The sequence below is a fragment of the Streptomyces sp. TLI_053 genome (assembly GCF_900105395.1).
Classification (GTDB): domain Bacteria; phylum Actinomycetota; class Actinomycetes; order Streptomycetales; family Streptomycetaceae; genus Kitasatospora.
This window is the reverse complement of record NZ_LT629775.1, coordinates 2,745,575-2,860,917: the sequence shown is the minus strand read 5'-3', so window position 1 is coordinate 2,860,917 and position 115,343 is coordinate 2,745,575. Positions and strand designations below refer to the sequence as shown.

Annotated in this window: 71 protein-coding genes, 3 rRNA genes and 1 pseudogene (2 of these 75 running past the window's edge); 47 read left to right on the top strand and 28 right to left on the bottom strand. The window is 72.2% G+C overall.

Translation table 11 applies throughout. The annotated features are described in order from the left end of the window. Nucleotides 1-15, top strand: partial view of a methyltransferase gene (locus BLU95_RS11295; RefSeq protein ID WP_107452520.1) — the end only. Its footprint begins 1,113 nt before the window's first position; 15 of the gene's 1,128 nt are visible here — the last part of the coding sequence; its start codon lies beyond the left edge, outside the window; the stop codon is at nucleotides 13-15. Between the two features lie 35 nt (nucleotides 16-50). Beyond that, nucleotides 51-1,148 (top strand): prephenate dehydrogenase, encoded by a 1,098-nt coding sequence (locus BLU95_RS11290; protein ID WP_093859903.1) that lies wholly within the window; start codon nucleotides 51-53, stop codon nucleotides 1,146-1,148. 49 nt (nucleotides 1,149-1,197) lie between these two features. Here the strand turns inward: BLU95_RS11290 and BLU95_RS11285 are convergent, their stop codons facing one another. From BLU95_RS11285 to BLU95_RS11265, 5 genes are all read right to left on the bottom strand, one after another. Beyond that, a complete protein-coding gene (locus BLU95_RS11285; RefSeq protein ID WP_231978521.1) occupies nucleotides 1,198-2,271 on the bottom strand; it encodes a ParB/RepB/Spo0J family partition protein in 1,074 nt (357 codons plus the stop codon). A 1,066-nt stretch (nucleotides 2,272-3,337) separates the two neighbouring features. Then, nucleotides 3,338-3,904 carry a TetR/AcrR family transcriptional regulator gene (locus BLU95_RS11280; RefSeq protein ID WP_093864799.1) on the bottom strand — a complete coding sequence of 189 codons (567 nt, stop codon included), beginning with the start codon at nucleotides 3,902-3,904 and terminating at the stop codon, nucleotides 3,338-3,340. Nucleotides 3,905-4,049: 145 nt separating this feature from the next. After that, on the bottom strand, nucleotides 4,050-4,691 hold the full coding sequence (locus BLU95_RS11275) for a hypothetical protein (protein WP_093859902.1): 642 nt from the start codon (nucleotides 4,689-4,691) through the stop codon (nucleotides 4,050-4,052). Nucleotides 4,692-4,708: 17 nt separating this feature from the next. Then, a complete protein-coding gene (locus BLU95_RS11270; protein ID WP_093859901.1) occupies nucleotides 4,709-5,038 on the bottom strand; it encodes a helix-turn-helix domain-containing protein in 330 nt (109 codons plus the stop codon). 109 nt (nucleotides 5,039-5,147) lie between these two features. Continuing rightward, nucleotides 5,148-6,029 carry an LLM class flavin-dependent oxidoreductase gene (locus BLU95_RS11265; RefSeq protein WP_093859900.1) on the bottom strand — a complete coding sequence of 294 codons (882 nt, stop codon included), beginning with the start codon at nucleotides 6,027-6,029 and terminating at the stop codon, nucleotides 5,148-5,150. A 475-nt stretch (nucleotides 6,030-6,504) separates the two neighbouring features. Between BLU95_RS11265 and BLU95_RS11260 the strand changes: the two genes are divergently transcribed. From BLU95_RS11260 to BLU95_RS11230, 7 genes are all read left to right on the top strand, one after another. Beyond that, on the top strand, nucleotides 6,505-7,620 hold the full coding sequence (locus tag BLU95_RS11260) for a glycosyltransferase family 2 protein (protein WP_197698749.1): 1,116 nt from the start codon (nucleotides 6,505-6,507) through the stop codon (nucleotides 7,618-7,620). After that, nucleotides 7,593-9,059: an NAD(P)/FAD-dependent oxidoreductase gene (locus tag BLU95_RS11255; RefSeq protein ID WP_197698748.1), complete on the top strand. Its 1,467-nt coding sequence runs from the start codon at nucleotides 7,593-7,595 to the stop codon at nucleotides 9,057-9,059. Before BLU95_RS11260 ends, BLU95_RS11255 begins: the two co-directional genes overlap by 28 nt. Nucleotides 9,060-9,158: 99 nt before the next feature. Then, nucleotides 9,159-10,577 carry an aspartate aminotransferase family protein gene (locus BLU95_RS11250; protein ID WP_197698747.1) on the top strand — a complete coding sequence of 473 codons (1,419 nt, stop codon included), beginning with the start codon at nucleotides 9,159-9,161 and terminating at the stop codon, nucleotides 10,575-10,577. Next, a complete protein-coding gene (locus BLU95_RS11245) occupies nucleotides 10,574-11,152 on the top strand; it encodes a hypothetical protein (protein WP_159424857.1) in 579 nt (192 codons plus the stop codon). The genes BLU95_RS11250 and BLU95_RS11245 overlap by 4 nt, the downstream gene beginning before the upstream one ends. Beyond that, the gene (locus BLU95_RS11240; RefSeq protein ID WP_093859898.1) at nucleotides 11,149-12,627 is read left to right on the top strand and encodes a GMC family oxidoreductase N-terminal domain-containing protein; all 1,479 of its coding nucleotides are present in this window, start codon (nucleotides 11,149-11,151) and stop codon (nucleotides 12,625-12,627) included. The genes BLU95_RS11245 and BLU95_RS11240 overlap by 4 nt, the downstream gene beginning before the upstream one ends. Nucleotides 12,628-12,783: 156 nt before the next feature. After that, nucleotides 12,784-13,662 (top strand): SDR family NAD(P)-dependent oxidoreductase, encoded by an 879-nt coding sequence (locus tag BLU95_RS11235; protein WP_093859897.1) that lies wholly within the window; start codon nucleotides 12,784-12,786, stop codon nucleotides 13,660-13,662. Nucleotides 13,663-13,722: 60 nt separating this feature from the next. Then, nucleotides 13,723-14,301: a TetR/AcrR family transcriptional regulator gene (locus BLU95_RS11230; RefSeq protein ID WP_093859896.1), complete on the top strand. Its 579-nt coding sequence runs from the start codon at nucleotides 13,723-13,725 to the stop codon at nucleotides 14,299-14,301. 120 nt (nucleotides 14,302-14,421) lie between these two features. Here the strand turns inward: BLU95_RS11230 and BLU95_RS11225 are convergent, their stop codons facing one another. Further along, nucleotides 14,422-15,258, bottom strand: coding sequence for an alpha/beta fold hydrolase (locus tag BLU95_RS11225; protein WP_093859895.1), 837 nt, complete (start codon nucleotides 15,256-15,258; stop codon nucleotides 14,422-14,424). A gap of 250 nt (nucleotides 15,259-15,508) precedes the next feature. Between BLU95_RS11225 and BLU95_RS11220 the strand changes: the two genes are divergently transcribed. Next, nucleotides 15,509-16,063 carry a Dps family protein gene (locus BLU95_RS11220; RefSeq protein WP_093859894.1) on the top strand — a complete coding sequence of 185 codons (555 nt, stop codon included), beginning with the start codon at nucleotides 15,509-15,511 and terminating at the stop codon, nucleotides 16,061-16,063. Between the two features lie 196 nt (nucleotides 16,064-16,259). On the opposite strand, the gene BLU95_RS11215 is transcribed toward BLU95_RS11220, so the two are convergent. Continuing rightward, nucleotides 16,260-16,742, bottom strand: a complete 483-nt coding sequence (locus BLU95_RS11215; protein WP_093859893.1) for a DoxX family protein — start codon at nucleotides 16,740-16,742, stop codon at nucleotides 16,260-16,262. 29 nt (nucleotides 16,743-16,771) lie between these two features. Continuing rightward, nucleotides 16,772-17,434 carry a hydrolase gene (locus BLU95_RS11210; protein WP_093859892.1) on the bottom strand — a complete coding sequence of 221 codons (663 nt, stop codon included), beginning with the start codon at nucleotides 17,432-17,434 and terminating at the stop codon, nucleotides 16,772-16,774. Between the two features lie 392 nt (nucleotides 17,435-17,826). Between BLU95_RS11210 and BLU95_RS11205 the strand changes: the two genes are divergently transcribed. From BLU95_RS11205 to BLU95_RS45055, 3 genes are all read left to right on the top strand, one after another. Further along, a complete protein-coding gene (locus BLU95_RS11205; protein WP_173862250.1) occupies nucleotides 17,827-19,707 on the top strand; it encodes an amidohydrolase in 1,881 nt (626 codons plus the stop codon). An 83-nt stretch (nucleotides 19,708-19,790) separates the two neighbouring features. Then, nucleotides 19,791-20,552 carry a YoaK family protein gene (locus tag BLU95_RS11200; protein ID WP_502689829.1) on the top strand — a complete coding sequence of 254 codons (762 nt, stop codon included), beginning with the start codon at nucleotides 19,791-19,793 and terminating at the stop codon, nucleotides 20,550-20,552. 208 nt (nucleotides 20,553-20,760) lie between these two features. Beyond that, complete coding sequence (locus tag BLU95_RS45055) at nucleotides 20,761-23,490, top strand: BREX system ATP-binding domain-containing protein (protein WP_093859890.1); 2,730 nt, start codon at nucleotides 20,761-20,763, stop codon at nucleotides 23,488-23,490. A 101-nt stretch (nucleotides 23,491-23,591) separates the two neighbouring features. Here the strand turns inward: BLU95_RS45055 and BLU95_RS11190 are convergent, their stop codons facing one another. Continuing rightward, the gene (locus BLU95_RS11190; RefSeq protein WP_231978520.1) at nucleotides 23,592-24,749 is read right to left on the bottom strand and encodes a hypothetical protein; all 1,158 of its coding nucleotides are present in this window, start codon (nucleotides 24,747-24,749) and stop codon (nucleotides 23,592-23,594) included. Between the two features lie 232 nt (nucleotides 24,750-24,981). After that, nucleotides 24,982-25,554, bottom strand: coding sequence for a PadR family transcriptional regulator (locus BLU95_RS11185; protein WP_093859888.1), 573 nt, complete (start codon nucleotides 25,552-25,554; stop codon nucleotides 24,982-24,984). Nucleotides 25,555-25,677: 123 nt separating this feature from the next. Between BLU95_RS11185 and BLU95_RS11180 the strand changes: the two genes are divergently transcribed. Next, on the top strand, nucleotides 25,678-26,100 hold the full coding sequence (locus tag BLU95_RS11180; RefSeq protein ID WP_093859887.1) for a nuclear transport factor 2 family protein: 423 nt from the start codon (nucleotides 25,678-25,680) through the stop codon (nucleotides 26,098-26,100). Between the two features lie 289 nt (nucleotides 26,101-26,389). Here the strand turns inward: BLU95_RS11180 and BLU95_RS11175 are convergent, their stop codons facing one another. Further along, nucleotides 26,390-28,546: a UvrD-helicase domain-containing protein gene (locus tag BLU95_RS11175; RefSeq protein ID WP_093864795.1), complete on the bottom strand. Its 2,157-nt coding sequence runs from the start codon at nucleotides 28,544-28,546 to the stop codon at nucleotides 26,390-26,392. A gap of 118 nt (nucleotides 28,547-28,664) precedes the next feature. Between BLU95_RS11175 and BLU95_RS11170 the strand changes: the two genes are divergently transcribed. The 4 genes from BLU95_RS11170 (at nucleotide 28,665) to BLU95_RS11155 (ending at nucleotide 38,618) form a co-directional block, all read left to right on the top strand. After that, entirely contained in the window at nucleotides 28,665-29,603 is a 939-nt protein-coding gene (locus tag BLU95_RS11170; RefSeq protein ID WP_093859886.1) for a serine/threonine-protein kinase, read from the top strand. A gap of 82 nt (nucleotides 29,604-29,685) precedes the next feature. Continuing rightward, complete coding sequence (locus BLU95_RS11165) at nucleotides 29,686-30,963, top strand: serine/threonine-protein kinase (RefSeq protein WP_231978519.1); 1,278 nt, start codon at nucleotides 29,686-29,688, stop codon at nucleotides 30,961-30,963. A 108-nt stretch (nucleotides 30,964-31,071) separates the two neighbouring features. After that, on the top strand, nucleotides 31,072-34,287 hold the full coding sequence (gene drmD, locus BLU95_RS11160; protein ID WP_231978518.1) for a DISARM system SNF2-like helicase DrmD: 3,216 nt from the start codon (nucleotides 31,072-31,074) through the stop codon (nucleotides 34,285-34,287). Further along, nucleotides 34,284-38,618, top strand: a complete 4,335-nt coding sequence (locus BLU95_RS11155; RefSeq protein ID WP_093859885.1) for an Eco57I restriction-modification methylase domain-containing protein — start codon at nucleotides 34,284-34,286, stop codon at nucleotides 38,616-38,618. Before drmD ends, BLU95_RS11155 begins: the two co-directional genes overlap by 4 nt. 136 nt (nucleotides 38,619-38,754) lie before the next feature. On the opposite strand, the gene BLU95_RS11150 is transcribed toward BLU95_RS11155, so the two are convergent. Next, entirely contained in the window at nucleotides 38,755-41,304 is a 2,550-nt protein-coding gene (locus tag BLU95_RS11150; RefSeq protein WP_093859884.1) for a GmrSD restriction endonuclease domain-containing protein, read from the bottom strand. Nucleotides 41,305-41,463: 159 nt separating this feature from the next. Here BLU95_RS11150 and BLU95_RS11145 point away from each other — a divergent pair, with 159 nt between their 5' ends. The 3 genes from BLU95_RS11145 (at nucleotide 41,464) to BLU95_RS11135 (ending at nucleotide 44,740) form a co-directional block, all read left to right on the top strand. Continuing rightward, nucleotides 41,464-41,733, top strand: a complete 270-nt coding sequence (locus BLU95_RS11145; RefSeq protein WP_093859883.1) for a hypothetical protein — start codon at nucleotides 41,464-41,466, stop codon at nucleotides 41,731-41,733. After that, nucleotides 41,726-42,331: a DUF6879 family protein gene (locus tag BLU95_RS11140; RefSeq protein ID WP_093859882.1), complete on the top strand. Its 606-nt coding sequence runs from the start codon at nucleotides 41,726-41,728 to the stop codon at nucleotides 42,329-42,331. Before BLU95_RS11145 ends, BLU95_RS11140 begins: the two co-directional genes overlap by 8 nt. Before the next feature lie 216 nt (nucleotides 42,332-42,547). Then, nucleotides 42,548-44,740, top strand: a complete 2,193-nt coding sequence (locus BLU95_RS11135) for an ATP-binding protein (RefSeq protein ID WP_231978517.1) — start codon at nucleotides 42,548-42,550, stop codon at nucleotides 44,738-44,740. A 1-nt stretch (nucleotide 44,741) separates the two neighbouring features. Here BLU95_RS11135 and BLU95_RS11130 read toward each other — a convergent pair whose 3' ends face one another. Next, nucleotides 44,742-45,566, bottom strand: coding sequence for a methionyl-tRNA formyltransferase (locus BLU95_RS11130; RefSeq protein WP_231978731.1), 825 nt, complete (start codon nucleotides 45,564-45,566; stop codon nucleotides 44,742-44,744). A gap of 161 nt (nucleotides 45,567-45,727) precedes the next feature. Here BLU95_RS11130 and drmA point away from each other — a divergent pair, with 161 nt between their 5' ends. From drmA to drmC, 3 genes are read left to right on the top strand one after another with little or no spacing between them, the layout of a single operon-like run. Then, entirely contained in the window at nucleotides 45,728-49,543 is a 3,816-nt protein-coding gene (gene drmA / locus BLU95_RS11125) for a DISARM system helicase DrmA (RefSeq protein WP_093859879.1), read from the top strand. Beyond that, nucleotides 49,540-51,441 carry an MrfA Zn-binding domain-containing protein gene (gene drmB / locus BLU95_RS11120; RefSeq protein ID WP_093859878.1) on the top strand — a complete coding sequence of 634 codons (1,902 nt, stop codon included), beginning with the start codon at nucleotides 49,540-49,542 and terminating at the stop codon, nucleotides 51,439-51,441. Before drmA ends, drmB (BLU95_RS11120) begins: the two co-directional genes overlap by 4 nt. Then, nucleotides 51,438-52,202: a DISARM system phospholipase D-like protein DrmC gene (drmC, locus tag BLU95_RS11115; protein WP_093859877.1), complete on the top strand. Its 765-nt coding sequence runs from the start codon at nucleotides 51,438-51,440 to the stop codon at nucleotides 52,200-52,202. Before drmB (BLU95_RS11120) ends, drmC begins: the two co-directional genes overlap by 4 nt. A gap of 53 nt (nucleotides 52,203-52,255) precedes the next feature. Here drmC and BLU95_RS11110 read toward each other — a convergent pair whose 3' ends face one another. The 4 genes from BLU95_RS11110 to BLU95_RS11095 are packed head-to-tail and all read right to left on the bottom strand — an operon-like array spanning nucleotide 52,256 to nucleotide 61,666. Then, on the bottom strand, nucleotides 52,256-55,252 hold the full coding sequence (locus BLU95_RS11110; RefSeq protein ID WP_093859876.1) for a pPIWI_RE module domain-containing protein: 2,997 nt from the start codon (nucleotides 55,250-55,252) through the stop codon (nucleotides 52,256-52,258). Nucleotides 55,253-55,287: 35 nt separating this feature from the next. Next, entirely contained in the window at nucleotides 55,288-58,890 is a 3,603-nt protein-coding gene (locus BLU95_RS11105; RefSeq protein ID WP_093859875.1) for a pPIWI_RE_Z domain-containing protein, read from the bottom strand. After that, nucleotides 58,883-60,037 (bottom strand): pPIWI_RE_Y domain-containing protein, encoded by a 1,155-nt coding sequence (locus tag BLU95_RS11100; RefSeq protein WP_093859874.1) that lies wholly within the window; start codon nucleotides 60,035-60,037, stop codon nucleotides 58,883-58,885. Before BLU95_RS11100 ends, BLU95_RS11105 begins: the two co-directional genes overlap by 8 nt. A gap of 3 nt (nucleotides 60,038-60,040) precedes the next feature. Next, the gene (locus BLU95_RS11095) at nucleotides 60,041-61,666 is read right to left on the bottom strand and encodes a PD-(D/E)XK nuclease family protein (protein ID WP_107452517.1); all 1,626 of its coding nucleotides are present in this window, start codon (nucleotides 61,664-61,666) and stop codon (nucleotides 60,041-60,043) included. 158 nt (nucleotides 61,667-61,824) lie between these two features. Between BLU95_RS11095 and BLU95_RS11090 the strand changes: the two genes are divergently transcribed. Beyond that, nucleotides 61,825-63,324, top strand: a complete 1,500-nt coding sequence (locus tag BLU95_RS11090) for a serine/threonine-protein kinase (RefSeq protein WP_093859872.1) — start codon at nucleotides 61,825-61,827, stop codon at nucleotides 63,322-63,324. A 2-nt stretch (nucleotides 63,325-63,326) separates the two neighbouring features. On the opposite strand, the gene BLU95_RS11085 is transcribed toward BLU95_RS11090, so the two are convergent. The 5 genes from BLU95_RS11085 to BLU95_RS11065 form a co-directional block, all read right to left on the bottom strand. Next, a complete protein-coding gene (locus BLU95_RS11085) occupies nucleotides 63,327-65,324 on the bottom strand; it encodes an N-6 DNA methylase (RefSeq protein WP_093859871.1) in 1,998 nt (665 codons plus the stop codon). Nucleotides 65,325-65,468: 144 nt separating this feature from the next. Then, nucleotides 65,469-66,578, bottom strand: coding sequence for a DEAD/DEAH box helicase (locus BLU95_RS11080; RefSeq protein ID WP_093859870.1), 1,110 nt, complete (start codon nucleotides 66,576-66,578; stop codon nucleotides 65,469-65,471). Continuing rightward, the gene (gene drmB / locus BLU95_RS11075) at nucleotides 66,575-68,440 is read right to left on the bottom strand and encodes an MrfA Zn-binding domain-containing protein (protein ID WP_093859869.1); all 1,866 of its coding nucleotides are present in this window, start codon (nucleotides 68,438-68,440) and stop codon (nucleotides 66,575-66,577) included. Before drmB (BLU95_RS11075) ends, BLU95_RS11080 begins: the two co-directional genes overlap by 4 nt. Then, nucleotides 68,437-71,568, bottom strand: coding sequence for a helicase-related protein (locus BLU95_RS11070; protein WP_093864792.1), 3,132 nt, complete (start codon nucleotides 71,566-71,568; stop codon nucleotides 68,437-68,439). Before BLU95_RS11070 ends, drmB (BLU95_RS11075) begins: the two co-directional genes overlap by 4 nt. A 62-nt stretch (nucleotides 71,569-71,630) precedes the next feature. Continuing rightward, nucleotides 71,631-74,924 (bottom strand): sigma-70 family RNA polymerase sigma factor, encoded by a 3,294-nt coding sequence (locus tag BLU95_RS11065; protein WP_159424856.1) that lies wholly within the window; start codon nucleotides 74,922-74,924, stop codon nucleotides 71,631-71,633. A gap of 863 nt (nucleotides 74,925-75,787) precedes the next feature. Between BLU95_RS11065 and BLU95_RS11055 the strand changes: the two genes are divergently transcribed. The 6 genes from BLU95_RS11055 (at nucleotide 75,788) to BLU95_RS11030 (ending at nucleotide 87,770) form a co-directional block, all read left to right on the top strand. Continuing rightward, nucleotides 75,788-77,311 (top strand): 16S ribosomal RNA (locus BLU95_RS11055). Nucleotides 77,312-77,594: 283 nt separating this feature from the next. Further along, a 23S ribosomal RNA gene (locus tag BLU95_RS11050) occupies nucleotides 77,595-80,716 on the top strand. A gap of 85 nt (nucleotides 80,717-80,801) precedes the next feature. After that, nucleotides 80,802-80,918 (top strand): 5S ribosomal RNA (gene rrf, locus BLU95_RS11045). Together the 16S, 23S and 5S rRNA genes form the textbook arrangement of a ribosomal RNA operon. A gap of 169 nt (nucleotides 80,919-81,087) precedes the next feature. Next, nucleotides 81,088-82,545: a glyceraldehyde-3-phosphate dehydrogenase gene (locus tag BLU95_RS11040; protein ID WP_093859866.1), complete on the top strand. Its 1,458-nt coding sequence runs from the start codon at nucleotides 81,088-81,090 to the stop codon at nucleotides 82,543-82,545. A gap of 313 nt (nucleotides 82,546-82,858) precedes the next feature. Next, nucleotides 82,859-84,628 carry a glycosyltransferase family 2 protein gene (locus BLU95_RS11035; RefSeq protein WP_093859865.1) on the top strand — a complete coding sequence of 590 codons (1,770 nt, stop codon included), beginning with the start codon at nucleotides 82,859-82,861 and terminating at the stop codon, nucleotides 84,626-84,628. A gap of 16 nt (nucleotides 84,629-84,644) precedes the next feature. Further along, nucleotides 84,645-87,770: an acyltransferase family protein gene (locus tag BLU95_RS11030; RefSeq protein WP_093859864.1), complete on the top strand. Its 3,126-nt coding sequence runs from the start codon at nucleotides 84,645-84,647 to the stop codon at nucleotides 87,768-87,770. Between the two features lie 133 nt (nucleotides 87,771-87,903). Here the strand turns inward: BLU95_RS11030 and BLU95_RS11025 are convergent, their stop codons facing one another. Then, complete coding sequence (locus BLU95_RS11025; RefSeq protein WP_093859863.1) at nucleotides 87,904-88,791, bottom strand: SDR family NAD(P)-dependent oxidoreductase; 888 nt, start codon at nucleotides 88,789-88,791, stop codon at nucleotides 87,904-87,906. A 58-nt stretch (nucleotides 88,792-88,849) separates the two neighbouring features. On the opposite strand from BLU95_RS11025, the gene BLU95_RS11020 reads away from it, so the two are divergent. The 9 genes and pseudogenes from BLU95_RS11020 to BLU95_RS10980 all read left to right on the top strand — a co-directional run bounded on the left by BLU95_RS11020 (nucleotide 88,850) and on the right by BLU95_RS10980 (nucleotide 101,904). Next, on the top strand, nucleotides 88,850-89,524 hold the full coding sequence (locus BLU95_RS11020) for a TetR/AcrR family transcriptional regulator (protein WP_197698746.1): 675 nt from the start codon (nucleotides 88,850-88,852) through the stop codon (nucleotides 89,522-89,524). A gap of 237 nt (nucleotides 89,525-89,761) precedes the next feature. Then, nucleotides 89,762-90,538, top strand: a complete 777-nt coding sequence (locus BLU95_RS11015; protein ID WP_093859861.1) for a DUF5995 family protein — start codon at nucleotides 89,762-89,764, stop codon at nucleotides 90,536-90,538. A gap of 153 nt (nucleotides 90,539-90,691) precedes the next feature. After that, complete coding sequence (locus BLU95_RS11010) at nucleotides 90,692-91,408, top strand: flavodoxin family protein (protein ID WP_093859860.1); 717 nt, start codon at nucleotides 90,692-90,694, stop codon at nucleotides 91,406-91,408. Between the two features lie 105 nt (nucleotides 91,409-91,513). Further along, nucleotides 91,514-93,094, top strand: a complete 1,581-nt coding sequence (locus BLU95_RS11005) for an APC family permease (RefSeq protein WP_093864791.1) — start codon at nucleotides 91,514-91,516, stop codon at nucleotides 93,092-93,094. A 298-nt stretch (nucleotides 93,095-93,392) separates the two neighbouring features. Then, nucleotides 93,393-94,592: pseudogene (locus BLU95_RS11000) on the top strand (family 2 encapsulin nanocompartment cargo protein terpene cyclase); the annotation flags it as partial. A gap of 15 nt (nucleotides 94,593-94,607) precedes the next feature. Then, the gene (locus tag BLU95_RS10995; protein WP_093859859.1) at nucleotides 94,608-95,489 is read left to right on the top strand and encodes a geranyl diphosphate 2-C-methyltransferase; all 882 of its coding nucleotides are present in this window, start codon (nucleotides 94,608-94,610) and stop codon (nucleotides 95,487-95,489) included. A gap of 307 nt (nucleotides 95,490-95,796) precedes the next feature. Beyond that, a complete protein-coding gene (locus BLU95_RS10990; RefSeq protein WP_159424855.1) occupies nucleotides 95,797-96,813 on the top strand; it encodes a hypothetical protein in 1,017 nt (338 codons plus the stop codon). Nucleotides 96,814-96,910: 97 nt separating this feature from the next. Continuing rightward, nucleotides 96,911-98,875, top strand: coding sequence for an HSP90 family protein (locus tag BLU95_RS10985; RefSeq protein ID WP_093859857.1), 1,965 nt, complete (start codon nucleotides 96,911-96,913; stop codon nucleotides 98,873-98,875). Further along, nucleotides 98,875-101,904, top strand: a complete 3,030-nt coding sequence (locus tag BLU95_RS10980; protein ID WP_093859856.1) for an ATP-binding protein — start codon at nucleotides 98,875-98,877, stop codon at nucleotides 101,902-101,904. The genes BLU95_RS10985 and BLU95_RS10980 overlap by 1 nt, the downstream gene beginning before the upstream one ends. Before the next feature lie 54 nt (nucleotides 101,905-101,958). Here BLU95_RS10980 and BLU95_RS10975 read toward each other — a convergent pair whose 3' ends face one another. Both BLU95_RS10975 and BLU95_RS10970 read right to left on the bottom strand, forming a co-directional pair. Beyond that, on the bottom strand, nucleotides 101,959-103,158 hold the full coding sequence (locus tag BLU95_RS10975; RefSeq protein WP_173862249.1) for a carbohydrate-binding protein: 1,200 nt from the start codon (nucleotides 103,156-103,158) through the stop codon (nucleotides 101,959-101,961). A 331-nt stretch (nucleotides 103,159-103,489) separates the two neighbouring features. Beyond that, nucleotides 103,490-104,383 (bottom strand): LysR family transcriptional regulator, encoded by an 894-nt coding sequence (locus BLU95_RS10970; protein ID WP_093859854.1) that lies wholly within the window; start codon nucleotides 104,381-104,383, stop codon nucleotides 103,490-103,492. Between the two features lie 230 nt (nucleotides 104,384-104,613). Between BLU95_RS10970 and BLU95_RS10965 the strand changes: the two genes are divergently transcribed. Genes BLU95_RS10965 through BLU95_RS10955 form a run of 3 tightly spaced genes read left to right on the top strand, consistent with a single transcriptional unit; the run spans nucleotide 104,614 to nucleotide 107,732 of the window. Next, a complete protein-coding gene (locus BLU95_RS10965) occupies nucleotides 104,614-105,585 on the top strand; it encodes a DMT family transporter (protein WP_286158625.1) in 972 nt (323 codons plus the stop codon). A 9-nt stretch (nucleotides 105,586-105,594) separates the two neighbouring features. Further along, complete coding sequence (locus tag BLU95_RS10960) at nucleotides 105,595-107,079, top strand: sensor histidine kinase (RefSeq protein ID WP_093859852.1); 1,485 nt, start codon at nucleotides 105,595-105,597, stop codon at nucleotides 107,077-107,079. After that, a complete protein-coding gene (locus BLU95_RS10955; RefSeq protein WP_093859851.1) occupies nucleotides 107,067-107,732 on the top strand; it encodes a response regulator in 666 nt (221 codons plus the stop codon). Before BLU95_RS10960 ends, BLU95_RS10955 begins: the two co-directional genes overlap by 13 nt. Nucleotides 107,733-107,861: 129 nt before the next feature. Here the strand turns inward: BLU95_RS10955 and BLU95_RS10950 are convergent, their stop codons facing one another. From BLU95_RS10950 to BLU95_RS45050, 3 genes are all read right to left on the bottom strand, one after another. Next, entirely contained in the window at nucleotides 107,862-108,878 is a 1,017-nt protein-coding gene (locus BLU95_RS10950; RefSeq protein ID WP_093859850.1) for an ArsR/SmtB family transcription factor, read from the bottom strand. 270 nt (nucleotides 108,879-109,148) lie between these two features. Beyond that, nucleotides 109,149-110,327, bottom strand: a complete 1,179-nt coding sequence (locus BLU95_RS10945) for a glycosyltransferase family 4 protein (RefSeq protein ID WP_093859849.1) — start codon at nucleotides 110,325-110,327, stop codon at nucleotides 109,149-109,151. After that, the gene (locus BLU95_RS45050; protein WP_286158624.1) at nucleotides 110,324-111,700 is read right to left on the bottom strand and encodes a glycosyltransferase 87 family protein; all 1,377 of its coding nucleotides are present in this window, start codon (nucleotides 111,698-111,700) and stop codon (nucleotides 110,324-110,326) included. The genes BLU95_RS10945 and BLU95_RS45050 overlap by 4 nt, the downstream gene beginning before the upstream one ends. A gap of 529 nt (nucleotides 111,701-112,229) precedes the next feature. On the opposite strand from BLU95_RS45050, the gene BLU95_RS10935 reads away from it, so the two are divergent. The 4 genes from BLU95_RS10935 to BLU95_RS10920 form a co-directional block, all read left to right on the top strand. Continuing rightward, nucleotides 112,230-113,321 (top strand): GNAT family N-acetyltransferase, encoded by a 1,092-nt coding sequence (locus BLU95_RS10935; RefSeq protein ID WP_159424854.1) that lies wholly within the window; start codon nucleotides 112,230-112,232, stop codon nucleotides 113,319-113,321. Between the two features lie 57 nt (nucleotides 113,322-113,378). Continuing rightward, nucleotides 113,379-114,170 (top strand): aminotransferase class IV, encoded by a 792-nt coding sequence (locus BLU95_RS10930; RefSeq protein WP_093859847.1) that lies wholly within the window; start codon nucleotides 113,379-113,381, stop codon nucleotides 114,168-114,170. Between the two features lie 213 nt (nucleotides 114,171-114,383). Then, nucleotides 114,384-115,208 carry an ABC transporter ATP-binding protein gene (locus BLU95_RS10925; protein ID WP_093859846.1) on the top strand — a complete coding sequence of 275 codons (825 nt, stop codon included), beginning with the start codon at nucleotides 114,384-114,386 and terminating at the stop codon, nucleotides 115,206-115,208. Further along, nucleotides 115,205-115,343, top strand: the 5' end (the start) of a protein-coding gene (locus BLU95_RS10920; RefSeq protein WP_093859845.1) for an FtsX-like permease family protein. The gene runs 2,495 nt beyond the window's last position; 139 of the gene's 2,634 nt are visible here — the first part of the coding sequence; the start codon lies at nucleotides 115,205-115,207; its stop codon lies off the right edge, out of view. The genes BLU95_RS10925 and BLU95_RS10920 overlap by 4 nt, the downstream gene beginning before the upstream one ends.

The window sequence follows — 115,343 nt, the reverse complement described above, 5'->3', positions numbered from 1 at the left end:
GCGGTCCCGGCGTGACGGCGGCCGGGACCACGGAGCGGTAGGGGACGGCGATGCGATCCGCGCTGGTCGTGGGCACCGGGCTGATCGGGACCTCGGTGGCCCTGGCACTGGTGACCCGGGGCGTGCAGGTGTACCTGTCGGACGTCGACCGGACGGCCGAGCTGACGGCGGCCTCGCTGGGCGCGGGGCTGGCCGAGGAGCCGGCCGGGCCGGTGGACCTGGCCGTGGTGGCGGTGCCGCCCGGGGCGGTCGGCGGGGTGCTCGCCGGCCTCCAGACCAGGGGGGCGGCGCGGCACTACACCGATGTGGCCAGCGTCAAGTCCGGGCCGGAGCGGGACGCCGTCGCGCTGGGCTGCGACCCGGTGCACTACGTCGGCGGCCACCCGCTGGCCGGCGGGCAGCGGCCCGGCGCGCTGGGCGCCCGGGCGGACCTCTTCGAGCGCCGCAGCTGGGTGCTGACCCCGAGGCCGGAGGCCGGCACCGAGACCCTCAACAAAGTGCTGGAGCTGGTCGCGCTGTGCCGCGCCGTCCCGGTGGTGATGGAGGCGGCCGCGCACGACCGGGCGCTGGCGCTGCTGTCGCACGCGCCGTACGTGGTGGCCAGGCTGCTGGCCGAGCGGGTGCGGCGGGCGGGCCGGGACACCGCGGAGCTGTCCGGTCCGGGAACGGGCGACCTCGCCTGGACGGCGGCGGCCGACCCGGAGCTGTGGGGCGAGGTGCTGCGGGCCAACGCGACGGCGGTCGCCGATGCGGTCGACGAGTGGGCGGCGGACCTGCGGGAGGCGGCGGCAGGCCTGCGCGGCCTGGCGGCGCCGGGCAGGACGGGTGAGCCGGGGACGTCCGGGCGCGAGGACGGCGGGATGATGCGCGGGCTGCTGGGGGAGTGGAACGGGGAGGGCACCGGCGTCTTCGGTGGGCGCGGCGGTCCGCCGGTGCGGAGCCGGACGCTCGCTGTGCCGATCGGCGACCGGCCCGGCGAACTCGCGCGGCTGTTCGCGGACGTCGCGGGGGCCGGGGCGAACGTCACCGACGTCCGCCTGGAGCACCCGGAGGCGGGCCGGACGGCCCTGGTCCACCTCGCGGTGGCCGAGGCGCAGGCCGGCGCCCTGGAACGCGCGCTCGTGGCGCGCGAATGGCCGGTGGGGTAGCCGGATGCCGCAGGCGCGGGCACCCGGCCACCCCGGTGGCGGCCCGGGGTCAGGAGGCGTCCCGGGCCCCGCCGCGCGCGTGCCCGTCCAGTTCCTGGGCCAGGCCCAGCCAGGAGTCGGCGACCATCCGGGCCATCCTGCTGATGAGCGCCGCGGAGTGCGGAGGGACGGCGGTCGTCAGGCTGTACCAGTCCTGGGAGGCGATCGAGTTCTGCTGGAGCAGCCGCAGCAGCCGGCGCCCCTCCTCCTTGTGGCGCAGCGAGGGGTCCCGCAGCAGCCGCTTCATGATCGCCGTCGCGTCGACCGGCAGGTCGGGTCTGCGCTCCTGGCTCGGGGCCGTGGGCTGTGCGGGAACCTCGGCGCCGCGGGCCGGCTTCTCGGCGGCCAGCCGCACGGGGACCGGGGCCTGGCCCTCCCTGATCCGCCGACGCACGTCGCTCGCGGTGGCGGGGGAGATCCCGGCGATCCGGGCGACCTCCCGGATGGAGGCGTCCGGCCGGTCCTCCAGGACCTTGGCTGCCCTGTACCGGCGGTCGGCGGCGTCGAGCGGACGGACCTTGCCGTCCATGCCGACCCGGGAGGTCATCGGGGGCAGGCTGTCCGAGGCGGCCCGCCGGATGGTGGCCACCGCCTTGGCGCCCAGCCCGGAGGCCCGGGCGATCACCCGGTCGGACATGTTCGGCTGCGAGGCGATGATCCGGGCGGCCGCCGCGCGCCGGTCGGCCTGCGAGAGGGGGAGGCCGTGGGTGACGTTGGTGATGACGGAACAGAGGAAGGCCTCCTCGGGGGTCCCGTCGAAGAACTCGACCTCGATGGTGGTGCGTCCCTGGGCCAGCGCCGCCACCAGGCGGTGCATTCCGTCGATCACCCGGAGGGTGCTCCGGTCCACCAGGATCGGCGGCAGCGGCGTCTCCACGCTCGCGAGCCGGGCGATGTGCTCCTCGTCCATCCCGCCCAGGCGCGGAGAGTCGGCCGGGCGGAGCGAGCCGATCGCGAGTGTGGTGATCTGGTGTTCGCCTCTGGTAGAAGTCAGGGGCTGGTGAGGGCCGGGTGACTGGGCGGTGCGGTGAGCGGCGTCCTCCTCGTGGGCACGGTCGAGCAACTCGGTGAGCGAATGGATCACAGCGACATCCCCCGTATGTGAACCTTCAGGAACCGGTGTCCGGACGTCCCCTCCGCGGAGGCTCCGTCAGCCGTCTGCTCCCGTGGACGTGATTCATCGCGCTTCCCCCTTCGAGTCGGAGAGTGGGGATTCTCCGAACCCCTGGTGTTAATGGACATGACGACACTAGTCCCAAGGGCCCCCCGCCTGGAGACCCGGACCAGGTCGTCGCGTTCAGACTTCTGAGTAATCGTCACAAAGAGGCCGTGCGCATGTCGAGCCGGGAACAGCGAATACGAACTTCTCATGCGGCGCCCGTGTTCAACCGCTGCGCGGCGGCGGTTGAACACCTGCCTGCGACCCGGACGACGGGGGGCGCAGCCAGCGACGGCGAGGAGCAGTCCGGTCGTGCGCCGGGCCCCGGGGGCGCGGCGGGCGGGCACCGGCCGGCGCAGCGAGGCGGGCAGCCGGGCGGCGCTCCTCCAGGTGACGGGCGTGACGGCGGGTCACCGTGCTGCGGTGGTCGACGGCCCCGCAGCGGCCCGAACACCACGGCCGCCAGGCCGAGCAGGACGAGGACGGGATCCGCGAGTGGGCTCCGGGAGGCCGTCGCGCCCGCGTCCGCCGCGGCCGTCGAGCGGGCTGTGTCCGTCATCGTTCCCCCCCGATCCTGTTTTACCGTTTCGGATGGTTCGGCCAGATTCCATCGGCCAATGCCAAGAGGTATTCGAAGGGCGGAGTGACCGGCGGCCGGACGAGGGTCTCATCGACCGTCGAGCACACGGGCGTCCAGGTTGTGGTGCGCCGCGAGGAAGCCCAATGGGTGGGAAGTCGAGAGGTGTGCCTTCGATCCGGGCTCGCCGGTAACCGCTGACCTGGTCGGACGACTCGAACAGCGGAAGGAGCTCCGGCTCTGCGGGTCGTTCCCAAGGACGCATCAACTCTCCTGTCCAGCAGCGTCATTGACGCCGTTGTACGCTCGACGGTGCCCGCGGCGGCCCAGCAGGGGTGGGCGGTGGGGGAGGGAGAACGGGGCCACGACGCTGAGCAGGGAGCACCTCTCATGCCTAAATGCAAACGTTTTGCGTTAGATGGAAGGTAGGCCGAGTGCCGCCGCCACGAGCCGGTCGGTGTAGGCCGTGGACAGCTCCGAAGGGCGGAACAGGATGCGATACATCAGGGGGGCGACGACGGTGTCCAGCAGGGTCTCCACATCGGGCACGGCCTCCCCGCGCCCGGCCGCGCGCACCCCGACTGCCTTCAACTGCTCGGCGGCGTAGTCGGAGCAGCGCATCGCGTTGCCCTGCTCCGGATCCCCCTGCAGGGCGTCGCGGACGTAGGTGCGGCCCGCCGTCGAGGACATCTCCTCGGCGAACTGCGCCGCCCACGCCTCCAGGTCCGCACGCAGGCTGCCGCGGTCGGCCGGCGGGGCGTCGGGGCGCAGCCGCTCGACGGCCACGTCGGACAGCAGTTCCCGCAGGTCGCCCCAGCGCCGGTAGACGGTGGACGGCGTCACTCCCGCGCGGGCGGCGATCAGCGGCACGGTGAGGGTGTCACGCCCCACCTCCGCCTCCAGCTCGCGGACGGCCCGGTGGACGGACTGCTGGATGCGGGCGCTGCGCCCGCCGGGGCGTGTGGTTGCTCGGGCGCTCATGCCCACAGCTTAATGCGAAGAAGTTGCGTCTGGCGCGGACCGGCCGATCGGCCGCCCTCGTGGCCGTGACGGTCGGGAGGCGCGGGTAGCTCAGTCTGCGGGGCGGGCCCGCTCGTCGGTGCCTCACCGGGGCGGGCGGCCGGTGCTAGCCGGTGGTGATCTCGGGGCCCAGGGCCTCGACGGCGTTGGTGAGGACGGGGGCTCCGACGATGTTGATGAGCAGGAGGCCCAGGGCGAAGGATTTCTGGGCATCCGTCATCGTGCTTCCGGCGAGGGACCTGACGGCCGTGCCGAGTTCCTGCTGTTCGGTGGCGGGGCTGTTCTGGAGCAGGCCGAGGCAGAAGGTCGGCAGGGCGAGGTGGGCCTTGGTGAAGGAGACGCCGTGCATGATGGCGGCGACCTGTCGGGACCGCTCGCGGGCCCGGGCCCGGTCGACGCCGCGGTCGGCGGCGGTGAGCAGGATGGTGAGCGCGGTGCTCGGGCCGACGCCGATGTCCTGCTGGCCGATCCGTACGGTGAAGAGCGAACTGCGGAAGAGCGCGAGTGATCCGAAGGCGGCCACCAGTACCTGGGTGGCGGCCACGCCGCTCGCTCCGGAGGCGCCGAAGGTCCAGTCGAAGGTGCGGGCGAGGTAGAGCGCGCTGCCGGCGGAGGCCGCGTTGATGGCGGCGTACGTCCAGGCGCTCGGCACCCGCAGCAGGGCGGCCGGCCGGTCGCGGTAGCGGGAGACCAGTTCGGCCAGGCCGACGAGCAGGGCCAGGCCGCAGGCGACCAGGTATCCGAGCACTGTCGCCTCCGGCGGGGTCAGCCGAGCCAGCGGGCGGCGAACCTGGTGCCGGACTCGGTCAGCCGGAGGGAGTCCTCGCCGTCCTGGGTCCGCACCTCCAGCAGCCCGAGGTCTCGCAGGACGATCACTTCCTGCGCCATCCGGAGGGCGCTGAACCCGAACCGCTCCCGCAGCCCGTCGACCGTGACGGGGCCGGAGGCCGCGACCGCCCGGAGCAGCTCGGTGGCGCTGTCGGACAGCGGTGCGCCCTCCGGGGCGGCGCCCGACTGGACGGAACTCCCGGACGGGGGGCCCTGCGCGCTGGAGAGGAAGGAGCTCCACGGGTCGACGGAGTCGGGCTGCGTCACGTTGCTGCTCCCTCGGCGGCTGGGCAGGCACCTTCCCGCATTGTGCCACCCGGGTGCCGCGCGCGGTTACGGTCGCGCGCGGTCACGGTCGGGCGCGGGCGGGATCGGATCACGGGGCGGTGGGGCGAGGCGGGCCGGCTCCGATGCGGGTGCGGACGAGGTCGACCGGGCCGCTGAACCAGCCGAGTTTCTCCACCCACCAGGTGAGGCCGGCCGCCCGGTACGGGGCGACGACGAGCGCGTCGGCGGCGCGGTGGACGCCGGACGTCCGGCCCTCCATGACGACGTCGAACGGCTGGTCGGGGGAGGGCCGTTGGGCGCGGACGTAGGAGACCACGGCTGCCAGGTCGGCGGGGGGCATCATCTCGGTGTGACCCACCCCCGCCCGGGTGGGGAAGACGCCGTCCCAGTGCGCGGCCCGCCGCATGGGGCGTTGCGCGGGCCAGGTGCCGGCGATCCAGACCGGGATGCGGGGGCGTTGCGGGGCCACCGGCCGGAAGGTGAGGTCGGTGACCGTGAACCAGCGGCCCCGGAAGGTGAAGGGGCGGCCGGTCCACAGGCCGTCGAGGACGTCCAGGGCTTCGTCCAGCTTCTCGGCGCGCACCCGTGGGTCCGGGTTCTGGCCCAGCGCCTCGAACTCGGCGGCGGAGGAGCCCAGGCCGGCGCCGAAGATCAGCCGTCCGCCGCTGAGGAGGTCCAGTGCGACGGTCGCGCGGGCGACTTCGGCGGGGTGCTTGAGGGCGAGCACGTTCACCATGACGCCGATGCGCAGGCGCTCGGTGTCGGCGGCGATCACGGCGAGGGTGGTCCAGGAGTCGGTGACGTGCTCGTCCGGGTGTTCCGCGACCTGGCCGTCCCAGAGGAAGAAGCCGTCCCAGCCGGACCGTTCCGCCAGTACTCCCAGTTCGCGGAGCAGCCGGGGGTCGGCGTACTCGCGCCGGTTGGGCAGTCCGACGGCGTATCGCAGCGGCTGCTGTGGCGTGGCGTCCATCGGTTGTCGCCTTCCTGGTGTCACTGGTCCTGGTGTCACTGGAGGGTCCTGGAGTCACTGGAACGACCGGTTCCACCTTCGATGGTGTCGGTTGTGCGCGGCCGGGGGCAACCGGAGCGGCACCGGTCGGTCGCAGCGGGTGGGCGGTCGCTCCGCAGGCCGGGGGACGACTACGGTGCTACGGTCCTTTGGGAGCCCGAAACGCCCGTGGCGGTTCGGATGCCCTCCCTGTCCGGCGGTGTCTCCTCGGCGAGACGGTACGCCGCCCTCCCCCCACCCCCCGGACCGGTGATCGACGGGACCGGTGATCACCGGGTCCCCGCAGCCGGAACCGCTCGGCGGCGGTGGGGCGGAGGGCGCCTTCGACGCCGGCGAGGTCAGGCCCGCGCCGCCCGGGCCTCCCACACCTTCGCCACCTCCCACAGCCATCGCCTCCGGACGGAGAAGCGCGCCCGGAGGATCCGAAGGAGCAGTGATGTCCGAGAACAACGCGGGCCCGGTACCCGGTCCGCGGTATCTGATCAGCGTCGTGGTCCCGTGCTTCAACGAGGAGGCCGTCCTGCCCGCGACCTACGAGCGGCTGACGGCGGTGATGAGCCGTCCGGTCGGCCCCGACCACGAGCCGCCCGACCACGAACTGGTCTTCGTGGACGACGGCAGCACGGACCGTACCTGGGAAGTGCTGCGGGAGTTGGCCGCCGACGACCCCAGGGTCCACCTGGTGCGGTTCAGCCGGAACTTCGGCCATCAGTGCGGACTGCTGGCGGGCCTGCGCGAGGCGGCCGGCGACGCGGTGGTGATGATCGACGCGGATCTCCAGGACCCGCCCGAGGTCGTGCCCGAACTGGTGGAGCGGTGGCGGCAGGGCTGGCCCGTGGTGTCCGCCCGGCGGACCCGGCGGCAGGGGGAGTCCTGGTTCAAACGCGGGTCCGCCTACGCCTTCTACCGGACCCTGGACCTGCTGGCCGACCAGCCGGTGGCGCGGGACACCGGTGACTTCCGGCTGCTGGACCGCAGTGTGGTCGACCTGATCGCGACCCTCCCCGAGCGCAGGCTCTTCCTCCGCGGCCAGATCAGCTGGGCCGGCTTCCCGGAGACCACGGTGGAGTACGTTCGCCGGCCCCGGTCGGCGGGGCGGTCCAAGTACGGCATCGGCCGTCAGCTCGCCCTGGCGCACCAGGCGTTGATGAGCTGCTCCGCCGTTCCGGCGCGGCTCCCGGTGCTGGCCTCGGCCGCGGTGCTCGGTGCGGCGGCCGCCGGAGCCCTGACCGGCCGCGCGGCACCGCGGGGTACCTGGGCGCTGGGCGTCCAGTTGCTGTGCCTCGGTGTGCTGGCGGACTACGTGTTCCAGGAGTACGACCAGACCCGCGGGCGTCCCGTGTACCTGGTCCGCCAGACGGTGCCGGGCCGGTCCGCCGCACGGACGGAGCGAATGGAGCGAATGGAGCGGACGGAGCGAACGGAGTGGACGGAACGGACGGACGGAACGGAGCGAACGGAACGGACGGGCGGAACGGAACGGACGGTGCGAACAGCACGGACCGAGCGGCCGGAGCGGGCCGGGTGGACGACGCGGGCGGCGGCCTCGTGAGCGGCCCGACGGCGGCCGCGGCAGCGCGGGGCGGCCGGACCCCGGACCCGGCGCCCGGTGACGAGGTCCTGGTGATCGGCGGCGGGTTCACCGGTCTGGCCGCCGCCCACGAGCTGGCCCTGGCCGGGGTGGCCTGCCGGGTGCTGGAGCGCGAGCCGTACGTCGGCGGCCTGGCGGGGTCCTTCGAGGTCGGCGGAGCCCGGCTCGAACGGTTCTACCACCACTGGTTCTCCTCCGACCTGGAGGTCCGGGGGCTGTGCGCGGAACTCGGCTGCTCCCACCTGCTCCAGCCGCACCGGACCCGGACCGGCGTCTACTACGCGAACTCGGTGTACCGGTTGTCGAGCCCGTGGGACGTGCTGCGTTTCGCGCCCCTCCCGCTGCCCGGCCGGGTCCGGCTGGGCTGGTCCGCGGTGCGTGCCCACCGGGTGAAGCACTGGCGGGACCTCGAGGACCTCACGGCCCGGGAGTGGCTGGTCGGGCTGAGCGGGCCGCAGGTCTACGAGACGGTCTGGCGTCCGCTGCTGGAAGGCAAGTTCGGCGAGTACGCGACCGAGGTCGGCGCCACCTGGATGTGGACCAAGCTCCACCTGCGCGGCGGCAGCCGGTCGCACAGCGGCCGCGAGGTGCTCTACTACCTGCGGGGCGGCTGTGCCGCACTGCTGGACGCGTGGGTCTCGCGGCTGACCGAACTGGGAGTGCGGATCTGTACGAACACCCCGGTGCGGCAGGTGCTCACCGACGAGCACGGGGTGTGCGGCGTCCGCACCGGGAGCGGCGTGCTGCCGGCACGGCGGGTGCTGGCCACCACGGCACCGGACCTGCTCGCCGGCTTCCTCGCCCCCGCCCCCGCCTCCGCCCCCGTCGGGCCGCCGCCGCATCCGGACGTGCCCGCCGTCCGCCGGCGGCTGTCCGAGATCCCCTACCTCGCCAATCTGTGCCTGGTGCTGCAGAACGACCGTTCCCTGTCCGACACCTACTGGCTCAACGTCACCGACCCGTCGTTCCCGTACGTCGGTGTCATCGAGCACACCAATCTCGAGGATTCGGACGCCTACGCCGGACGTCACCTGGTCTATCTGTCCGCCTACCTCCCGACCGGTGCCGAGCTGTACCGGATGGACGACGACGCGGTGTTCGAGGCCAGCCTGCCGCACCTGAGGCGGATGTTCCCGCAGTTCCGGCGCGAGTGGGTCCGGAGCCACCACGTCTGGCGGGCCGATCACGCCCAGCCGGTCATCACCCCGCACTACTCCGACCGCATCCCGGCGACGGAGACCGATGTGCCGGGGCTCTACCTGGCCAGCATGGCCCAGGTCTACCCCCAGGACCGGGGCACCAACTACGCCGTGCGGCAGGGGCGGAACGTCGGCCGGCTGATCGCCGACCGGATCCGGACCGCTCCCCGTACCGCACCCGATCGATCCATGACCGCCTGACGCCGGGCACGCCGTGCGCGGCGGGTGCGCCGGGTACGGCGGCACGGCGGCGCGGCGGCACGGCACGGGACCGGAGTCCGGTCCCGGGGAAGGGACGCCATGAACTCCCTCATCAGCACCGAGGACTGCGAGCGGATGCCCGTCGCGCGGGTGCACGAGCTCTACCGTCGTCATGTCAGCCGGGGCCAGGTGACCCTGCTCTCCGCCTTCGGATTCGGCCGCGACGCCGTGGACAGCGCCTCGGGCTGCTGGATCACCCTGCGGGACGGGCGGCGGGTCCTGGACTTCACCGGCGGGATCGGCGTGCTGAACCACGGCCACAACCACCCCCGCATCCTGGCCGCCCGCCGACGCTTCCAGGAACTGCGGCGGATGGAGGTGCACAAGAACTACTTCTCGCCGTACGTCGCCGCGCTGGGGCACAACCTGGCCCAGCTGCTGCCCGGGGACCTCGATGTCAGCTACTTCCCCAACTCGGGTGCGGAGGCCGTCGAGGGCGCCCTCAAGATGGCCTACAAGTACCACCGCGGCCATCGCGGCACGGTGCTGCACACCGACATCGCCTTCCACGGGAAACTGCTCGGCGCCGGAAGCCTGACCGCCTCGCCGGAGGTGCACTTCACCTTCCCGCGAATCCCCGGCACGGACAGTTTCGCCTTCGGCGACCTTCCCTCGCTCGAACTCGCCCTGGAGCGGCACACCACGCCCGAGGGCGGGAGCGACGTCTACGCGCTGGTCCTGGAGCCCTTCAGCGCCTCCGCCCTCCGTGAGTGCTCCGAGGAGTTCCTGCGCGAGGCGCGCCGGCTGTGCACCGAGCACGACATCGTCCTGATCTTCGACGAGGTCTATACCTCCTGGGGCAGGACCGGTTCGCTCTTCCACTTCATGCGCCACCGCGGCCTGGTCCCGGACGTGGTGACCACCTCCAAGTCCTTCGGCGGCGGCAAGGCGTCCATCTCCGGCTACGTGGCCAGGGAGCCGGTCTTCCGCCGGGCCTACGACTCGCTGCCCGACGCCACCCTGCACAGCACCACCTACTACGGATTCGGGGAGGAGACGGTCACCGCGCTGGAGGCCGTGGCGATCGCGGTCGAGGACGACTACCCGGCCAGGGCGCGCCACCTCGGCGAGCGGCTGCACCGCGGCCTCACCGCCCTCGCGGCCGGCCACCCGCACTTGATCGCGGAGGTGCGCGGCACGGGTGCTCTCCAGGGCGTCGTCCTGCGCCACGTTCCGGCCACTCTCGACCACGCGCTGAGGCTGCTGCCGTCCTCCTTCGCGCGCGACCCGCAGGCCGGGGCCAAACTGGCCACCGCCGCCGTGGTCGCCGCGCTCTACCGTGACCACGGCGTGCTCACCTACTACGGCTCCAACCACGACCTCCCGCTGATTGCCGCACCTCCCCTGGTGGCCGTGGACTCGGACCTCGACGTCTTCCTGGAGGCCCTGGACGCGGTGCTGGCCAAGGGCATGCCCCGCCTCCTCGCGGGCCTGGTCAGGGAGAAGGTCACCGCATGAGCGCCCCGGCGGCCCGTCCCGGGGCACCGGTCGAAGGGTTCCGTACCGCGCCGGAGCACCGTCGCCCGCGCGGCCGGGAGCGGCGGGTGAGGGTCCGGGAGCGGCGGGTGCGGGTCTGGGAGCGGCGGGTGTGCTCCGCCGGGCTCCCGCCGCTCTGGGCGGGGCGCTGTACTTTGCTGTCCGAACCCGCCCGCCGGGCTGCCGCCGTCCGGCACACGGCCGCCACACTGGCCGCCCTCCCGGGGCCGTACCGCTTGGTGTTCGCCCTGCTCATGCGGGTGTTCCCGGCGGCCGTCGTGCTCGCGGTCCCGACCGGCCCGTTCCGGGGCGCCGCGGACCGGACCCGCCCGCGACGGGTCGCCGACCGGCTGTCCGCGGTGCCCGGCTGCGCCGAACTGCTCAGGGTGAGCCTCGCGTTGGCCCTGCACGGGGCGCTGGACGGTGCTCCGGACGGCGCTGTATACGGTCAACTGCCCGGTGCTCCGCCGGGCCCGCCGTCCGGCGCCGCGGAGGACCGCGCTCCGCTCGACCTGCCGCACGGATCCGCCACCGCACCGCGTCGGGGGCCGCGATGACCGGGGCCGTCCGTTCCGTCCGCTGCGACGCCCTGGTGATCGGCTCGGGGGCCGGGGGCAGCACGGCGGCCCTGGAACTCGCCGGCGCGGGCCGGGAGGTCCGCGTCCTGGAGGAGGGCCCGCGCGTGCCGCAGGCGTGGATCACCCGGGCGTCCCCGGCGGAGAACCTGCGTGTGCTCTACCGCCAGGGCGGTCTGCTGCCCATCCACGGCGCGCCCACCATCCCCTTCGGGGAGGGGCGTTGCGTGGGGGGAACCACCGTGGTCAACGGCGGGTTGTTCTGGCGTCCTCCGGAACACCTGCTGGAGGGCTGGGCGGCCGCGGGTGTCGACGGCTACCGGGCGCACCACCTCGCCCCCCACCTGGCCGAGGCGGAGCGGCGCCTCGGTGTCGTCGACCAGCAGCCCGGCGGGGGGAACCGCGACTCGGTGCTGCTGGCCGAGGCGGCCGACCGGCTCGGCTGGCGCTGGGCACCGGCCCGCCGGGTGGTACGGGGCTGCCGGCACGCCAACCGGTGCGTCACCGGCTGCCCCACCGGGGCCAAGCAGAGCATGCTGGTGAGCTACCTGCCCGCCGCCGAACGGCTCGCGGCGGTCGTCGAACCCGACACCCGGGTCGTCCGGCTCGAACACGACGGCACCCGGGTCACGGCCGTGCACGCCCTGCGCGACGGCCAACGGCTGCGCTACCTCCCGCGGACGGTGTTCCTGGCCGCCGGTCCGGTCGGCAGCGCGCTGCTGCTGCGGCGCAGCGCCATCGGGGGACGCGGCCCGGGCGGAGCCATCGCGTTCCACGTCAACTTCCGTACGGTGGCGCGGTTCGACGAGCCCGTCCGCGCGGGCGAGGGCACCATCTTCACGGCGCAGTTGCAGGAGTTCGCGGACCGGGGTGTGCGGGTGATGCCCGGGAACCTGACGCCGGGGTCGCTCGCGGCGGCGCTGGCGGCCCATCCCGCCGGGACCGTCGACCGGATGCTGGCCCAGCTGGACCGGGTCGCGGTCTACACCACCCAGGTGAGCGTCCGGGGCACCGCCCGGCTGCTGGCGGTGCCCGGCCTCGGCGCGCTGCTGCGGCACCGCCTGACCGCGAGCGACCGGGAACTGCTCCGCTGGGCCTTCCGGCAGACCGCCGAACTCCTCCTGGAGGCCGGCGCGGTCGAACTGCTGCCGCCCGGACCCGCCTGCCTGTCGACGGCCGCGCAGACGGCCGACTTCGCGCTGCACGGCCGGCCCGAGAGCTGGGACCTGATCTCGGTCCACGCCATGGCGTCCTGTCGGACGGGGCCGCCCGCCCTGGGCGGAGTGTGCGACCTCCTGGGGCGCCCGCACGGTTTCACGAACCTGCGGCTGTGCGACGCGAGCGTCCTGCCGGGGGCGACGGGCGTCAGCCCGCAGGAGACCATCATGGGCTTCTCCCACCTGATCACCGCCCGGTACCTGGAGCAGTCCGCCGGCGCCCGGGCCGGGGGCGTCTGAGGCCCGCCGGTACCTGAGGTCCGGGGGCGTCCGGTTCCCGCCGCGAGGGGTCGGCGGTCCGGCAGCTTCCCGCGCACAAAACGGATAGGTAATCCGTATCTGCTACGGTGACCATCAAACGGATAACCTATCCGCACAACAGGAACGGGTGGTGCCATGAAGCGGACCGCGGTCGTCACGGCGGGAACGGCGGGGATCGGACTGGAGACCGCGTTGGGGCTGGCGGCGGCCGGTCTCGCGGTCACCGTGGTCGGACGGGACCGGGTGCGCGGCGCGCACGCGGTCGAGCGGATCGACGCGACGGCGCCCGCGCACCCCGCCCGGTTCCTGGCCGCCGATCTGGCCTCGCTGGACGAGGTCCGCGCCCTCGCCGCCCGGCTGGGCGAGGACGGCCCGCCGGCCGTGCTGGTCAACAACGTCGGAGCGATGTTCCCCCGCCGGCAGGACTCGGTCGACGGGATCGAGGCGTCCTTCGCCGTGAACCACCTCTCGCCGTACCTGCTGACCGAACTGCTGGTCCCGGCCCTGCGGGCGGGCGCGCCCAGCAGGATCGTCAACGTCACCTCGGCCGCGGTCGGTGTCGCCAGGCGCACCTTCGAGGCCGTCGAACCGCCGGGCGGTTACTACGGCTTCCACTGGTACGGCCGGGCCAAGCTCGCCAACCTCGCCTACACCCTCGAACTGGCCCGGCGCCTCGACGGCAGCGGCGTCTCGGTGTTCGCGGCCGACCCCGGGGGCGCCGCGACCGACATGACCCGCGGCACCATGGACGACCCGCGCATCGTCTCGCCCGGACTCCGGCTGCTCTGGCCGCTGGTGCGGCGCAGGTTCGAGCGCTCCACGTCCGGCCCGGCCTCGCTGGCGGCCAGGTCGTCGGTCCACGCCGCCACCGCCCCCTCGCTCACCGGCCGGACCGGCATCGTCATCGGAGCCGGGGTGGAACCCGTGCCTCCCTCACGGGTCGCGGCGGACCCGCGCGTCGCCGAGGCCGTGCGCCGCCTCAGCGAGCGCCTCGCGCCCGTCGGGACGGTGTGAGCGGGCCCCGCACCGCACCGCGCCGGGTGGCGGATGAGTCATCCGGTTAGACTTCCCGGCATGACGACGGCTCCCCGGCGCAAGGACGCCGCCCGCAACCGGGAACGGATCGTCGCCGTCGCCCGGGGCGTGCTGGACGAGGGCACGCAACTCCAGCTCAACGACATCGCCCGCCGCCTCGGGGTGGGCGTCGGCACCGTCTACCGGCACTTCCCCACCGCCGAGGCCCTGCTCGAGACCGTGGCCGCCCCCGGGCTCGAGGCGCTGGCCGCCCACGGCGAGGCGGCCCTGTCCGACGAGGACGCGGCGCGCGCCCTCACCGGCTTCCTCGCCCGGACCGTGGAGGCGCAGGTCACCGACACCTCGCTGTCCGCCGTCACCGCCGCACCCGCCGACGCGCTGCCCCGTACCACCGAACTGCGGCAGACCCTGTCCGCCGTCGGCAGGCAGCTGTTCCAACGGGCCAGTGACGCCGGTGCGGTGCGGGCCGACGTCACGCCCGAGGACCTGGTGCCGCTGATGTGCGGCGTCGCCTACGCCGCGACCGTCCACGCGGCCCCCGCGGCCCGCGCGAGCACCGCCCGGCGGTATCTGGCGGCGCTGCTGGAGGGCGTGCTCGTCGACCCCGTCGCCCGGTAGCCGGCCCGCGGTCGGCACCGGCACCGTCGTCAGGACGGCGGCGGTACCGGCCACGGACGCTCCGGCGACGGTGCCGAGCGGGGGCGGACGGCCGCGGGCGGGGACGCGCGGCCGTCCGGGTCACTTGGCGAGGAAGGCGAGCAGCGCGGTGTTGACCTCCTCGGCGTGGGTCCACAGCAGGCCGTGCGGCGCGCCCTCGATCTCGACGTAGTCGGCGGCCGGCAGTGCCTTGTGGAAGACGCGGGCGGTGCTGTCGATCGGCAGGGTGCGGTCGCCGGTGCCGTGCAGGATCAGGGCGGGCACGTCGATGCGCGGGATGTCGCCGCGGAAGTCCGTGTACCAGGAGGTGGGGGCGGCCGAGGCGGCGTGGGCGCCGCCGCTCGCGGCGACGTTCCAGCTGTTGCGGACGGCCTCCTCGCTGATCCGGGTGCCGAGGTTCTCGTCCAGGTTGTAGAAGTCGTTGAAGAAGTCGGTGTAGAAGGCGTACCGGTCGGCCTTGGCGGCCGCGACGACGCCGTCGAAGAACTCCTGCGGGGCGGCGCCGTCCGGGTTGTCCTCGGTCTTGAGCAGGAACGGCTCCAGCGAGGCGAGGAAGGCGACCTTGGCGACGCGGGCCGAGCCGTACGTGGAGACGTAGCGGGCGACCTCGCCGGTGCCCATCGAGAAGCCGACCAGCACGGCGTCCCGGAGGTCCAGGGTCTCCAGCACGGTGTTCAGGTCCGCGGCGAAGGTGTCGTAGTCGTAGCCGGTCGTCGGCTGCGAGGACCGGCCGAAGCCGCGGCGGTCGTAGGTGATCACGCGGTGGCCGGCGTCCAGGAGGGCGGCGCTCTGCCGCTCCCAGGAGGCCCCGCTCAGCGGGTATCCGTGGATCAGGACGACCGGCTGCCCGGTGCCGTGGTCCTCGTAGTAGAGGTCGACGGAGGTGGTGTTCTCCTGGCCAACGGTGATGTACGGCATGGGTGTTCCCGTTTCTCTCGGACAGCGTTCGCGCTGTTGACGGGCCTCACGCTAGGGGCCACTGCCGGGGGGCGATTGCCTCTGGGAGCACAGCCGGTCGTCCGAGAGCGCTCGGGGTCGGCCCGGGTCGGTCGGGCCGGCTTGTGCGCGGACCGGCCGGGTCGGTGCGCTGCGGGAACAGGACGCCGGCCGTCGCGTTCCTACGCTGACCCGGTCCGGCATTCCGCCCCAGAGAAATCCCAGGAGCACCATGAGCGGCCAGCCGCGCCTCCACCGACACGGCCCGGAGATCCAGGAGTTCGGCACCGTCACCCGGCTGCCGATCGCGCTCTCGCACGACGCCCGGCAGTACTCCGCCCAGCGCCTCAACCGCGCTCTCGCGAACACCCAGTTCCTGTACGCGCTGTACAAGAAGTACCACTGGGGCATGCGCGGGGCGACCGCGTACCAGCTGCACCTGCTCTTCGACAAACACGCCCGGGAGCAGCTGGAGTTGGTCGACGCGCTGGCCGAACGGGTGCAGACCCTCGGCGGCGTCGCGGTGGGGGACCCCCGGCACGCCGCCGGGATCACCGATGTGCCGCGCCCGCCGGACGGCATCGAGGGGGTGCCGTCGATGCTCTCGCGGCTGCTCGACGCCCACGAGAGGGTGCTCGCCGACGTGCGCGACGCCGCGGCCCGCACGGCGGAGCTCGGCGACGACGGCACCCAGGACCTCCTGGTCTCCCAGGTGATCCGTACCGGCGAGACCCAGGTCTGGTTCGTCGCCGAGCACTTGGTCGCGACGCCCGAAGCCGGGGCGTGACCGGGGGCCGGGCCCGCCTCGTCGGCGGGCCCGGTCCGGTGTCCGGTCCGGTGTCCGGTCCGGCGCCCGGTCCGGCGCCCGGCGTGCGGTCCCCGGCACCGGGCCGGAGGCGTGCGGGGGTGCGCGGCCGGAACGGGCTCGGGCCCATGGGGGAGTGATCGCCCCATGGGCCCGAGCCCGTCGTGCTGCGCCCGCCTCAGTCGCGGTGCAGCGCCAGCCGGGTGGCCAGGCCGCCGCCGACGCCGGCGACGACGGCCGCGGGCAGGCACCACAGCGGCCAGTGCGCCAGGCCGAGGGCCCCGTCGGCCGACCACCGGCCGGGTCCGGTGGCGGTCAGGGCCGCGCCGATCGCGGTCAGGACGAACGGGAACTCGTACCCGTCGTGCTGCACCCACAGCCCGTGCGGCCACTTGACCGTCACGGCGACGGTCATCACGCCCATCACGCCCGCGCCGGCCAGTGGCGTGAGCAGTCCGGCGGCCAGCATCAGCCCGGCCCCGATCTGGGTGCCGCCGGCGGCGAGCGCGGTGAGCTTCCCGCCGCGGAAGCCGTCGCCCCGGAACTCGGCGCTGCCGCCGTCCAGTCCGCCGCCGCCGAGGTGGAAGCTGACCTTCTGGACGCCGTGGCCCGCGATCAGCAGGCCGGTGACCAGGCGCAGCAGGAGAAGGCCCGTGTTCATGTCGGACTCCGTCGGGTCGTGGTGGTCCGTCAGCCGGCGGCGTGCGGGTCGATCATGGAGTGGGCGTAGACCAGGCCGAGGCCGTAGGCGCCGCCGTGCTCCTCGACCAGCTCGGTCACCGGGACGTAGGTCTCGGCCCGCGCCCAGTCGCGCTGGAGCTCGAGCAGGACCTGGATCCAGGTGACCGGCACGGCACCGGCGGCGGTCATCCGCTGCAGGGCGTGCTCGTGGGCCAGCGGGCTGACCCCGCCCGAGGCGTCGGCGACGACGTACACCTCGTAGCCCTGCTCCAGTGCGGAGAGGGCGGGCAGGACCAGGCAGACCTCGGTCCACAGGCCGGACAGGACGATCTTGCCGCGGCCGGTGGCCCTGACCGCCTCGACCAGGGCCTCGTCCTCCCAGGCGTTCATGGTGGTGCGGTCGATCACCTCCTGGTCGGGGAAGACGGCCTTCAGCTGCGGGAGGATCGGGCCGGAGAAGGACTCGGCGGCGACGGTGGACAGCACGGTCGGCACGTCGAAGATCCTCGCGGCCTTGGCCAGGCCGACGGTGGAGTTGATGATGGCGGTGCGGTCGCCGCTGCCGGTGCCGAAGAACATCTGCGGCTGGTGGTCGACGAAGAGCATCATCGCGTTGTCCGGGGTCAGCAGGTCCGGGCTCGGGGCGGCGTGGACGTTGGTGAGGTCGACCATGGTTCTTCTCATCTCCGGAATGCTGGATCTCTTGGGAGCGCAGGGAACTGACACTGCGTCGGACGCCTGCCGGATCGGCCCGGCGGCTCGTCGACGACGTTAGTGCGCGACGGCCCGGCGGTTCTGCTCGCCAGGTGCCCGGGACTGGCCCGACAGCGCACGGCGGGCGGACTCCGGACCGGCCGCCGGCCGGAGTGCGCTGCGGGGCAACCGCCGGTGCGCTGAGGGGAATCCGCCCCGCCGCCGGGTGCCTAGGTTCGCCGTGCGGCCCTCGAACGGGCCGTCGGGCGGCCCCGGAGCGAGCCGTTCCGCGTCAGTCGTTCCGCGTCGGCCGTTCCGTGTCGGCGGCACCGTGTCGGCCGCTCCGTACGAAGGGACCCCCGTTGTCCACCATGCCCGTCGCCGGGATCCGCCCCGGCGCCCCCGAGCAGCCCGCCGACCTGGTCGTGCGCAACGCCAAGGTGTTCACCAACGACCCGCGCCGCCCCGGGGCCACCGCCGTGGCGGTCAGGGACGGTCTGGTCGGTGCGGTCGGCGACGACGCGGACGTCGCCCCGCTGGTCGGCCCCGGCACCCGGGTGGTCGACGCGCTCGGCCGCCGGCTCGTCCCCGGCCTCAACGACGCGCACCTGCACGTCGTCCGCGGCGGACTCAACTACGTGCTGGAGCTGCGCTGGGACGGCGTCCGGACACTGCGGGAAGCCCTCGCCGTGCTCAAGCTCCAGGCCGAGCGCACTCCGCCCGGTCAGTGGGTGCGGGTGGTCGGCGGTTGGTCGGCCGACCAGTTCGCCGAGCGGCGGCTGCCCACCCTGGCCGAGCTCAACGCCGCGGCGCCCGACACCCCGGTCTTCGTCCTGCACCTCTACCAGTCCGCCCTGCTCAACAAGGCCGCACTGCGGGCCGCCGGTTTCACCCGGGACACCCCCGATCCGGCCGGCGGCCAGATCGTGCGCGGCCACGACGGCGAGCCCACCGGCCTGCTGATCGCCGCCCCCGGAGCCCTGCTGCTCTACTCCACCCTCGCCAAGGCGCCCGCCCTGGACGAGGCCGACCGCCTCGGCTCCACCCGGCACTTCCTGCGCGAGCTGAACCGCTTCGGCCTCACCTCCGCGATCGACGCCGCCGGGGGCTTCCAGAGCTTCCCCGAGAACTACGGCACCGTCACGGAACTCGCCCGTCGCGGCGAACTGACCCTGCGCATCGCCTACCACCTCTTCCCGCAGACCGCCGGGCAGGAGCTGGACGACCTCGCCCGCTGGGTCGAGACCGTGCGTCCGGGCGAGGGCGACGAGTGGCTGCGCCTCAACGGCGCGGGCGAGAACCTCACCTGGGCCGCCGCCGACTTCGAGAACTTCGCCGAACCCCGGCCGCAACTCGGCGCCTACGAGGGCGAGTTCGAGAAGGCAGTCCGACTGCTGACGGAGCACGGCTGGGGCTTCCGCCTCCATGCCACCTACGACGAGACCATCCGCCGCGACCTCGCCGTCTTCGAGAAGCTCGCCGCCGAGGGTCTCTTCCCGCAGGGCAACCGCTGGCTCTTCGACCACGCCGAGACCGTCACCCCGGACAGCCTTGACCGGATCGCGGCCCTCGGCGGCGCCGTGTCCGTGCAGAACCGCCTCTCCTTCCAGGGCGAGGCCTTCGTCTCCCGCTACGGTGCCCCGGCCGCCGCCGAGGCACCGCCGCTGCGCGCGATGCTGGACCGCGGCCTCACCGTCGCGGCGGGCACCGACGCCACCCGGGTCTCCTCCTACAACCCCTGGGTCGCCCTGCACTGGCTGGTCTCCGGCCGGGCCGTCTCGGGGCGGCGCCTGGCCGCCCCGCACAACCGGCTGGGCCGCGCGGAGGCGCTGGAGCTCTACACACTCGGCGGCGCCCGGCTCACCGGCGAGGAGGACGTCAAGGGCCGTCTGAAGGTCGGGAGTTACGCGGACCTCGCGGTCCTGGACGCCGACTACTTCACCGTGCCGGAGGCCGACATCCCGCACATCGAGTCCGTGCTCACCGTCGTCGGCGGACGCATCGTCCACGCCGCCCAGGAGCACGAGGGCCTGGCGCCCGGGCTGCCCCCGGTGTCGCCCTCCTGGAGTCCGGTCACCCGCTTCGGCGGCTACCGCGCCACCCCCGCCCCCGGCCCGGCCGCCGGTGTCCGGCAGGCCGAGGGCGTCCTGGAGGCGGTGGCCGCCTCCGACGAGCAGCACGCCTGGCGTACGGCCCGCGGTCTCGCCGCCCCCGGGCGGCCGCGGGTGCCGCTGGATCCGTGTTTCCTCTGACGCGCCGCCGGTCCCGGCGCGGGCGGCGCCGGCCCGAGCCGGTGCCCCCGCCCGCAGTCCCCTTCCGTCCACAAGGAGCCGTCGTGGCCGTACCCGCAGCCGATTCCCGCACCGCATTGCCGCAGCCGTCCGGACCGCAGCCGTCCGGACCGCAGATCCAGGACCGTCACCCGCTGGCGCTGGCCCTCTTCGGCCTCACCCTGGTCAGCGGCCTGATCGACGCCGTGAGCTACCTCGGCCTCGGCCACGTCTTCACCGCGAACATGACCGGCAACGTCGTCGTCATCGCCTTCGCCCTCGCCGGAGCCCCCGGCTTCTCCGTCGCGGGCTCGCTGACCTCGCTCGCCGCCTTCCTCCTCGGCGCGGGAGCGGGCGGCCGGATCGCGGTCCGGTGGAGTGCCGGCCGTCGCCCCGCCCGGCTGCGCGCGGTCTTCGGGCTGGAGGCCGCGCTGTACGGCGCGGCCGCCGCCGTGCTCTTCGTCCGCCCTCCCGAGGGGGCCGCGCAGTACGCGGTGACGGCGCTGCTGGCCCTGGCGATGGGCATGCGCAACGCCACGGTGCGGGGCCTGGGGATACCCGACCTCACCACCACCGTGCTCACCCTCACCCTGACCGGCCTGGCCGCCGACTCCCGGCTCGTCGGCGGCACCGCCACCCGGCAGCGCCGCCGGATCCTCTCGGTGGCCACGATGCTCGCCGGCGCGGCCCCGGGCGCGGTCCTGGTCCTGCACGGGCGGATCGCCTGGGCCCTGGTGGTGTGCGCGGTGCTGGTCGGCGCCACCGTGCTGCTCCACCGCGGGTGGGACGACGGCCCCGCCGGGTCCGCGCCGGGCCCCTCCGCGTGAGGTCCGCCTCCCCGTCCCCGGTGGCCCCCGGTCGGCCCCGTCGCCCCCGGTCGGCTCCGGTCGGCCGGAGGGCGACGGTTCGGGGCGCCGGCCGTCGCGGCCGGGGGGCGGCCGACCGGCACCCCGTAGAAGTGGATCCGGTGGTTCCGGCCGGCGGTAACCTTGGGTGCCCGGGCGGCGGGCGAGCGGACCCGAGGGAGCGGAACCAGTGTCGGCGGTCAGGCGTTTCCCGGAACCGGTCGGCCGACAGCGGGAGACCGAACTGCTGACCGCCGCGCTGGTGCAGGCCGTGGACGGCGCGAGCGGCTCCACCGTGCTGCTGCGCGGGGACGCCGGTGTCGGCAAGAGCACACTGCTGGCCCGGGTGGAGCGGGTGGCGCGCGAGCGCGGCTTCACCGTTCTGCGCGCGGTCGGTACGGAAGCGGAGACGGACCTCGCGTTCGGAGCCCTGCACCAGGTGTTTCGGTCGCTGCTCCAGCGGTCCGGCGCGCTGTCCGCGCACCAGCGGGACGCGCTGGAGAGCGCGCTCGGTGTCCGCTCCGGGACCCCGAGCGGCTTCGCCGTCGGGGCCGCCGCCCTGGTGCTGCTGGAGGAGGCGGTGCGGACCGCTCCCGTGCTGCTGCTCCTGGACGACCTGCACTGGGTCGACTCGTCGAGTGCGACCGTCTTCGCGTTCCTGCACCGGCGGTGCGCCGATCTGCCGGTGGTGATCGTCGGCGCCACCCGTGCGGACGGACCGGCCGCCCAGAGCTGGTCGGCGGAGTGCGTCGACGTGCCGGCGCTGCCCCGGTCGGACGCCGCTCTGCTGCTGGCCACCTACTGTCCCGGACTCGCGGCCACCACCAGGGAGCGCGTCCTGGCCGAGGCGGCCGGGAACCCGCTGGCGCTGGTGGAACTGCCGCGGCAGTTGGCGGACGCCCAGCAGCGCGGCGCCGCACCGTTGCCCGAACGGCTGCCGCTGGGACGGAAGCTGGAGCGGATGTTCGCCGAGCGGCTGGGGGCGGTGACACCGGAGGTCGGCCGGATCCTCCTGCTCGGAGCGCTCGCCGCCGGTCCGGAGTACGGGAGCGGCGAGTGGCTGCGGGCCCTCGCCGACGAGAACACGCTGGAGATCCTGGACCGGGTCGGGACGGAGGGCCTGGCCCGGCTCGACCCGGCCGGACAACTCGTCTTCCGGCACCCCCTGGTCCGCACCGCCGTCGTCGCCGCCGCCTCCGACGGCGCACGGCGGGAGGCGCACCGCGCGCTGGCCGACGCCCTGGCACCGGACGACCCCCGACGGCTGGTCCACGAGGCGGCCGCGGCGCTGCTGCCCGACGAGGACCTCGCGCACCGGCTCCAGGAGGCCGGCCGCGACCTCGCCCGGCGGGGCGGCGAGGCGGAGGGGGCGCTCCTGCTCGAACGTGCCGCGGCCCTCAGCCCCGGCGGCGCCGACCGGGTCCGCCGGCTCACCCGGGCCGCCGTGATGTCGGCCCGCGGCGGCCAGCTGCGCCACACCGCGGCCCTGGTGGAGGAACTGCGGACCACCGTCGTGCCGCCGGACATCGCCCCGCTGTTCTCGTACGCGGTGGTCTACGCCGACCAGAGCCACCACATCGACTTCGAGTCCTCCGCCGCGCTGCTGCCCGCGGCCCTCGACACCCTGACCGCGCCGGGCGCCGACACCTTCGACGGGCTGGTCGAACAGGCCTACTTCAAGCTGCTCCTGGCCGCCTCGTACACGGACGACCCCTGGGCCTGGCGCGCCCTGGAACGGCACCGGGAGAAGGTCTCCGAGGCGGGCCGGCTGTGCCTGCGGGCCTGGACCGACCCGGGACCGGACGTGGCCGCGGCCCTGCTGACGATGGCCGAGGGCATGACCGAGGAGCAGGAGGCCGGCGCGGCCTGGCTGCTGCTGTGGACCGCCTCGGCGCTCGACTGCCCGGAGGGCGACCTGTGGCAGCGGTTCACCGGACTGCACGGCTACGCCACCCAGGGCTCGGTCGCCAAGGCCAAGGCCCAGCAGGACTACCTGCTCGGGCACTGGGACCGGGCGGCCGTCTGCCTGCGCGAGGCCGAGATCGCGGACGAGCTCGGCTACCACACCAACGGCCTGATGTTCCGCCAGTACTACGCGCACTTCCTGGCCGGCCGGGGGGACGGGGCCGGGCTGGCGGAGGTCGAGCGGGCCGTCCGGCCGCACGCGACCCGGGCCCGGATGCGGTACGTCCTGGACCGGCTGACCCATCTGCGGGGCCTGGTTGCGCTCGCCCACCGGCGCTACGAGGAGGCCTACGCGCACTTCTGCGAACTCACGCCGCCCGGGCACCTGCCCGGCGGCCCGCCCTGGCGTCACACGCTGGTGTTCGACCTGGTGACCGCCGCCGTGCACACCGGCCGGCACCAGGAGGCGCGGGCCCACCTCGCGGCCGGGCGGCAGGCCCGCTCGGCCGGGATATCGGGCCGCCACGCCTTCCTGTGCGCCGCCGCCACCGCCCTGGCCGCGGCCGACGACGAGGCCGACGCCGCCTACCGTGCCGCGTACGCCGTCCCGGGCGCCGAGCAGTGGGCGTTCGAACTGGCCCGGCTCCGGCTCGCCCACGGAACCTGGCTGCGCAGGCACGACCGGCCCGGGGCCCGGGAGGCGCTGCGCGCGGCCCACCAGGTGTTCCGCCGGCTCCGCGCCACGCCCTGGGCGGGACAGTGCGAGCGGGAACTGCGCGCCGCGGGCGACTCCGTGACCCTCCCGCAGGAGGGCCCGGCCGCCACCGGACCGGCCGGGCTGACCGCGCGGGAGCTGCGGATCGCCGGGCTCGCCGCGACCGGTCTGACCAACAAGGAGATCGGACGGCAGCTGCAGCTGTCGCCCCGAACCGTCGGGGCCCACCTGTACAGGATCTTCCCCAAGCTCGGCATCACCACGCGGGCCGCGCTCGCCCAAGCCATCGACGGCCTCTGACCTGCCGACGGAGCTGCGAGTACGAGGGCGGCGCCGGCGAGCAGGGGCCGGCGGCCGGGCGGGGGACGGCGGCCGGGCGGGGGCACGGACCCTCCTGGCGGTCAGTGGGCGGACGCCCCGGACCCGGGCCCGGGGTGTGCCGGTTCGAGGGCGCTGTGGCAGACGGGGTGGGTACGGGCGCCGTAGGAGCGCGCGGCGACGACGAGGCCGATGCCCAGTCCGGCGAACGCCAGGCCGCCGAACTCGACCATCCAGGTCATCTGCGCGGTGCTGGTGAACGGCGCGACCGGTTCGAAGGGGGACAGCACGCCGACGGCGATGAGCGGGGCCATGACGGTGAGGACGCAGCCGTACATCGCCAGCGGGAGGCCGGTCAGCCAGGCCGGTACCAGCGGAAGCAGGCGCGGCACGCGTCGTCCGGCCAGGACGAGCGTCCAGCGCGGGAAGACCTGGCCCCAGACGTACAGCAGGCCCAGCAGCAGGAAGATCCCGACCAGGGCCGCCAGCACGGTGATGTCGATCCCCACCGACGCCGCGGCCTTCACCGGCCCCGAGGAGCCGGGGCTGATCGCCTCCTGCCACTCCTCGGCCGAGACGCCGAGGACGTCGCCGCCCAGTGTCCAGACGGTCTTGACGCCCGCCCACGGCAGGAGTCCGCACATCAGCAGGTACACCGCGGCCCGGGTCCGCCGCGGGGCGCGGGACGCGGCCGGGTGGGCGAGCGGCCCGTCGTCGGCGCCGGTGTGCGGCCTCGCGCACCGCGGGCAGTCGCCGCGCAGCCGGCGGCGGTAGGAGAGGGCGACCAGCAGCAGCAGTGCGGCCCCGGTGGTGTTCAGCAGCACCTGGGCCAGACCGGTGGCGCTCTCGACCCCCGAGAGCGTCACCAGCGTCACGAAGTACAGCGGCAGACCGCTCGTGCCCACGGCGAACAGCGGGAGCGCCACGGCCAGCGCCGCCGCCACCGCGACCCGGCCGGCCCTGGCGAGCGGCCGGGTGGTGGCCAGGCAGGCGGCGCCGGCCAGGACGGCGAGGGCCGCCAGGGAGAGCTGGACCCCCGGCGCGTAGGCGGCGTGCTCCTTCCACTGCACGGTGGTGCGCGTCGCCGCCCAGGCGATCTCGACGGCGGCGTACAACGCGCCCCACAGGGCGGCGGCCGTGGGTGCCCAGACCGGCCAGCGGCGCCGCCACAGCATCCGCTCCGGGCCCGCGTCCCCCGGCCGGGGGACGTGTCCGGTCGTCGGACTCGCAGGAACAGCCACCGTGACCTCCGTACCTTCGGAATGCGCATGCACGTCAAGACTCCCCGCCGGCCGTGCCGGTCGCGTCCGCCGGGCGGACCGCCCGCCTCCCCCGCGCGGGGGAGACGGGCGGTCCGGGGTCGGTCCGGGGTCGGTCCGGGGGAGAGAAGTGCGGTGCGCCCGGCCACGGTGTGCGGCATCGGGGCGGGCGGGCGACGGGACCTGGACGTCCGCCGGTGTCCGGGCGGCGCGGTCAGCCGTCGGCGGCGGCGGCGGTGCGGGCGTCGAGGACCCGCAGGGCCGTCTCGGACCAGCGGATGTTCTCGCGCTCGAACGCCATGCCGCGCAGCAGGGTCAGATACGGGCCGACGCGTTCGGCCCCGGCGAGGTGCTGCTCCTCGGTGCGGCCGTCGAGGAGCTTGGTCCGCAGGCGCTCGTAGCGGGCGAGCTTGGCGCGGGCCCACTCCAGACGTTCGGCGACGGCGGCGCGGACGGCGGCGGCGTCACCGGCGTCGACGCTCTGGACCTTGACCATCAGCTCGTCGCGGATGGTGGTCGGCTTGCTGGTGTGCTCGGCGGTGTAGGCGTGGACGGCGGCGAGTCCGGCGTCGGTGAGGGAGAAGAGGCGCTTGTTGGGGCGCCGTTCCTGCTCGACCACCCGGGCGGAGATGAGGCCGGCCGCCTCCATCCGGTCCAGCTCGCGGTAGAGCTGCTGCGGGGTGGCCATCCAGAAGTTCGCCACCGAGGCGTCGAAGCCCTTGGAGAGGTCGTAGCCGGAGGCCTCGCCCTCCAGGAGGGCGGCCATCACCGCGTGCCGCAGAGCCATGCGGTCACGCTAGCAGCCACTGGTCAACAAGGCGACTAATAGCTATGGACAGTACGTTCCCGACCGCCCCATACTCGCCGGTACACCTACTCAATTCGATGACTAGGAACCGGAGACCTCCCCATGCACCCGTTCCGCAAGGCGGTCGAGGACCGCGACGCCCGGGCCATGACCGAACTCCTCGCCGAGAACGTCGTGTTCACCAGCCCGGTCGCGTTCAAGCCCTACCCCGGCAAGGCCATCACCGGCGCGATCCTGCGCGCCGTGCTGCGGGTCTTCGAGGACTTCGCCTACGTCCGCGAGATCGGCGACCCCGACGGACGCGACCACGCCCTCGTGTTCACCGCCACCGTCGGCGGCAAGCAGCTCCAGGGGTGCGACTTCCTCCACCTCGACGAGGACGGGAGGATCGACGAGCTCACCGTGATGGTCCGCCCGCTCTCCGCCGCGCAGGCCCTCGCCGCCGCGATGGCCGCCGAGTTCGACCGGATCGCCGCCGAAGCCGCCGGAACGGCGGACCCCGCGACGGTAGATGCGGCCGGCTGACCGGCTCGCCGACTGCGAGGAGGTCACCGCCCGGGACCTTGCATCCAGCGCCCCCTCCGGCCACCCACGCGATGCTCGGCCCGGACGCGGTTCCCGTCGCTGTCCGGGCCGGGCCGACAGCCACCTCGCTCCCGCGACCCCGGGTCCGCGTGCGGGCTGCGACCGCGACTTCACGATCGAGGACGGGGGACCCCGGCCTTGAGATCCGCTGAAACATTGTCGGGCGCCTCCGGATGTCCGGTCCCGCCGTCGTGCGGCGGCGGGGATCCGGGGGCAGTCGACGGACGTGTCAGAGAGATGCGGGCACCCGCACCTCGGCGACCGGCACGAGGAAGGTGCTCGGTGCCCCGTGCCAGGAGAGCGAGAGGGCCTCTCTTGCCCGCGTACAGGCGACGAAGAGCAGACTGAGCTCGCCGGCGAGGTCCTCCCGGTGCTGCTGCGCGTCGGACTCCAGCGGAGTGATCGCGCTTCGCATGGGCACGACGGTGTCGCAGACGCCTGCCACCGCGACGCAGCGGAACTCCAACCCCTTCATGCGGTGCATCGTCCCGATCCGTACGCCCGTTCCCGACGCCCCGGTGCCGAGTACCCAGGCAGGTGTCCCAGCCTGCTCAAGGGCTTGAGCGATGTCGCGTCCCAGCTGGACGAACCGCACCGCCACGCCGATGTCCTCGGGGCGGACGCCGGATCCGATCCACTTCTCGATGCGTGCGACCAGTGCCTTGATCTCCTCGGCCTTGCCGGGGTGGCCGTGCACATCGGGGTGTGCACCGTGCAGAGTCGAGTGGTAGCCGGCAAGGGACTCCTCCCCGCCGTCCATGTCGTCCGGTCGCTCACCGGTGAGGAGGGACGCGGCCCAGGTCAGGATCTCGTGAGTGGTTCGGTAGTTGATCCGAAGACGCGAGGACCTGCCGGCGACCTGGATGCCGAGCGAACGGAGCGAGACCTTGTTGCCGTAGATCCGCTGATGAGTGTCACCGGCGATGAAGAGGTCGTCGGGCCCGGGGGCGACCAGCGCCCTGAGGAAGCGCCACTGGGCGGGGTGCAGGTCCTGTGCCTCGTCGACCACCACATGTCGGAACGGACGATCGGACGGTTCGTCCAGAACCTGTGCGGCTCGCGCGCACACCTGGAAGAACGTCCATTCCCCGGACTGCCGCAGCTTTTCCTCGAACGCCACGACCGCGCGCCACAGCTGGGCTTTCTGCAGTGGGCCGAGCCGCTTGCCCCGGCCGTCCCGCGGCGCCTTGAGGTACTGCTCCGGGCTGGTGATCGCCTGTGCCAGGACGACCTGCCGCCACTCCTGGTCGAGGAAGGTATCGGCGAAGTCGAGGCCGAGCCCCCGGGAGATCCGCCCCCAGCGGGCGAGGATCTCCCGCTGGTCGACGAGGATCTTCAGCGGCGCACCGCCGCGCTCCCGGCGGACGACCTCGTTCGCCAGCGCGTCGACGTTGACGACCCGGACCTTCGCCCTGACCCGCTCGTCCGCGATCAGCAGTGCCAGACAGCGTTCGAGCTCCGCGGCGAGGTCCTTCGTGAAGGTCGTGAGCAGCACGCACCCGTCCGGCGCGTCCGCCGGCAGCCGGCGGGCCAGCTGGTGCGCGCGGTGCAGTGCCACCACTGTCTTCCCGGTCCCGGGGCCGCCGGTCACCCGGGCCGGACCGCCGTAGGACTCCCGGTACGCGATGCGGTACTGGGCGGGGTGGAGGAAGATCCGCCAGGTGTCGAACGGCCGCTCCAGGATCTCCAGCAGTTCCGTGGGGCCGGAGACCAGGGCGACCCGGCCACGTGCATGGGCCATGGCGGCGACCAGGCCGTCCCCGGACGGCTCGGCCTCCTCGGGTACCGCGCTCCGCGCGTAGGCCTGGACGATCTCGCGGTCGACCTCCTCGGGCTCCATGCCGCTGGCGAGCCCGAGCAGAACGTCGAACTGCTGCTCCGGCAGGACGGTGTGGAGGGCCTCCAGATGGGTGTCGTCCGGCAGCAGCCGGATGATCGGCAGAATCTCCTCCTCGATGCCCAGCTGCCGAAGGACCTTGTCGGAGTGCCCGGCGAACAACCGCCGGGACTCCTCGCCGGCCACTGCCCTCAGCGACTCGGTGGCATGCTCCAGTGCGACGTCGTTCCGGATTTCCACGCCCTGCGTGGCCGCGTTGACGGACGCCCGGTGCTTGCACGCCCAGTCGTTCGCCTTGTCGTGGGGGAGGACCTTCAACAGCAGGTAGACATCGCCTTCTTCGGCCTTGAGGACCACTCCGCGCCAGAAGTCGGTGATCCGGATGGTGCGGATCCGCGGGTCCCGCTGGTTGGTCAGTTTCTCCAGGTGCGCGCCCGTGTGGGTGGCCGAGGCGAACTTCTCGAAGGCCTCGCTGACCCGCCGTTGCACCGGTTTTTCCAGGGCCGCGAACTCCAGCAGAAAGTCCCGGTGCATTCCCAGCGTCGCCACGCGGGCCCCCTTGCGCATCGGTCGATCGGCGGCAGTGCGCACACTGTACTGGGCCGGGGCGATCAGTCGGGATGCGTACGTACGGCTGCCGTACACTCCCCGGGGCGGGAGGAGGCACATGCAGCACATCGGCCGGGGCACCGTGCTCGGAAATCGGTACGGGCTGGAACAACCCCTGGCGCGAGGGTCGATGGGGCACGTGTGGCAGGGCCGTGACCGCCATCTCGGCCGGGCGGTCGCGGTCAAGCTCGTCCCGGCCGATCTGCTGTCCGATCCGGCGGGCCGCGACGGAGTGCTGCGCCGCTTCGAACTGGAGGCCAAGGCGGCGGCGGCACTTGACCACGTCAACATCGCGACCGTGCACGACGCGGACATCACCGGCGAGACCTGCTGGTTGGTCATGCAGCTCGTGGTCGGCTCGACCCTCGGTGTCCTCCTGGACGAACGGGAACGCCTCGATGTCGAGTCCGCTGTCGCCGTGGCCGCACAGCTGTGCGCGGGTCTGTCGGCGGCGCACGCCGCCGGGCTGGTGCACCGGGACCTCAAGGCCGAGAACGTGATGGTCGCCCAGGACGGCGTCGTCAAGATCCTCGACTTCGGTCTGGTCAAGGTGGTGGCGGACAACGGTCCGCGGCTCACCTCGACCGGCGAACTGCTGGGCAACCTCCAGTGCGCCTCCCCGGAGCTGCTCAGGGGCTCACCGGTCCTCGACGCCCGCAGCGACCTCTACAGCGTGGGATGTCTGCTGCACCTCATGCTGACCGGTCGCCCGCCGTTCGACGCCTCGACGCCGCCCGCTCTGGTGGCCGGGCATCTCGGTGCGCCGCCGCCCCTTCTTGCGGACTGCGGGGTCGAGGTGCCCGCCGGCCTCCAGGAGCTGGCCACCGCGTTGCTCGCCAAGGAACGCGAGGCGAGGCCCGGGTCGGCCGCCGAAACCTATGCCGCACTCGGACCGTACCTGCCGGCGGCACAACCGGGACCGGACGCGCTGCGCCGCTTCGGCCCGGAGGACCCCCGGCGCCCGTTCGTGCTTCCGCAAGGCCCCTACCCGGTGTGACTGCACGGTTGCTCCCGAATGAGAGGATGCTCCGGACAGTGCTGGTGGGGTGCGAACGAAGCTGCGACTGGGGACGGGACGCGTGACACGGGAGATCCTGGGACGCTACGAGTTGTCGGACCTCCTGGGCCGGGGCGGGATGGGCGAGGTCTGGGCCGCGCGGGACCGGCTGGCCGGCCGCCGGGTGGCGGTGAAGTTCCTCTCCTCGCACGGGCACGGTGACGTGTCCACCGCCTTGGAGCAGCGGTTCCTGCGGGAGGCCCGGCTGACCTCGGCCCTGCGCCATGTCGGCGTCCCTGTCGTGCATGACCACGGGAAGCTCGGAGACGGCCGGCTGTACCTGGTGATGGAGCTGGTCCCGGGGGAGACCTTGTCGACACTGCTGAAGTCGGGGCGGTTCCCGATCCACCGGGCTGCCTCGGTGGCCGCGCAGACGGCCGATGTACTGGCGCACGCGCACACCAACGGCGTGATCCACCGAGACCTGAAGCCGTCCAACCTGATGCTCACCCCGACCGGCGCGGTCAAGGTGCTCGACTTCGGTATCGCCGCCGCGTTGGAGCCGGGGCCGGACGAGCCGCGGCTCACCGCCACCAATGCCACGCCCGGGACCGCCGGGTTCATGGCCCCGGAGCAGGCGGAAGGGCGCTCGGTCGCCGCGAGCGACCTGTACGCCCTGGGGTGCCTGCTGTACGAGCTGCTGGCCGGTACTCCTCCGCTCACCGCGCCGAATCCGGTGATGCTGATGTACCGGCACGCGACCGAGGAGCCGGAGCCGGTCACCGCGCACCGGCCCGACCTGCCCGGCGCACTCGCCGACCTGGTGATGCGGCTGCTCGCAAAGGCACCGGAGGACCGCCCTTCGTCCCAGGAGGTCCGCGTCACCGCGGCCCGGTGGGCGGCGGAGGCGTCCGGCGGCGAGGCCGAGGCCGAGGCTGCGGCCGCACTGGAGCGGTACGACGGGCTGTGCACGGCCGGCGACCCGGGGCGAGCCCATGAGGGGTACACCGGTCTGGCCGAGCGGCTCGCCGGCAGCAGGGCCGTTGACGATCCGCAGGTGTTGGCCTGCCGGGCGGGTGCTGCCCGCTGCCTGGTCGTGCTCGGGCGTCCTTCCGAGGCTCGTGACGCGTTCGAGGCCCTCCTGCCGTTCCAGACGCGAGCCCTCGGTGCCACGCATCCGTCCGTCTTCGACACCCGGTACCGGATCGCCAAGCTGGTCGCCGACTCCGGCGGCCGGGCGCGAGCCCGTGAGCTTCTCGTCCTGCTGCGGGATGCCCAGCGTGCGGCTCTGCCGGATGCCGATCCCGGCGTCGTCCGGACGGTCCGGCTGATCGAACGACTGGACCGGATGCTCGGCTAGATCTGTGAACTTTGTACACAGGTTCAATGTGGTAGGATCCGCGTCGGCCGGCCCTTGCATGCGCGGTGGCCGAAAGCATCCGGAGAACCGACAGAAGGCGGACCGATCGTGGCGGACCGGCGTACGGACAGCGGAACCGACGAGCGACTCCCCGAGGAGGGCGAGCTGGTCGAGGTCCGCGGCCAGAGCTGGGTCGTGTCGAGGGTCGATCCTTCCGTTGTCTCCGACAACGGTACTGCCGCGACCCTGGTGCACCTCCAGTCCGTCGCCGACGGCCGCTTCGGCGACACGCTCAGTGTGATCTGGGAGATCGAGCCAGGCCGCCGTGTGCGGCCCGCCGGCTCGCTCCCCGACGCCGCCACCGGCCAGTACGACCCGCCGGCGCGCCTCGCCGCCTTCCTCGACGCCGTCCGGTGGTCCGCGGTCGCGTCCGCCGACGCCAAGAACCTCCAGGCGCCTTTCCGCTCCGGCGTCGCCGTCGAGCCCTACCAGCTCGAACCCGTCTCCCGTGCGGTCGGTGCGCCCCGCGTCAACCTGCTGCTCGCCGACGACGTCGGCCTCGGCAAGACCGTCGAGGCCGGCCTCGTCGTCCAGGAACTGCTGCTGCGCGGCCGCGCCCGCCGCGTCATGGTCGTCTGCCCCGCCGGCCTGACCCTGAAGTGGCGGGACGAACTCGCGGAGAAGTTCGGTCTCGAGTTCACCATCGTGGACTCCGAGCAGTGCGCCCGGCTGCGCCGCACCCACGGCACCGCAGCCAACCCCTTCCGCGTCCACCCGCTGACCATCGTCTCCCTGCCCTGGCTGCGGGGCGGCAAGGCCCAGCGCCTCCTCGACGAGGTTGTCCCGGTCGGTGAGGCCGCGCGCAACGAGGACGGCACCGAGCGCCGGTTCTTCGACCTGCTGGTCCTCGACGAGGCGCACCACGTCGCGCCTGCCGCGCCCAAGCAGGTCTACGCGGTCGACTCCCAGCAGACCAAGCTCATCCGCCGCCTCGTGCCGCACTTCGAACACCGGCTGTTCCTCTCCGCCACCCCGCACAACGGCTACCCCGAGTCCTACACCGCCCTGCTCGAACTCATCGACAACCAGCGCTTCGCCCGTGGTGTCGACCCCGACAAGGCCGCGCTCGACGACACCGTCGTCCGCCGTCTCAAGAGCACCGTCAAGTACCCCGACGGCAGCAACCGTTTCCGTGCCCGCGAGACCCGCGAACTCACGGTCGACTACACGCCCGCCGAGCTGGAGGCGCACGGGCTGGTCAGCAGCTTCGCGGACCTGCGCCGCAAGCGGCTCGCCTCCAAGGCCCGCGGCGGCCGGCGGGCGGCCGACCTGGTGACCCTGCTGCTGAAGAAGCGGCTGTTCTCCTCTCCGGCCTCGTTCCTGCGCACCGTGCGGATCTACCTCGCGCACCTCGACGACACGGCCGGCCGCCCCCGCTCCGCCGCCAGCGACGTCCCCGAGTGGCTGGAGGAGTTCGACGACCTCGCGGCCGAACTCGACGACCTCGCCCTCGCCGAGGCGGAGGACGACGCCCTCACCCGCTCCACGCGGCTCACCCCCGAGGAGGACGGCGAGGAACTCCGACTGCTGCGCGAGATGGAGCGCTGGGCACTGACCCACGAGGCCGCCGCCGACTCCAAGGCCGCCGAGCTGCTCACCTACCTCAAGGCGGTCTGCCGCCCGGACGGCAAGCACTGGCAGAACGAGCGGGTCGTGGTCTTCACCGAGTACCGGGACACCCAGCGGTGGCTGGTCGAGCTGCTCCGTCAGGAGGAGATGACCGACGGTGGCAGGGTCGCGCAGCTGCACGGCGGTCTCACGACCGAGGAACGGGAGCAGATCCGGCTCGGGTTCCAGGCCGCGCCCGACACGGCCGAGGGGCGCGTCCGGATTCTCGTCGCGACGGATGCCGCCAGCGAGGGCATCGACCTGCAGAACCACTGCCACCGCCTGGTCAACTACGACATCCCCTTCAACCCCAACAAGCTCGAACAGCGCATCGGCCGGATCGACCGCTGGGGGCAGCGCAAGGATCCGCAGATCTTCCACTTCGTCGGCTCCGGCTGGAAGACCGCCGTCGCGGGCTCCTACGAGGCCGACCTGGAGTTCCTCTCCCGCGTCGCGAAGAAGGTCGCGCGGATGGAGGCCGACCTCGGCTCGGTCAACGCCGTCATCGCCGACGCCGTCCAGCGCCGGATGACCGGCGACCACGCGCCGGTGGACATCGACAACGCCAAGCCCCGGCAGATCAAGGGCCGCACCACAGGCGGAACGGTCGCGGCCGAGCAGAACGTCACGGCCCAGGCGAAGCGGCTCGCCGAGCAGTACCAGGAGACCGTCGACAACCTCGGTCTCACCGCGGAGAACGTCCGTCGCGTCGTCGACACGGCGCTCGTGCTCGACCGGCAGCAGCCGCTGGTGCCCTACCACCACGAGGACTTCGACGGCGGTCTCTTCGAGGTCCCGCCGCTCACCGGCACCTGGGAACGGGCCACCCGGGGCCTCGCCCACAAGCTCCGGGCCGGCGAGCAGCGGCCCGTCACCTTCGACGCGAAGATCGCCGGCCAGGCTCGTGACGAGGTCGTCCTGGCCCACTTGAAGCACCCGCTCGTGGCTTTCTCCACCCGGCTGCTCACCGCGGCCGTCTGGAACGCGGACAGTGTCGGACTGCACCGGGTGTCCGCCGTCGTCACCGACGATCCGAGTGTGGAGACCACGCTCGTCGGCGCGTTCGCCCGGTACGTGCTCGTCGGCGTCGACGGGACCCGGCTCCACGAGGAGGTCCTTTACGCGGGCGGGTGGTTCGGCGACACCGGGCGCTTCCGCCGCTGGGAGTCCGTGAGGGGCCTCGGGAAGACTCTCTCCCATGCGCTGACCACCGGCGTCGAGGCCGCACCGCACCTGCGGGCAAGCGTTGCCGAGGCCTGGCCGCGACTCGCCCAGCCGCTGACGGACTCGCTCACCGCCCGCTCGCGCGAACGGCGCGCCTCGCTGGAGAAGGCCCTGCTCGACCGGCGCGAGGAGGAGGAGAAGCGGATCGGTGCCACCCTCGACCGCTTCGAGGCGACGCTGCGTGCCAAGCTCAAGGAGGAGGGCGACGGGATCGGCGAGCAGATCGCCCTCTTCGGCGATCGTGAACTCACCAGCGTCGAGCAGCGCCAGTACCGCGAGGACCGTGAGCGGTGGGACGCCCGTCTGAAGGGTCTCGCCGCCGAGCGCGAGCGTGAACTCGCCGTCATCGAGAAGCGCTACCGAGAGCCCCGCTCGCACCTGTTCCCCGTCGCCGTCGTCTTCGTGATCCCCCAGAAGGAAGCCGCCCGATGAGCCCCCGCCCCGCCGCCTCCCGCGGACTGGCCGCCGCCAAGGCCAAGGCCCTCGACGGCCGTGCCCAGCACCAGGAGTGGCTCGAACTCACGGAGGTGTCCGGGCCGTTCCTGACCATGCCCGTCCTGCTCGGCACCTGGCCGCAGCTGGACGCCGTGGAGCGCGAGCAGCGCAACCGGCTCCGCGCCCGCCACGCCGACTGGCAGACCGACATGGTTGCCGGGCGGGACGAGTGGGTCGCGTATGTGCTGCGCGACCTGCTGGAGTGGGGCGACGCCCTGGAACTGCGGCAGGGTGAGGACGACGACCTGGCGCTCGACCTGTTCACGGTCGACGTGCCCGAGCACGGGGCCCGGCTGCGCGCGGACTTCGCGCTGGTCGAGCCGGGGGGCGGGGCGCTGGGCGCTGAGCCGGACGCGGCCGCCGCGGCGAAGCGGGTGCCGCTGATCGGGATGGTCGTGCCCACTGGGACGGTGCCGACGGCGCGGGCGGCGTGGGGCGGGGAGTGGTCGGCCACTCCCGCGGACCGGCTCGCCCGGCTCTGCCGGCACCACGGGATTCCGCTCGGGCTGGTGACGGACGGGCGCTGGTGGTGCCTGGTGTGGGCACCCGTGGGCGGTGTCACCACGACGGCGCTGTTCGACACGGTCGGCTGGAACGAGGCTGCCGAGCGGAACGTCGTGCGGGCGTGGATCTCCCTGCTGCGGCGGCGTCGCTTCTTCGAGTACGAGGCGGCGGAGACGCTCGAGGGGCTGCTGAAGAAGAGCCTGGAGGCGGGCGAGGAAGTCACCGACGCGCTCGGTGTCCAGGTCCGGCAGGCGGTCGAGTTGTTGGTCGACGCCATAGGGCGGGCGGACGCTCGGGCCATGGAGCGTGGGGCTGTCGGGCTGCACGCGGAGGATGTGAGCGCGCAGGAGGTGTACCGGGCGGCCGTCGCCGTGATGATGCGGGTGGTGTTCCTGCTCTTCGCGGAGGAGCGGGGGCTGCTGCCGGCCTCGTCGCAGGTGTACGCGGAGTCGTACTCGGCGGGGCGGCTCTGTGCGGACCTCGAGGCCCGGGCGCTGGCCGAGGGTGAGGGCGCGCTCGAGCACACGACGGCGGCGTGGCATCGGCTGATCGCGCTGTTCCACGCGGTGTACGGGGGCGTGAAGCACCCGGAGCTGGAGCTGCCGGCGTACGACGGGTCGATTTTCGATCCGACGAAGTATCCGTGGCTGGAGCAGGGCTCACCGTTGCTGGCGATCGATGATCGTACGGTGCTGCACATGCTGCAGTCGGTGCAGTACGTGCAGATCGGGCGGGGGAAGACGAAGGAGCGGCGGCGGCTGACGTTCCGGGCGCTGGACGTCGAGCAGATCGGGTACGTGTACGAGGGCCTGCTGTCGTACGACGGCAAGCGGGCGGTGGACACGGTCGTCGGGCTGATCGGGCCGGTGGGGCTGGAGCACGAGGTCCCGCTGCGCGAGCTGGAGTCGATGGCGGCGTCGTGCCGGGACGTGACGGCGCTCGCGAAGAAGATCAGCGAGGCGTACAAGGAGCCGAAGCCGGGGATCGGTGCAGCGGGGAAGATCGAGAAGCTACTCGCGCCGTTGGCGGGGGAGGCTGTCGACGAGGCGAAGCGGTTGCTCTATGCGGCTTGCCGGGACCGTGCGTTGGTGGAGCGGTTGCTGCCGTTCTTCGGGATCATCCGGCGTGACCTGCGGGACCTGCCGGTGGTCATGCCGGCGGGCGCGCTGTATGTGACGCAGTCCTCCCTGCGGAAGAACACGGGAACGCACTACACACCGAGGCGGCTGGCGGAGGAGGTCGTCACCCACGCACTGGAGCCCCTGGTGTACCGGGTGGGCCCGTTGCAGACGGCGAAGACCGAGGACTGGGTGCACAAGACGGCCGAGGAGATCCTTGATCTCAAGGTCGCCGACATCGCGATGGGCTCCGGAGCCTTCCTCGTCGCCGCCTGCCGGTACCTGGCGGACCGGCTCATCGACGCTTGGGTTCGGGAGAAGCGCCAAGACGCAATCGACTTCCGGTCCGGTCGAGTTGTTGACACGGTGACTGCTGTCGACGCCGAGTCGGATCCGATTGTCGTCAAGGCGCGCAGGGAGATTATCGAACACTGTCTGTACGGGGTCGATATCAATCCGGCGGCAGTGGAGATGGCCAAGCTGTCGCTGTGGCTGGTCTCCATGGACCCGACGCAGCCGTTCACCTTCCTCGATGACCGTTTGGTGGCAGGCGACTCACTGCTGGGGATTACCAGCCTGGACCAGCTGAAGGCTGTCCACCTGGACATTGCCAAGGGCGACCTGATCGGCTCGGCTGCCGATACCGAACGGCTGGTAGAGGAGGCTGCACAGGCACGACATGCCATCACGGAGATAAAGGGCAAAGACCTCTCGGCGCTAGCAGAGAAGCGCAAGCTCCTGGAAGGCGTCCGAAAGCACACTGCCAGGCTTCAGCTCATCGGCGATCTGATTGCTGGCGCGGCGCTCGCCACCTGCGCCTCGGGGCGTGTGGAGTGGTATGCGCCGAACAGCGGCGACCGTGTTCGTGATCTCTTCCCGCTGGCGGCCGGAGCAGCGAAGGCGCTCGGCCTGGGCGACGTGGACGAGGAGACGGCTGAGGTGGCGAGGGCTCATCGTCTGGCGTTGGAGTGGCTCACCAGCGAGCTTCCGGATGGCGGACTGGAACGGCGTCCTGTGCACTGGCCATTGGAGTTTCCGGAGGTCTTCCAGGAGCGTGGCGGATTCGATGCTGTCATCGGCAATCCGCCATTCCTAGGAGGGAAGAAACTTACTGGCGCCATGGGCGAGGCGTACCGGGAGTACATGGTTGACTACCTCGCTGCTGGTATGCGAGGCAATGCTGATCTGGTGGCATACTTCGAGCTTCGCGCACATGAACTGCTGAATGAAAATGGCCAAAGCGGTCTGATCGCTACGAACACGCTCGCCCAAGGGGATACTCGGGAGGTGGGGCTCGATCAGTTGGAAGCGGCAGGTGTTGAGATCCGCAGGGCTGTCAAGAGCGCTCCCTGGCCTTCTAATTCCGCCGTCCTTGAATACTGTGCAGTCTGGACTAGCAAATCTGCTTCTTTGAATGGTGCTGAATGGATAATTGGTCGCGATGTGGTGCACCATGGGATCTCTACCTCGCTGAATCCTAAGACTCGAGAGGCGTCGTGGGCTGAGGTCCTGGATGGCAGTAGCGGAAAGTCGTTTCAGGGTGCCATTATTCTGGGTCTGGGATTCACGCTTTCAGAATCCGAGGCACGGGCATGGATTGCCGAGGATCCTAGCTGTAAGGATGTTCTGTTTCCATATCTAAATGGTCAGGATGTCAATAGTAGCCCTGCACACAAGAGTGACCGATGGGTCATCAACTTCCATGACTGGCCCGAGGCTCGGGCGCGCAATTATGCAAGACCTTTCGCGCGTATCGAATCTGACGTCAAGCCGGAGCGTCAGAGGAGGAATTCGAATGGGGCGTTCCAGCTTCGCAAGCCACTCCCGCAGCGATACTGGCACTATGCGGACAAACGTCCGGCGCTGACGACGGCCATCAACCGGCTCGACCGCTGTGTCGTCATCGCCCGGGTGAGCAAGGTGGTCATGCCCGTCTTGGTGTCGACTGGGCAGGTCTTTAGTGAAGCAACGGTTGTATTCGCTTCTGATGATCTTGGGATGCTTGCGCTGCTAAGTAGTGCCGCACACTATTGGTGGACGATTGATCGTGCATCGACCCTTGAAACTCGAATCCGTTACACGCCCACCGATGTCTTCGAGACTCTTGTGCGCCCGCCGCTCACCAGCGATCTGCGGGTCGCCGGATCTAAGCTAGACAGCTTCCGTCGGGAGTTGATGCTGCGCCGTGACATGGGGCTGACGGCCACCTACAACCTCGTGTACGACCCGGACTGCAACGATGGAGACATCGTCGAACTCCGGGCCATCCACGAGGAGATCGACCGTGCGACCATCGCCGCCTACGGCTGGTACGACCTGCTCGACCCCACCGGCGCCACGCGCCCGGCGGACCCGACGCACGAGACGTTCCCCCTCGACCACGGGTTCCACGAGACCGACCAGGGGACCCGGTACACCATCGGGCTGCTCGCCCGGACGGAGATCATCGACCGCCTTCGCCGGCTCAACCACCAGGCGTATGCCGACGAGGTGTTCCTCGGGTTGCACAAGAAGCCGAACCTGCGCCCGGACCTCCCGTCGCCCTCCGCCGAGGCGCGGCGCAGGAAGGCCGAGCGGCCGAGGGTTTCCGGTGCGCCTGGCTTTGGTGATGACGGGCTTTTCCCGCCTGAGGGTGCTCTTTTCTGAGGGCCGACCGTTCGCGTGGACCCCGCTCCGAGGAGCGGGGTCCAGCTTGTGTCGATGGGGTGGCAGTCGACCTCGACGGGTCGACTTCTGACGGCGTTGGGCCGACGTGTCGACTCGACCCGACGCCGTCACGTGCTCAGGTTCGTCGGGCTAGGTCCAAGGCGACCGTGTGGACGAACCACTCCAGCACCGCGCAGATCTCCTCGCCGTGCTCCGCGAAGACCTGGAGCGGGAACGACGGACGGAGGTCCAACTTCGCCTCGGCCAGCTCGATCCCGTCGATCTCGTTCAGAAGGCTCAACAGCTCCCGTCGAAGCTCGACGTCGTCGAACGGGCTGCGGTCCTTCAGGTACTGGAAGACCACCTCCGCCGTTCCCGTCACCGGGTAGACGGCCAGTGGCCACAGCAAGTGCGGCTGCGAGCCCGTCCCGGCGTCCAGCATCGGGAAGCAACTGGTCTCCTCCGCGCGCCCGTACTCCAGGTGCCCGCCCTGGCGTCCCCAGAACCGCAACGCCGCCAGGACCTCGTCCGCCACCGACTCGCTCTGGTTCTCGGACAGCTGGGCGCAGAAGCGCTCGGCCGCCGCGCCGTTCTCGGTGTCCGGCAGCGGGTCGTTCGCGGTGTCCGCCGGCATGTCCCGGCCTAGCAGGGTGGCCAGTTCCGGTGCGGTCAGGCGGCGGGAGCGGTGGGCACGGCCTGCCTTGTCGAAGGGGACGCCCTCCTGCTCCAGGATCTCCTGCGGGGTCTCCGTCCGGTCGTCGTCGAGCCAGCGGAAGCCGGGGGAGACCCGGCCGTCCGAGTTCAGCACCCGGTAGGCGCCGATCACCCCGGCCTTAGTGGCCAGATGGTTCCCGATCCCCACCGCATGGAGGCCGATCAGTTCGGCGACATCACCGTACGAGGTCCAGGTGCCGCTGGGCATGACGACGAGGGCCGCGTGGAGTTCCGCCCACCCCGGCCACTCGTCACCGACCGTCTTCACCGCACCGAGAGGTGCCGGCCACAGTTCGCACGCCCGCTGGGCCAGCCGGTCGGCGCGGGCCAGGATCTCAGCCCTGCCCCAGCGCTCGGCGGCGGCGATCTCCTGGTTCATCCGCAGCGCACTCGAATCGAGGATCTGCTGCTTCCGCTCGAACGGGTGGTTGGAGAGCTTGGAGTTCTCACCGGACAGTGTCAGGTTGCCGAGGGTGTGCACCAGTAGGTCGTGCAGTTCCTGCGGGCTCTGGCCGTCGTCCGTCTCCTCCCCGAGCAGGTCGAACCACGTCTGCGACGGGCGCTGCGGCAGCACGTGTTCCACCGACAGGGCTGCCTTCTCGAAGTCCACCGGTTCGCTGGCCGCGTGGCTCTCCTCCAGTCGGCGCAGGACGTGGAAGCGCTGGCCGGACCGACCGCTCCAGTAGAACGGCTTGCTGCGGACGGCCTCGCGCAGGTCCTCGTCGGACGGCCACTTGCGGCGTCGGCCCGACAGCAGCCGGTGCGCGGCCTCGGCGGGGGAGCGGTCCGTCTCCAGTTCCCTGGGGGCGTCCATGAAGATGCGGTTCAGATTGTTCGTCGGGACCTGGCAGATCATCCGGCGGACCAGGTACGACTCGACGTAGCCCAGTGCCTCTGCCGCCTCCGCGGCCGTCGCACGGCCGGTGTCGACGAGGTCCAACAGGTGGAGCGCGAGCGGGTAGTGGGTCTGCCCGCCCCAGGCCCCCAACCGCTCCAGTGCGACGCGCAGTGCACCCGAGCCCTCCCGCTCGGGCTCCAGGATGCGCAGCAGTCGCCCACCGCGCTCGGCGAGCAGGGCGATCTCCTGCTGCAACGCCTCCTCGTCGTCCTTGAAGACGTCCAGCCGCTTCTGCTGTTCGCGGTAGATCTCGCTCTGCTTGGCCTTGTTGTGCCCGCGTACCACCAAGTCCAGCCAGACCAGGAGTTCGAGGTTCTTCGGGCCGAGCTGCTGCTGCATCGGCAGCCAGAGTTCCCGGTAGACCCGCTCGCCCCGCTTGGGAAGCAGGCTGAACACGTAGTTGCGCAGCAGGTCGCTCTGGCTGAGGCCGACACCGGTGTTGTTGATCGACTCGAAGATCCGGTAGACGTTGTCGCCGTCCTGGGCGGTGATCTCGACGATCGAGAGCAGATCCTTGAGGACGGTCTCGACCGCAGCGGTCCACGCGGCGCCGTGTTCCCCCTCTCCCTGGGCGAGTGCGCCGAGGAAGAACCGGTAGGCGAGACCGATGTTGTCCGCCCCGCCGGCCTTCGGAGAGGACTCCACGCACGCGGTGTACGCGTCCCGGTCGGCCTGGGTGGGCAGCAGACGGTAGTGGTCGAGATCCTCGTGGAACTCGTTGACCAGGATCTGCCGGTGGACCCGGTCGGCGGCGCGGTCGTTCGGGCTGCTCTTGTAGTGGTCGCGCAGAGCGGTGAACGCGAGCATCAGGGTGGTGAGCCGTTGCTGGCCGTCGACCACCAGCCAGCGCTGGACACCGCCGGCCTGGATGTGGCCGGGGGCGAGGACGACGGAACCGAGGAAGTGCGGCGCCGGCTTCTCCGCGCCGATGTGCTGCTCCACCAGCTCGGACACGTCGTCCCACAGGCGCTGCAGCTGGTCGCGTCCCCAGCTGTAGGTCCGCTGGTAGAGCGGTACCTGGAACTGCTTGTCCCCCTGGACCAGTTTGAGGAACGTGATCTCCTGCGCGCGCATGTCTCCCTCTTCGCCGACCGTGCACGGAGCTGCGGGTCCGGCACCGAGCGACAGCGTAAGGGCACGGTGTGACGCTCGGGAGCCGGAGGAGGATTGACGATCGGCGGTTCTGCTTTGTACCGTGTGTAGCCAATCGCTCACGCGGTACTCGGAGGCGTGATGAGTCAGCCTTGGGAAGCGGATCCCGCTGCGGCGTTGAGTCGGCGCATGGGCAGGTCGCCGGCCGAGTTGGGTACCACTGGTGGGCGGGACGGGTGCCCCGACGTCTGGGAGCTCTCCAACGGCGACTTCGCCGTCATCGGACGGGATCTGACCGCGGAGTACCGAGCGGGACTTCCTCAGGACGTGGTGGTCGGTGAGGGCGAGCGCCTCGTCGTGGTTCCCCGGGCCACGCTCCTCTCCGCGAAGGCGGACCTACCGGATGCGTGACCTCCTGGCCGACGTGCCGGGAGACCGACTCCTGCTCGACGAGTACCGGAAGGACTTCCGGCAGCGGGATTTCGCGGTCGACGGCTACGATTCATGGAAGCTGGAACGCCGACAGGATTTCCAGGAGCCCGATGACGACAGTTGGCGTGCGTATTCTGCGGGCGATCGGGGGCGCGCGCTGGAGCTGCTCGAAGGCAGACGTGGCGAACTGCTCCAGCTCTCCCGTCTGGCTGCCTACCATGCCTGTCGGCTGTTGCGTGTGCGCGTCGTGGAGTTCCCGCTCACTCCTTATCTCGCATGGGAACTGCAGTTTTTGCGATTGCGGGCCGAGTGCGGTGAGCTGATTCGGGTGGTCGGCCCCGAGGCCGTCGCCTCGTACGAACAGGACGGTCCGCTACCGGAGCTCGTCACTCTGGGCCCGGACACCGTCTATGACATCTCGTACGATGCGAGCGGTCTCCTCGACGGCGCGACACGCCACTTGGACACTGCCGTCAGGGACAGCGTCGCCGGGTTCATCGCGCACCTGTACGACCAGGGCGAGGACATCGGTGCCTTCATGGCCCGCGAGGTGGACCAAATCCCGGTGGAGCACTGATCGGTGGTGCGGGAACAACCTGAGGCCCACTCGGGAAGCAGCAGTTCATCCATGTCCGGATCAGCCGGCCATGTCGTGCAGGCGCGGGACATCCAGGGGCCGATCCACATCCACTCGGCTCCCTCGCCCGACTCCGGCGGACGTGGTGGACCCGTGCCCCGGCAGTTGCCGACGGGCGTCCGCGGGTTCGTCAACCGGGCCGCGGAGCAGAGCGCCATGGATCGTCTGCTGGCCGAGCAGCCGCCCGCCGCGCAGGTCCTCGTGGTCACCGGAACGGCCGGGGTCGGCAAGACCTCATTGGCGCTCCACTGGGCGCACGCAGTCCGGGAACGCTTCCCGGACGGGCAGTTGTACGCGAACCTACGCGGCTACGACCCACAGGAACCGATCTCCTCCGCACAGGTGCTGGAACGGTTCCTGCGGGCTCTCGCGGTGCCCGCCGCGGCCATACCGACCGATCCCGAGGCCCTGGAGTCGACCTACCGGTCCATGGTGGCCGGGCGGCGCATGCTGATCCTGCTCGACAATGCCTCACGCGCGGCGCAGGTCCGCCCGCTTCTGCCCGGTGCTCCCGGGTGTCTCGTCGTCGTGACGAGTCGCCACCGCCTGTCGGGACTCGGAGTGCGTGAGGGGGCCCGGCACCTGACCCTGGACGTCCTGGCGGAGCACGATGCCGTCGAGCTTCTGCGTGCAGTCACCGGGGACTATCGCAGCGGGGACGATCCGTCCGAGCTTGCTCAGCTGGCCCGGCTCTGTGCCTGTCTGCCCCTGGCCCTGCGCATCGCGGCCGAACGGGCGGCCGGCCGGCCGCGCATGCTGCTGGACGGCCTGATCCAGGACCTGCGGGACGAATCCGGGCTGTGGGACGCCTTGTCCAGCGAGGACGAGGAGGAGTCGGAGGCGGTTCGCTCGGTCTTCGCCTGGTCCTACCGCGCACTTCCCGCCGACTCGGCGAGGCTGTTCCGCATGCTCGGCCTCCATCCCACTGGTGAGTTCAGCACGTCGGCTGCCGCAGCCCTCCTCGGGAGCAGCATTCGTCACACGCGCCGTTCGCTGGACGGGCTGCTCGCGACCCACATGGTCGAGCAGACTGCCCCTGACCGCTTCAGGTTCCACGACCTCCTGCGTGCCTACGCGATCGACCAGGCGAAGCACGAGCAGGAGGCGGAGGAGAGTGAGCGAGCGATCCGTCGTGTCGTGGCCTGGTACCTGCACACGGCCGACGCGGCGCAGGAACGCACCGCTCCTCACGAGCCGCGGGTCCGGCTCGCCCGCCTCGAACCCGATGTGGAGCCCGGGGCGTTCCAAGGCGAGACCGAGGCGATGCTGTGGTTCGAGACGGAACGCGACAACCTCGTGGCCGCCACTCGCACGGCGACTGTCATCGGCCTGGACGAGGTTGCTTGGCAGCTCCCGGTCGTCCTTCGTGCCTTCTACATGGTGCGTAATCCTTTCCAGGAGTGGTTCGCCACCTCTCGCCTGGGCCTGGCCGCTGCGCGCCGCTGCGGCGACCGCCACGCGCAGGCGGAGCTGCACGAGAGTCTGGGCATGGCGTACACCCAGTCCAGCCGGCTCGACCGGGCCGCTGAGCAGTACCGGACCGCTCTGGAACTCCGTCGTGAGCTCGGTGACCCCGGCGGCGAGGCACTGACCCTCAATGGGCTGGGCTTCCTCTCCCTGCGCCAACGCCGCCTGTTGGAGGCGCGTGACGCCTTCACGCATGCCCGCGCGCTGTTCCGGTCGCTCGATGACGCCTACTGGGAACCACGGGCGGCGGTGAATCTGGCCGAGGCCCATCTGGATCTCGAGGCCCTGGCCGAAGCTGAGCCGCTGATCCGATTCGGCCTGGAGACGTTCCGCGACCGGGCCGACCGTTGGGCCGAGGGGAACGCGTTGTGCCTCCTGAGCAGGCTCCAGCTCGGCCGAGCACAGGCGGACGAGGCTGTGGCGAGCGCGCAGCGCGCTGTCGACCTCGCCGCTGAGCTCGGCAGTGCCGTGGCGGAGGGCCATTGGCTGACCCAGCTCGGGCATGCCCAACGCGCCGCCGACCGTCCGGACGGCGCCCTCGTCTCCTACCAGCGTGCCGCCGTCCTCCAGCGGCGGCTCGGGGACCGCAGCCGCGAGGCACTGGCTTGGGACGGGACCGGCCTGGCCTACCTCGCGCTGGGCCGGGCCCGGGAAGCGGGTGAGTTCCACCGCAGCGCGCTCGCGGCGCACCGTGACCTGGGTGACCACTGGCAGTGGGCGGTCTCCCTGTGCCACCTGGCCGACGCCTTGGAGCACGATGAAGTGCCGTCGGTCGTGCGGCAGTACCGCCAAGAGGCGCTGACCCTGCTCGACGATTTCACCGACCCGAGTGCGCGACGACTGCGCGAGCAGTTGACGAGCCGTCTGGGAGGGGCAGTCTGAGTCAACCGGCGGGCAGCCAGGCTCCCCGTGCCGGAACGGGGACCCACTCCGTGATCCACAGAGGTCCGTCCGCGCACTCCTTGCGAACTCCCTCGCCGGGCTCGCTGCGGGATCGCAGGACGGCCGCCCAGTGGCCGTCCACGACAGTGAGGGGCCCGGGCAGGGGGAACAGCCCGAACCGGAAGGCGCGGACGAGGTTGTGGATGTCCCTGCGGTTCGCCGACCAGTCGATGACCGCGTCCTGTGGGCCCATCACCCCCTCGTGGCCGGCATTCTCCACGCCCTGGACGGTGCCGACATGGCCGCTCGCGGCCAGTTCCAGTGCCTCTGACAGCAGCTCGCGGGACAGCGCGCGGATCTGTGCGAAGACCAGGTCGCCGTTCAGGTCGTCCGGTAGCGCGACGCCTCCCCGCTGGGCGAGGATGCGTCCGGTGTCGAAGGTCTCGTCCATCCAGTGGACCGTGACACCGGTCTCCGGATCACCGTGCCGGACGGCCCAGTGGACGGGCATCGGGCCCCGATGGCGTGGCAGCAGGGACGGGTGGACGTTCAGTACGCCGAGGCGAGGGACGCGCAGGACCTCCGGCGGCAGCTTCCACGGAAACCCGTTGCAGATCACCAGATCCGGTCGGTATCCCGTCAAGGCCTGAGCCAGGCCGGCTGCACGGTGTGGGACCAGCAGGTCAGGGCCCGGGGGAAGTCGCGCCAGGATCTCGCCGACCGTTCCTCCTGCGGTCGACGCGGCGCAGACGTAGGCGACCGGATCGTGGCCTGCTGCGACGGTCGGGGCGTGGAGATCGGCGAATCCCTCCGGGCCGTAGGACATCAGCACGACCCGCAATCTGTCCGGCACTGCTCCTCCTGCGCTTCGCGATCCCCGAAAATGTGTGAACTGAGTCAATGAATGAAGGTAGGCTTCTCGAAGTGTCGGTGCCGCACAGTAGGCTCGCCGTACTCGGTCATCCTCCCGAAGGGGCAGTTCATTTCATGTCCGCCCAGCCCTCTCCGCCACCCGTTCCGCACCCGTTCGACGACGTGCCGCAGACCTTCCTCCCCGGCGACTCGTACGACGCGCGGGAGGCTCTCGAAAACTACATCACGCTGGATCTGCTCGGGCCCTGGGACGGAGACGTGGAGGAACTGCCGCACCGCTCGGCCGGCCCCCGCGACCGCTACCTGGTCGGAATGCTGGGCCCCCGCCCGACCGACGAGACGACGGCCCGGGCTGCCCGCACCGCTGCGCAGCTCGCCGATGTCGAACCGGGCAGCGACGGCGACCGTAGTGACAGCGAGCCGCGTGAGCTGCTCACGCCGCAGGCGTCCGGGCGTATCTGGGCCTCTTCGATGGGGCTGTCGTTCACCGTTCCGGCCGCGGTCGGCACGCTCGCCGTCAAGGCGAGCTGGGGGCGCTACTCGTTGACCGAGACCCTCACCGAGGACGGCCGGACCCTCCGGGTGTGGGGACGCGAGCCGGTGGAACACCGCGAGGACATCGACGTCACCGCCACCGGCGACCACCACCTCGTCCTGGACGGGGACAGGCGCGACCAGCCGTGCGTGCGCCTCGACGTCAAGGTGCGGCCGCGCAACGGTGGACCGGGCGGCGAGGACCTCAGAGTGGTCGAGGTGGCCCTGGTCAACCAGTTGGAGGACACCGCCGAGCACCGTGACACCAACTGGCTGTTCCAGACCCGGCTCGACGTGACCGCCTTCTCCGATGTCGGCGCGGCCGTCTTCCTGCCCATCGACGACCCGCTCACACCCGGTTCCGCCGGCCCGCACGAGGACGACGAGGAGAACCGGCTGCGGCTGCTCTACCGGGACAGCCTGCGCCACGCCGTGGGCCGGAACGTCGCCGTCGACGCCAAGGTGCGGCCGGGGGAGCGCCGCGCCCACCGGCTGACGACCACCTGGCTGCCCGTGTACGACGTGGCCGCCACCACCGCGCCCAGGATCGAGGAACAGCCCCTGCTGGCCGGACTCGAACTCGGCATGGACGAACTCGCCGACCTGGCGGTCCCCGCCCGGCGCCGCGAACTCACCGCGGCACTCGCTCCCCTTGCCGACGGCTACCACGCGTGGCTGCAGGAGCAGCGCGAACGCGTGCAGTCGCTCCCCGAGGGACTGCGGGACACCGCTGCGGCCGCCATCGACAAGGCCGAGGACGTCTGTCACCGGATCACCTTCGGCATCGACGCGCTGGCCACCGACAGCACCGCCCTCGAGGCCTTCCGCTTCGCCAACCGCGCGATGGCGCTCCAGCGGCGCAACACCGCCGTCGCGGCCGCCCGCGCCGGCCACGAGGACGACCGGGACTCCTACCGGCGGGCCCGCGACGCCGTGCGGGAGAAGGGCAAGGAAGGCGCCAGCTGGCGCCCCTTCCAGCTGGCCTTCGTGCTGCTCAACCTCGCATCGCTTTCCCGCCCCGGCCACCCTGACCGCGGCACGAGCCCCGAGGCCGTCGTCGACCTCCTGTTCTTCCCGACAGGTGGCGGCAAGACCGAGGCGTACCTCGGGCTCGCGGCCTACACCTTCGCGCTGCGTCGGCTCCAGGGTGTGATCGGCACAGGCTCCGATGTCCGCAGCGGTGAGGCCGGTGTCGGCGTGCTGATGCGCTACACCCTGCGGCTGCTGACGGCGCAGCAGTTCCAGCGGGCGGCGGCCCTGGTCGCCGCGGCCGAGGTGCTGCGCCGGGAGGCCTTCGAGGGCGGGGACCGGCGGTGGGGTGACACCCCGTTCCGGATCGGCCTCTGGGTGGGGACCTCGGTGTCGCCGAACTGGTTCTCGGAGGCCCGCGACCAGATCGCCGGTGCCAAGGAGAGCGCCGACGACAAGTACGCCAGGGTCATCCAGGTCCTCAGCTGCCCCTGGTGCGGCTCCGGACTGACGGCACACCGGGACATGGAGTACGACGAGCGCAGGCGCCGCGTCCTCCTGTACTGCCCGCGTGGCGAAGGCGAGGACCGCTGCCCCTTCTCCCGTACGGGGGCTCCGAAGGAGGGCATCCCCGTTCTCACGGTGGACGAGGAGATCTACCGGCTGGCACCGGCCATGCTCATCGCGACCGTCGACAAGCTCGCCCAGCTGCCGTGGAACGGCTACGCCGGCCTGCTGTTCGGGCGGGTCACCGAACTCTGCCCGGTGCACGGCTACCGCCACGAGGACCTCGACGAGGAGACCGGCTGCCGCCCCCGGCACCGCGGTGAGCAGGCCGCCCGGACGGTGACCCGGCTGCGTCCGCCGGACCTCATCATCCAGGACGAGCTGCACCTGATCTCCGGTGCGCTCGGCACCACGGTCGGCCTCTTCGAGGCGGCCGTCGACCAGCTGTGCAGCTGGGCCTGGACGGACGGGAACGGGCTCCGGCACGAAGTCGGGCCGAAGATCGTCGCGTCGACCGCGACCACCAAGCGTGCCGCCGACCAGGTGCGGGGCGTCTTCGGACGCCGGATCGCGGTGTTCCCGCCGCAGGTACTGGACGTCGGCGACACTTTCTTCTCCCGGCAGGTCGAGGTCAGCCGCGCCGACCCGGGGCGTCGTTACCTCGGTGTGTGCGCCCACGGGACCAGGCTCAAGGCGGCCGAGATCCGGGTCGCGGAGATCCTCCTGCTCGGCGCGCAGCAGCTGTTCGACGACTACGGCACACCGGGCGACCCCTACATGACGCTGGTCGGTTACTTCAACGCCACCCGCGAGCTGGCAGGTATGCGCCGCTACCTGGACGACGACATCACCACCCGCGTGCGCTCCAACGGCAGCCGCAAGGGGCACCGGACGATCGCCGACCGGATCGTCAGCCGCGCCGGCATGCTGACCATCCAGGAGCTCACCTCCCGGATCTCCTCCTCGGAGATCAGCGCGACCCTCAAGCGGCTGGAGGGCGGCTTCGACCCCGAGCGGGACACCTCGGACCGCCGCCGGGCGCTGTTCGCCGAATTCGCGGCCTCGAAGCGGGAGAAGCGCGACCCCAGGGCCCTGCCCACCCACCCGTCCAAGCAGGCGGTCGATGTCGTCCTGGCGACGTCGATGCTGCAGGTCGGCGTGGACGTCTCCCGGTTCGGCCTGATGCTCGTGGTCGGGCAGCCCAAGAACACCGCCGAGTACATCCAGGCCTCCTCCCGGGTCGGCCGTGACCCGAGCCGCCCCGGTCTCGTCGTCACCCTCTACAACTGGTCGCGCCCCAGGGACCTCGCGCACTTCGAGGACTTCGCGCACTACCACGCCACCTTCTACCGTCAGGTCGAAGCCCTGTCGGTCACCCCGTTCACCCGCCGGGCGCTCGACCGCGGTACCGCGCCGACGTACATCGCAGCGCTGCGCCAGGCCGCCTACGAGCATTCGCGCAACACGGACGCCCACACGGTGGACCTCGACGGTGAGATCGCGGCGGAGGTCGAACGGCGCCTGCTGGACCGCGCGGAGGCGGTCGGCGGTCCGCGGGCACGGGGCTACCTCGCCGAACGCATCGCCGCGCTCAAGGACGCCTGGGCCGGCCGGCGGGAGGGAAGCGCGGTGCTCGGCTACCGCAAGGAGAAGAAGAAGGACAGCCTGGTGGCCGGGTTGCTGCGCCGGGCCGACGGCGCCCGCTGGGACGCCCTCACCGTCCCGATGTCCATGCGCGAGACCGAGAACGAGATCAACCTGCTGCTTCCCGGCGGCGGCCGGCTGATGGAGACGCCCACCAACAGCGGGCCCGCGTGGGACTTCCTCCCCGGCCGGGGCGAGGACGGCCCGGACTCCGGGGTCGACGCGGACGAGTACGGAGACACCGCTGCGGCGGGGACGAGGAAGGGACAGCGATGAGCAACGGCTATTTCCGCCGGGTGGGAGCGGTGCGCCCCAGCCATCTGATGTTCACGGCCGGGGTGGGATCCCTCGTCGACCTGCCCAACTTCTCCGTCCTGGTCCAGGGGCTGGAGCAGTGGAACTACAACGGCCTGACCGACTACCACATCGACGAACCGCGGCTGCGGGCGGCCGTCAACCGTTCGCTGCAGCTCTACGGCCGTGAGCAGGTCACCGAGCTGCGTGCGGCGCCCTGGGTCGAGGGCTCCGAATCGGCCAAGGACCAGGCCGCCCAGGGGGTCGGAGTGCCCGTCGCGCCGTTCCCCCAGTGGCTGCGGTGCACCGCCTGCAACGAACTCGCGCCGGTCGACTCCGAGACCTTCGTCCTCGTCAACAGCAATCCGCGGGCGCCGCACGAGGCGAAGTTCGTCCACGACTGCACCCAGGGTCGGAAGAAGCCGCTCGCCGTCGCCGCCCGCTTCACCCTGGTCTGCACCGCGGGTCATCTCGACGAGTTCCCGTACACGCCGTTCGTCCACGGTGGCGGGTCCTGCCCGACCGCACCGCGGCCGCGGCTGCGGATGAAGGACCACGGCGGCAACCAGGCGGCCAACGTGACCATCGAGTGCGTCGGTTGTTCGGCCAGGCGCAACATCCGCGACGCGATGGGCGAGCGCGGGCGGCGCAACCTGCCCGCCTGCCGCGGGCGCCACCCGCACCTGGGGAGCTTCTTCGAACACGGCGGCTGCGACCGCGAGGCCACCCTGATGGTCGCGGGCGCGTCCAACCAGTGGTTCCCGATGACGCTGAGCGCCCTCGCCCTTCCCCCGGGCGAGAACGACAAGCTCGCGGAGCTGGTCGAGGAGCGGTGGGAGGAGGTGAAGGGCATCGTCTCGCGCGACAACTACGACCTGCTGTCCTCGGTGCCGGCGCTCGGCTGGCTCAAGGACCTCGACCCGGACGCACTCATCGCCGAGGTCAAGGCCAGGGCAGCGGCCCTGGGTGGTGAGGCGCCGGCCACGGACGTCCGGCCGCCCGACCTGCTTGGCCCCGAGTGGGACGTCCTGTCCGCGGTCCGGCCGCCCGCCGCCTCCGAGGACTTCGCACTGGAGGCGGTACCCGTCCCCGACGCCCTGAAGGGACTGTTCTCGGACGTCCGCCAGGTGGAGCGGCTGCGCGAGGCTCGCGCCTTGATCGGATTCACCCGGCTCGACGCACCCGACCCGGAATCTCCCGAGATCGCCACCCCGGTGCGGCTCTCCCGGTCGGCCCTGGGCTGGGTGCCGGCCAGTGAGGTCCGGGGCGAGGGAATCTTCCTGCGGGTCCGGGACGACCTGATGGCCGACTGGGTGAAGCGGATGGAGAAGGCACCGCAGATGGCCGCCCATCGGGAGGCCTTCGCCCGGTTCCGTACCAACCGCAGGAGCGATCGGCTCACCGGGCAGTTCGATCCGATGTACGGGTGGCCGGGGGAGCGCTACCTCGCCCTGCACACGCTGTCCCACCTGCTCATCCGCACCATCGCCCTGGAGTGCGGCTACAGCTCGGCGAGCCTCGCCGAGCGGATCTACGCCGGCGACGACACCGACCCGAGGACCGGCATCCTGATCTACACGGCGGTGCCCGATTCCGAGGGCACCCTGGGCGGCCTGGTCTCGCTGGCCGAGGACCCGCACTTCGAACGGATCGTCAGGCGGGCGCTTCGCGAAGCGGCGCACTGCTCCTCCGACCCGCTCTGCGCGGAACGGCTGCCGCACGCCCCGGCCGACTACCTGCACGGCGCCGCCTGCCACATCTGCCTGTTCGTCTCGGAGACGACCTGTGAGCGCGGCAACCGCTTCCTGGACCGCCGCTTCCTGGTGCCGCTCGGTGACGAGTCCGAGCTGGTCCTCACACCGCACGAGCTGCTTTCGTGACGACCCCGCGCTTCGAGGCCGCGGCCGCTTCGGCGGTCGCGGCCCTCGGCCCGCAGCGGGCCCGAGCCCTGGCGGCCCTGCTCGAACAGGGCCGCGGCGCGGAGTACGCGGTGGGCGAGTTCCCGTCCTCCCGGACCTCCGGTGAGGTCCGGGAGGTGTACCGGGCGATCGGGGCCGAATCCATACCCGCCGCCGCTGCCGCCGCCTATCTGCGCGGGTTCAGCGCGGCCTGGGGCGAACGGCGCGGTGACGCCGAGGTCACGACCGTCTGGAGCGGCCCGGGCACCCCGGGCGTGCCCGTGCGGTCGACCGCGCGCGTCCTGACGGAGGTCGTCCGGGAGGCGCGGACGGAGCTGCTCGCGATGACGTATGCGGCCCGTCCCTACCGGCCGTTGCTCCAGGCGCTCGGGGACGCCGTGATCCGGGGGGTGGAAGTGCACATCGTGGTCGAGACCCGGGAGGGTGCCGGTCGCCTGCTGGACGGCCCCGAGCCCGCCGAGACCTTCCGACCCCTGACCGGCGTCCGGCTCTGGCACTGGCCGGTGAACCGGCGGGACCACCCGTCGGCGCGTCAGCACGCCAAGCTCGCCGTCGCCGACCGCCGGATCCTCTTCCTGGGGAGCGCCAACCTGACCGAGTCCGGCGTACGTCGGAATCTGGAGGCCGGCACCGTCGTTCGAGGTGGGGCAGCGCCCGAGCGAGCTGCGGAGCACATCCGCGCGTTGATGCGGCAAGGAGTCCTCCGGCCTTTGCCGTCCTGACGACGACAATCGTGCCGACGGGCCCCGCGCCATCGCGGGGCCCGTTGCCGTGTCTAGGGGAGTACCACCTCGGAGGCGAACAGCGAGAGCTGCCCGGGGGCGTCGTCGTCCGGCTCCGGAGCCTGCGCCAGACCGGCGGCCGCCGCCGAGTCCGGATCGGCATCGGCCGTCGGATCGGTCGCCGCCTCGTCGTCGGCAAGCGTCGGGAGGACGTACTCCTGGGCGAGACCGGCGAGGTGCAGCGGCAGCGGCAGGCTCAGGGCGTCCGGGAGGTCCGGGGCCTGGCGCAGTTGGTGAACGGCAAGGGCGAGCGCCTCCGGATCGTCCCCGTCGGCCAGGTGGCAGCCGAGAACGGCGAGCTCGACCAGCGCAGGGTTCCAGGCCGGTTTGTCGGTGTCGACGGTCAGTTCGCCCTTGCGCTTGCCGGCCTTCAGCGGCCGCGGGGCGAGCTTGTCCGCCTCCACGGCCGATCCGCTGAACTGGAAGGCCTTGGGCGTGGTCGACCAGAACACCCGCGCACTTCCCTCTTCGGCAGTGGGGTCGGTCCACAGATGAGCCGGCAGGCCGTTGATGCCGTTGACCTCGTCCGGGTGCACCCCCCACCACTGCGCGGTCTCGCGGCCCTGGGCCGTCCGGACCCGGACCAGACGCAGGTCCGGGTCGAGCCGTCGGTTGGACAGACCGGTGCGGATCCGGTCCGGTTCGGTCTGACCGTCCTGCAACCACGTCCAGTGCGAGCGGCAGTTCTGCGCGTGAGCCAGCAGCACTGTCGGCGTGCCGCGCAGCGATCGCACCACCTTCTGCAGACGCTCCTCCGTTTCCTGCCGCTGGCGCCGCATGTCCTGCCACCAGGAGGGGCGTTCGGCCTGCTGCTCCGTACCGGCGCGAGGTGCGGGAAGGGCGGACGGCACCTCGGCGAGGCGGGTCAGACGCAGCAGCAGCGCCGGGTACGGGATCCACGCGCCCGCGCCGTTGTCGACGGTTCGGTCCCAGCCCTCCACCCGCGCCATCCCGCTGCCCGGGCGGGTCGGGGTGACACGGACGGCGACCAGCTCGTGGCCGGCCCAGCGGGTCCGGCTGCGGGCGTTCCTGCGGACCATCCACACCGCCGCGTAGCGCAGGCCCTCGGGCAGGCGCTCACCCAGGCTGTGTTCAGGATGGACCCGCACTCCGAGCTGCCGCAGCCCGTCGTCCCAGGCCTTGAGAGCCCGGAAGTCGGCGTTCTTCTCGCTGTTGTAGCCCTTCACCTTCTTGGGGACCGCGATGAACTGGGTCAGTACCCCGGCGTCGGCGCACCCCAGCCGGAGCGCGAACTTGGGGTCGTGCTCGGGCGTGGTGAAGTCCTTCCTCCGGTCGATCTCGACCAGGGCGAGGGCAGGGAGCCGGTCCTCCCGGTCGGCGTCGAGAAAGGTTCGTACCTCGGTGCGACGGGCGCTCAGGGCGGCGGTGACGACGTCCCGAGTGGCGCGCGCGTCGCCCAGGGGAAGGTCGCTCGCGAGCGAGCCGGTCAGCTTGAGGCAGCGCAGCCGGACGGTCAGCTCGGCGGTGTCCCACTCCAGGAGCGCCGGGGCGCCCGGGCGTGCGGCCTCGTACTCCTCGGCGGTAGGCCGCGTGCCGTCGTCCTTGAGACCGAGGTGGCCGACCAGCGCGGTGATGGCGTGGTCGCGCATCTCGGCGGTCTGCCACAGCAGCCGCGCCTCCAGGACAGGCAGCCGATCCGGCGGGCCGTCGGAGTGTTCGGTACCGTCCGCGCCGTTCAGCGCCGCAAGGGCGAAGGCTGTCCCGACCCGGCGGGCGGTGGCCGCCCGCACTTCTTCCGAAGCTTTGGCGACCTCGCCGGAGGGCTTCGGCCGGGGGTTCGCCGGCCGGTGGGTCGCGGCCCGCCGGGTGTGCTCCAGCTCCGGCACGGGGCGCAGTTCCTCGGGCAGCGCCTGCTCGGCCCAGCGGACGATCCGCGAGCGCTGGTCCGACATCAGCCCCGCACCGACCTCGTGCGAGCCCATGGCGGTGCTGTACACCACCGCCGCGCGCATGTCCGGGGTGAGCCACTCCTCCGGCGCGCCGAGGATCCCGTCGGCATCCGGGAACGGTTCGGCCAGCGCGATTCCGCCAAGCATCCCGGCGGGGCCGCCGCCGACCCAGTCGATGCCGCGCTTGGCGCGGTTCCACTCCAGCCGGGCCACCGCGAAGCGCTCGCTCGCGGGCGCCCCCGGCAGCCACGGCACCCGCGGACGCAGCAGGACGGAGGTCCGGCGGCCGAACGGCAGTCGCAGTTGCCCGGTGGAAGCGTTGGTGCGCGTCGCCCACCGGCGGATGTGGGTGTGCAGGTGCAGACGGGGCAGCGGGTCGAACGGGACGGTGTGCAGGGTGATGTTGAGTACCACCGAGTACCACCAGGTCCGGTCGCCCTTCCCGTCCCAGGGGAGCGGCTGCGAGACCAGTTCCGCGCCCTGGTCGCGCGGGCCGCGGGGTACGGCGCGGAAGTACAGCTTCCCGGCGCCGAAGTCGTACGGGTCCAGCGTGAGGATCCGATGTGCCAGATGGTCCGTCGCCAGCTGGTACTGACGGGCGTCGGGCGCGGCCGTGCCGCCCTCGGTGGGCGCGCAGCGCAGCAGTTCCGCCTCCACCGGGTGCCACTGCGGCGGATCGGCGGACAGCAGGGCCTCGACCTCGCGCCGACCGGTCCGGTGCTCGGGCTCGGGACGCAGGTCGCGCAGCCAGGCCGACAGCAGCGCCCGGAACGCCGGGCCCGGTAGCGGATCGGTCGCCCCGGCCGGGGCGTAGAGCCAGAAATCGGCGGGCTCACCCTTGTGCTGGGCTGGGCGGGGACGGACGATCAGGTCCGGGGCGAGGGCCTGGAGGACCTGGTCCAGCCGCCACGTCGGGACGGTGCGGTACGGCTCGGCCTTCGGCGGACGGCCGGAGTTGCAGAGATCGAGGAGAGCTCCGTACCACTGTTCGGGGAACGGGAGGGCGCGGTAGTTCGCCGTGAGGGAGGCCTCGGGGGAGACGGGTGCCCAGGCGGCGGTGCGGATGGTCCGGTACTTCATGGCCACGGTGGCCTCCGATTCGCGTGGTCGGGCGGTCAGGCGCGGTGGTGGGTGAGATGGGACAGGGCCTCGAACAGCGGCTCGTAGAGGAGGCGGGCCAGGGCCGGGTCGCCGGGATCGGGGAAGCCGCTCGGATCGGCGTCGGCGACGAAGTAGGGGGCGAGCACGGTCCTGAGCCGGGTGAGCAGTCCGTCGTCGGTGGGAAGGACCGCGCCCTGGATCCCCGGGGCCAAGGCCCGGGCCAGTCGGGGTGCGAACCGGGCGTCGACGAACACCACCCGGGCCGGCACGCCGCCGCGGACCAGGCGGCCGATGACCTGCCAGATCGTCACCAGTTGGTCCCAGGCGAACGCCTGCTTCTCGGCCTCCGACAGGCGCGAGTAGATGTACCGCCGGGCGAGCAGCCGCCGCCACTCCCGGCGGGCCGTGTGGCGGAAGGCCAGCCCGGCCGCGTCCAGCGTGTCCGCCTGGCATACCAGCGAGGTGAAGGTGCCCTGGTCGAGGCCCGGGTGGTCGCGGCCGAAGCGCGCCGCCCAGTCGTTGATCGCGAAGATGGCCAGCGCCAGGTCGTCCGGGCGGGGATGCGGCCGGGCCAGGAACAGCGCGGTGCCGAAGGCGGCGTTCCGTTGGGCGTTCAGGATGTTGTGCCCGCGCTCCACAGCCATCAGCGGTGCGACGAGCACCTCCGCGCGCCTGTCCTCGGCGAAGGTCGCAAGGTCGCCGCGCCGCAGGGCGGTGGCATGCCCCAGGACTGCGGGCCGCGGGCCGCTGCCGCGAACGGCCTGTTCCAGATCGGCGTCGTCCGAGGCGAGGACCCGGACCCGGCCGTGCCAGCGCTCGATGCCGTGCAGGACGTCCGCGACGGCGTTCGCCTCCTTGTAGCTGCCGACCAGGAGGATGGCGCGCTGTCGTTCGTGATCCTCGACCAGGGCGAGTTCCTCCTCCAGCGGGCTGGGCGACTGGCCGCGCCCCGGGCTGCCGAGCCGGTTGGCCATCGCCCGCGCGACCGTCAGGCGGGCTTTCGGGTCGGTGCCGGACAAGCTGATCGGCCTGCCGCTGTCGTCGTGGAGGAACCGGGTCCGGAAGACCGTGCGGCGCACCGCCTCGAGCGATCGCTCGGACGGTTTGAGTACGGCTCCGACCGGCACCAGCACGTGCGCGCGTGTCGACGTTCCCGCCCAACTCGTACCGGACATCAGAACGACGTGCGGTCCGCGCCGGCCCGATCCCGGGTCGGAGCCGACCTCGTGCAGTGAGAGCAGGAGTTCGCGGCCGACGCCGGCGCACCGGAAGAACCGGAGCGTGCCGCTGTGGCGGCCGGAGTCGTCCTGCTCGCGTTCGTCCGGCAGGTACTGGAATCCGAGGACGTTGCCCATCGGAGCCTCCGGGACCAACGGGGCGTAGTCCAGCGGCGGTCGTCGCGAGAAGTCGTTGCCGGTGGAGTCCAGGTGCAGTGCGGCCTCCACCTGCGGCCAGAGGAAGGTCAGCCGCTCCAGCCGCTGGTTCAGTGCGGAGAGCAGCAGCATGAACTCCAGGCGACGGGCCGTGCGGTCCAGCCACCTGGAGTCCCCGGCGGGCGCGGGTGTGTCGGTGAGGAGTTCGCGCAGCACGGTCGTTACCCGGCTCCGGGTGCCGGTGGCCGACAAGGTGGTCAACAGGTCCTGGGCGAGTCCGACCAGGTCGTCCGTCGGATCGTTGTACGGGCCGTGACCGCCGAGCGGGTCGTCGCGGAACCGGTCGAGGACGGCAGTCAGCACCGAGCGCCGGCCGTCCGCGAGAGGGGCCTCGGACTCCGCTCCGGGATCGTCGTTCTCGTAGGCCTCGAAGAGCTCGCTCTCGTCGGCCACGCCGTCGGGGGCCCCGGCGGAAGCGTCCGGTTCGAACCAGTCGGCCAGCAGCTTCTCCTGGAGCGTCCAGGGGCTGAAGTACTCCGTGTCCGCCCACTCGCGGACGTCGGCGTCGTCGATCAGCCGCTTGTAGAGGCGGTCGGTCGCCGCCGTGACCACGGTCAGGGAAGCGGACCATCGCTCGACCTCCTGATCGGTCAGGGGCAGCCGGCCCTGCTTGGACAACTCCTCGATCTTGTGCGTGTGCAGTTGGTCCAGCCAGGACTCCGGCCCCGGGGAGACGAGGGTCGCGGACGGCGCGAAGATCTCGTCCAACTTCATCTGTACCGAGTCGGCCTCGTCCACGATGACGATGTCGCTGCGCAGGCACGCGAGTTCGAGATGGCGCAGCCGTTCCTGGTTCAGGTGGCTCGGCACCGACGACTGCACAAGGCTGGCCGGGTTCGCGATCCAGATCAGCGAGTCGACGAGCTCGCGGGCGGTCCGGTGACGAGGACACGCGCTCCAGAGCGGGCAGCCGGACCGCTGCCCAGTGGGTCGGGCGGCGGGCGTGGGCGGTGTCGCCGTGGTGCCGCGCGGCTGGTACGGGGCGGGGAGCACGATCGGCTCCGGCTCCCCTGCGACCTGATCGTTCGGGGTCTCCGGCCGCTCCGGATAGAGGGAGACACAGGGTGCGTCGGCGTAGCGGAGCGGTTCGGCCGCCTCGGTGCCGCGCAGGGCGTCGACGACACACGCCGTACTCAGGTCGTCGAAGGCCGAGTCGTCGTGGTCGAGCAGGTTGTCCAGACCCCGGGCGGCCAGTCGCCGGTGGAGCCGCTGCACGTGCGTCTCCCGGGTGGTCGGACCGAGGACCGGAGTCGCGGACAGCCCGAGTGCCCTCAGTTGCGCGCTCAGACGCAGCTGTTCGGCGACGTCGCCGACGACCAGCGTCGTCCTCAGCCCCCGGCGTGCCGCCCACACGGCGACCAGCGACATGAGCGTGCTCTTGCCGGCGCCGACCATACCCACCAGGTGCAGCATTCCGTCCAGGCGCAGTTCGTCGGAGTCGGCGAACGCCAGGCCGTCCGCCGTCCGTGGCGCCAGCCTGAGCTCGGCCAGCCGTCGCGCCCAGTGCCCCGGCTTCTCCACGTCCGCCGCGAGCTCGGTGGCGTCCATCCACCGGGCCGTGTCGGCGAGGTCGGCACGGGACAGCCGGATCGGCGCTCCGCTGCCGGACCGGGCTGCCGCGAGGTCGTGCCCCCGAGAGGAGCCGGGCCGCAGGTCCGGTGGGAAGGTGACGGAGGCGGGGCGGCGGCGGTCGAGGAAAGTGCTTCGCCCGACCGGGGCGAGCTTGAGCTCGCGGCGGTCGAAGACGGGCAGAGCCGCCAGCGCCGTGTCGTACACGGCGAGTCGCCCGGAGGCGACGGTCGGCGTGAGTGGACGGGCCGGACCACCCGCCTGCGGAACCCGATAGGCCCGCACACGCTCCGGCAGGGCGAGGTAGGTCTCCAGTGTCTGGTGCCAGACCCGGCGGCGGCGGAGCGTCCACAGCAGGTGTCGCGCGGCGGTCAGCATGACGTCGTGCTCAGGGACGACGGCAAGGCCGGCCGCCCGGGCGAACGGATACCCGGCGAGCAGGGTGTAGGCGCCTGCGGCCGGCTCGTCCGGTGCGATGAGCTCCAGGACCCGCAGCGCCAGCTCCGCCTGGCAGAGCAGGGCCGGCTTCACGTCGCCCAGCTCGGACGGGATCTCGCGCCACACCCGGCCCAGTTCTCTGCTGACCGCCTGATGCCAGTCGTCACGGTTACGCACGGGTACCTCCGTCCGGGGCGCCCGCCAGCCGGACTGCCGCCCGGTTCACCAGCTCCGTGTCAGTGAGCAAGGGCAGTCCTCGCGCCGCCGCAGGCCGGTGCCGGCGGTACACGTCGAGGTAGCCCGGCCGGTCCTGAACCCGATACCGGGGCACCACCCAGAAGGCCTCGTCGTAGGGCGGATCCGGTGCAACCGGCCGGGCCGACCGGCCGAGGAACGCGGGGTGCGCCCAGTCCTTGACGTCCACCGCCCAGACCCGTCCGTCCGGGAAGGTGATGTGCAGGTCGTAGGCGTCGAAGGCCGGCCACATCCGTACCCGCAGCCCCAGGCCGGTCAGGGCTTGTTCCAGGTCGGCCTCCGCACGCCCCGGACCGGTGACGAACTGCCTGAGCGGACGTTCCACCTGGAGGAGTTCGCCGACCTCCTCGACCGGCAGCAAGCTCCCCGAGGGCGGGGAGCCCTGCCGTCGGCACTGGTCGCGCTCACACCACCAGGCGCCGTCCTGCAGTGGCAGCAGCAGCGTCAGACAGCGGGCACAGGTGGTGTACGCGCCTGCCCGCAGGTAGCTCGCCGGGACCGGCAGGTAGATCCGCCGGACCAGCTCACGGACCGGGTCGAGCACGTGGTCGTTGGTGACCTCGAAGAACTCCACCGAGCTCAGCACCGGACGGTTGACCAGCAGCCGCCGGAACTCGGTGTACGCGTCCTCCTCGCCGCACTCGCGGCACAGTCGCAGCGCGGTACGAATGATGTCCCGGTCGCGCTGGCGCACCGCGCTGTCGGCCGTGCGCTCCGCCCATTCGTGGCAGAGCTCCGTGGGCCGGCCGGAGTGGGGATCGAGGAGGTGGTCGGCGTCGTCGACGGCATCGACAGGCAGGTCGAGCGGCCAGTCGGAGATCGGGCGGAACCGGCACCAGCTCAGCAGCTCGGGCAGACCTGCGGGCGGCTCGGCGCCTTGGAGCAGGCAGGCGAGAACGGTCCGGTTCAGTGCCCGCTGGGCCTCGTCGGGGTAGGGCAGGGTGAAGCCGTCCAGGCCGGTGAGCGCGTCCAGACCGACGAGCGCGGTGGCCAGCGTACGCAGCAGAGGGAGGCCGTCGTGCGCGGCCCACGCGGCCGCGTACGGGGGGAGCGGAGAGGTGTCGGGCACGGGTCAGCGTCCAGTGGTGTGTTCGAGGCCGGGGCGGCACCAGCGCAGGGTCTCGCAGCCGTGGCATCCGTGGCCGGGGGTGGCGGCGAAGGCTTCGTCCGAGACCCAGGGGCCGGCCAGAGCGGCGATGACCCGTCGCGCTTCTTCGACTGTCCGTTGATCGTCCGGGTAGAGCTCCTCGCACGCCGAGCCGTCCTCGTACAGCAGCTCGAGTTCGATCCGGGACCGGTGCGGGTCGCCGCCGAGGAGGTCGGCCGACAGCAGCAGGACGGCGAGGGCGAGTTGCGGGAACGCCTCCAGCAGCGGACGCCCCTCCCAGGGGCGGGACGAGGCGGTCTTCGTCTCCCGCCAGACCCACCCCCTGGCGTCCGTGTAGAGCAGGTCCGGGTCGGCGATGACGACGACGTCGAGCTCCGGGTCGTACGCCGTCAGACGCTTCTGGACCTGTACCCGTTCGCTCGACGGCAGGCCGTCGAGCGGGCAGAGGGCGGCGTGCTCGGAGAGCATCCGGAGGGCGGGTCCGGACTCCTCCGCGGAAAGGCGGGGAAGAAGGGCGGGGAGTACCGTGGCGCGGCAGCCGCGCCGGGCCCGGTGCTGCTCGTTGAGCCACGCGTCCACGGCGCGTCCTCGCCGGATCGCCGCGTTCTCCGGCTCGGGCGACTTCAGATGCAGAACACGAGTCAGATGGAACCTGGCCGGGCAGGCGGCATGGGTGCGCAGGTCGGAGACGGAGACGCTGCGCCGCCGGTGCGGGCGGAGCGGTCGGCCGGCGCCGAGCAGGAAGGGGATCCTGGGTGGCTGCGAACAGCTCGTCAGGCCTTCGCAGTCGGTGCAGGCCGAGCCCGGGTTGACCCGCTCGGCCTCGACGGTCCGGGCGAGGACGGGCTTCGTGTGGCGCACGTACTGCCGGGCGGTCTCTTCGTTGTCCCAGTCGGCGAGGAGTCGATGGGAGCCGTCACCGCAGCCGACCGCCACTACCCGGACCCGCTGCGGGCTGACGGCGTCCACGCTCGTCGGGCGGTACGGCTCGCCGAAGCCGGCGACGGCCGGGAGCCCGGTCGCGGCGACGGCGGCAGCCTCGGCGATCTCTGCCAGAGTCCTGCTCTTGACTGAGTTCACGGACAACAGCCAGATCTCCCGGACACTGCCGTCGGCCGAGGTGTACCGGCGTCCCCAGGCGGTGCGCTCGTAGCGGAGTGCGCCGCGCGTGTCCGGTGCACCGAGATCGGTGGCGGTCACCCAGGCATGTTCGACCGGAAGAGTGTCCGGCCCGTCGTGCGCGTGCGCGGCCTGGTGCTCCATGCGCGCCGTAAGGAAATGCCGTACGGCTTCGGCGGTCCAAGCGAGATGGGCGGGGTGGCAGTCGCGTCGGGAGTCGAGCCCGCTCAGTGCATCATCAACGGTCTTCCCGTTGAACTCGATTGCGTCCAGTGCCGACATCATCGGCCCCAGCGCGAAGTCCTGGACCGGCTTGCGGCGCGACCGCGCCGGGGACTGTCGGACCAGCGGCCGGGCCTTCAGTGCGGCGCCGCGCGGGCAGCCCTGGGGGTCCTCCTGGAGCAGGGGGAGGGAGGTGCGGATGAGCCGGGAGCTGCCGGCGGTGCCGGGTGGAGGTTGCCAGACGGTCACGGGAGGAGACCCCCTCACAGGGTTCGGAGCGGTTCGGTCCGGGACACCAGGAGAGCGCACTTCTGTGAACTTAGTCAAGCGACGTTGTTTTGTCTGATGGTGAGCGTTGGCGCGGTAGGGTATGTCGCGCATGATGCCACGGCGTACCAGGGGTGAGGATGGAAAAGGACGAAGTCGTCCGCGGCCGGTACCGGATCGTCGAACTGCTCGGCCAGGGCGGCATGGCCTGCGTCTGGAAGGCGATCGACACGGAGACGGGGGACCTGGTGGCCGTCAAGGAGATCCGTTCGGACCAGTACAACCAGGGTCGTCTGAGCCCCGCCGAACGCATCCGTCAGGAGAACGAGCTGCTCTTGCGGTTCGCGCGGGAAGGGCAGTTCCTCGCCGACCTCGATCACCGGGGCGTCGTGAGACTGCTCGATCGGGGTCTCCACCGGGGCGACCCCTACCTCGTGATGGAGCTGGTCGACGGTAGCCCGCTCGACAGTTTCCTCGGCAGCTTCCGGCCGCTGCCGTTCGGTGCCGCGATCGCGGTCGCAGTCGAGATCGCGGAGGCGCTCGTCCACGCCCATGCGGGCCAGGTCATCCACCGGGACCTGAAGCCTGACAATGTCGTGTTGACCGCGGACGGTTCGGTGAAGCTCATCGACTTCGGTGTCGCACTGCCGGACGACCCCGATGCCACCCGATACACCGCATACGGTGCCACGCCGGGAACGGTCGGCTATATGGCTCCGGAACAGCTCCAGGGACAGCACAAGGTCACGAAGACCGTGGACCACTACTCCTTCGGATGTGTGCTCTTCGAGCTTCTGACCGGACGTCAGCCGTTCGTCGACCGGCCCGACCGCAACTCCGCGACCCAGCATCAGCAGGACCTTCCGCCGCATGTCAGCGACCACCGGGGCGGCATCCCCCCTGAGGTCGACGATCTCGTCCGGCAGCTGCTGGACAAGGACCCGCGTCGGCGGTTCCACAGTCTCACCGAAGCCCTCGACATCCTCCGGCCCCACCTGCCGCTCCCGGATTCGCCGGCGCCCAGTCCCGAGCTCGTGCCCGACCCGACGATGCGTTACCGGCTCCCTGGCGCCCGGCGCTTGCCGTCACCCGGAGCCGGCGCGGCGCGACGTCCGGCTCCCCGCCGTGCGGCGGGCCGAGCAGTTCGGGCAGGTGCCGGGCGCGAACAGTTCGCCGCCCTGCTCGCACTCGCCGCTGCCGAGGCGGTCGGGCCAGGGCCCGGTCCGGCGCTCGGACGACTGGAGGAGGAGCTGGCGGGCGCCCGCAGGTCCTGGGGTCTCGGCCACCGCCCGGTGGCCGAGGCCCAGCTGCTCTGCGCCGACGCCGCGCGGCTGCACGGCTCCTGGGAAGGTGCCGGTCCGCTCTACCACGCGGTCGCGACGGCTCTGGAGCACAAGAGCGCGCCGGCGTTGCGGGCCCTCGCCCTCGAGGCCCGAGTGGGAGTGGCCGAGTGCATGGTCCCGGCCGGGGACCTCCGGGCCGCCTTCGACGGCTGGGCCGATGTGGTCCACGAGGTCGCCGGCCTTGTGGAGATGCCGGTCCGGGTCGTGGCTCGCTGCCACGAGGTGGCCCTGGAGCTCACGGAGGTCGGCAGGCCGGAGGAGGTTCGGGCATTCTTGGAGCTGCTGCCCCCCGGGTGACCTCAGCCCCGGGGCAGTCGGCCGGTCGCAAGCAGCTCGCCCAGCGTCCGGCCGATGCCTCCGGCGACCTCGCGCAGCTCGCGCACGGCGTCGTCGAACGCGGAGAGCCGCCGGTGGACCTCACCGTAGGCGCGCTGTTCGTCCAGCGGTAGCCGGGGCACCTGGAGCCGGCGCACGTCCACCCGCGACGAGGTAGAGGCATGCGTGCCCGCCTGCCTTGCGTTGGCCGGCGAACGCAGGCAGCCGGCCAGGAACCATGGATCGAGGACCGTCGGGTCGACCCGGATCAGATGGAGCTGAGGCCCGAGCACGGTGGGTGCCGCGAGATCCACCCAGGCGTCGAAAGCCCGGAGAGCGCCCACCACCACGATGTCCTGGGAACGCGACACCGTCATACTGCCCGCACGCTCGCCCTCGTTCGCCTCGGCGGTGGGCAGCCAGTGGTGCGGGCCGTCAGGATTCACGAGATCCGGGACCGCGAGGGTGCGAACCCCGTCGGCCGGTCGCTCACCTCGGCGCAATCGTGGCTCGGGAAGTGCCTGTCCGGTGTGGAGCTCGAGCGCGCCGGCGAGCTCCAGCTCACCGACGGTGGTGCTGGCGACGATGCCCTCGTCCGTCATGGGGACCAGTTCGGACAGTATCCGACCGAGGTCACGGGCCTCGTTCAGGCGCAGGTCGAACTGGGTCCAGGAAGGACGCAGGTCGGCGGCGGCCGCCGAATCCGGTGCGGGGACGTAGCGGGCCGGAGTCAGGTCGACCTGGTCGTCGAGGAGCTCGATCACCGGGACGGACACCGCGGCCGAGGATTCGTCGCTCCGGAGCGCGTCCAGAACGGTGTCGCGGAGCTGTGGCCAGTCGATCACCGACTGATTCGGTGTCGGTGCGCCGCTGCGTCCGACCGTGTCCACCAGTCGCACGACGGCATTCGCAGGATCGTCCGACGGTCGCCCCAATACCCAGATGTGCAGGCCGACTCCGTGCGGCGGGGCGGCACCCGGTGGCAGTGCGATCACCGTGCGCAGCGCCCCCGCACGCAGCAGTGCGCTCCGGATCCGTCGGCCCGCCCGCCGGGACGCCACCGCCGGAGGCAACACCATCACCGCGGTTCCGCCCGGCGCCAGCGAGGCGACCGCATGCTGCACCCACGCCAGTTCGGGTTCAGTGCGCGGTGGCTGTCCGAACAGCCACCGGGTGTCCGTTGCGACCTCGTCGTGTCCCCAGTCGCGTTCGTTCGACGGCGGATTGCAGAGCACGATGTCCGCCTCGATACCCCCGAGGGCGTCGGCGCGGAGGGTGTCCGCGACCGTGGTGCCTCCCTTTGCGCCTGCCATCAGCAGGCGCGCGGCGGCGACCGATGCGAGCGTCGGGTCGACATCCTGTCCCACCAGGGTGGGCTGCTCGGACCCGGACCAGTGCCGGGCCGCCGCGAACAACAGGGATCCGGTGCCGCAGGCGGGGTCGAGCACCATCCGTACAGGCCGGGCCCGGGACGACCCGGCGATGCCGACCATGAGCTCGGCGAGTGGCTCCGGCGTAGTGATGATCTGGCGCACATGGGTACCGAGCCAGCGTTGGAGCAGGAACCCGAAGGTCTTGGCCGGCCCTTCGTGCTCTGCGAGCCGTACGGCCCGATCGATCAGGGATTGCTGCGCGGGGCTGGTCGGTAGCCGAACGGGCAGCGCACCGGGATCACCGGAGGGGCTCAGCTCCGCACCCACCACGGCCACCAGGGTCCCCATCGAGTTCCGGTCACCCAGCGCTTCGACCTGCGGCCAGAGCCTCTCGAGCCGGCCCGCGGCTGTCTTGCCCTTCTTCTCCTGGTCCAGCCATCTCTCCACCTCGGCCAGCAGGAACTGGGGGCTCGCGTCGCTCCCGCCGACCGGACTCGGGAAGTTCGGGTACCGACGCCGCCAGTTGCTCACGGCGGCGCGCCCGACGCCCGCGATCCGGGCGATCTCTGCCAGGGTCACCGAGACGGCCTGTTCGGCGGGGAGGGGCATCAGGAACTCCGATGAACGCGGGCGGCGGGATCGAGCAGGTCGACATCGAGGGCGATCCTCACGCTATCGCAGCACCCCTTGGTCATCCAGGTGTCCGTTGACTGAGTTTACGGCTTGCATTGCCCCTTGAAGGCTGCCGTCCGTTCACCCGCGCAGCAGCAGGGCAGGCCGGACCGCCGAGACCAACGGCCCTTCCTGGTGGCCTTCGTACCCGAGGTGCAGCTCGTGCCGGGCTCGGGTGGTGAGCACGTAGTACATCATCCGGACCGCCGCCGAAGTCGGGTCCTTGTCCGCGTCCACGTGAAGGTCGGGGACCACGACGGTGTCGAACCCGAGGCCCTTGGCACTGGCCCGGTGCGCGATGACCACCCCGGGGCGGGTCAGGTCCAGGGTCCGGTAGCGGCCGCTGGTGGCCTGGGACGTGTAGAGCTGCGGTCGCAGCCGGGGAGCGCGGCGCTCCAGGCGGGTCAGCAGGTCGAGCTGGGCGCGGGTGGAGCCGAGGACGACGCCGATGCTGCGCGCGGGTTGCCGTTCGGCGAGCGAGACCACCAGCTCGACCAGGGCGCCCGCCCCGGCGAACCGGTGCAACCGGGGGACGGAGCCCTCCCGGGACGGCAGCTCGGGCGGAGCGGCACCGATGTGGAATTCGGCCGCGAGTTCGGCGATCTGCCGGGTGTTCCGATGATTGCCGCGGACCTCGTGGGCGGCGGCACAGCCGAGCGCCCTGGTGATGTCGGCGAGCGTGGAATGGGTGTCGGTGAGACGTTGGCACTCGTCGGCGTAGACGGTGGTGCGGGCGCCCAGAACCCGGCACAGGCGGTAGAACGCGGGTGGCAGATCCTGGCCCTCGTCCACGACCACGGCGGGGACCGGAGCCGAGTCGACGGTGGCCGCACGGGTGTAGAACGCGGGCCAGTCGAACCAGCCGTCGTCCGTCTGCGGCGCGTCCCGGCCGTACCAGCCGGAGAGCCAGGCGTGCGCGGTCGCTACCTGGACCCCGCCCCGCGGCGTCCGCCCGCCACCGGCTGTGCCCCCGAGCCGGGCGACCACTGCCAGCAGCTCCTGACGGAGCAGGTTCGAACGGGTGAGCAGGACGGTCGGGGTCCCGGTCAGCGAGAGCATGACGGCCCGTTGCGCGGCCAGCAGGCTCTTCCCACTACCGGGAGGTCCGCTGACCAGGTGGTTGCCGTCGAAGGGCAGGATGTCGAGCGACTCGCGTTGCGCCGGAGTCAGGTCGAGGTAGCTGATCGTCACGGAGCCGGCTGCTCCAGCTCGGCGGCCGCCGCGGTACGGGCCGCGGTGACGGTGGACTCGAAGAAGCCGGGGACGTGGTCGCCGCCGATCACCAGGGCGCGGTCGAGCAGTGTGTTGCCGGTCTCGCAGCTGGTCTCCGGAAGCAGCGCACAGGCGTGGCAGGCAGCCCGGTTGAGGTTGCCGAAGCCCTGGCCGGTGTGCTCGGCGCACAGGGGGTCGGCGGAGCACCAGGCCGCTGCCTCGATCATCCGCAGGACGGTCTCGGCCAGGTGCGGGGCCTCGCCCTGCTGGACCAGCCCGCCCAAGGTGCCGTCCGCGTCGCCGGCCGCGGTGTAGACGAGCAGACCGTACTGGTCCTGCGCGGGTCGGGCGTACACACGCTCGCGCAGGCTCGCCGTGGTGTACCCGGACTCGAACGAGAGCTGGCGGATCAGCAGATGCGCGAGGGTGTGCAGGAGCACGAAGCGGGGGGCGAGCCGCGGGCCGGTCAGACGTTCGAGCCGGTCCTGCTGGAGCGAGCCCTCCAGGTCCGCCCGGATGGCGGAGACCCGTCGGCGGACGGCCTCGTCGGCCTCCCAGGAGCTGAGCCGCTCCTGGTCCAGGGTGAGGAGGATTCCCTCGCCGAACACCTCCACGGCCGGCAGCCACTTGAGCCGGTAGCCGGTGTCGGCCGGCACGACGGCCGCGTCCGGAGTGAGCCGACTGAACCCGGACAGTGCGCGGACCTCGCGCAACCGGTCGGCGAGAACGACCCGGCCGATCCGTTCCGCGAGGTCCGCCCACGGTTGCTCGGTCTCTCCGGCCAGGCCGAGTGAGCCTTCGCGGACGGCGAACCCCCGGGTCGCGGGCGGCGCCGGTGAGGTGAAGGCGGTCCACTCCTCGCGGCTGAGGTCGGGGCGCGCCGCCGCCGCGGCGGCACCGGCCGGCGGGACCGGTGACGGCGCACCGCGCTCCTCCGCGAGCAGGGCGTCCAGGAGGACATCGGTGGCCCCGGTGTCCTCCTCGATCATCTCGCGGAAGGCCGCCGCCCGCGGACCGTCCCCGGCCTTGCAGAGCGGCACCCACATGTCGTGCGCCCGGACCTGCTCGGCCAGTGCCCGCTCCGCCGGGGACCCGTCCCCGGCGGCCGGCTCGGCTTCGGGGATGTCGAGAGCGGAGTGGACCACCGGGTAGTACAGGTTGCCCGCGGTGCGCTGGACGATCTGGACCGGCTTCACACAGGTCACGGCCTCGTTGGCGCGTTGCCAGGGATTGCGCCCCGAGCAGCGCACGCCGTGGGTCCCGAGCACGTCGAGAAGGTTGCGCTGGGCCCCGCAGGTCGGTGCGGCGCATTCGACGGACAGTGCCTCCAGGCCCGCGGCGCGCTCGGAGTAGCGGAACCGCAGCTGTTCCCGGCCGGGGCAGGCACGGCGTTCGGCCGGATCGAGACGGGAGTGCGCCCAGAACCACCAGTCGACGTCGCCGAGATGGCCCGCCGCGCAGATCTGGACGAACCGCATCGGCGCCAGTCGGCGGGTCGGTGAGCAGAAGCGGCAGCGCGGCTCGGTTCCCGGCTTCTCGTCGGCGATGCGCCAGCGGACCAGGCGGCGGCAGGAGCCGCAGAACAGCCAGGTGGGGAAGCGGATGTACGGTGCGCCGGGTGCGTCCGGGCGGTCGTACCGCTCGCCGAGCGCGGCCGGGGCCGCGTAGAACCCGCTCACCCCGAGCCGTGCCGCCAGCCGCGGTGACTCCACCGGCTGGCGGAGCCGCGGCCAGTCACCGATGCCCGCGGCGACGAACGACTCGCCCTGGATGTCCAGCACCGCACCCACCCCGAAGGGCAGCACGGTCTGGGACTGGCGGACCCTCAGTTTCCGGCTCACTGGTCGGTTCCCTTCACCGTCACCTGGCACTCGCGATCGACATTGCGCATGGAGTTCGGGGTCTCCCACAGGCCCCCGGACTGCTCGAACCCCTTCAAAAGGTTCGCCTGCCCTTTGCCCTGGCTGCTGTAGTACAGCCGCTTGCCCCCGGCGCGGGCGTCGAGAGCGGCCCGCTCCCACTCGGTGAGGAGGCCGTCGAGTTCCCGCCGGACGTCCTCGGCCGCTCGTGGATCGCTCGCGGCGGCGCGGGCCGCGAGCCGGTCGGCGAGCGTGCGCGCCTCCGCGAGCCGCTCCGGGAGGTCTCCGGCCGTGCTCTCGGCGGCCAGACCGAGTTGGTGGCGCACGAGAATGACCAGGGCAGCATGCAGGACCCGGCGGCGTGACGGCACCGACCACGGCGTGACGCTGGTCGGCTCGACGTGGCGGTACAGGGAGCGGTGGTAGACCCCGAAGCTCTCGTAGTGCGAGCGGTCGCGCGGCCGGGTGGCGTTCAGGAAGGTGACGACCAGGCCGGGGACACTGTGGCGACCGACCCGGCTGGTTGCCTGGATGTACTCGGCGGTGGTCTTGGGCTGTCCCTGCATCAGCATCAGCGCGAGCCGCTTCACGTCCACCCCCACCGACAGCATGTTGGTGCAGGGGAGGAAGGACACCGACTCCGGGTCCTGCCAGGGCCGCTCCAGCCGGTCGAGCAGCACCGGCTGCTCCGTCCGGCGAAGATTGCTGGTCAGTTCCTGGACCTGGTGGTCCGGCAGCGGACGGGAGCCGTTCCGGACGCTCAGGCTGCCGAGCTCCGCGGGGATGTCGTCGGCGGCCGCGGTGACGGTGCGGCCCAGCTCGCGCAGGCTGTGGTGGTAGGCAACGAGGGTCCAGTAGTCGTCGCGGTGCTCCTCGGGCAGCTCCCACGCGCCCTGGAGCATGGCCGCGGCCGCGGCCACCACCGCACGCCCCGCGGTGTGGCCCTGGGCCATGACTCCGAGATAGCGGCGGCCCGGCCGGGCCAGGTCGGGTTCGGCGAAGTAGGAGTGCCGGGCGTCCAGTCCGGAGGCGGGGAACAGCTGTACCTCGCTGCCGTAGAGAGCGCGGACCTGCTCGCCGGCCCGCCGGATCGTCGCCGTGGACGCCACCACCTTCGGCCCGGTCCCGTCGGCGTCTGTGCACAGTCCGAGGACCGCCGACTCGAACAGACCGACCGTGGTTCCGAGCGGCCCGGTGAGCAGGTGCAGCTCGTCCTGGATGACGAGCGACGGTGGCCGGCAGCCCGTCCCGGACCCGAACAGGCGTCCGGCATCCGACTCCCACGCCAGCCTGGCGAATTTGTCGACGGTGCCGAGGAGGAAGGTCGGCGGGTGGTCGTACAGCTGCTGGTCGACCACGGCCACCGGCAGTTCGCCGTGGAAGCGGCAGGTGTCGCGCGGGCAGAAGAACGCGAACGAGTCGGCGCCCGCGCGCACGCCGTAGTCGCCGATGTCCGGCGATTTGTGGGTGGGCACCAGGCGGGTGCCGCACCACGGGCACCGGTCCAGGATGAACACGTCCTCCGGTCGGGCTGCCGCCCTGACGTCCTCGAACAGCCGTCGTGCGGCGTCGTACGAGTTCGGGGAGGTGCCCTCGCCGACCCAGAGGCCGACCGTGAAGGGCTCCTCGCCCAGGGTCTGCGGATCGGCGGCGCGCAGCGCCTCCAACGCGCACACCGTGGTGGCCGTGCGCTGGAACTGCTGGGTGGTCAGGAGGCTCAACGTGTAGCGGCTCAGCACGGCCGTGCCGCCGCCGTTCGGCTCACGGCGGCGAAGCAGCATGGCGAACGCCGCCAGCAGCAGGTACGCCTCCGTCTTGCCGCCTCCGGTGGGGAACCAGATCAGGTCGGTGACCTGCCGGTCCGGGTGCTGCCGGTCGGCGACGCCGTCCAGGGCGAGCAGGAAGAACGCCAACTGGAACGGGCGCCAGGACGCCGTCCGGTCCGGCTCGGGCTCCGCCGGGACCGGGTCCCGCCGGGCCCGCCGCTCGCCGGCCAGATCAGGGGCGGAGTGGCGCATCTGCAGGGCCATCGCCCGGTTCGCTGTCCGGAAGGCCTGCAACAGCTCCGGGCGGTCGGGGTCGCACAGGCTGTCGACGCCCGACTCGATCCGGCGGACCGCCGCTCCGATCCGGTCCAGCACGCGGCGGGCGGCCGCCCGTCCCCACACCGGGACCTCGGCGCGGCACTGTTCCTCGTACCAGGAACGGTAGCCGGCTGTGAAGGCGTCCAGCTCCGCGCGCAGCCGGGACACGGGCAGACCGGGGTCCGCCAGACGATGGAGGCTCAGGACCGTCGCTCCGGCGGGCCCGGCGGCCCTGGTGGCCGGTACGTCCGCCTCCGGGAGCACGGCGGCGCGCAGGACCACGACGGGCCCGGTGCCATCGGTCGGAGTCCCGTCCGTCTCCTCCTTCACCGCGCAGCCGTGGCCGACCGCGTGGGTGCGCACATGGCGGTACAGCAGCCGCAGTTCCTGCTCCTCCGGGTCACGGCTGGCGAGCCGGATGCTCGGGTACTGGAGGACCGAGCCGTCCAGTGGCCGTGCCGAGAGCCCGACCTGGAACAGCATGTGGTCCCACCGCGGGGGGTGCCCCGGCGCGGGCTCGGTCCGAGCTGTGTTGACCAGGGCCACGGTGACCAACTGGCCGGAACCGAAGGACCGCCGACGGATCCGGATCTCGGCCCGCCCGTCCAGCACGGTCACGCGGTCCCGGTCCGAGGCCAGGTCATGGGTCTCCTCCGGAAGGGGCTCCCGTTGCCACCGGCGGCCCCGGTCCCCGCGGAGAGTGCGGTAGCGCGCGGCTTCACAGCTGACCCGGACGGTGACGGCATCGGTGAAGAAGGTGAAGCCCAGCGAGGAGGGCAGCCAGGCGTTGGACTCGGGGACGGGGTCGAAGGACGGGCTCGTGTCCGCGGCGTCGGACTCCGTGCCGGGGCCGTCGGTCTCGTCGGCGGCCAGCTCCAGCTGCCGCTGGAGCTCGGAGTCCTGGGGGTAGAGGGTGCCCATGAGGTACTGCCGGTCCGGCGGCGCGTCGAGGACCTCCTCCGGTCCGTGGGTGGGGCCCACGAGCTGCCGGCGGAGGTAGCTGACCAGTTCGTCTCGGGGTTCCACGGTGAGGCCCGTTCTCGCGCTTGGGTGGTGGACGGTGTTCGTGCTCCGGGGGCGCCGGACGGTCAGTGCCGGCTCCACCAACGGCGGGGGTCGGGTGCGGCGGACGGCTGGTACGACGGCGGGGGCGGGGCGGCTGCCGACTGCGGAGTCGCGGTCGGCGGAGCGCTCGGATGCGGAGGCCGCGGTGCTGGGGCGGGCGGGGCGGGCGGGGCGGGCGGGGTCGAGTGGCTCGCTCGGAGTTGCCGTTCCAGCTCTGCGATCCGCGTGGCCGCGTCCGATTCGACCTGCGCGACCCGGTCGGTCGCCTGCTGGACGGCCTGGACCGCGCGGTCGGCGGTCGCGGCGCGGGCCCGTTCGGCCTGGGCGAGAGCAGCCCGGGTCTCCGCGTGATCCTGCTCGCTCAGGGCCAGGGCGGCTGCGGTGTCCTCCTGCGCCTGCCGGGCATCGGTGAGCCGTGCCGACAGCTCCTGGATGGCTTGCACCGCGCGGTCGGCGGTCGCGGCGCGGGCCCGTTCGGCCTGGCCGAGGCCGTACTCGGCCTCGGCGTGGGCCGCCTCCGCGGCCATGCGCATGCGCTCCGCCGCGGTGTACGCCTCTTCTGCCGCGGCGCGGGCGGCTTCGGCGTCGGAGCGCGCCCGCTCTGCCAGAGCCAGGTTCGCCGAGGCCTCCGACAGGGCCCGCTCGATCCGCGCCGCATGCTCCGTGACCTCGGCGTACTGGACGGCGCTGAGCTCGGCAGCACGTGCGCTTTCGTCATGCGCAGCCCGAACCTCGGCGAGCTGTTGGGCGAGCTCCCGGCGGAGGGCGGTCAGCTCCTCCTGGTGCGCGCGACGGAGGGCAGCGAGCCGGTCTCCGTCGTGGTCGAGGGACTCGGGGAGTCGGCCGGCAGTGGGCTCGGTGGGCACCACTACCGGGACCGCGAGCGACAGCGCCGATGCGTGGGTGACCACCCGAGCCGGGGCCGACGACGTCCCGGCACTCGCGGTGCTGGTCCGGAACGCCTTCAGCGCGTCCCCCAACGCCAAGCGGGACTCCGGTCTCACCAATGGCCGGGCGGCCAGGTACTCCCGGGGCGAGGTGTCCAGCAGTGCCGAGCACGGTGCCTCGAAGAACTCCTCCGGCCGGCGCCCGGAGGATCGGAGCTGGTCCACCACCGTCGCCAGTGTGTCCAGTGCCCGGACCACCGGACGGTCCGGCAGGTGCCGCCCACGGGCTGCGGCCACAGCGGCCGCAGCCTCCTCGGCACCCAGGAGCGTCTCCAACAGTTGGGGCCCGAGCGCCATGACGGCGTACTCGGCGAGCCACCGCACGTTTCGCTCGAAGGGGATGGGCAGGCGGGTGACTTCTTCCCACAGGTCCGTGTACCGATGTTCCGGTACGCCCCTGACCTGTTCGTTCGGCCCGTTCGGTTCGCTCGGTGCCGTGACGCCTGAGTTCTCGGCGTCCGCTGTGGATGTCGGTGGCATGGCGGACACAGCTGGCACTGGCGTTCCGGTGAGGTCGGTGAGCGAGAGCTGGACGGGCGTTTCCGTTTCGGGCGCTGCTGTTCCGGGCGCCGCCACCGGGTCGGGACCGAAGGCCTTCGGGTCGGGGACGTGTGCCGTCGTGGCCATCACCGCCGACGGTGGCACGTTCGGTACGGAGGGAACGCGTCGGACGGTTCGGCGTACGGCCTGCGGCCGCGCCGTCGCGGGCCGCTCCTGCCACGTCACTCCGAGCGATTCGAGCACGAGCCGGCGATGGGTCGGCAACGCCCTTCCACCGGTCCCCCCTGCCTTCACCTGTTCCGCGACCCATTTCCCCACCGCGAAGCGGCCTTCCGTCTCGCCGGGATGAGGGTTGCCCCGCTCCGTGCGAGGGGTCTCTCGTTGGCGGAATGCCCGAAGGGCGCTCACGCCCTCGGCCCACTCCCGCTCTCCGAAATCCTTGGTGATGGCATGGACGGCATTGCCCTTCGCCTTCAACCAGGGGTCCGAGAGCATCAGCCGCAGAGCGGTGGACGGCGAGCCTGCCGCGTCCGCGAAGGCCAGTCTCAGTAGCGGGACGACCTTGGCCTCCAACTGGCGGACCCGCTCGCGTGTGACGTTGAGGTCCTTGCCCACGGCGTCCAGCGTCGCGGGGTCTGACCCGTCCAGACCGTACCGACGGGTCACGATCCATGTGTACCGGTCCGGAAGCAGGGCGATGGCCGCAAGCATCTCAGCCTCGCTCTGTGCGTCGAGCACGGACTGTTCGGGCGACGGGATCGCGTGTCGCGAGTCCAGGAGGTCACCGAGGTGGACTCCGTCGCCGATCACCCGGTCCAACGAGTCCGTGCGGCGGGTGAGGCGTCGGATCTGTTCTACCTTCGCGACCGTGAGGTCGCAGGCCACCGCCACATCCGCCGCGCGCGGCGAGTGGCCGCGGGCCAACATCTCGCGCTCGGCGCGCGCCACCTTCTGGGCGAGCTCGTGCATATGGACAGGGATGCGGATCAGGCTTCCCTCGTCGGCGATGGCCCGGTGGATCGACTGCCGGATCCACCACGTGGCGTACGTGGAGAACTTGTGCCCCATCCGGGCGTCGAACTTGCGCGCCGCGCGAATGAGCCCGAGCTTGCCGTGCTGGGCGATGTCCTCGTACTCCAGCCCTTGGTCCAGAAACCTGGGGGACAAGGCGTGGACCAGACCCTGGTTGTGCAGGACCAGGCAGTCCCGGGCCCGGCGACGTTCATGGGTGGCCGGGAGCTCGGCCAGTTCCTGGTCGGTCGGCTCGTCTCCTATCCGTGAGGCGCCTCCACGCAGCAGGACGGCGAGACCGACCTCTTGCTGGGCGGTCAGTATTCGCTTCGCGGGGCGGGCCAGGAGACGGTCCTCGGCCATGACGGCGCGGGCGGCGGCCACGGCAGCGTCGGTGTCGTTCTGCCGGAACGGAATTCCGGGATCCCCAGCGGCGAGGTCGTCGGTATCCGGTCCCTCCGCACCCGGCTCAGTGCTCGGCGCTTCGCGGTCCTCCACGTGCCCGCTGGAGCCGTGAACGATCCTGGCGCCGGCCCGCAGCAGCTCGGCCTCGCGCGGTGAGAGCCCGGCGAGGCGGCTGACCCCTTCGAGTACATCGGGGCGTACGCCGCCGTCCGGATCCGCGAATCGGCGCAGAAGCAGACGAGTGAGGTCGAGACGGGGGGACGGTACGGCCCCGTTGCCGGCCGGGGAGAGCTTCACGGGGTCGGCACGTTCCGAACGTGGCGTACGGGTCGGAGGAACCGGTCCGTCGACACGCAGATTCATGCGGGAGAGTTCTCGGGCCAGCCGTGTACGTTCCTCTTCACTCAACCCGAGGGCGTCGGCCGCTTGTCGATAGACCTCGTGCGCGACCACTCCCCTTACCGCGGAGCGCCGCAGGTGGCCGTAGAGCTGAGCGAGTGCTGCCCGGAGGTCAGGACCACCACCTGGCCCGGTTGCGGGGCGGTTCATGTCACGCACCTTCGTGGCAGCGGGGCTCGAGGCATGCGACGGCTCGGCGAGGGACGCTCATGGTTACCGCGCACGGCGACCCTAGTGACGGTCCGTTATTGGTGTCAACGGACATGGCCTTGTCAGGGAGAAGGGTCGTCCGTATACGGCCCTGGCCTGGCGGCCGACGATCCCGGACAGGGGCCTTCGTCGCGTGGGCGGTGCAAGAGGTCACGACCGGGCAGAAGTTGCCCTGCGGGCGGGGGAGGGGTAGTGTTTTCTAGTCGCTCGACAGGGAGCACCGGACACGCAGCAGCGCGGACGGTCCCGGGGCGGCCAATTCTCTGGAAATACCATCGGCCCGGCTTCGGGTTTCTTTGGCGTGTCCATTTATGGGGATTGCGGCCGGATTCGCTTTTCGGAGCGGGGGTCGGCTACAGTTTGGAACGTCGGACGGGGCGCCAAGCCGCGGAAGACACCGGCAAGTCGGAACGAATGAAACTCCGGAAAACGGAGCGGAAAACGTCTGATAGGCTGGGAACACGAAAGAACGAAGCGCCCGGAGGGCCGGTGTGAAAGCCGCCCGAAGGAAGTGTCCGTTCCTTGAGAACTCAACAGCGTGCCAAAAGTCAACGCCAGATATGTTGACATCCCCGGCCTCAGGGTTTCCTGGGGTTGGAGATTCCTTTTGAAGTAGAACACTAGCGAGGACGCAGTGCGCGGGGCCGCCCTATTCCGGTGGTTGCCGTGCCGCTCGACGCGAGTGCTGACCCGATTACGGGTAATCATTCACGGAGAGTTTGATCCTGGCTCAGGACGAACGCTGGCGGCGTGCTTAACACATGCAAGTCGAACGGTGAAGCCCTTCGGGGTGGATCAGTGGCGAACGGGTGAGTAACACGTGGGCAATCTGCCCTGCACTCTGGGACAAGCCCTGGAAACGGGGTCTAATACCGGATATGACCCGGGACCGCATGGTCCTGGGTGTAAAGCTCCGGCGGTGCAGGATGAGCCCGCGGCCTATCAGCTTGTTGGTGGGGTAATGGCCTACCAAGGCGACGACGGGTAGCCGGCCTGAGAGGGCGACCGGCCACACTGGGACTGAGACACGGCCCAGACTCCTACGGGAGGCAGCAGTGGGGAATATTGCACAATGGGCGAAAGCCTGATGCAGCGACGCCGCGTGAGGGACGACGGCCTTCGGGTTGTAAACCTCTTTCAGCAGGGAAGAAGCGCAAGTGACGGTACCTGCAGAAGAAGCACCGGCTAACTACGTGCCAGCAGCCGCGGTAATACGTAGGGTGCGAGCGTTGTCCGGAATTATTGGGCGTAAAGAGCTCGTAGGCGGCCTGTCGCGTCGGATGTGAAAGCCCGGGGCTCAACCCCGGGTCTGCATTCGATACGGGCAGGCTGGAGTGTGGTAGGGGAGATCGGAATTCCTGGTGTAGCGGTGAAATGCGCAGATATCAGGAGGAACACCGGTGGCGAAGGCGGATCTCTGGGCCATTACTGACGCTGAGGAGCGAAAGCGTGGGGAGCGAACAGGATTAGATACCCTGGTAGTCCACGCCGTAAACGTTGGGAACTAGGTGTTGGCGACATTCCACGTCGTCGGTGCCGCAGCTAACGCATTAAGTTCCCCGCCTGGGGAGTACGGCCGCAAGGCTAAAACTCAAAGGAATTGACGGGGGCCCGCACAAGCAGCGGAGCATGTGGCTTAATTCGACGCAACGCGAAGAACCTTACCAAGGCTTGACATATGCCGGAAACGTCCAGAGATGGGCGCCCCCTTGTGGTCGGTATACAGGTGGTGCATGGTTGTCGTCAGCTCGTGTCGTGAGATGTTGGGTTAAGTCCCGCAACGAGCGCAACCCTTGTTCTGTGTTGCCAGCATGCCTTTCGGGGTGATGGGGACTCACAGGAGACTGCCGGGGTCAACTCGGAGGAAGGTGGGGACGACGTCAAATCATCATGCCCCTTATGTCTTGGGCTGCACACGTGCTACAATGGTCGGTACAAAGGGCTGCGATGCCGCGAGGCGGAGCGAATCCCAAAAAGCCGGCCTCAGTTCGGATTGGGGTCTGCAACTCGACCCCATGAAGTTGGAGTTGCTAGTAATCGCAGATCAGCATGCTGCGGTGAATACGTTCCCGGGCCTTGTACACACCGCCCGTCACGTCACGAAAGTCGGTAACACCCGAAGCCGGTGGCCTAACCCGTAAGGGGAGGAGCCGTCGAAGGTGGGACCAGCGATTGGGACGAAGTCGTAACAAGGTAGCCGTACCGGAAGGTGCGGCTGGATCACCTCCTTTCTAAGGAGCAATGTGCCGCTTGCAGGCGAATGTTCTGCACGGTCGCTCATGGGTGGAACGTTGACTATTCGGCACACTGGGCGAGGGTCCTGTTAGTACTGCTTCGGCGTGGAAAACAGAGTTCTGGCTGGTGTGTCGGGCACGTTGTTGGGTCCTGAGGGAACGGCCGTCATGGTCGTTGCTTCAGTGATGCCGGTCTCATGTGCGGCAGCCTGCTTGCGGGTTGTCGGGTATGAGGGACTGGTCGTTGTTTGAGAACTGCACAGTGGACGCGAGCATCTGTGGCCAAGTTTTTAAGGGCGCACGGTGGATGCCTTGGCACCAGGAACCGATGAAGGACGTGGGAGGCCACGATAGTCCCCGGGGAGCCGTCAACCAGGCTTTGATCCGGGGGTTTCCGAATGGGGAAACCCGGCAGTCGTCATGGGCTGTCACCCATACCTGAACACATAGGGTATGTGGAGGGAACGCGGGGAAGTGAAACATCTCAGTACCCGCAGGAAGAGAAAACAACCGTGATTCCGGGAGTAGTGGCGAGCGAAACCGGATGAGGCTAAACCGTGATGGTGTGAGACCCGGCAGGGGTTGCCGTCACGGGGTCGTGGGATTTTTCTTGACCGGTCTGCCGGCCGGTCGGCGAGTCAGAAACCGTATGGATAGTCGAAGGACATGCGAAAGGTCCGGCGTAGAGGGTAAGACCCCCGTAGGCGAAATCTGTACGGCTCGTTTGAGAAACTCCCAAGTAGCACGGGGCCCGAGAAATCCCGTGTGAATCTGGCGGGACCACCCGCTAAGCCTAAATATTCCCTGGTGACCGATAGCGGATAGTACCGTGAGGGAATGGTGAAAAGTACCGCGGGAGCGGAGTGAAATAGTACCTGAAACCGTGTGCCTACAAGCCGTGGGAGCGTCGGACATGCAGCTTGCTGTGTGTCTCGTGACTGCGTGCCTTTTGAAGAATGAGCCTGCGAGTTTGCGGTGTGTAGCGAGGTTAACCCGTGTGGGGTAGCCGTAGCGAAAGCGAGTCCGAACAGGGCGATACAGTTGCATGCCCAAGACCCGAAGCGGAGTGATCTAGCCATGGGCAGGTTGAAGCGGAGGTAAGACTTCGTGGAGGACCGAACCCACCAGGGTTGAAAACCTGGGGGATGACCTGTGGTTAGGGGTGAAAGGCCAATCAAACTCCGTGATAGCTGGTTCTCCCCGAAATGCATTTAGGTGCAGCGTCACGTGTTTCTTGCCGGAGGTAGAGCACTGGATAGGCGATGGGCCTCACCGGGTTACTGACCTTAGCCAAACTCCGAATGCCGGTAAGTGAGAGCGTGGCAGTGAGACTGTGGGGGATAAGCTCCATGGTCGAGAGGGAAACAGCCCAGAACACCGACTAAGGTCCCTAAGCGTGTGCTAAGTGGGAAAGGATGTGGAGTCGCAGAGACAACCAGGAGGTTGGCTTAGAAGCAGCTACCCTTGAAAGAGTGCGTAATAGCTCACTGGTCAAGTGATTCCGCGCCGACAATGTAGCGGGGCTCAAGCACATCACCGAAGTCGTGTCATTGCAGCATGAAGGGCCAACGCCTGCTGTGATGGGTAGGGGAGCGTCGTGTGCCGGGTGAAGCGGCGGTGGAAACCAGTCGTGGACGGTATACGAGTGAGAATGCAGGCATGAGTAGCGATACAAGAGTGGGAAACTCTTGCGCCGATTGACCAAGGGTTCCTGGGTCAAGCTGATCTGCCCAGGGTAAGTCGGGACCTAAGGCGAGGCCGACAGGCGTAGTCGATGGACAACGGGTTGATATTCCCGTACCCGCTTTGAAGCGCCAACGCTGAACCAGGTGATGCTAAAGCCGTGAAGCCGGCCCGGAGTCTTCGGACAATGGGACGTGGTGGAGCCGCTGAACCAAGTCTGTACTAGGTGAGCGATGGGGTGACGCAGGAAGGTAGTCCAGCCCGGGCGGTGGTTGTCCCGGGGTAAGGGTGTAGGGCGTTGTGTAGGCAAATCCGCACAACAATAGCCTGAGACCTGATGCCGAGCCGATTGTGGTGAAGTGGATGATCCTATGCTGTCGAGAAAAGCCTCTAGCGAGTTTCATGGCGGCCCGTACCCCAAACCGACTCAGGTGGTCAGGTAGAGAATACCGAGGCGTTCGGGTGAACTATGGTTAAGGAACTCGGCAAAATGCCCCCGTAACTTCGGGAGAAGGGGGGCCATTCCTGGTGACGGCACTTGCTGCCAGAGCTGGGGGTGGCCGCAGAGACCAGCGAGAAGCGACTGTTTACTAAAAACACAGGTCCGTGCGAAGCCGTAAGGCGATGTATACGGACTGACGCCTGCCCGGTGCTGGAACGTTAAGGGGACCGGTTAGCTCTGATTCGTCGGGGCGAAGCTGAGAACTTAAGCGCCAGTAAACGGCGGTGGTAACTATAACCATCCTAAGGTAGCGAAATTCCTTGTCGGGTAAGTTCCGACCTGCACGAATGGCGTAACGACTTCTCGACTGTCTCAACCATAGGCCCGGTGAAATTGCATTACGAGTAAAGATGCTCGTTTCGCGCAGCAGGACGGAAAGACCCCGGGACCTTTACTATAGCTTGATATTGGTGTTCGGTTCGGCTTGTGTAGGATAGGTGGGAGACTTTGAAGCCGTGACGCCAGTCATGGTGGAGTCGTCGTTGAAATACCACTCTGGTCGTGCTGGATGTCTAACCTGGGTCCGTGATCCGGATCAGGGACAGTGTCTGGTGGGTAGTTTAACTGGGGCGGTTGCCTCCTAAAGAGTAACGGAGGCGCCCAAAGGTTCCCTCAGCCTGGTTGGCAATCAGGTGTTGAGTGTAAGTGCACAAGGGAGCTTGACTGTGAGACTGACGGGTCGAGCAGGGACGAAAGTCGGGACTAGTGATCCGGCGGTGGCTTGTGGAAGCGCCGTCGCTCAACGGATAAAAGGTACCCCGGGGATAACAGGCTGATCTTCCCCAAGAGTCCATATCGACGGGATGGTTTGGCACCTCGATGTCGGCTCGTCGCATCCTGGGGCTGGAGTAGGTCCCAAGGGTTGGGCTGTTCGCCCATTAAAGCGGTACGCGAGCTGGGTTTAGAACGTCGTGAGACAGTTCGGTCCCTATCCGCTGTGCGCGTAGGAGTGTTGAGAAGGGCTGTCCCTAGTACGAGAGGACCGGGACGGACGAACCTCTGGTGTGCCAGTTGTCCTGCCAAGGGCATGGCTGGTTGGCTACGTTCGGGAGGGATAACCGCTGAAAGCATCTAAGCGGGAAGCCTGCTTCGAGATGAGCACTCCCACCTCCTTGAGAGGGTAAGGCTCCCAGTAGACGACTGGGTTGATAGGCCGGATATGGAAGCCCTGTGAGGGGTGGAGTTGACCGGTACTAATAGGCCGAGGGCTTGTCCTCAGTTGCTCGCGTCCACTGTGTTGTTCTGAAACAACGACCCCCATGACATGGCCTGTCGTGGGTGCGGTTGACAGTTTCATAGTGTTTCGGTGGTCATAGCGTGAGGGAAACGCCCGGTTACATTCCGAACCCGGAAGCTAAGCCTCACAGCGCCGATGGTACTGCAGGGGGGACCCTGTGGGAGAGTAGGACGCCGCCGAACAATCATTGTGAAGAACCCCCGTCGGGAAACCGACGGGGGTTCTTTGCGTTCCGCCCCTTTTGTCACCCTGTGTGATTCTTGTCATGCGGGCCAGGGGGGGACCCGTTTCGGCTGGTGGGGTGGGTCGCAGTTAGCATGTGAACACCCTCCTAGCTCGAAAGATGGACTTGTGACTGTCAACGACGACGTGTTCACGGACTGGAAGAACCGCGAGGAGATCGCGGAGTCGATGATCCCGATCATCGGCCGACTGCACCGGGAGCGGGACGTCACTGTCCTGCTGTACAGCCGTTCCCTGGTGAACAAGTCGGTGGTCAGCATCCTGAAGACCCACCGGTTCGCCCGCCAGATCGCCGGCGAGGAGCTCTCGGTCACCGAGACGCTGCCCTTCCTGCAGGCACTGACCACCCTGGATCTCGGCCCTTCCCAGATCGACCTCGGCATGCTTGCCGCCACCTACCGCGCCGACAGCCGCGGTCTCTCGGTGGAGCAGTTCACCGCGGAGGCCGTCGCCGGCGCCACCGGTGCCAACAAGTTCGAGCGCCGCGAGTCGGGCCGTGACGTCGTGCTCTACGGCTTCGGCCGGATCGGCCGCCTGGTCGCCCGTCTGCTGATCGAGAAGGCCGGCTCCGGCAACGGCCTCCGGCTGCGGGCCATCGTCGTCCGCGGCGGTGGGGACCAGGACCTCGTGAAGCGCGCCTCGCTGCTTCGCCGTGACTCCATCCACGGGCAGTTCCAGGGCACGATCACGGTCGACGAGGCGAACAGCACGATCGTCGCCAACGGCACCGCGATCAAGGTCATCTACGCCAACGACCCGTCCGAGATCGACTACACGGTCCACGGTATCCGGGACGCCATCCTGATCGACAACACGGGCAAGTGGCGGGACCGCGAGGGCCTGTCGAACCACCTGCGCCCGGGCATCGAGAAGGTCGTCCTGACGGCCCCCGGCAAGGGCGACGTGCCCAACATCGTGCACGGCGTCAACCACGACACCATCAAGCCGGACGAGCAGATCCTCTCCTGCGCCTCCTGCACCACCAACGCGATCGTTCCGCCGCTGAAGGCGATGGACGACGAGTTCGGCGTGCTGCGCGGCCACGTGGAGACCGTCCACTCGTTCACCAACGACCAGAACCTCCTGGACAACTACCACAAGGCCGACCGTCGTGGCCGCTCGGCACCGCTGAACATGGTGATCACCGAGACCGGTGCCGCCTCGGCCGTCGCCAAGGCGCTGCCCGACCTCAAGGCCAAGATTACGGGCAGCTCGATCCGCGTCCCGGTGCCGGACGTCTCGATCGCCATCCTGAACCTCCAGCTGTCCCGCGAGACCGACCGCGACGAGGTGCTGGACTACCTCCGCAACGTCTCGCTGACCTCGTCGCTGAAGCGCCAGATCGACTTCACCACCGCCCCCGACGCGGTGTCGAACGACTTCATCGGCTCGCGCCACGCGTCGATCGTCGACGCGGGTGCCACCAAGGTCGAGGGCGACAACGCGATCCTCTACCTGTGGTACGACAACGAGTTCGGCTACTCCTGCCAGGTGATCCGGGTCGTCCAGCACGTCTCGGGCGTCGAGTACCCGACCTACCCCGTCCCGGCGGTCCCGTCGGTCTGACCGGGGTGGTCCGGAGGTCCGGACGGATCGGCGCCGGCGGCCCCTCGTAGGGGCGCGGGCATGAGGCGCGGACATGAACAGTGGGGCGGCAACCGGTGATCCGGTTGCCGCCCCACTGGCGTTCCCGGGTGTCGGGAGGGTCGGGTGGAGCGGATGTTGGAGGAGTGTTAACGCCCGTGTGACCTGCTGCTTCTCGGGAGGGGGTGAGGTGGCCCCGAGGTGACGTCCGGCCGCCGGACGATGGAACCAATGGTCTATACCAATGCGGTACTGTGGCCATTGGAGCTGTCAGAAACACGGCTGTGGGGGCCATATGACTGTCCGACAAGTTACGTCCATTTCATCTATTTCATCCTCTTCCTCCTCTCCTCCGGCGCATCTGCCGCAACCGCCGGACGACCAGGAGCTCTACTGGTACTTCGGGCCGCAGCGGCGGTGGGTTCTGGTCGCCAGTTCGGCGGCGTTCGTCTTCACCGCCGGGACGATGTTCACGTTCGCGCTGCGGACGCCCGCGCTGTGGGTGTTCCTCGCGGTGCTGGGGCTCAACGTCGTCGCGCTGGCGCTGTCCTCGGTCAACAGCCTTCGGCAGCGGAGGCTCACCCGGCAGTCCCACGAGGTGCTGGTGCACGCGTGGGCGCCGGAGGAACTGCCGACCGTCGACCTGTACCTGCCGACCTGCGGCGAGCCGCTGGACATCCTGGACAACGCCTACCGGGCGGTGTCGAAGGTCGACTGGCCCGGTGCGCTGACCGTGTGGGTGCTCGACGACGGCGACCGGACCGAGGTCGCCGACCTGGCGGCCGCGTACGGGTACCGGTACGTGGTGCGTCCCGACCGGGGGCACCTCAAGAAGGCCGGAAACCTCAACCACGCGCTCACGCTCAGCACCGGCGAGCTCATCGCCATCCTCGACGCGGACTTCGCGCCCCGGCCCGACTTCCTGCGCCACCTCGTCCCGTACTTCTCGGACCCGCGGATCGGCATCGTCCAGAGCCCGCAGTGCTTCGACACGGACGAGTCGATGAGCTGGATCGAGCGCGCCGCCGGTGCCGCGCAGGAGTGGTTCTTCCGCTGGATCCAGCCCTCCCGGGACGCCAGTGACGCCGCCATCTGCTGCGGCAGCAACGCCGTCTACCGGCGGGTCGCGGTCGACGCGGCCGGCGGTTTCGCCCGGCTCGACCACAGCGAGGACCTCTTCACCGGCCTCGGCCTGTACGCCAAGGGCTACCGGACGCTGTACGTCCCGGTGCTGGTGGCCAAGGGCACCTCGCCCGACAACCTCGCCTCGTACGTCAACCAGCAGTACCGCTGGGCGATGGGCAATCTGCACCTGCTCGGCTCGCCCGAGCTCAAGCGGATCGGTGCTCCCTGGCGGATGCGGCTCTGCTTCTACGAGGGCATCGTCGGCTACCTGGCCGCCGCCGTGAACATCTTCGTCGCGCCACTGCCGCCGCTGGTGATGATGTTCTGGTACCCGGAGCAGATCCGGCCCTGGCACGTGCTGCCGATGCTCGCGCCGCTCTGGCTCTGGCACGTGCTGCTGCCCAGGGTCAGCCGCACCCGCTGGCGGATCGAGGTGATCCGCTCCAACGTGCTGATGAGTGTCGCCGCCGGGGTCGCCTTCTGGCACACCCTGCGCGGGCGCAGCGCGGCCTGGGTGCCGACCGGCGCCGCCGGTGCGGACACCGCGGGGTCCGGCGCGCCCGCGGCGCGGAGCAAGTCCCGCTCCGGCGGTATGGCGCGCAAGGTCGTGCTGGTCTCGCTGGCCTGGCTCTGCGGCTCGCTCGGAGCCGCCGCCGTCGGCCTCGGCCTGGCCGTCGCCCAGTACGGATGGGCCCCGAACTGGGGTCTCGGGCTCTACCTCGCGGTGCAGGCGCAGATCGGCGTGCCGCTGATCCGCGACCTCGTCGGCGAGGTGCGCGGCACCGCCCGCCGCGACGACGTCATCACCGGGTCGAAGGCGCCCCGGTCCGGCATGCTGCCCCGCCGCTGGCCGGAGGGGCTGGCCGCCACCGCCACGCTCGTGCTCACCGCGCTGCTCGCGTCCGGCTGGGTCCGTCCGATGCTGCCCTGGCTGGGTTGAAAGGTCGCCTTCGTCCATGTCGTCACCTCCCGAGTCCTCCTTGTCCGTACCCTCCTCCGCACCACCTTCTTCGTCACCACCGTCCGTGGTGACCGAGCTGGCGCCCGAGGCCTTCACCATCCCCGGCCCGCGGACCTCCGCCGGTCAGGCCGGTCGCGGCGGCCGCTTCGGCCGCGTCCTCTCCCGGGGTTCCGATGCCCCGGGCCGGGCGCGCCACTCGGCCGGGTTCCGTCCTGACATCGAGGGTCTGCGCGCACTCGCCGTGCTCGCCGTCCTCGCCTTCCACGCCGCCGTCCCCGGCCTGGCGGGGGGCTTCGTCGGCGTCGACGTGTTCCTCGTCGTCTCCGGCTACCTGATCACCGGCCTGCTGCTGCGCGAGGCCACCACCACCGGCCGGATCCGGCTCGGCGAGTTCTTCTCCCGCCGGGCCCGCCGGCTGCTGCCCTCGGCCGCGATCGTGCTCGGTACGGTGGCGCTGTTCGGCGCCTGGCTGACGGTGCCGCTGCGCCGGGCCGACCTGGAGTACGACGTGCTCGCGGCCGCGTTCTCGGTCGGCAACTGGCGCTTCGTCGCCCAGCAGACCGACTACCTCGCCGCCGGGCGGGACGAGAGCCCGCTGCTGCACTTCTGGTCGCTCGCCGTGGAGGAGCAGTTCTACCTGGTGTGGGGCCCGCTGCTGGCCCTGACCGCCTACCTGGTGCTGCGGTTGGTGCGGCGCGGCCGGGCGGACGGGCGCGGGCGGGCACTGCGGCCGGTCGCGACGGCGCTCGCCGCCGTGCTGACCCTCGGCTCCTTCGCGCTCTCGCTGCACTGGACGCACGACAACGTCTCGCTCGCCTACCTCGGAACCCCCTCCAGGGTCTGGCAGTTCGGGGTCGGCGCGCTGCTGGCCCTGCTGCCCTGGCACCTGCTGCGCGGGCCGCGCCCGCTGCGGGCGGCGGTGGGCTGGGGCGGTGCGGCGGCCGTGGTCTGGTGCGTGCTGGCGTACGACAGCAGCACCCCGTACCCGGGCTGGGCGGCACTGGTGCCGACCCTGGGCACGGCGGCCGTCATCCTGGCCGGTACGCCGGGGCGGGAGGGGAGCGCGGCAGCCGGCTACGGTGTGGACCGCGTCCTCGGCCTGCGGGTCCCGCGCGCGATCGGGCGGCTCTCCTACAACCTCTACCTGTGGCACTGGCCGGTGCTGGTGCTCGTCGGCGCGAAGTTCGGCCCGCTGGACTGGCCGGTGAAGGTGGCGCTGACCGCCGCCGCGGCGCTGCCCGCCGCGGCCGTCATGCGGTGGGTCGAGCAGCCGCTGCGGCACAGCCGCACCGTCTCCGAACTCCCGCGCCGGGGGCTGTCCCTGGGGCTCGCCTCGGTGATCGTCCCGGTGGTGCTGGCGCTGGTCGTCGGCACCGGGACGCTCCGGCTGCTCGGCCCGGCGGCGCCGGTCGACCTCCAGGGGCTGCCGCCCGGTTCGCCGGACGGCACCTCGCTGCTGGTCCGCACCGCGGCCCCGGCCAAGGGCGGTCCGGCGGTGGTGCCGGACGCCGTCCAGGCGCGCAAGGACTTCCCGCCGGACGGCGAGTGCGAGGTCGACCCGGCGGCCACCACCAGCCCCGACTGCCGCTTCGGCGTGGTCGGCAGCCCGGACCGGATCGTGCTGCTCGGCGACTCGCACGCCGGTCAGTGGTTCTCCTCGCTGCTCGCCCTCGCGGCCGAACGGAGCTGGGAACTGGAGGAGTTGGTCAAGCAGGGCTGTCCGCTGCCGGAACTCTCGGTGGTGAACCCGCAGTTGGGCCGGACCTACCGGGAGTGCGACACCTGGCGGGCGAACGCCCTGACCCGGCTGGCCGAGGGGCCCAAGCCCCGGCTGATCGTGGTCTCCACCCTCAACCGGTACACCGACGACCGCGAGGCGGTGCTCCAGGGCTGGGCGAAGACGCTCACCCCGCTGCGGGAACTCGGCGTCCCGATCGTCTACTTGCGCGACACCCCGATTCCCGGCACGGACGTGCCGGCCTGCGTCTCCGGCCACACCGACGACCCGGCGGCCTGCGAGTTCCCGCGCGACAAGGCGCTCTGGGCCGACCCGCTCGCCGACGAGATCGCGGCCGGCCGGATGCCGGGTGTGCGCTCGGTGTCGGTCAACGACGTCATCTGCCCCGGCAACGGCCGGAGTTGCCCGGCCGTGCTGGAACGCATCCTGCTCTACCGCGACGACACGCACCTGACCAATGTCGCCGCCGTCGTTCTGACCCCGCGCCTGGAGCGGGTGCTGACGGACGCGGGCGCCCTGCCCCCGCGTGCCGGTGCCTCCGGTGTCGCTCCGGTGCCCGACGCGTCCGGCTGGACCCAGCTGCTGCGCGACGACTTCGACGGACCGGCCGGCAGCCGCCCGTCCGCCGCGAACTGGCAGTACGACCTCGGCACCTGCTACCCGGGCTGCCCGGCCGCGCAGTGGGGGACCGGCGAGATCGAGACCATGACCGACTCGACCGACAACGTCCGGCTCGACGGCCGGGGAGCGCTGGAGATCGTGCCCACCCGGGCCGCGGACGGCCGCTGGTCCTCCGGCCGGATCGAGTCCCGCCGCGCCGACCTGGCCCCGCCGTCCGGCGGTGTGCTGCGGATCGAGGCCGGGATCGCGCTGCCCGACGTCACCGGTCCGGCCGCCGCCGGCTACTGGCCCGCCTTCTGGACCCTGGGCGGCGAGCTGCGCAACGGGTACACCGGCTGGCCGGCCATCGGCGAGCTGGACATCATGGAGCAGGTCAACGGCCGGGACGCGGTTTTCGGCACGATGCACTGCGGCGTGCTGGACGGCGGCCCGTGCCAGGAGCCGCGCGGTCTCGGCTCCGGCGACCAGCCCTGCGGCGCCGAGTGCCGCACCGGCTTCCACCGCTACGCGGTCGAGGTCGACCTGAAGCCGGGCGCCGAGGAGGTCCGCTGGTCCCTCGACGGCCGGGTGCACCACCGGGTCACGGCCGCGCAGATGGACCGCGCGACCTGGGACCGGGCCGTCGGCCGCGGTCTGTTCCTGATCCTCAACGTCGCCGTCGGCGGCAACCTCCCGGCGGCCTTCGGCGGCTCCGTCACCCCGGCCACCGAGCCGGGGCACCCGATGCGGGTGGACTACGTGTCGGTGGCCACGAAGCAGTAGCCGAGGCCGGGAACGAACAGGCCCCGGGCCGGGGAGCAGCGCGCTCCCCGGCCCGGGGCCTGCCGTCGTTCGGGCCCGTCGGCCCCGGGTGCCGCCGACCGGCCGCTCCGGCCGCTCCGGCCGGTCAGGCCGGTCAGGCCGCAGCGGCGTCCGGCGGGAAGGCGACCGGGTAGGGCTCGGCGAAGTCGGCCGAGCGGGCGACCTCGCGCCACGCGGTGTCCTCGGCGAGGAGCCGGCGGTCCTGGGCGAGGGAGTACTCGACCGCGTTGACCCCGAGCGGCAGGTGGTCCGGGACGTCGTGGCGGTCGGCCATCCGGACCAGGATCCCGGCCGCGCGGACCGGGTCGCCCGCGGCGCCGTCGCCGCCCTGCCGCAGCCGGGCATTGACGGCGCCGACCGTCTCCTCGTAGGCGGCCGGGACGTCGTGGACGGTCATCGAGGAGCCGGCCCAGTCGGTGCGGAACCCGCTGGGTTCGACCACCAGGACCTTCACCCCGAACGGCGCGGTCTCGGCGCGCAGGACGCGGCTGAACCCGTCGATGGCGAACTTGGCGGCCTGGTAGGAGGCGATGCCGGGGGACCCGCCGACCCGTCCGCCGACGGAGGAGAACTGGATCACCAGCCCGCTCCGCTGCTCCCGGAGCAGCGGGACCGCGGCCTTGGTGACGTGGTAGACGCCCCAGAAGTTGGTCTCGAACTGGGCGCGGAAGTCGGCGTCCTCGGTGGTCTCGATCGGCGAGACGTTGGCGTAGCCGGCGTTGTTGACCAGCACGTCGATCCGGCCGAAGCGGGTGCGGGCCTCGGCGAGCGCCGCCCGGGCCGCCGCCGGGTCGGTGACGTCGAGGGCGATCGGGCGGACCCGGTCCTCGCCGAACTCCTCGACGAGGTCGGCGAGCTGTTCGGGGCGGCGGGCGGTGGCGGCCACCCGGTGGCCGGCCTCCAGGGCCGCGCGGGTGAGGGTGCGGCCGAAGCCGCGGGAGCTGCCGGTGATGAACCAGACCTTGCTGTCCTTGCTGTCCATGCCGTTAGTAAAACACCGTTGCGCTAATAGTGCAACGGCGTTGCGCTACGATGGGCGGGTGACTGCACCGGAGTTCCAGCGCGCCCGCTCTCCCGAGGCCAAGCGGCAGCGCGAGGCCGCGATCCTGGAGGCGGCCCGCGCCCTCGGTCGCGAGCGCGGCATCAGGGAGGTCTCGCTGACGGACATCGCCGCCGCGGTGGGGATGCACAAGTCCGCGCTGCTGCGCTACTTCGAGACGCGCGAGGAGATCTTCCTGCGCCTGACGGCGGAGGGCTGGGACGAGTGGTCCCGCGCGCTGTCCGCCCGCCTGCGCGACGCCACCGACCCGGGCCCGGCCGCGGTGGCGCGGGCCTTCGCCGCCACCCTCGCCGCCCGCGGGCCGTTCTGCGACCTGCTCGCGCACGCCCCGCTCAACCTCGAGCGCAATGTCTCCCTCGACGCCGTCCGCGACTTCAAGCTCGCCACCCTCGCCGCCCGGGGGCCGATCACCGCGGCCGTCCGCGAGCTGCTGCCGGCCCTGGACGAGCAGGACGTCACCGACCTCGTCGCCACCGCCGTCTCGCTCGCCGGCGCGCTCTGGCAGATCGCCAACCCCGGCCCCGAGGTCGCCGCCCTCTACCGCGGCGACCCCCGTCTCGCCCACGCCGTCGTCGAGGTCGAACCCCGCCTGGCCCGCATCCTGACCGCGACCGTCACGGGCCTGGTCGCGGCGGCGGACGAACCGGCAGGCTGACCGGGCGGCCGTTCCGGCGGCCAGGGCCGTGACGGCGCCCGGGGCCGGGGCGGGATCGGGTCCGGGCCGGGGGCGGGTCCGGGCCGGGGGCGGCAGGACGACGGCAGGGTCCCGGCCCGGACGGTCGACTCACCGGAACGGGTGACGGTGCTGGGGCGTCCACCGGGGCGGCGGATCCGGGGCGGTGACGGTGTGTATAGGTGGCAGCCGGAGAACCGCGACGGAAGGACCGCCCCCATGGCTCAGTCACACGCCAGCCCCGCGCAGAGCGCCGACGAGGTCGTCGAGCGGATGCGGGCGATCGGGGCGCGGCTGGACCCGGCGGACGGGATCGCCTGCTTCAACCGGATGCACCTGAGGGTGGCGGCGCTGGTGGAGCGGCGGATCGCGGCCGGTGAGGTCCGGGACCCGGCGTTCGTCGAGCGGCTCGGGGTCCTGCTCGCCAACCAGTACTTCGACGTGCTGGACGCCGCGGAGGCGGACCGGCCGGTCGGGGACGCCTGGCAGCCGCTGGTGGACGCCCGGCACGACCGGAGGGTGTGGCCGGTGCAGTTCGCGTTCGCCGGGACCAACGCCCACCTCTGCCACGACCTGCCGCTCGCCGTCGTCGAGACCTGCATCGAACGCCGCACCACCCCCGACACCCCGCCGGTGCAGGAGGACTACGCCGTGGTCGGCGAGCTGCTGGTGCGGGCCGAGGCGGAGGAGCGGGCCGGGTTCGAGCAGCGGATCGCCGGGGTCACCGCCGGGGCGGCCGAGCCGCTGCGCCACCTGGTGGGGGCGTTCTCGACCGCCCGGGCCAGGGAGGCCGCGTGGGCCGCCACCCTGTCGCTCTGGCACCAGCGCAACATCCGGCCGCTGTTCGACGCGACCCTCGCCGCCGTCACGGCGGGCACCGCGCTGGCCGGGCGGATGCTGGTCACCCCGGTCCCGGTGGCGGCACCGGAGCCGGTGCCGGGGCCGGCCGCGAGCCCGGTGGCGGACGCGGCCGAGGGTCCGGCCGGGCAGGGCTGACGGGAAGGGTCGAGGCCGGTCCGGCCGACGGGCCCGGTCGGCGGATCCCGGCGGGCGGTCGGTGCGGGCCCGGGGTGGAGTGGTGGGAGACCCGACCCCGGTGGGCGCCCCGACCCGCCGAAGGACCCGCCGAAGGACCTGGAGAGGCCGCCGATGTCCCCCTCGCCCGCCCGGTACGACGACCTGACCGCCATGGTGATCAACTGCACGCTCAAGCGCTCGCCCGAGCGCAGCCACACCCAGGGGCTGATCGACGTCAGCACCGGAATCCTGGAGCGCCGTGGCGTGCGGGTGGACGTGGTCCGCGCGGTCGACCACGACCTCGCCACCGGGGTCTGGCCGGACATGACCGAGCACGGCTGGGAGACCGACGACTGGCCGGTGCTCTACAGCCGGGTGATGGCCGCCGACATCCTGGTGCTGGCCGGGCCGATCTGGCTCGGCGACAACTCCTCGGTGATGAAGCAGGTGATCGAGCGGCTGTACTCCTGCTCGTCGATCCTGAACGAGCACGGCCAGTACGCCTACTACGGCCGGGTCGGCGGCTGCCTGATCACCGGGAACGAGGACGGCGCCAAGCACTGCGCGATGAACGTGCTCTACAGCCTCCAGCACCTCGGGTACGTGATCCCGCCGCAGGCCGACGCGGGGTGGGTGGGCGAGGCCGGGCCGGGGCCGTCGTACCTGGACGCGGGGTCGGGCGGGCCGGAGAACGACTTCACCAACCGCAACGCCACCTTCATGACCTGGAACCTGCTCCACCTGGCCCGGATGATCAAGGACGCGGGCGGGATCCCGGCCCACGGCAACCAGCGTTCCGAGTGGGACGCGGGCTGCCGCTTCGACTTCGAGAACCCCGAGCACCGCTGACCGTGACCGGGCGGTCACCTGCCAGGAACGCAACGGCTCCCGGGCGTACGCTGATCTCATCGACCCCGTCAGTACCTCCGCGTGCAGGATCAGGGGGTGGGAACCGTGCCGGAACCCCACGGCGGACACACTCCGCCGCCGCCCGCCGCGCCCACTGTCGTCAGCTCCCGTGCCGGTGAGAAGGGCCTGAAGACCGGCGCCCTCGGCCTGGTCTCCTCGGTCGCCATCGGCATCGCCAGCACCGCCCCGGCCTACAGCCTGGCCGCGACGCTCGGCATCATCGTGGTCGGGGTCGGTCTGCAGGCGCCGATCATCACCGTCCTGGCCTTCATCCCGATGCTGCTGATCGCGTACGCCTACAAGGAGCTCAACGCCTCCGACCCGGACTGCGGCACCACGTTCACCTGGGGAGCGCGGGCCTTCGGGCCGCGCACGGGGTGGATGGGCGGCTGGGGCATCGTGATCGCGGACATCATCGTGATGGCGAACCTCGCCCAGATCGCCGGCGTCTACGGCTTCCGGCTGTTCGGCTTCGACGGGCTGGCCGAGAGCACCGCCTGGACCACGGTGGCCGGCGTGGTCTGGATCATCGTGATGACGGCGATCTGCTACGTGGGCATCGAGATCTCGGCCGCCCTGCAGCGCTGGCTGCTGTGCATCGAGGTCGTGATGCTGGTGCTGCTCTCGGTCACGGCCCTGGTCAAGGTGTACGGGGACCACCCGCCGGACACGGCGGTCCACATCAGCGGATCGTGGTTCAACCCGTTCGAGGTGTCCTCCACGACGGCCTTCACCGCGGGCATCCTGGCCGCCGTCTTCATCTACTGGGGCTGGGACACCGCCGTGTCCGTGAACGAGGAGACCGAGGACGCGGCGCGCACCCCGGGGCGGGCCGCCGTCATCTCCACCGTCCTGCTGCTGCTCATCTACGCCCTGGTCTCCACCTCGGCGCAGGCCTTCGCGGGCATCGGGACGGAGGGCATCGGACTGGGAAACGAGGACAACGCCGGGGACGTGCTGTCCTCGCTCGGCGGCGCGGTGTTCGGCAGTGCGGGCCTCGGCTGGTTCCTGACCAAGCTCCTGATCTTCATGGTGCTGACCTCCTCCGCGGCCTCGACCCAGACCACCATCCTGCCGACCGCCAGGACCACCTTCTCGATGGCCGCGCACCGGGCCGTCCCGCGCCAGTTCGCCCGGGTGCACCCGCGCCACCGCACCCCGACCTGGTCCACGGTCGCGATGGGCCTGGCCTCGATCGCGTTCTACGTGCTGCTCACCGCGATCAGCGGGAACGTGCTCGCCGACTCGATCGCCTCGGTCGGCCTGGCCATCGCCTTCTACTACGGCCTGACCGGCTTCGCCTGCGTCTGGTACTACCGCAGGGTGCTCACCCGGAGTGTGCGGGACTTCGTCTTCAAGGGCCTGATGCCGCTGCTCGGCGGCCTGCTGCTGCTGTACTTCTTCTGCTACGGGGCCTTCGACGTCTACGCCGACCCGGACTACGGCTCCACCTCGATCGACCTGCCGCTGTTCGGGGAGACCGGCGGGGTGACCGTGATCGGCATCGGGGCGCTGCTGCTCGGCGTGGTGCTGATGCTGGTCCAGTGGGCGGTCGACGGCTCCTGGTTCCGGCACCCGGACGTGCCGGTGGAGGCGGCGGACCCGGCCGACGCCCCGCGGGGCTGAGGCCCCGGGCGGTCCCGGTCCCGGTCCCGGTCCCGGGGCACTCGGCGGGGCCGGTCCGAACCGATCATCGGATGCGCCGTTTCAAACGCAACACACGTGAACGTTCACCCTTTCGAGTGCACAGGATCATGCGAAGCGGCTCAGATCGTTCCGCCCCGCCTACGGTTGGCAACAAGCGAGACGGGGCCCACCGGATGTGGAGATCCCCTTCTTCGGACGAGGCGACGGCCCGTCATGACGTGTCCCCCTTCACAGAGGAAGGTTCTCCCATGCCCGTGGCCACGAGCAGCGAGACACCGCAGACGTCGCACCACCCGCACCCCGGCCGCAGGGCGGCGGTGCGGTCATGAGCGGTACGGCGCTGGAGCAGATCCTCCGCGGGCCGAGCGGAATCGGTACTGCAGGGCTGAGGTTGACGCCACGTCAGCTTCCCCCCGAAGGGGCGGCCGAGGCCGGGGCGGCACCCGACGCGGCGGGCGCGGCCGACGAAACCGGCGCGGGACAGGCCGGTCCGAGGAGCGGGGACCCGATCCCGGGGCTGTACTTCCACCCGGTGGGCGAGCCGGACGCGGAGCGGGTCGCCGAGGTGAGCCGGCGGATCAAGCTGTGGGCCGAGGAGGAGGTCCAGCTCTACCCGCCGGACTACGCCGAGGAGTTCGACGGCTTCTCGGTCAGCCGCTACATGGTCGGCTGCCACCCCGACGCGCCCAGCGTCGACCATGTCATGATCGCCACCCGGCTGATGGTCGCCGAGAACGCCGTCGACGACTACTACTGCGAGGACCACGGCGGTTCCCCGGTCGGCCTCGGCAGCCGGCTGCTGCTCGCCCACACCGCGCTCGACCCGCTGCACACCACCGCCGAGTACCAGGGCGCCTGGGCGGAGTCCCTGGCGGCCGACGCGCCCCGGCGCGCCTACCGCTCGGCGATGGACCACTTCGACCGCGGTGCCACCGCCGCCCAGTCGGACCGGTTCCGGCACGACATGGCGCGGCTGCACCTCGGCTACCTCGCCGAGGGCGCCTGGGCCCAGGAGGACCACGTGCCGGAGGTGTGGGAGTACCTGGCGATGCGCCAGTTCAACAACTTCCGCCCCTGCCCGACCATCACGGACACCGTCGGCGGTTACGAGCTGCCCGCCGACCTGCACGCCCGCCCCGCCATGCAACGGGTCATCGCGCTCGCCTCGAACGCCACCACCATCGTGAACGACCTGTACTCGTACACCAAGGAGCTGTCGAGTCCGGGCACCCACCTGAACCTGCCGGTGGTGATCTCCGAGCGCGAGGGGGTCAGCGACCGCGACGGCTACCTCAAGGCCGTCGAGGTGCACAACGAACTCATGCACGCCTTCGAGGCGGAGGCGGCCGCACTCGCCGCCACCTGCCCCGTCCCGGTGGTGGTGCGCTTCCTGCGCGGAGTCGCCGCGTGGGTCGACGGCAACCACAACTGGCATCAGACCAACACTTTCCGTTACAGCCTGCCCGACTTCTGGTAACCAAGGAGCTGAACCGTGTCCGTCACCGACACCACCCCCGTGAACCGCACCGCCGTCCCTGGTCCGGCCACCCCGTACCAGGGCGACATCGCCCGTTACTGGGACCACGAGGCCCGGCCGGTGAACCTCCGCCTCGGCGACGTCGACGGCCTCTACCACCACCACTACGGCATCGGCGCGGTCGACCACGCCGCGCTGGGCTCGCCGGACGACAGCGAGCGGGAGAAGAAGCTCGTCGCCGAGCTGCACCGGTTGGAGTCCGCCCAGACCGACGTACTGCTGGACAACCTCGGCGACATCCGCCCCGAGCACACCCTGGTCGACGCGGGCTGCGGCCGCGGCGGCTCGATGGTGATGGCCCACCAGCGCTTCGGCTGCAAGGTCGAGGGCGTCACGCTGTCCGCCAAGCAGGCCGAGTTCGGCAACCGGCGGGCCAAGGAGCTCGGCATCGACGGCTCGGTGCACGCCCAGGTCCGCAACATGCTGGACATGCCGTTCGCGTCCGGCAGCGTGCGGGCGTCCTGGAACAACGAGTCCAGCATGTACGTCGACCTGGAGGACCTGCTCGGCGAGCACTCCCGGATCCTGTCGGCCGGCGGCCGTTACGTCACCATCACCGGCTGCTGGAACCCGACCTACGGCCAGCCCTCGAAGTGGGTCTCCCAGATCAACGCCCACTTCGAGTGCAACATCCACTCCCGCCGCGAGTACTTCAAGGCGATGGCCGACAACCGCCTGGTGCCGAACGCGGTCATCGACCTCACCGCGGCCACCCTCCCGTACTGGGAGCTGCGCGCCACCGTGCCGTCGCTGGTGACCGGCATCGAGGAGGCGTTCATCAACTCCTACAAGGACGGCTCCTTCCAGTACCTGCTGATCGCCGCCGACCGGGTCTGACCCCGCGTCGCCGCACGGCGAGGACCCGGCCCGGCCGCACGGCGGCGGGCCGGGTCCCGTGCGTCCGGGGTCGTTCGGGGTCGTTCGGGCGAGCCCCGGGGAGCGACCGGGGTCGTTCGGCATCGTTCGGGGTCGTTCGGGGGAGTCCCTGAGAGCGCCCGGGGAACGTCCTGGCGCGTTCGGGAACAGGGCTGGTCGACGGGACGTCGGAGGCGCGTGATATGCAGTGCATCCGGGTGGCCACTGCGAGGCCATACGAACGAATCCGCCGACCGTCCCGGTCGACGAGGTCTCAGGGGGCCGCACCATGTCCTTTTTCCGACGCCGATCAGCCGATGACGCCCCGCCGGGGCCGGCCGGCCGTCGGAGCCGCGGCCTCGGGCGGAAGGCGCCGCGCGGCCTCACCCCGGTGCTCGACCTCTCGCACGGCGACGAGGAACTGCGCCGGCTGCGCGCCCTCGCCGACGCCGGCGACTGGAACGCGGTCGGCTCCGTTCTCACCGAGATCGAGGACGCCGCCGAACTGACCTGGCTGCTCCACCGGCTCTCCTCCGTCGAGGGCACCGAACGCTGGCTGGCCGCCGCCGTCGCCGAGCACCCCGAGGACACCCTGCTGCTGCTGTTCTCCGGCGCCCGGCACATCGCCTGGGGCTGGGAGGCCCGCACCGGTCAGCGCGCCCAGCAGGTCACCGAGGAGCAGTGGCGGCTCTTCCACGAGCGGCTCGGCACCGCCGAGGAACAGCTGCTCGAGGTGGCCGAGCGCGAACCGTCCTGGCTCGCCCCCTGGTTCTTCCTGCAGATCGGCGCCCGCGGTGCCTCGCTCGGCCGCGGCATCGCCACCGCGCGCTTCGACGCCGCGCTGCGCCGCGACCCGGAGCACCTCGCCTCCCACCAGCAGCGGTTGCAGCAGCTCTGCGCCAAGTGGGGCGGATCGCACGAGGAGATGCACGCCTTCGCCCGCCGGGCGATGCTCGACGCCCCCGAGGGCAGCCCGCTCGGCGAGATCGTCGCCCTCGCGCACCTGGAGCACTGGCTCGACCTTCCCGGGGGCGAGGACCACGCCTACCTGACCGGCCCGGCCGTCCGGGCCGCGCTGCGCGAGGCGGCACTGCGCTCCGTGCTGCACCCCGCCTACCGGCGCCGACGCGACTGGCGGGCCACCCACAACGTCTTCGCGATGGTCCTCTCGCTCGCCGACGAGCGCGAACTCGCCCACGCGGTGTTCGCCACCCTCGACGACGTCGTCACCGACTGGCCCTGGTACTACCTGGGCGGCGACGAGGCCGAGAACTTCCGCACCCACCGCGACCGCTGCGCACCCTAGGGGTCCGGCCTCCGGTCCCGGCCTCCCGGTCCCGCGGCGCCCGGTCCCCGCGACCCGGCCGCGGCTGCCGCCGGGAGCCGTCGTGCCGCCCCTCCCCATGCCCGAACCGCCCTTGCGATCGAAAGAGCCACCGGTGTCCCCATCCGAGAACCCGACGAGCGCGCACACCTTCCAGGTCGACCTGCGCGGCCTGGTCGACCTGCTCTCCCACCACCTCTACTCCAGCCCCCGCGTCTATCTGCGCGAACTCCTGCAGAACGCGGTCGACGCCATCTCCGCCCGGCAGGCCCTCGACCCGTCGGCGCCCGCCGCGATCACCGTCCGCACCGACCACGGGCTGACCGTCACGGACACCGGCATCGGCCTGACCGAGCAGGACGTCCACACCTTCCTCGCCACCATCGGCCGCAGCTCCAAGCGCGACGCCGACGGCCGCCTCGACGGTGACGGACTCGCCCGCGCCCGGGGCGACTTCATCGGCCAGTTCGGCATCGGCCTGCTGGCCTGCTTCGTCGTCGCCGACGAGATCACCGTCGTCACCCGCTCCGCCGCCACCCCCGACGCCCCCGTCATCGAGTGGCGCGGCGGTTCGGACGGCCGCTACACCATCCGCACCCTGCCGGCCGAGGCCAAGCCCGAGCCGGGCACCACCGTCCGGCTCGCCCCGCGCGCCGACGCCGCCGAGTGGACCCGCACCGACCGGGTGGTCTCGCTGGCCCGCGACTTCGGCAGCCTGCTGCGCCACGAGGTCACCGTGGTCGACGGCCGGGGCGGGACCACCAGGATCAACCACACCCCGCCGTGGGCCGAGCGGCACGGCTCCCCGCTGGCCCGCCGCGAGGCGCTGGCCGCGTACTGCCGCTCGACCTTCGACTTCACCCCGCTCGACACCATCGAGCTGGACCTGCCGCTGGTCGGCCTGCGCGGTGTCGCCTATGTGCTGCCCGACGCCGTCCCGCCGTCCCGCCGGGCCGGCCACCGGGTCCACCTCAAGGGCATGCTGCTCTCCGACCACGCCGACGAACTCCTGCCCGACTGGGCGTTCTTCGTCCGGTGCGTGGTCGACACCGACGGCCTGCGGCCGACCGCCTCCCGCGAGGGCCTGTACGCCGACGAGATGCTCGCCGCCGTCCGCGACGCGCTCGGGGCCCGGATCCGCGACTGGCTCACCGGCCTGTCCGCCAGCGACCCGGCGCTGCTGCACCGCTTCATCTCGGTGCACCACCTGGCCGTCAAGGAACTCGCGCGCTACGACGACGAGTTGCTGCGGATGCTGCTGCCCTGGCTGCCGTTCGAGACCACCGACGGCAATGTCACCCTGGACGAGTTCGCCCGCACCCACCCGGTCGTCCTGGTCACCCGTACCGTCGAGGAGTTCCGCCAGGTCGCCCCGATCGCCGGCGCCGCCGGGCTCGGTGTCGTCAACGGCGGCTACACCTACGACCGCGACCTCGTCCACCGGCTGCCCGAGATCCGGCCCGGCACCTCCGTCGCCGACCTCGATCCCAGCACCGTCACCGCGCACCTGGACACCGTCGACCCGGCCGCCGAACTCGCCGCCTCGGCCTTCCTCGCCGTGGCCCGCGAGGTGGTCGGCCGGTTCGACTGCGACGTCGCCCTGCGCAGCTTCCACCCGACCAGCGCGCCCGCGCTGCTGCTCGACAACCGGGAGGCCAGGCACGAGCGAGGTCGCGCCCAACTCGCCGAGGAAGCCGACGGGTTGTGGGCCGACATCCTCGGCTCGCTGCGCGCCGAGGTGCCCCGGGCGCAGCTGGTCCTCAACCACCTCAACCCGCTGGTGCGCCGGGCCGCCTCGATCGTGGACCGCGAACTCGCCGTCACCGCCGTCGAGACGCTCTACGGGCAGGCCGTGCTGCTCACCCGCCGACCGCTCACCTCCAGCGAGAGCGCCCTGCTCAACCGCTCGTTCATCAGCCTGCTGGACCACGCGATGCTCGGCCACGAGGCCGCCGCCCGGTCCGGCGGGAGCGGCGGGAGTGGTGGGAGCGGCGGGGGCGCGCTGGGCCCGCAGGACCCGCACGGCCGGCAGGAGGAGGCGTGATGCTGGACACCATCGACGCGGTGATGGCCGCGCTGCGCGACAACGACGCCCGCCCCTACGGCCGGCAGCGGACCGTCACGGCCGAGGAACTCGTCGACGCCGCCTGCCAGTTCGACGACACCGCGGTGCGCGCCATGGCCCTGCTGGAACTCATGGAGGCCTACGAGTACGACGGCGAGCGGACCAAGGCCCCGGTCGTCTTCGCCCGCGTCCTCAAGCTCTGGGACACCGACCCGGACAGCTTCGGCGAGTGGGCGACGCAGCAGGTGTTCTGGCGCTTCAAGTGGGTCGCCACCTCGCTGCTCGGCACCCCCGACGTACCGCTCGCCTCGGTCCGTCGCTGGCACGGCGAGATGCGCGACCGCTACCGCGCCGCCGGCCACGGCCTCCAGCCCTACTACGCCCAGCGCTTCCACCTCGCCGCCCACATCGGCGAGGACGTCCAGGACGCCTACGAGCTGTGGGCGGCCCGGCCGCGCACCGAGCTGAGCGACTGCCACGCCTGCGAGGTCCGCGCCGCGGCCACCCACCTGGTGCGCCAGGGCGACGACGCGGCCGCGCTGGAGGCCTGGCGGCCGGTGCTCAGCGGTGAGAGCACCTGCGCCGAGGAGCCCCACGTCAGCCACGCCCAGGCGCTGCTTCCGCTGCTGCGCCAGGGCCGGCTGGACGAGGCCCGCTCCAGCCACCTGGTCGGCTACCGCTTCGCGCGCGGCAAGAGCGGTCTGGTCCGCTCGGTCGGCCAGCACATCGAGTTCTGCGCGTTGTCCGGCAACGAGCCGCGCGGGCTGGAGATCCTGGCCGAGAACCGCGACCTGTTCGGCGTCACCGGCGATCCGAGCGGCCGGCTGGACTTCCTCACCGGCGTCGAGGTGCTGATCGCCGGCCTGGAGCGGGCCGGGCACGGCGCGCTCACCGTCAGCGGTCCGCCCGGCCGTAGCTGGACGGTCGACACCCTGCTCGCCCATCTGCGCACCGAGGCCGACGCGCTGGCCGCCCGTTTCGACGCCCGCAACGGCACCGGGGCGGTGGGCTCCCGCCGCCGCGACCGGCTCGCCCGTCGGCCGCTGCTCGCCGAGCCGCTGGCGCTCGGCGTGCGGGCCCCGGCCGCGCCGGAACTGGCCGCCGTCCCGATGGTGCCGGCGGTGCCGGTCCGGGAGGTGGAGCCGGAGCCGGAGGACTTCGCCGCACTGGTGCTCCGCGCCCGGGAGCTGCAACTTCTCGGGCACCCCGACGCGGACCGGCTATGGCGGCGGATCGACGAGCGGTTCACCGCCGAGGGCGAGGCCGCGGTCACGGGCGCGGCCGACGCGGACCGCCTGGGTACGGTCGGCCGGCTGCGCGCCGACCTCGCCGAGTGGCGGGCGCACGCGGCGCTCGACCGGGAGGACTGGGAGGAGGGCGCCGCCGAACTGCGGGGCGCCGGTGACCTCTTCGAGCGCGAGGGGCTGGCCGGGCGGGCCCTGGCGGCCCGGACCCGGGCCCTGGTCGCCGTCCTCGTCGGGGGCGGTTCCGGGGCCAGCTCCGGGAACGAGGCCGCCAACGAGGCCGGGGGTGACTCCGGGAACGAGGCCGAGGGTGCCGGCGCCTCGGGGCCCGCCCCGGCCGTGGACTGGGCGGCCCTGGACGCCGCACTGGCCCGGGCCGAGGAGCTGGCCGCCGCGCCCGGCGGCCCCGCCCTCAGCGACGACGACTACCTGGTCGTCCTCCAGTGCCGCGCCTACGCCGCGCACCACGAACTCGTCCTGGCGCTGCCCGAGCCGCCCGAGGAGCCGCCCGCCGAGCAGGCCGGGCGGTTCGCCCTCACCGTCACCGCCTACCGCGAGGCGGCCGCCGCCCGGGGCTCCGTGCGTCGGCTGACGGTGGCCCGCCAGTACGCCGCCGACGTCGCCGCCCGGCAGGGCCGGATCGTCGAGGCGGCCGAGGAACTGCGCACCGTCATAGCCGAGTTGGAGCAGGCCGGGCAGCCCTGGCACACGCCCCGCGCATACGGCCTGCTGGGGCAGGCGCTGCTGCAGAACGGCGAACAGGCCGAGGCCGTCGAGGTGCTCCACCGGGCCCTGGCCGCAGCCGCCCGCTGGGCCGACGAGTCCTACCCGTTCGCCGCCACCTATCTGATGGCGGGACACGCCAGCGCCCATCTCGGGGACACCGGTGCCGCGATCCGGGCGCTCTCCGAGGCCGCCGGACGCTTCGACCGCAAGGGCCCGGCGGCCGCGGGTGACGCCGCCAGGACCAGGCTGCAGCTCGCCGACCTGCTGACCGCCGCTGACCGGACCGCCGACGCGGTGGCCGTCCTGGAGTCGGTGCTGGCCGACGCGGCCGCCGCCGGACCGGACGACCGGCTGTTCGCCCAGGCCAGGCTGGACCTGGCGCGCGGTCTGTACACGCTGGACGAGTACCGGGACTCCGCCGAGGAGTACCTGCGGCTGGCCGCTCTGCTGGAAGGCTGGACCGAGGACCTGCACCTGCGCACCATGGTCGCCGCGGAGGCGGCCGTCGCCCTCGCCCTCGCCGACCGCTGGGAGGCCGCGCACGCCGCGAGGTCCCGGGCGCTCGCCGCACAGGAGCAGTGGCCGCAGACCGGTCCCGTCTCCGCGATGCTGCGGCAGTTCGCCCGGCTCGTCGTGCAGCGGGAGGGGGCGGACGGGCTGGAGCAGGCACTGGCCCGGCTGGCCGAGGCGGACGCCGTGCGCGAGCGGGCCGAGCGGGCGGAGCCCGAGGCGGACGCCTGGTACCTGCGGGCGTCCGTCCACTACGAGCGGGCCCGCGCCCTGGCGGTGGCGGACCGCTACGAGGAGGCGCTGACCGAGGCGGACCGCGCGATCACCGCCTACGAGGCGGGCGGCGAGCGGGCCGAGACCCCGCGCGCCGAGGCGGTCCGGCTGGCCGCGCTGATCGAGGGCACCGACCTCGGTCGGCGCACGGCGGCCCGGGCGCGGCTCGCGGCCGCCGTCGAGCGCTGCCGCGGGTACGGGCTGGAGGACGCCGCCGAGATCCTGGCGGACCTGCGCGAGCGGCTGGCGGACTGACGGGCCGTCGGGCGAGTGGGGCGGGCCGTAGCGGCCCGCCCCACCGTCACCGGCTCAGCAGGGGCCGTCGTCCCCCCAGACGCCCCACTGGCCGCTCGCGGTCGGCACTTCGTTCAGCGTCCACCACTTGGCGTGGTACTTGTGGCCCTGGTACGAGACCTTGGCGCCGCCGGTGTACACGGTGGAGCTGTCCCAGGGCTGGTCGAGGCAGCTGCCCGGGCTCGTCGGCGGCGTGGTGGGCGGGGTCGTGGGCGGCGTCGTCGGCGGGGTGGTGGGCGGGGTCGCCCCGGCGAAGCGGACCGTGAACTTGGTGAAGTCCCAGTCGTTCTGCGCCACGCTGGAGCAGGAGCCGGACAGCCCCGGGTCGACCGGTCCCGGGCACTGCCGGTCCCGGTTGACCGACCAGTAGGTGTAGCGGGCCAGCTTGTGCGCGAGCGCGAAGTCCAGCACCGCCTGGAAGTCCGCCTGCCGGAAGTACTCGGCCGCGTCGGTGCGCCCGTTCATCAGCGAGACGCCCTCGTGCGCGTAGGCGTCCGCCTCCGACCAGCCGAAGGTGGTGCGCAGCAGCTGGTTGAACTTCACCAGCGCGTCGGTCTGCGCGGCCGCGCCGCTGAAGCCGCCGTCGAACGGCATGATCGAGTAGTTGTCCGGGGTGAAGCCCTGGGCCTTGGCCTCGTTCAGCATCTGCTGGCCGAACCAGCCGGTGCCCGCCGCCGTGGTGCCGGCCGTGGTGATCGAGATGTACAGCCCCGGGTTGTTGCGCTGCAGGATGCGGGCCGCGCCGATCTCGTTGCGGATCGCGGCGGCGTTCTCGTACTCGGGTTCCTCCAGGTCGAAGTCGATCGCCTTCAACTGGTACTTGTCGACGACCTTCTGGTACCCGGCGGCGGTCGCCTCCGGCGTCCCGCAGGTCTGGCCGAGCTTGGTGCCGCCGTAGCCGCCGATCGAGACGGAGACGTCGCCGCCCTTGGCCCGGACGGTCCGGATCACGGCGGGCATGGTGGTGTCGGTGTCGATCGGGGACGTTCCGCCCCAGGCCGGGACGCAGCCGCCCTTGTCCAGGATGAACGCGAGCTGGAAGGCCTTCTGGCCGGTGGCGTCCATCACCGTCGAGACGTCCGGCGGGCTGTTGTCCTCGGGCATCAGGTAGGGCGCGGAGGCGTACCAGTTGCTGCCGATGCCACCCGCGGCGACCGCGGGTCCGCTGTCGGCGGCGGCGACCAGGCCGCCGCCGACCAGCGCGCCGGCCACCAGGCCGAGCACCCCGGCGACGGCGAGGACGCCGCGGGGGGAACGCAGGCGGGGCCTGCGGCCGGACGGGTGCGGGGGCTGGGGCGGGTTCGGCTTTCGGTCCGGTTGTGGGGGAAGTGCACGTTCCATCGGGATCTGCCTCTCCAGGAAACGGCGGACTACGGCCCACCCGCGCCAACAGTGGGGGCGGCGCGCCGGGCCGACGGCGCCCCGCGTCGGGGCCGGGCCGCCGCGAGGCCCTCACTGGTATAGACCTGTCCTGAGGAGCCGTCAACCGCCCCGGCCGCTGCTCCGCGTGCGATCGGGCCCGGGGCCGCGCGCGCCGGCCGGGCGCTCAGCGCGGCCCGGCGGGCCCGGCGTGGCCGGGGTGCAGCGCCGCCAGCAGGCCCGTCACCGCCGGGGACCACGGCCGCCCGGCCGGGCCGGTGAGGGTCAGGGTGCGGTGCGCGGCCGGCCGGATCGGCACCAGGACGCAGTCCGGCGGCAGCATCGGCTGCGCCAGTGCCGGCATCACCGAGACGCCGAGCCCGGCGTGCACCATCCCGATCAGCGTGTTGAGGTCACGGATCCGGTGCCGGGGCGAGAAGCGGACGCCGGCCCGGCGGTAGGCGTCCCGGATGTGCCGTTCGCAACCGCCCTCCGAGAGCAGGAAGTCGTCGTCCTCCAGGTCCGCCACGTCGACGCCCGCCTCGGCCGCGAGCGGGTGGTCGCGGCGGAGCAGCGCGTGCATCGAGTCGGCTCCGAGCGGGACCGCCCCCGGCGGCGGCCGCTCGGCGTCCACCAGGACCGCCGCGTCGACCGTGCCGGCCTCCAGCCAGACGGCCAGTTCGTCGTCCTCGCCCTCGAAGACCCGTACCGTCAGCCGGGGGTGCTCGGACCGCCAGTCGCGCAGCAGCGCCGGCAGCAGCCCCTGGCAGACCGTGGTCGGCGCGGCCAGCCGGACGGTGCCGGTCAGCCCGCCGCTGTGCTGCTCGGCGATCGACCGGACCGCCGAGGCGGAGGCGACCGCCGTCCGGGCGTGCGGCAGGATCCGCGCGCCCAGTGGCGTGGGACGGGCGGGCGCGCCCCGGTGCAGTACGGGCGCGCCGAGGACCCGCTCCAGCGCGGCCACCGCGTGCGAGACCGCCGACTGGCTCACGCCGAGCTCGGCCGCCGCCGCCCCGAAGCCGCCCGCGTCCGCCACCGCGACCAGCGCCCTGAGCTGGGCGAGGTTCACTTCCCCGGTCATGAGAGTTCCTCATTCGTGCGGCACCGTCACTTGTTGGACTCATGGTCGGCCGACCCGCGACCCTCTGTCCATCGAGTACGGGCGGGCGGGCGGGCGGGCCGCGGCTTCGGGGCGGCGGCGGCCGAGCGCTGTCGGGCCGGGCCGGAGCGGGTGACGGAGCGGGTCGGGGCCGGGTGACGGCCGGAGAGAGGCGGGTGGTCGGAGTGCGAGGGCGCTGGTGGCCGGGGTTCGTGGCACTGTCGGCGATCTGGGGCGCGAGCTTCGCCCTGATCAAGGTGGCGGTGGAGGCGGGGGTGCCCCCGGTCTGGGTGGCGGCCTGGCGCTGCCTGCTCGGGGCGGGCGCGCTGTGGGTGATCCTCGCCGTCCGCGGCGAGAGCGTCCCGCGCGACCCCGCCGTCTGGGGCCACAGCGCCGTCGCCGCGGTGCTGCTGAATGCGGTGCCGTTCGTCCTCTTCTCCTACGGGGAGACCCTGGTCGGCTCGGTACCGGCCGGGGTGCTGAACGCCGCCACCCCGCTGTTCACCCTGCTCTTCGCACTCGCCGTGGTACCCGGGGAGCCCCGGCCCGGCCCACGGCGGCTCGCCGGACTCGCCCTCGGCTTCGCCGGGGTGCTCACCGTACTGGGCGTGTGGCACGGCTTCGGCGGTGCCTCGGCCGGAGGAGCGGCCGGTGGACCGGCCGGGGACGCCGGACCGCACGGGAGCGGCGCGGGCGCGGTGGCCGGCGGACTGGCCTGCCTGGCCGCGACCTGCTGCTACGGCGCCGGCTTCGCCTACCTCCGCCGGCACCTCGCGGACCGTCCGCACTCCGCGACCGCCCTCTCCACCGTCCAGATCACCTGCGGCGGTGCCCAGCTCGCCGTGGCCGCCCCGCTGGCCGCCGGCGCCCCGCACTGGCCCGGGGCCGGGGCCGCGTCCGCCCTGCTGGTGCTCGGCGCGCTCGGCACCGGTGTCGCCTACGTCCTCAACCTCGGCCTGGTCCGCACCGCGGGGACGGCCGTGGCCGCCGCCGTCACCTATGCGACCCCGCTCTGGTCGACGGCGCTCGGGGTGCTGCTGCTCGCCGAACCGGTCGGCTGGAACACCCTGGCCGGCGGCCTCGCGGTGATCGCCGCCGTCGCGCTCACCCGGCCACCGGCGGCCGGGGGCGGTCGAGGACCGTCCTTGCTCCGGGGCCGAAGGGCGCGTCAGCCGGTCGGTTAGGGTGGGGCGATGGGCACGGGGCGGGCGACGGCCGAGGACACCGGGGCGGGCGCGACCGGGGCGGTCGGCGCCCCTTCCTCGTTCCTCTCCTCCGCCACCGCCGCCGTCGGGGCCGCCGTCGGGGCCGACGCCGGGGCCGCAGGGGCCGCCGACCGGTCGACCGAGGTCGCCGTCCAGGCGGCCCTGCGCGCCCGACCGCTGCGCTTCCCGCTCACCCGCGACTCCCTGCGCTGCTGGGCCTACCTGGCCGCCGGCGCTCTGCTGGGACTGGTGACGGCGGTCCTGCTGCTCGCCCTGGCCGCACTCGGCCTCGGGCTCTCGGTGGTCGGCGTCGGCCTGCCGCTGCTCCTCGCCGTCGCCCTCTCCGGGCTGCCGGCCGGGGCCCTGCAACGCCGCCTGCTCCGGCTCGTCGAACCGGCTCCGGTGCCCGACCCGCACCGGGCCCTCCCCGGGGCCGGTCGCCCCGCCCGGCTGCGCACCCGGCTGCGCGAGCGCGCGACCTGGCGCGAACTCGCCCACACCCTGCTCGTCGCCCCGTCGCTCGCCGCCGCAGCGCTCGGCCTGACCGCCCTGCTGCTGTTCTCCGCGGCGCTGGTCGTCAGCCCGGTGGTGGTGCGGGTGCTCGCCCCCGAGACCGTGATGCTGATCCCCGGCCACGCGGTGCCCGGACCGCTGCACGCGCTCCCGTTCACCGCCGTCGGCCTGGCCGGGCTCTACCTCGGCGGCCACGCCGGAGCGCTGCTCGCCACCGCCCACGTCAGGCTGGCCCGGCTCCTGCTCGGTCCGCGGGAGGAGGATCCCGGTGGCCAGGTCCTCGAACTGACCAGGTCCCGGGCCCGGTTGGCCGACGCCTTCGAGGCCGAGCGCCGCCGCATCGAACGCGATCTGCACGACGGCGCCCAGCAGCAGCTGGTCGCCCTCACCATGACGCTCGGCCTGGCCGCACACGAACTGCGCGAAGGCGCGGGGGCCGGCGGGGGCGGGGACGCCGGCCGTGGCGGCGCCGGGAGCGGGGACACCCCGCCCGGCGCGCTCGCGCTGGTCGACCGGGCCCGGGGCGAGGCCCGGCAGGCGCTGGAGCAACTGCGCGGCCTGGTCCGGGGGATCCATCCGCAGGTGCTCACCGACCACGGCCTGGCCGCCGCCGTCGCCGAAGTCGCGCAACGCCACCCGGTCCCCGTCGAGGTCGACCTGGACCTGCCCGGCCGACTGCCGGGCCCCGTGGAGACCACCGCCTACTTCACCGTCACCGAGGCCCTCACCAATGCCGCCAAGCACAGCGGCGCCACCGCCGTCACCGTCCACGGCCGGGTCGCGGCCGGCCAGTTGGTGCTCCAGGTGACCGACGACGGCCGCGGCGGGGCCGACCCGGCCGCCGGAGCCGGACTGCAGGGACTGGCCGACCGGGTGGCGATCCTGAGAGGACGACTGATGGTGACGAGTCCGACCGGCGGGCCGACCAGGCTCCGGCTGGAGGTGCCGTGCTCCGGATAGCCATCGCCGAGGACGCCGTGCTGCTCCGGGCCGGCCTGGTCGAACTGCTCACCCGCGGCGGCCACCTGGTGACCGCCGCCGTCGGCGACGCGGACGCCCTGGCCGCCGCCGTGGACGCCGACCGGCCGGACGTCGTCGTCACCGACGTCAGGATGCCGCCCGGCTTCCGGGACGAGGGGCTGCGCGCCGCGCTCGACCTCCGCGCCCGCCACGCCGACCTGCCCGTCCTGGTCCTCTCCCAGTACGTGGCCACCCCCTACGCGACCCGGCTGCTCGGGGCGGCGGGCGCGCAGCGGGCCGGACTCGGCTACCTGCTCAAGGACCGGGTCGGCGAGGTGTCCGAATTCCTGGACGCGCTGCGGCGGGTGGCGGCGGGCGAGACCGTGATCGACCCGGACGTGGTGCGGGTGCTGCTGCGCCAGCAGTCCGCGGACCGCCCGATCGCCCGGCTGACCCCGCGCGAGCGCGAGGTGCTGGGGCTGATGGCGGAGGGCCTCAACAACCAGACCGTCGGCGCCCGGCTGAACATCACCGAGGCGGCGGTGGTCAAGCACTGCGGCAACATCTTCATGAAGCTCGACCTCGACCCGGTGGAGGGCAACCGCCGGGTGCTCGCCGTCCTGGCCCACCTCGCCGACCTCCAGGGCGAGTAGCAGCCGTTCGGGGTCCGGACCGGGTGGCCGGTGCCGGGAGCTTCGGCCACCCGGTCGATCCGTTCCCGAACCCTGGACGAGCTCCCGGCGCCGCCGGCGGTGGCGAGCGGGGCCGCCGCCGAACGACGCTCAGGCCGCCGGCCGGAGCGGAGGGTTGTCGAGGAGGAGGTCGTGGCCGACGTCGGTGAGGGTGTGGCGGACCTGCCTGCCCTCGCGGCGGGTGGCGATCAGGCCGGCCGTGCGCAGGGCGGCGGCATGGGCGGAGGCCGAGGGCGGGGTGACGCCGAGCCGCCGGGCGAGCTCGGTGGTGGAGCAGTCGCTGCCGGCGACGACGCGCAGGACACGGGCCCGGGCCGGGCCGAGCACGGCGGCGAGGCCGTCGGCGGCCGGTGACCGGGTCGCGGGCCCGGCGGCCGGGGCGGCGACGGGGGCGGCGATCGGGTGCAGCAGCAGGCTCTGGCGGTCCGGTCCGGCCAGCAGGCTGATGCTCCGTTGGACGAAGTAGTTGGGCCGCAGCTCCAGGCCCCGGCCACCGAGTTCGAAGGAGCCCTCCAGGTCGCCGAGGGTGCACTCCAGCACCCCTTCGTCCCGCCAGACGGCATTCGGGTGGAGCGAGTCGAGCATCCCGCCGATCCCGGAGCGGGCGGCGGTGCGGGCCCGGGCGGCGATGTCGGCCTCCAGGGCGCGGCGGATGTCGGGCCAGTCCGGGGCGAGGCAGGCCCGGAACAGCGCCCAGGCGCCGTCGGCGACCTCGAGCAGGCCCCGGCTGCCGTCCTCGCGCAACCGGGCCAGGGCGGCCGGGAGGCCGGCGCCGTCGCCGTCGCCGAACATCGCGACCCCCTCCTCCACGGCCTGCTGCGGGACGGAGAGCAGCGCGTCGAGCTCGTCGGTCAGCTGCCGCCGGACGTCGTCGAGGTCGGCCACCAGGAAGTCGGGGACGCCGATCGGGCTCGCGTTGACCACCTCGAGGAAGCGCACGGCCCGGTGCGGCACGTGCCGGCGGACGTCCCGCCACCAGCGCTCGCCGCGCGACCCGCTGCCCTGGTGCACACCCGACCGGGCCGAACCGGCCATCAGATGGTCGAACGGTGATATGACGAACCGGGTCCTCGCGAGGTCCGCGACCCCGAACCTCAGTGCGATCACGAACCTTCCTCCGCCCCCGCAGTCGTTCTGACCTGCCCCGTTGTCGACTATTAGGCCCAGAGGCTAATGCATGGCCGTTCGGCCGCTCCGGTTGGCATGCTCTCTCTCGTCGGCGCGGCGGAGGCCAGCTCCGGCCCCCACCACGAGGGGAGTGGGGGCCGGGGCACGATCCTCGACCGGGCGTCCGTGGATCCGGACGCCCGGCGCCGCCCGGCGGACCGGGTCCGGTCTGACGCGGCCTCACTGATGCTGAGCTGGCCTGACGTGGCCTCACCGGGCCTCGGCCGAGCGCGGGTCGAGCGGGTCCGGCGGGGTGGGTGGGTCGAGCGGGGTGGGTGGGGCGAGGAGGGCGGCCAGGCGGTCGGCGGTGGTGTCCCAGGACCAGTGGGTGCGGACCCACTGGCGGCCGGCGGCGCCCATCCGGTCGCGTTCGGCGGCGGGGGCGCGCAGGATGCCGGTGATCGCCGCCGCGACGGCGACCGGGTCGCGGCCGTCCACCACTGTGCCGTTGACGCCGTCCAGAACGGCGTCCGGCGCGCCGCCCGAGCGGCCCACCACCACGGGCAGTCCGGCGGCGGCCGCCTCCAGGAAGACGATGCCGAGGCCCTCGGCCTCCAGTCCGCCCCGGCGGGTGCGGCACGGCATCGCGAACACATCGGCCGAGGCGTAGTCGGCGGGCGTCAGCGCGTGCTCGTGGCCGCCGGCGAAGACGACCGCGCCGGGTTCGGCGTGCCGCCGGGCGAGTTCGCGCAGCCGGCGTTCGTCGGGGCCCCGGCCGACCAGGACCAGCACCGCCCCCGGCACACTGCGCCGGATCAGCGGGAGCGCCCGGACGAGGGCGTCCTGCCCCTTGCGCGGGACGAGCCGCGCCACACAGAGGATCACCGGTGGACGCGGGTCGGCGGCCTCCTCGCGCGTCCCCGGGCGGAACAGTTCGGTGTCGACGCCCGGGACCAGCCGCTCCAGCCGGGGCGCCGGGCCGAGCGCGGGGGCGATCCGCGCGCGGGTGTGGGCGCCGAGGTAGGTGACGACGTCGACGCTGTCGCCGATCCACCGCAGCAGGCGCCGGGCGACGGGGGTGCGGGCCCACCAGATCTCGTGGCCGTGGGTGGTGGCGACGGTCCTCCGTATGCCGGGCGCCTGCCGCCGCAGCCCCGGGGTCATCGCGGCGAGCGGGGCGGCGGCGTCGAACCAGACCCGGTCGCACCCGTGCGCCCGGGCGATCTCGGCGGCCCGCCGGGTCACCCGGGGGGTGGGCAGCAGCATCCGGGACCGGTCGCGGACCACCGGGAACGGCAGCGCGGCGTCGTGCCGTTCGGCACCCGGTTCGGCCGAGGTGTAGACGACGACCTCCCCGGCCGGCAGCCGGGTGGCCATCGCGTGGACGAAGGTCTCGATGCCGCCCTGACGGGGCGGGAAGTCATTGGTGACGACGAGGGTGCCGGTCATGGCGCGGGAACCACCTGGGGTGCGTGCGGACGGGGTGCCTGCGGCTGGGGTGCTTGCGGACGGGGTGCTTGCGGCTGGGGTGTCTGCGGACGGGGGAGGAGTGTCGGTCGGGAGGTCCGGGAGGTCCGGGAGGTCCGGGAGGTCCGGGAGATTCGGGCGAACCGGGTGGTGGCGGAGCCGGGGAAGCGGGGGAAGCGGGGGAAGCGGGGGAAGCGGGGGAGGGGGGTGAGCCGGGGGAGCAGCGCCAGGAGGGCGGGCAGCGCGAGGTAGCCGAACCGCCCGGCGGGGGCGAGCAGGAACGCCAGGGCGAGGCCGACGGCGAGCCGGTCGCAGGCGGCGCGGGTGTCCAGTGGCGGGTGGAGCAGCAGGGAGCGGGCGACGGCGACCCCGGCGAGCAGCAGCAGGATCACGGCCGCGTACCAGCCGGCCGGGCCGAGGTCGGCGAGCAGTCGTCCGGGCAGCGGGCTGCCGGCCGGGGTGGGCAGGTCGCCGCGTCCGGTGGGGAAGGCGAACACCTGCCGCAGCAGCGGTCCCGGGGAGCGCAGCGCGGAGGGCAGCACCAGGGCGGCCGCGCCGGCGGTGGCGGTCACGGCGGCCCGCAGCGCCGCACGCCGTCCGGCGGTGGTCGCGAGCAGGGCGACGACCACCGCGACCGCCGGCCAGGCCGTCCACTTGAGCGCGCAGGCCAGGGCGAGCGCCCACCCGGCGGCGACCGGCCGGGCCCGGCCGGCCAGCGCGAGGGCGAGGACGCACAGGCCGGTCAGCGGCAGGTCGACCCCGCTGACGCACAGCGGCAGCGCGACCACCGGCGAGGCGACGAGCGCCGCGACCGGGAGCACGGCGAACGGAACGGCGGGCAGCGCACCCGTACGCACTGCCACGCTCCTTGCCGTGCGGCCGGGCCGTACGGGGCGGTGCCGGGTCGGCAGGGCGGCGGCGGCCAGGCAGCCGAGGAACGCGGCGGCGCACCAGAGCCGGGCGTCCCCGGCCACCCTGGCCGGCCAGCCGTCCGCACCGAACAGGGCGCGGGGCAGTCCGAACAGTGCCGTCCCGGGGAGGTAGGGCGTGACCTCCGCGACCGTGCGCGGCTCGGCCAGGTACGGCGTACCGTGCCGGAGCAGCAACGCGCCGGAGCGCTCGATGACGGTGACCTCGCTCTGCCCCTGCCCGCCCACCACCAGGAGGAGCAGCGGCACGAGGACCGCGCCGAGGAGCGCGACCGCCACCGAGGCCGCGGGCGCCCGCCGTCGGGGCAGCACGAGCACGGCGACCGCCGCCGCCAGGTACCCCGCCGCCGCGCACAGCCCCCAACTCCGGTGCGGGCCCAGCCCGGACACGACCGGGAACGCCCCCGCCCATCCGGCGGCGAGCACCCACCCGCCGCACCACAGCGCCCGCCGCCCGCCGGGAGGACGGGGGACGCGGTGGGCCCGACCGGAGCCGTCGGCGCGAGGACCGTGCCGAGGACCGGGGCGGGGTCCGGGTCGGCGAGGACCCGTTCGGGGTCCGGGGCGGGGCTCGGGGCGGGGCCCGGTGCCGGGGCGGCGGGCGGAGTGGCGGGCAGGGTGAACGCCGGGGCGGACGTCGGGGTGAACGGCAGGGCCGGGAACGGGCGGGCGCGGGGTACGGACGCGGTGAATCAGCACCACTTCATTGCAGCGGCGCAGGTCAGCGAGGTCATGGCGGTCAGGTCGAGTCCTACGGTCGGGTTTCCCCTACCACCGGGCGGGCGCACGGGGCGGCCCCCGGGCTCCGGGACGGGTGCGGGCGGTGCGGACGACGGGCACGGCGCTGGGTTCCTCCTCGGCAGCGGACTGTCCGGACAAGGGAATTCGTATCCGATCTGACGTTCGGTGTCCAACGAATTACACACGGTGCCGATGTCTCGCTATCGTGGGCGGCGTGGTGAAGTCCTGGGACATGGCGGTCGAGCGGGTGCAGGAACGATTGGCCGCGGCGCCCGCCCTGCGGGCGGTGACCGAGGGGGAGGGGCGCGAGTTCGCGCTCTGGGACCTCGCGGCCTGCGCCGAAGGGGAGTTGGGCGAGCCGGTCGACCCGGCGGAGATCGGCCCGGCCGAAGAGGCCCGGCTGCGCGCCAGGCTCGGCGAGTCCGGCCGCGAATGGCCGGGCGGCGAACTCTACCGGCGCCGCTACTGGCTGCTGGGCGACGGCGGCCCGCGCGCCCCGGGTGGCCCCGGCGGACCCGCTGGGCCGATCGGGCCGGTCGGGACCGTCGCGGTCGACAACTGGACCAGGGGAGCGGGCCAGTTGGCGGTCTCCTCGCTCTATCTGCGCCCCGACGCGCGCGGCCGGGGCCTGGCCGCCGCCGCCCTCGACCGGGTCTACCGCGCCGCCACCGCCGAGGGCCTGTCCGGCTACCGGCTGGAGGCGGACTGGGCCTGGCCCCGGGCCGTCCACTACTACCTGCGCCGGGGCCTCTGGGTGCGGTCCTGGAAGCACACCATCGGTCTCACCCGGATGCCCCAACTCCCGCTCTACCGGGTCCGGGAGGAGCAGGAACGACTGGTGCTGCTGGTCGCCGACCGGCCGTCGGGCGCCCCCGCCGGAGAGGTCTGGACGCCGCTGCTCGCCGCCGGCCGCGAGGGCCGCTGGCTGCGGCTGGACGAGACCGCCGCCTATCGGCAGGCGGACGGCTGGGTGCACGACTACGCCCGCTCGACGCTCGCGCTGCACCTGGCTCTCGCCGGCCGTCCGCTGGTCCGCGGCCCGCAGTGGTGGGCGGAGGCCTGGCGCTGGTCCGACGGCGGGGAGCCGGAGGGGCTGGCGCACTGGCTCGAGCGGTTCGAGCGACGGCGCGGTGCCGCCGGCCGGACGTCCGCTCCGTCCGGAGCGGTCCCGTCCGGAGCCGTTCTGCCCGGAGTCATGCCGTCCGGACCCATGCCGTCCGGAGTCACTCCGCCCGGATCCACCCCGCCCGAGGTCGGTCTGCCCGCCCCCGCACCGGCCCCCCGCCCCGGCGCGGTGGCACCGTAGGGCCGAGTCCGGCGCTGCCGCCCGGGGCCGGGGCCGGGCCCTGGGAGACTCGGCAGCATGGCAGAGATCGAGATCGACGGCGGCCCCGCCGACCCCGCCCGGCTGGCGGCCCTGGGCCTGCTCAACTACGGCCACTTCACCACCCTGCGCGCCGAGTCCGGCCGCGCCCGCGGCCTCACGCTCCACCTGGACCGCCTGGTCCGCGACTGCCGCACGGTCTTCGGCGCCGAGCTGGACCCCGTCGAGGTCCGGGCCCGGATCCGCCGGGTGCTCCCCGCCGACGGCGCGCCGGTGATCGTCCGGGTGACCGTGTTCGACCCGGCGCTCGGCCTGGAACGCCCGGCCGCCCCCGCCGCGCCCCGTCTGCTGGTCACCACCCGCCCCGCGCCGGCCGCCGCACCCGGCCCGCTGCGGGTCCGCACCACCGCGTACCGGCGCGAGCTGCCGGAGGTGAAGCACGTGGGCCTGTTCGGCCTGCTCCACCAGCGCCGGCTCGCCCAACTCGACGGCTACGACGACGCCCTGCTGCTGGACGGTGCCGGCCGCCTCGCCGAGGGTGCCACCTGGAACCTCGCGCTGCACGACGGCCGCGCGCTGGTCTGGCCGGACACCGATGCCGCGCTGCCCGGAGTCACCGCCGCACTGCTCGCCCGCGCCCACCGGGGCCCGCAGCGGCACGAGGCGCTCGCCCCGGACGGCCTGGAGGGCTTCGTCGCCGCCGTCGCCGTCAACGCGGGCGCGGGCGTCCGCCCGATCGCGGCGATCGACAGCACCTCCTTCGACCCGGCCCACCCGGCCGTCGCGGAGCTGCGCGTCGCCTACGAGGGCGTGCCGGGGGAGGAGATCTGATCCGACGTCACGGAGTCGCGGGGTCGGTACCGAACGGCCCAGGTACTGCCGGTGGACCGGGGGTTCGGATCCGGGGTTCGGATCCACCCCCGGGCGGCCGGGGGGGATAACCCCACCCCACGTCCGCCGGTGGCCTCCATGGTCCGCCGCACCCCGCCTTCCTAGCCTGGAACACGTCGACCACCGGCGACGATCCACGAAGGAAGGCCCACCATGTCACCCCGCCGTTCCCGCCTCCGGCCCGAGCCCACCGGCCAGCCCGCCGCGTTCCACGGGAACGCCGCGCCCGCCGCGCCCGCCGCGATCGAACTGCGGGGCGTCCGGCGCAGCTACGGCCGGGGCGCCGAGGCGGTGCACGCCCTGCGCGGCATCGACCTGGCGCTCGGCCGGGGCACGTTCACCGCCGTGATGGGCCCCTCCGGCTCCGGCAAGAGCACCTTCCTGCAGTGCGCGGCTGGCCTGGACCGCCCGACCGCCGGCGAGGTCCACCTGGGCGGTGAGGAGATCACCCGGCTGAGCGAGGACCGGCTGACCAAGCTGCGCCGCGGCCGGATCGGTTTCGTCTTCCAGTCCTTCAACCTGCTGCCCTCGCTGACGGTGCTGCAGAACGTGCTGCTCCCGCTGCGTCTCGCCGGCGAGCGCCAGGACCGCTCCCGGGCCCGGGAGCTGCTGGCCCGGGTCGGCCTCGGGGAGCACGCCGGGCGTCGGCCGGGGCAGCTGTCCGGCGGCCAGCAGCAGCGGGTGGCGATCGCCCGGGCGCTGATCACCGATCCGGACGTGGTGTTCGCGGACGAGCCGACCGGCGCGCTGGACACCCGTACCGCGCACGAGGTGCTCGGCCTGCTGCGGACCGCGGTCGACACCATGGGAGCCACCGTCGTGATGGTGACCCACGACCCGGTGGCGGCCTCGTTCGCCGACCGGGTGGTGTTCCTGGCCGACGGGGCCCTCGCCGACGAGCTCTACCGGCCGGACCCGAAGACGGTGGCCGACCGGATGGTGTCGCTGACCGCGCGCCCGCTGGGGGCGGCGGCATGAGCAACGGACTCGCCCGCGCCTCGGTGCGCTTCCGTCCTGCCTCCTTCGTCGGGACCTTCGTCGCCCTGTTCTTCGCCGCCGCCGTGATCACGGCCTGCGGCACCCTGCTGCAGACCGGCATCACGGCCTCGGTGC

Bases quoted from the DNA above. Each gene is read 5' to 3' on its own strand.
- BLU95_RS11290 (WP_093859903.1), top strand. From the start codon at position 51: ATGCGATCCGCGCTGGTCGTGGGCACCGGGCTGATCGGGACCTCGGTG.
- BLU95_RS11280 (WP_093864799.1), bottom strand. From the start codon at position 3,904: ATGAGCGCCCGAGCAACCACACGCCCCGGCGGGCGCAGCGCCCGCATC.
- BLU95_RS11265 (WP_093859900.1), bottom strand. From the start codon at position 6,029: ATGGACGCCACGCCACAGCAGCCGCTGCGATACGCCGTCGGACTGCCC.
- BLU95_RS11260 (WP_197698749.1), top strand. From the start codon at position 6,505: ATGTCCGAGAACAACGCGGGCCCGGTACCCGGTCCGCGGTATCTGATC.
- BLU95_RS11250 (WP_197698747.1), top strand. From the start codon at position 9,159: ATGAACTCCCTCATCAGCACCGAGGACTGCGAGCGGATGCCCGTCGCG.
- BLU95_RS11245 (WP_159424857.1), top strand. From the start codon at position 10,574: ATGAGCGCCCCGGCGGCCCGTCCCGGGGCACCGGTCGAAGGGTTCCGT.
- BLU95_RS11240 (WP_093859898.1), top strand. From the start codon at position 11,149: ATGACCGGGGCCGTCCGTTCCGTCCGCTGCGACGCCCTGGTGATCGGC.
- BLU95_RS11235 (WP_093859897.1), top strand. From the start codon at position 12,784: ATGAAGCGGACCGCGGTCGTCACGGCGGGAACGGCGGGGATCGGACTG.
- BLU95_RS11230 (WP_093859896.1), top strand. From the start codon at position 13,723: ATGACGACGGCTCCCCGGCGCAAGGACGCCGCCCGCAACCGGGAACGG.
- BLU95_RS11225 (WP_093859895.1), bottom strand. From the start codon at position 15,258: ATGCCGTACATCACCGTTGGCCAGGAGAACACCACCTCCGTCGACCTC.
- BLU95_RS11220 (WP_093859894.1), top strand. From the start codon at position 15,509: ATGAGCGGCCAGCCGCGCCTCCACCGACACGGCCCGGAGATCCAGGAG.
- BLU95_RS11215 (WP_093859893.1), bottom strand. From the start codon at position 16,742: ATGAACACGGGCCTTCTCCTGCTGCGCCTGGTCACCGGCCTGCTGATC.
- BLU95_RS11210 (WP_093859892.1), bottom strand. From the start codon at position 17,434: ATGGTCGACCTCACCAACGTCCACGCCGCCCCGAGCCCGGACCTGCTG.
- BLU95_RS11205 (WP_173862250.1), top strand. From the start codon at position 17,827: ATGCCCGTCGCCGGGATCCGCCCCGGCGCCCCCGAGCAGCCCGCCGAC.
- BLU95_RS11185 (WP_093859888.1), bottom strand. From the start codon at position 25,554: ATGGCTCTGCGGCACGCGGTGATGGCCGCCCTCCTGGAGGGCGAGGCC.
- BLU95_RS11180 (WP_093859887.1), top strand. From the start codon at position 25,678: ATGCACCCGTTCCGCAAGGCGGTCGAGGACCGCGACGCCCGGGCCATG.
- BLU95_RS11170 (WP_093859886.1), top strand. From the start codon at position 28,665: ATGCAGCACATCGGCCGGGGCACCGTGCTCGGAAATCGGTACGGGCTG.
- BLU95_RS11155 (WP_093859885.1), top strand. From the start codon at position 34,284: ATGAGCCCCCGCCCCGCCGCCTCCCGCGGACTGGCCGCCGCCAAGGCC.
- BLU95_RS11150 (WP_093859884.1), bottom strand. From the start codon at position 41,304: ATGCGCGCGCAGGAGATCACGTTCCTCAAACTGGTCCAGGGGGACAAG.
- BLU95_RS11145 (WP_093859883.1), top strand. From the start codon at position 41,464: ATGAGTCAGCCTTGGGAAGCGGATCCCGCTGCGGCGTTGAGTCGGCGC.
- BLU95_RS11140 (WP_093859882.1), top strand. From the start codon at position 41,726: ATGCGTGACCTCCTGGCCGACGTGCCGGGAGACCGACTCCTGCTCGAC.
- BLU95_RS11135 (WP_231978517.1), top strand. From the start codon at position 42,548: ATGGATCGTCTGCTGGCCGAGCAGCCGCCCGCCGCGCAGGTCCTCGTG.
- BLU95_RS11130 (WP_231978731.1), bottom strand. From the start codon at position 45,566: ATGTCCTACGGCCCGGAGGGATTCGCCGATCTCCACGCCCCGACCGTC.
- drmA (WP_093859879.1), top strand. From the start codon at position 45,728: ATGTCCGCCCAGCCCTCTCCGCCACCCGTTCCGCACCCGTTCGACGAC.
- drmB (WP_093859878.1), top strand. From the start codon at position 49,540: ATGAGCAACGGCTATTTCCGCCGGGTGGGAGCGGTGCGCCCCAGCCAT.
- BLU95_RS11110 (WP_093859876.1), bottom strand. From the start codon at position 55,252: ATGAAGTACCGGACCATCCGCACCGCCGCCTGGGCACCCGTCTCCCCC.
- BLU95_RS11090 (WP_093859872.1), top strand. From the start codon at position 61,825: ATGGAAAAGGACGAAGTCGTCCGCGGCCGGTACCGGATCGTCGAACTG.
- BLU95_RS11085 (WP_093859871.1), bottom strand. From the start codon at position 65,324: ATGCCCCTCCCCGCCGAACAGGCCGTCTCGGTGACCCTGGCAGAGATC.
- BLU95_RS11035 (WP_093859865.1), top strand. From the start codon at position 82,859: ATGACTGTCCGACAAGTTACGTCCATTTCATCTATTTCATCCTCTTCC.
- BLU95_RS11030 (WP_093859864.1), top strand. From the start codon at position 84,645: ATGTCGTCACCTCCCGAGTCCTCCTTGTCCGTACCCTCCTCCGCACCA.
- BLU95_RS11025 (WP_093859863.1), bottom strand. From the start codon at position 88,791: ATGGACAGCAAGGACAGCAAGGTCTGGTTCATCACCGGCAGCTCCCGC.
- BLU95_RS11015 (WP_093859861.1), top strand. From the start codon at position 89,762: ATGGCTCAGTCACACGCCAGCCCCGCGCAGAGCGCCGACGAGGTCGTC.
- BLU95_RS11010 (WP_093859860.1), top strand. From the start codon at position 90,692: ATGTCCCCCTCGCCCGCCCGGTACGACGACCTGACCGCCATGGTGATC.
- BLU95_RS10990 (WP_159424855.1), top strand. From the start codon at position 95,797: ATGTCCTTTTTCCGACGCCGATCAGCCGATGACGCCCCGCCGGGGCCG.
- BLU95_RS10985 (WP_093859857.1), top strand. From the start codon at position 96,911: ATGCCCGAACCGCCCTTGCGATCGAAAGAGCCACCGGTGTCCCCATCC.
- BLU95_RS10980 (WP_093859856.1), top strand. From the start codon at position 98,875: ATGCTGGACACCATCGACGCGGTGATGGCCGCGCTGCGCGACAACGAC.
- BLU95_RS10970 (WP_093859854.1), bottom strand. From the start codon at position 104,383: ATGACCGGGGAAGTGAACCTCGCCCAGCTCAGGGCGCTGGTCGCGGTG.
- BLU95_RS10960 (WP_093859852.1), top strand. From the start codon at position 105,595: ATGGGCACGGGGCGGGCGACGGCCGAGGACACCGGGGCGGGCGCGACC.
- BLU95_RS10945 (WP_093859849.1), bottom strand. From the start codon at position 110,327: ATGACCGGCACCCTCGTCGTCACCAATGACTTCCCGCCCCGTCAGGGC.
- BLU95_RS10930 (WP_093859847.1), top strand. From the start codon at position 113,379: ATGGCAGAGATCGAGATCGACGGCGGCCCCGCCGACCCCGCCCGGCTG.
- BLU95_RS10925 (WP_093859846.1), top strand. From the start codon at position 114,384: ATGTCACCCCGCCGTTCCCGCCTCCGGCCCGAGCCCACCGGCCAGCCC.